The organism is Aquisalimonas sp. APHAB1-3 (assembly GCF_048323695.1).
Classification (GTDB): domain Bacteria; phylum Pseudomonadota; class Gammaproteobacteria; order Nitrococcales; family Aquisalimonadaceae; genus Aquisalimonas.
Genome location: NZ_JBLWFT010000007.1, coordinates 56,445 through 165,457, shown reverse-complemented (window position 1 = coordinate 165,457; position 109,013 = coordinate 56,445). Strand labels below are relative to the sequence as shown.

106 protein-coding genes and 1 pseudogene (1 of these 107 only partly in view) are annotated in these 109,013 nt (G+C 65.3%); 45 read left to right on the top strand and 62 right to left on the bottom strand.

The features are described from left to right. On the top strand, nt 1-213 hold a 213-nt coding region (locus ACNSTU_RS12110), incomplete at its 5' end, for a transposase domain-containing protein (RefSeq protein ID WP_418212409.1). Nucleotides 214-251: 38 nt separating this feature from the next. Here ACNSTU_RS12110 and ACNSTU_RS12105 read toward each other — a convergent pair. The 8 genes from ACNSTU_RS12105 to rfbB are packed head-to-tail and all read right to left on the bottom strand — an operon-like array spanning nt 252 to nt 9,608. Then, entirely contained in the window at nt 252-1,082 is an 831-nt protein-coding gene (locus ACNSTU_RS12105) for a class I SAM-dependent methyltransferase (protein ID WP_290637077.1), read from the bottom strand. Nucleotides 1,083-1,137: 55 nt separating this feature from the next. Continuing rightward, complete coding sequence (locus tag ACNSTU_RS12100) at nt 1,138-4,065, bottom strand: glycosyltransferase family 2 protein (protein WP_418212408.1); 2,928 nt, start codon at nt 4,063-4,065, stop codon at nt 1,138-1,140. Next, entirely contained in the window at nt 4,062-5,420 is a 1,359-nt protein-coding gene (locus tag ACNSTU_RS12095) for an ABC transporter ATP-binding protein (RefSeq protein ID WP_290637079.1), read from the bottom strand. Before ACNSTU_RS12095 ends, ACNSTU_RS12100 begins: the two co-directional genes overlap by 4 nt. After that, complete coding sequence (locus tag ACNSTU_RS12090) at nt 5,410-6,198, bottom strand: ABC transporter permease (RefSeq protein WP_290637080.1); 789 nt, start codon at nt 6,196-6,198, stop codon at nt 5,410-5,412. The genes ACNSTU_RS12095 and ACNSTU_RS12090 overlap by 11 nt, the downstream gene beginning before the upstream one ends. A 38-nt stretch (nt 6,199-6,236) precedes the next feature. Further along, nucleotides 6,237-6,785, bottom strand: coding sequence for a dTDP-4-dehydrorhamnose 3,5-epimerase (rfbC, locus tag ACNSTU_RS12085; RefSeq protein WP_418212407.1), 549 nt, complete (start codon nt 6,783-6,785; stop codon nt 6,237-6,239). Then, complete coding sequence (gene rfbA, locus ACNSTU_RS12080) at nt 6,782-7,666, bottom strand: glucose-1-phosphate thymidylyltransferase RfbA (RefSeq protein WP_290637082.1); 885 nt, start codon at nt 7,664-7,666, stop codon at nt 6,782-6,784. Before rfbA ends, rfbC begins: the two co-directional genes overlap by 4 nt. Further along, entirely contained in the window at nt 7,663-8,583 is a 921-nt protein-coding gene (gene rfbD, locus ACNSTU_RS12075) for a dTDP-4-dehydrorhamnose reductase (RefSeq protein ID WP_290637083.1), read from the bottom strand. The genes rfbA and rfbD overlap by 4 nt, the downstream gene beginning before the upstream one ends. Beyond that, a complete protein-coding gene (gene rfbB, locus ACNSTU_RS12070) occupies nt 8,547-9,608 on the bottom strand; it encodes a dTDP-glucose 4,6-dehydratase (RefSeq protein ID WP_418212406.1) in 1,062 nt (353 codons plus the stop codon). Before rfbB ends, rfbD begins: the two co-directional genes overlap by 37 nt. Nucleotides 9,609-9,878: 270 nt before the next feature. On the opposite strand from rfbB, the gene ACNSTU_RS12065 reads away from it, so the two are divergent. Both ACNSTU_RS12065 and ACNSTU_RS12060 read left to right on the top strand, forming a co-directional pair. Then, nucleotides 9,879-10,865 (top strand): glycosyltransferase family 2 protein, encoded by a 987-nt coding sequence (locus ACNSTU_RS12065; protein WP_418212405.1) that lies wholly within the window; start codon nt 9,879-9,881, stop codon nt 10,863-10,865. Further along, a complete protein-coding gene (locus ACNSTU_RS12060; RefSeq protein ID WP_418212404.1) occupies nt 10,823-11,611 on the top strand; it encodes a glycosyltransferase in 789 nt (262 codons plus the stop codon). Before ACNSTU_RS12065 ends, ACNSTU_RS12060 begins: the two co-directional genes overlap by 43 nt. Before the next feature lie 653 nt (nt 11,612-12,264). On the opposite strand, the gene ACNSTU_RS12055 is transcribed toward ACNSTU_RS12060, so the two are convergent. Together ACNSTU_RS12055 and ACNSTU_RS12050 are read right to left on the bottom strand one after the other, a co-directional pair. After that, the gene (locus ACNSTU_RS12055; RefSeq protein ID WP_418212403.1) at nt 12,265-12,786 is read right to left on the bottom strand and encodes a DUF302 domain-containing protein; all 522 of its coding nucleotides are present in this window, start codon (nt 12,784-12,786) and stop codon (nt 12,265-12,267) included. Between the two features lie 84 nt (nt 12,787-12,870). Continuing rightward, entirely contained in the window at nt 12,871-13,284 is a 414-nt protein-coding gene (locus ACNSTU_RS12050) for a universal stress protein (RefSeq protein ID WP_290638087.1), read from the bottom strand. Nucleotides 13,285-13,751: 467 nt separating this feature from the next. Between ACNSTU_RS12050 and ACNSTU_RS12045 the strand changes: the two genes are divergently transcribed. Continuing rightward, a complete protein-coding gene (locus tag ACNSTU_RS12045) occupies nt 13,752-13,898 on the top strand; it encodes a hypothetical protein (RefSeq protein WP_290638085.1) in 147 nt (48 codons plus the stop codon). Nucleotides 13,899-13,998: 100 nt separating this feature from the next. On the opposite strand, the gene ACNSTU_RS12040 is transcribed toward ACNSTU_RS12045, so the two are convergent. Both ACNSTU_RS12040 and ACNSTU_RS12035 read right to left on the bottom strand, forming a co-directional pair. Then, nucleotides 13,999-15,555 (bottom strand): BCCT family transporter, encoded by a 1,557-nt coding sequence (locus ACNSTU_RS12040; RefSeq protein ID WP_290638083.1) that lies wholly within the window; start codon nt 15,553-15,555, stop codon nt 13,999-14,001. Further along, on the bottom strand, nt 15,555-16,016 hold the full coding sequence (locus ACNSTU_RS12035) for a YbhB/YbcL family Raf kinase inhibitor-like protein (RefSeq protein ID WP_290638081.1): 462 nt from the start codon (nt 16,014-16,016) through the stop codon (nt 15,555-15,557). Before ACNSTU_RS12035 ends, ACNSTU_RS12040 begins: the two co-directional genes overlap by 1 nt. 288 nt (nt 16,017-16,304) lie before the next feature. Between ACNSTU_RS12035 and ACNSTU_RS12030 the strand changes: the two genes are divergently transcribed. Then, nucleotides 16,305-16,460: a pyridoxal-phosphate dependent enzyme gene (locus tag ACNSTU_RS12030; protein ID WP_290638079.1), complete on the top strand. Its 156-nt coding sequence runs from the start codon at nt 16,305-16,307 to the stop codon at nt 16,458-16,460. 192 nt (nt 16,461-16,652) lie between these two features. Here ACNSTU_RS12030 and ACNSTU_RS12025 read toward each other — a convergent pair whose 3' ends face one another. After that, nucleotides 16,653-17,582: a LysR family transcriptional regulator gene (locus ACNSTU_RS12025; protein ID WP_290638077.1), complete on the bottom strand. Its 930-nt coding sequence runs from the start codon at nt 17,580-17,582 to the stop codon at nt 16,653-16,655. Nucleotides 17,583-17,703: 121 nt separating this feature from the next. Next, the gene (locus tag ACNSTU_RS12020; protein ID WP_290638076.1) at nt 17,704-18,153 is read right to left on the bottom strand and encodes an OsmC family protein; all 450 of its coding nucleotides are present in this window, start codon (nt 18,151-18,153) and stop codon (nt 17,704-17,706) included. A 216-nt stretch (nt 18,154-18,369) separates the two neighbouring features. Here ACNSTU_RS12020 and ACNSTU_RS12015 point away from each other — a divergent pair, with 216 nt between their 5' ends. Continuing rightward, nucleotides 18,370-19,281: a LysR family transcriptional regulator gene (locus tag ACNSTU_RS12015; protein ID WP_418212402.1), complete on the top strand. Its 912-nt coding sequence runs from the start codon at nt 18,370-18,372 to the stop codon at nt 19,279-19,281. 78 nt (nt 19,282-19,359) lie between these two features. On the opposite strand, the gene ycaC is transcribed toward ACNSTU_RS12015, so the two are convergent. After that, nucleotides 19,360-19,989 (bottom strand): isochorismate family cysteine hydrolase YcaC, encoded by a 630-nt coding sequence (gene ycaC / locus ACNSTU_RS12010; protein ID WP_290638072.1) that lies wholly within the window; start codon nt 19,987-19,989, stop codon nt 19,360-19,362. Nucleotides 19,990-20,185: 196 nt separating this feature from the next. Continuing rightward, nucleotides 20,186-20,854 carry an SOS response-associated peptidase gene (locus ACNSTU_RS12005; RefSeq protein WP_418212401.1) on the bottom strand — a complete coding sequence of 223 codons (669 nt, stop codon included), beginning with the start codon at nt 20,852-20,854 and terminating at the stop codon, nt 20,186-20,188. Between the two features lie 682 nt (nt 20,855-21,536). Here ACNSTU_RS12005 and ACNSTU_RS12000 point away from each other — a divergent pair. From ACNSTU_RS12000 to ACNSTU_RS11975, 6 genes are all read left to right on the top strand, one after another. After that, a complete protein-coding gene (locus ACNSTU_RS12000) occupies nt 21,537-23,339 on the top strand; it encodes a hypothetical protein (protein ID WP_290638068.1) in 1,803 nt (600 codons plus the stop codon). A 195-nt stretch (nt 23,340-23,534) separates the two neighbouring features. After that, nucleotides 23,535-24,890, top strand: a complete 1,356-nt coding sequence (locus tag ACNSTU_RS11995) for an NAD(P)/FAD-dependent oxidoreductase (protein WP_290633668.1) — start codon at nt 23,535-23,537, stop codon at nt 24,888-24,890. Nucleotides 24,891-24,915: 25 nt separating this feature from the next. After that, nucleotides 24,916-25,281 (top strand): hypothetical protein, encoded by a 366-nt coding sequence (locus ACNSTU_RS11990; RefSeq protein WP_290638067.1) that lies wholly within the window; start codon nt 24,916-24,918, stop codon nt 25,279-25,281. A 123-nt stretch (nt 25,282-25,404) separates the two neighbouring features. After that, on the top strand, nt 25,405-26,133 hold the full coding sequence (locus ACNSTU_RS11985) for an ABC transporter ATP-binding protein (RefSeq protein ID WP_290638065.1): 729 nt from the start codon (nt 25,405-25,407) through the stop codon (nt 26,131-26,133). A gap of 5 nt (nt 26,134-26,138) precedes the next feature. Further along, nucleotides 26,139-28,502, top strand: coding sequence for an ABC transporter permease (locus ACNSTU_RS11980; protein WP_418212400.1), 2,364 nt, complete (start codon nt 26,139-26,141; stop codon nt 28,500-28,502). A 3-nt stretch (nt 28,503-28,505) separates the two neighbouring features. Next, nucleotides 28,506-29,702 carry an efflux RND transporter periplasmic adaptor subunit gene (locus ACNSTU_RS11975; RefSeq protein WP_290635933.1) on the top strand — a complete coding sequence of 399 codons (1,197 nt, stop codon included), beginning with the start codon at nt 28,506-28,508 and terminating at the stop codon, nt 29,700-29,702. 13 nt (nt 29,703-29,715) lie between these two features. Here ACNSTU_RS11975 and ACNSTU_RS11970 read toward each other — a convergent pair whose 3' ends face one another. The 5 genes from ACNSTU_RS11970 to edd form a co-directional block, all read right to left on the bottom strand. After that, nucleotides 29,716-32,040: a molybdopterin guanine dinucleotide-containing S/N-oxide reductase gene (locus tag ACNSTU_RS11970; protein ID WP_418212399.1), complete on the bottom strand. Its 2,325-nt coding sequence runs from the start codon at nt 32,038-32,040 to the stop codon at nt 29,716-29,718. 74 nt (nt 32,041-32,114) lie between these two features. Continuing rightward, nucleotides 32,115-33,560, bottom strand: coding sequence for a pyruvate kinase (pyk, locus tag ACNSTU_RS11965; protein ID WP_418212398.1), 1,446 nt, complete (start codon nt 33,558-33,560; stop codon nt 32,115-32,117). 40 nt (nt 33,561-33,600) lie between these two features. Further along, a complete protein-coding gene (gene gap / locus ACNSTU_RS11960; protein ID WP_290637162.1) occupies nt 33,601-34,617 on the bottom strand; it encodes a type I glyceraldehyde-3-phosphate dehydrogenase in 1,017 nt (338 codons plus the stop codon). Between the two features lie 23 nt (nt 34,618-34,640). After that, nucleotides 34,641-35,315, bottom strand: coding sequence for a bifunctional 4-hydroxy-2-oxoglutarate aldolase/2-dehydro-3-deoxy-phosphogluconate aldolase (gene eda, locus ACNSTU_RS11955; RefSeq protein ID WP_290633046.1), 675 nt, complete (start codon nt 35,313-35,315; stop codon nt 34,641-34,643). Beyond that, complete coding sequence (edd, locus tag ACNSTU_RS11950) at nt 35,315-37,177, bottom strand: phosphogluconate dehydratase (protein WP_418212397.1); 1,863 nt, start codon at nt 37,175-37,177, stop codon at nt 35,315-35,317. Before edd ends, eda begins: the two co-directional genes overlap by 1 nt. Before the next feature lie 187 nt (nt 37,178-37,364). Here edd and pgl point away from each other — a divergent pair, with 187 nt between their 5' ends. The 5 genes from pgl to ACNSTU_RS11925 all read left to right on the top strand — a co-directional run bounded on the left by pgl (nt 37,365) and on the right by ACNSTU_RS11925 (nt 42,917). Further along, on the top strand, nt 37,365-38,084 hold the full coding sequence (gene pgl / locus ACNSTU_RS11945) for a 6-phosphogluconolactonase (RefSeq protein WP_290636737.1): 720 nt from the start codon (nt 37,365-37,367) through the stop codon (nt 38,082-38,084). A 79-nt stretch (nt 38,085-38,163) separates the two neighbouring features. Beyond that, a complete protein-coding gene (gene hexR, locus ACNSTU_RS11940) occupies nt 38,164-39,012 on the top strand; it encodes a transcriptional regulator HexR (RefSeq protein ID WP_290636736.1) in 849 nt (282 codons plus the stop codon). 305 nt (nt 39,013-39,317) lie between these two features. Further along, nucleotides 39,318-40,775 (top strand): glucose-6-phosphate dehydrogenase, encoded by a 1,458-nt coding sequence (gene zwf, locus ACNSTU_RS11935; RefSeq protein ID WP_418212396.1) that lies wholly within the window; start codon nt 39,318-39,320, stop codon nt 40,773-40,775. Between the two features lie 40 nt (nt 40,776-40,815). Next, nucleotides 40,816-42,453: a glucose-6-phosphate isomerase gene (gene pgi / locus ACNSTU_RS11930; protein ID WP_290636734.1), complete on the top strand. Its 1,638-nt coding sequence runs from the start codon at nt 40,816-40,818 to the stop codon at nt 42,451-42,453. Nucleotides 42,454-42,614: 161 nt separating this feature from the next. Continuing rightward, nucleotides 42,615-42,917, top strand: a complete 303-nt coding sequence (locus ACNSTU_RS11925; protein WP_290635405.1) for a hypothetical protein — start codon at nt 42,615-42,617, stop codon at nt 42,915-42,917. Between the two features lie 35 nt (nt 42,918-42,952). On the opposite strand, the gene ACNSTU_RS11920 is transcribed toward ACNSTU_RS11925, so the two are convergent. Next, on the bottom strand, nt 42,953-43,603 hold the full coding sequence (locus ACNSTU_RS11920) for a response regulator transcription factor (RefSeq protein WP_290636733.1): 651 nt from the start codon (nt 43,601-43,603) through the stop codon (nt 42,953-42,955). 435 nt (nt 43,604-44,038) lie between these two features. Between ACNSTU_RS11920 and ACNSTU_RS11915 the strand changes: the two genes are divergently transcribed. After that, nucleotides 44,039-44,644, top strand: a complete 606-nt coding sequence (locus tag ACNSTU_RS11915) for a response regulator transcription factor (RefSeq protein WP_290635401.1) — start codon at nt 44,039-44,041, stop codon at nt 44,642-44,644. Here ACNSTU_RS11915 and ACNSTU_RS11910 read toward each other — a convergent pair. The 3 genes and pseudogenes from ACNSTU_RS11910 to ACNSTU_RS11900 form a co-directional block, all read right to left on the bottom strand. Continuing rightward, nucleotides 44,635-46,572 (bottom strand): PAS domain-containing sensor histidine kinase, encoded by a 1,938-nt coding sequence (locus tag ACNSTU_RS11910; RefSeq protein ID WP_418212412.1) that lies wholly within the window; start codon nt 46,570-46,572, stop codon nt 44,635-44,637. The two genes, ACNSTU_RS11915 and ACNSTU_RS11910, sit on opposite strands and share 10 nt — an antisense overlap. Then, complete coding sequence (locus ACNSTU_RS11905) at nt 46,523-46,975, bottom strand: GGDEF domain-containing protein (protein ID WP_418212411.1); 453 nt, start codon at nt 46,973-46,975, stop codon at nt 46,523-46,525. The genes ACNSTU_RS11910 and ACNSTU_RS11905 overlap by 50 nt, the downstream gene beginning before the upstream one ends. Before the next feature lie 197 nt (nt 46,976-47,172). Next, nucleotides 47,173-47,490 (bottom strand): annotated as a pseudogene (locus tag ACNSTU_RS11900) (PAS domain-containing protein); the annotation flags it as partial. A 291-nt stretch (nt 47,491-47,781) separates the two neighbouring features. Here ACNSTU_RS11900 and ACNSTU_RS11895 point away from each other — a divergent pair. The 5 genes from ACNSTU_RS11895 (at nt 47,782) to ACNSTU_RS11875 (ending at nt 52,987) form a co-directional block, all read left to right on the top strand. Beyond that, nucleotides 47,782-48,288 (top strand): hypothetical protein, encoded by a 507-nt coding sequence (locus ACNSTU_RS11895; RefSeq protein ID WP_418212395.1) that lies wholly within the window; start codon nt 47,782-47,784, stop codon nt 48,286-48,288. 20 nt (nt 48,289-48,308) lie between these two features. Then, on the top strand, nt 48,309-49,358 hold the full coding sequence (locus ACNSTU_RS11890) for an alpha/beta fold hydrolase (protein ID WP_418212394.1): 1,050 nt from the start codon (nt 48,309-48,311) through the stop codon (nt 49,356-49,358). A gap of 150 nt (nt 49,359-49,508) precedes the next feature. Next, the gene (locus ACNSTU_RS11885) at nt 49,509-50,159 is read left to right on the top strand and encodes a DUF1326 domain-containing protein (RefSeq protein ID WP_290637022.1); all 651 of its coding nucleotides are present in this window, start codon (nt 49,509-49,511) and stop codon (nt 50,157-50,159) included. Next, entirely contained in the window at nt 50,156-50,941 is a 786-nt protein-coding gene (locus ACNSTU_RS11880; protein ID WP_290637023.1) for a DUF2182 domain-containing protein, read from the top strand. Before ACNSTU_RS11885 ends, ACNSTU_RS11880 begins: the two co-directional genes overlap by 4 nt. A gap of 96 nt (nt 50,942-51,037) precedes the next feature. After that, nucleotides 51,038-52,987 carry a primary-amine oxidase gene (locus tag ACNSTU_RS11875; RefSeq protein ID WP_418212393.1) on the top strand — a complete coding sequence of 650 codons (1,950 nt, stop codon included), beginning with the start codon at nt 51,038-51,040 and terminating at the stop codon, nt 52,985-52,987. Between the two features lie 56 nt (nt 52,988-53,043). Here ACNSTU_RS11875 and ACNSTU_RS11870 read toward each other — a convergent pair whose 3' ends face one another. From ACNSTU_RS11870 to ACNSTU_RS11815, 12 genes are all read right to left on the bottom strand, one after another. Continuing rightward, nucleotides 53,044-54,846, bottom strand: coding sequence for a PHA/PHB synthase family protein (locus tag ACNSTU_RS11870; RefSeq protein ID WP_290635988.1), 1,803 nt, complete (start codon nt 54,844-54,846; stop codon nt 53,044-53,046). A gap of 145 nt (nt 54,847-54,991) precedes the next feature. After that, on the bottom strand, nt 54,992-55,486 hold the full coding sequence (locus tag ACNSTU_RS11865) for a DUF6505 family protein (RefSeq protein ID WP_290635990.1): 495 nt from the start codon (nt 55,484-55,486) through the stop codon (nt 54,992-54,994). Nucleotides 55,487-55,565: 79 nt separating this feature from the next. Then, entirely contained in the window at nt 55,566-56,681 is a 1,116-nt protein-coding gene (locus ACNSTU_RS11860) for a formate dehydrogenase subunit gamma (protein WP_290635992.1), read from the bottom strand. A gap of 15 nt (nt 56,682-56,696) precedes the next feature. Further along, a complete protein-coding gene (locus tag ACNSTU_RS11855) occupies nt 56,697-56,891 on the bottom strand; it encodes a hypothetical protein (protein ID WP_290635994.1) in 195 nt (64 codons plus the stop codon). An 82-nt stretch (nt 56,892-56,973) separates the two neighbouring features. After that, nucleotides 56,974-57,564, bottom strand: coding sequence for a formate dehydrogenase FDH3 subunit beta (fdh3B, locus tag ACNSTU_RS11850; protein ID WP_091640581.1), 591 nt, complete (start codon nt 57,562-57,564; stop codon nt 56,974-56,976). 26 nt (nt 57,565-57,590) lie between these two features. Further along, nucleotides 57,591-60,470 (bottom strand): formate dehydrogenase subunit alpha, encoded by a 2,880-nt coding sequence (locus ACNSTU_RS11845; protein ID WP_418212392.1) that lies wholly within the window; start codon nt 60,468-60,470, stop codon nt 57,591-57,593. A gap of 55 nt (nt 60,471-60,525) precedes the next feature. Beyond that, nucleotides 60,526-60,741, bottom strand: a complete 216-nt coding sequence (locus tag ACNSTU_RS11840; RefSeq protein WP_290635998.1) for a twin-arginine translocation signal domain-containing protein — start codon at nt 60,739-60,741, stop codon at nt 60,526-60,528. A gap of 73 nt (nt 60,742-60,814) precedes the next feature. Beyond that, nucleotides 60,815-61,438, bottom strand: a complete 624-nt coding sequence (locus tag ACNSTU_RS11835; protein WP_290636000.1) for a TorD/DmsD family molecular chaperone — start codon at nt 61,436-61,438, stop codon at nt 60,815-60,817. 10 nt (nt 61,439-61,448) lie between these two features. Then, the gene (locus tag ACNSTU_RS11830) at nt 61,449-63,152 is read right to left on the bottom strand and encodes a 4Fe-4S binding protein (RefSeq protein ID WP_290636002.1); all 1,704 of its coding nucleotides are present in this window, start codon (nt 63,150-63,152) and stop codon (nt 61,449-61,451) included. Next, entirely contained in the window at nt 63,149-63,739 is a 591-nt protein-coding gene (locus ACNSTU_RS11825) for a DUF3306 domain-containing protein (RefSeq protein WP_290636004.1), read from the bottom strand. Before ACNSTU_RS11825 ends, ACNSTU_RS11830 begins: the two co-directional genes overlap by 4 nt. Next, complete coding sequence (locus ACNSTU_RS11820) at nt 63,736-64,287, bottom strand: DUF3305 domain-containing protein (RefSeq protein WP_290636006.1); 552 nt, start codon at nt 64,285-64,287, stop codon at nt 63,736-63,738. The genes ACNSTU_RS11825 and ACNSTU_RS11820 overlap by 4 nt, the downstream gene beginning before the upstream one ends. A 239-nt stretch (nt 64,288-64,526) precedes the next feature. Next, complete coding sequence (locus tag ACNSTU_RS11815; RefSeq protein WP_290636008.1) at nt 64,527-64,742, bottom strand: DUF6494 family protein; 216 nt, start codon at nt 64,740-64,742, stop codon at nt 64,527-64,529. 59 nt (nt 64,743-64,801) lie between these two features. Between ACNSTU_RS11815 and glp the strand changes: the two genes are divergently transcribed. After that, entirely contained in the window at nt 64,802-66,079 is a 1,278-nt protein-coding gene (gene glp, locus ACNSTU_RS11810) for a gephyrin-like molybdotransferase Glp (RefSeq protein ID WP_290637028.1), read from the top strand. On the opposite strand, the gene moeB is transcribed toward glp, so the two are convergent. Together moeB and ACNSTU_RS11800 are read right to left on the bottom strand one after the other, a co-directional pair. Then, nucleotides 66,080-67,525, bottom strand: a complete 1,446-nt coding sequence (gene moeB, locus ACNSTU_RS11805) for a molybdopterin-synthase adenylyltransferase MoeB (RefSeq protein ID WP_290637029.1) — start codon at nt 67,523-67,525, stop codon at nt 66,080-66,082. It abuts the gene before it with no gap. Further along, nucleotides 67,525-67,923 carry a M67 family metallopeptidase gene (locus ACNSTU_RS11800; RefSeq protein WP_290636014.1) on the bottom strand — a complete coding sequence of 133 codons (399 nt, stop codon included), beginning with the start codon at nt 67,921-67,923 and terminating at the stop codon, nt 67,525-67,527. The genes moeB and ACNSTU_RS11800 overlap by 1 nt, the downstream gene beginning before the upstream one ends. 203 nt (nt 67,924-68,126) lie before the next feature. On the opposite strand from ACNSTU_RS11800, the gene ACNSTU_RS11795 reads away from it, so the two are divergent. Together ACNSTU_RS11795 and yqeC are read left to right on the top strand one after the other, a co-directional pair. After that, complete coding sequence (locus ACNSTU_RS11795) at nt 68,127-69,149, top strand: WD40/YVTN/BNR-like repeat-containing protein (RefSeq protein ID WP_290636016.1); 1,023 nt, start codon at nt 68,127-68,129, stop codon at nt 69,147-69,149. Continuing rightward, complete coding sequence (yqeC, locus tag ACNSTU_RS11790; protein ID WP_290636018.1) at nt 69,146-69,901, top strand: selenium cofactor biosynthesis protein YqeC; 756 nt, start codon at nt 69,146-69,148, stop codon at nt 69,899-69,901. Before ACNSTU_RS11795 ends, yqeC begins: the two co-directional genes overlap by 4 nt. Here the strand turns inward: yqeC and ACNSTU_RS11785 are convergent, their stop codons facing one another. Both ACNSTU_RS11785 and mobA read right to left on the bottom strand, forming a co-directional pair. After that, the gene (locus ACNSTU_RS11785) at nt 69,902-72,295 is read right to left on the bottom strand and encodes a tetratricopeptide repeat protein (RefSeq protein ID WP_290636020.1); all 2,394 of its coding nucleotides are present in this window, start codon (nt 72,293-72,295) and stop codon (nt 69,902-69,904) included. Nucleotides 72,296-72,337: 42 nt separating this feature from the next. Beyond that, complete coding sequence (mobA, locus tag ACNSTU_RS11780; RefSeq protein WP_290636022.1) at nt 72,338-72,964, bottom strand: molybdenum cofactor guanylyltransferase MobA; 627 nt, start codon at nt 72,962-72,964, stop codon at nt 72,338-72,340. Nucleotides 72,965-73,242: 278 nt separating this feature from the next. Between mobA and ACNSTU_RS11775 the strand changes: the two genes are divergently transcribed. After that, the gene (locus ACNSTU_RS11775) at nt 73,243-74,655 is read left to right on the top strand and encodes a sigma-54-dependent transcriptional regulator (protein ID WP_418212391.1); all 1,413 of its coding nucleotides are present in this window, start codon (nt 73,243-73,245) and stop codon (nt 74,653-74,655) included. Nucleotides 74,656-74,712: 57 nt separating this feature from the next. Here ACNSTU_RS11775 and ACNSTU_RS11770 read toward each other — a convergent pair whose 3' ends face one another. The 4 genes from ACNSTU_RS11770 to ACNSTU_RS11755 all read right to left on the bottom strand — a co-directional run bounded on the left by ACNSTU_RS11770 (nt 74,713) and on the right by ACNSTU_RS11755 (nt 77,308). Then, a complete protein-coding gene (locus ACNSTU_RS11770) occupies nt 74,713-75,060 on the bottom strand; it encodes a c-type cytochrome (protein WP_290636026.1) in 348 nt (115 codons plus the stop codon). A 54-nt stretch (nt 75,061-75,114) separates the two neighbouring features. Further along, a complete protein-coding gene (locus tag ACNSTU_RS11765; RefSeq protein WP_290636028.1) occupies nt 75,115-75,444 on the bottom strand; it encodes a c-type cytochrome in 330 nt (109 codons plus the stop codon). Between the two features lie 226 nt (nt 75,445-75,670). Further along, entirely contained in the window at nt 75,671-75,943 is a 273-nt protein-coding gene (locus ACNSTU_RS11760) for an acylphosphatase (protein WP_290636030.1), read from the bottom strand. A 21-nt stretch (nt 75,944-75,964) separates the two neighbouring features. Further along, a complete protein-coding gene (locus ACNSTU_RS11755; protein WP_290637031.1) occupies nt 75,965-77,308 on the bottom strand; it encodes a virulence factor BrkB family protein in 1,344 nt (447 codons plus the stop codon). A 157-nt stretch (nt 77,309-77,465) separates the two neighbouring features. On the opposite strand from ACNSTU_RS11755, the gene wrbA reads away from it, so the two are divergent. Beyond that, complete coding sequence (wrbA, locus tag ACNSTU_RS11750) at nt 77,466-78,068, top strand: NAD(P)H:quinone oxidoreductase (protein ID WP_290636034.1); 603 nt, start codon at nt 77,466-77,468, stop codon at nt 78,066-78,068. Further along, a complete protein-coding gene (locus tag ACNSTU_RS11745) occupies nt 78,065-78,412 on the top strand; it encodes a DUF2069 domain-containing protein (RefSeq protein WP_290636036.1) in 348 nt (115 codons plus the stop codon). The genes wrbA and ACNSTU_RS11745 overlap by 4 nt, the downstream gene beginning before the upstream one ends. 24 nt (nt 78,413-78,436) lie before the next feature. Here the strand turns inward: ACNSTU_RS11745 and hda are convergent, their stop codons facing one another. Beyond that, nucleotides 78,437-79,132: a DnaA regulatory inactivator Hda gene (hda, locus tag ACNSTU_RS11740; RefSeq protein WP_366214132.1), complete on the bottom strand. Its 696-nt coding sequence runs from the start codon at nt 79,130-79,132 to the stop codon at nt 78,437-78,439. Between the two features lie 255 nt (nt 79,133-79,387). Here hda and ACNSTU_RS11735 point away from each other — a divergent pair, with 255 nt between their 5' ends. After that, on the top strand, nt 79,388-80,416 hold the full coding sequence (locus ACNSTU_RS11735) for a DUF481 domain-containing protein (protein ID WP_290636040.1): 1,029 nt from the start codon (nt 79,388-79,390) through the stop codon (nt 80,414-80,416). Nucleotides 80,417-80,465: 49 nt separating this feature from the next. Here ACNSTU_RS11735 and ACNSTU_RS11730 read toward each other — a convergent pair whose 3' ends face one another. Beyond that, on the bottom strand, nt 80,466-81,524 hold the full coding sequence (locus tag ACNSTU_RS11730) for a DUF2066 domain-containing protein (RefSeq protein WP_290636042.1): 1,059 nt from the start codon (nt 81,522-81,524) through the stop codon (nt 80,466-80,468). Between the two features lie 50 nt (nt 81,525-81,574). Between ACNSTU_RS11730 and purM the strand changes: the two genes are divergently transcribed. Genes purM through ACNSTU_RS11715 form a run of 3 tightly spaced genes read left to right on the top strand, consistent with a single transcriptional unit; the run spans nt 81,575 to nt 84,257 of the window. Next, entirely contained in the window at nt 81,575-82,738 is a 1,164-nt protein-coding gene (gene purM, locus ACNSTU_RS11725; RefSeq protein WP_290636044.1) for a phosphoribosylformylglycinamidine cyclo-ligase, read from the top strand. Continuing rightward, nucleotides 82,735-83,400, top strand: coding sequence for a phosphoribosylglycinamide formyltransferase (gene purN, locus ACNSTU_RS11720; RefSeq protein WP_290636046.1), 666 nt, complete (start codon nt 82,735-82,737; stop codon nt 83,398-83,400). The genes purM and purN overlap by 4 nt, the downstream gene beginning before the upstream one ends. Nucleotides 83,401-83,429: 29 nt before the next feature. Further along, on the top strand, nt 83,430-84,257 hold the full coding sequence (locus tag ACNSTU_RS11715; RefSeq protein ID WP_290636049.1) for a DUF3034 family protein: 828 nt from the start codon (nt 83,430-83,432) through the stop codon (nt 84,255-84,257). A 30-nt stretch (nt 84,258-84,287) separates the two neighbouring features. Here the strand turns inward: ACNSTU_RS11715 and dcd are convergent, their stop codons facing one another. Next, nucleotides 84,288-84,851, bottom strand: a complete 564-nt coding sequence (gene dcd / locus ACNSTU_RS11710) for a dCTP deaminase (protein ID WP_290636051.1) — start codon at nt 84,849-84,851, stop codon at nt 84,288-84,290. 126 nt (nt 84,852-84,977) lie between these two features. Between dcd and ACNSTU_RS11705 the strand changes: the two genes are divergently transcribed. Both ACNSTU_RS11705 and ACNSTU_RS11700 read left to right on the top strand, forming a co-directional pair. Continuing rightward, entirely contained in the window at nt 84,978-85,160 is a 183-nt protein-coding gene (locus ACNSTU_RS11705; RefSeq protein ID WP_091640624.1) for an oxidoreductase-like domain-containing protein, read from the top strand. A 125-nt stretch (nt 85,161-85,285) separates the two neighbouring features. After that, entirely contained in the window at nt 85,286-85,531 is a 246-nt protein-coding gene (locus tag ACNSTU_RS11700; RefSeq protein WP_290636054.1) for a hypothetical protein, read from the top strand. 3 nt (nt 85,532-85,534) lie between these two features. Here the strand turns inward: ACNSTU_RS11700 and rlmKL are convergent, their stop codons facing one another. Then, complete coding sequence (rlmKL, locus tag ACNSTU_RS11695; protein ID WP_418212390.1) at nt 85,535-87,664, bottom strand: bifunctional 23S rRNA (guanine(2069)-N(7))-methyltransferase RlmK/23S rRNA (guanine(2445)-N(2))-methyltransferase RlmL; 2,130 nt, start codon at nt 87,662-87,664, stop codon at nt 85,535-85,537. Nucleotides 87,665-87,802: 138 nt separating this feature from the next. Here rlmKL and metG point away from each other — a divergent pair, with 138 nt between their 5' ends. The 10 genes from metG (at nt 87,803) to ACNSTU_RS11645 (ending at nt 97,087) form a co-directional block, all read left to right on the top strand. Next, entirely contained in the window at nt 87,803-89,872 is a 2,070-nt protein-coding gene (metG, locus tag ACNSTU_RS11690) for a methionine--tRNA ligase (RefSeq protein ID WP_290636060.1), read from the top strand. A gap of 179 nt (nt 89,873-90,051) precedes the next feature. After that, nucleotides 90,052-90,633 (top strand): electron transport complex subunit RsxA, encoded by a 582-nt coding sequence (gene rsxA, locus ACNSTU_RS11685; RefSeq protein WP_091641810.1) that lies wholly within the window; start codon nt 90,052-90,054, stop codon nt 90,631-90,633. A gap of 318 nt (nt 90,634-90,951) precedes the next feature. After that, nucleotides 90,952-91,506, top strand: a complete 555-nt coding sequence (rsxB, locus tag ACNSTU_RS11680; RefSeq protein WP_418212389.1) for an electron transport complex subunit RsxB — start codon at nt 90,952-90,954, stop codon at nt 91,504-91,506. Continuing rightward, nucleotides 91,503-93,059, top strand: coding sequence for an electron transport complex subunit RsxC (gene rsxC, locus ACNSTU_RS11675; RefSeq protein WP_418212388.1), 1,557 nt, complete (start codon nt 91,503-91,505; stop codon nt 93,057-93,059). Before rsxB ends, rsxC begins: the two co-directional genes overlap by 4 nt. 1 nt (nt 93,060) lies before the next feature. After that, nucleotides 93,061-94,095: an electron transport complex subunit RsxD gene (gene rsxD / locus ACNSTU_RS11670; RefSeq protein WP_290630487.1), complete on the top strand. Its 1,035-nt coding sequence runs from the start codon at nt 93,061-93,063 to the stop codon at nt 94,093-94,095. A gap of 31 nt (nt 94,096-94,126) precedes the next feature. Beyond that, entirely contained in the window at nt 94,127-94,738 is a 612-nt protein-coding gene (gene rsxG, locus ACNSTU_RS11665) for an electron transport complex subunit RsxG (RefSeq protein WP_418212410.1), read from the top strand. Nucleotides 94,739-94,740: 2 nt separating this feature from the next. Further along, entirely contained in the window at nt 94,741-95,424 is a 684-nt protein-coding gene (locus ACNSTU_RS11660; RefSeq protein ID WP_290630483.1) for an electron transport complex subunit E, read from the top strand. Next, the gene (nth, locus tag ACNSTU_RS11655) at nt 95,421-96,056 is read left to right on the top strand and encodes an endonuclease III (protein WP_290630481.1); all 636 of its coding nucleotides are present in this window, start codon (nt 95,421-95,423) and stop codon (nt 96,054-96,056) included. Before ACNSTU_RS11660 ends, nth begins: the two co-directional genes overlap by 4 nt. Nucleotides 96,057-96,067: 11 nt before the next feature. After that, entirely contained in the window at nt 96,068-96,505 is a 438-nt protein-coding gene (locus ACNSTU_RS11650; protein ID WP_290630479.1) for a DUF1841 family protein, read from the top strand. A 120-nt stretch (nt 96,506-96,625) separates the two neighbouring features. Further along, entirely contained in the window at nt 96,626-97,087 is a 462-nt protein-coding gene (locus tag ACNSTU_RS11645) for an FKBP-type peptidyl-prolyl cis-trans isomerase (protein ID WP_290630477.1), read from the top strand. A gap of 60 nt (nt 97,088-97,147) precedes the next feature. On the opposite strand, the gene ACNSTU_RS11640 is transcribed toward ACNSTU_RS11645, so the two are convergent. The 13 genes from ACNSTU_RS11640 to accD form a co-directional block, all read right to left on the bottom strand. Further along, a complete protein-coding gene (locus ACNSTU_RS11640; RefSeq protein WP_290637033.1) occupies nt 97,148-97,693 on the bottom strand; it encodes a hydrolase in 546 nt (181 codons plus the stop codon). A 156-nt stretch (nt 97,694-97,849) separates the two neighbouring features. Further along, nucleotides 97,850-98,497, bottom strand: a complete 648-nt coding sequence (gene can, locus ACNSTU_RS11635; RefSeq protein ID WP_290637034.1) for a carbonate dehydratase — start codon at nt 98,495-98,497, stop codon at nt 97,850-97,852. 39 nt (nt 98,498-98,536) lie between these two features. Then, complete coding sequence (locus ACNSTU_RS11630) at nt 98,537-100,126, bottom strand: bifunctional GNAT family N-acetyltransferase/carbon-nitrogen hydrolase family protein (RefSeq protein WP_290630471.1); 1,590 nt, start codon at nt 100,124-100,126, stop codon at nt 98,537-98,539. A gap of 157 nt (nt 100,127-100,283) precedes the next feature. Further along, entirely contained in the window at nt 100,284-100,781 is a 498-nt protein-coding gene (gene tpx / locus ACNSTU_RS11625; RefSeq protein WP_290630469.1) for a thiol peroxidase, read from the bottom strand. A 110-nt stretch (nt 100,782-100,891) separates the two neighbouring features. Then, nucleotides 100,892-101,179 carry a hypothetical protein gene (locus ACNSTU_RS11620; RefSeq protein ID WP_290630467.1) on the bottom strand — a complete coding sequence of 96 codons (288 nt, stop codon included), beginning with the start codon at nt 101,177-101,179 and terminating at the stop codon, nt 100,892-100,894. A gap of 68 nt (nt 101,180-101,247) precedes the next feature. Further along, nucleotides 101,248-101,907, bottom strand: a complete 660-nt coding sequence (locus ACNSTU_RS11615) for a class I SAM-dependent methyltransferase (RefSeq protein ID WP_290630465.1) — start codon at nt 101,905-101,907, stop codon at nt 101,248-101,250. Beyond that, entirely contained in the window at nt 101,907-103,148 is a 1,242-nt protein-coding gene (locus tag ACNSTU_RS11610) for a glycerate kinase type-2 family protein (RefSeq protein ID WP_290637035.1), read from the bottom strand. Before ACNSTU_RS11610 ends, ACNSTU_RS11615 begins: the two co-directional genes overlap by 1 nt. A gap of 56 nt (nt 103,149-103,204) precedes the next feature. Next, nucleotides 103,205-104,392, bottom strand: coding sequence for an O-succinylhomoserine sulfhydrylase (locus tag ACNSTU_RS11605; protein ID WP_290637036.1), 1,188 nt, complete (start codon nt 104,390-104,392; stop codon nt 103,205-103,207). Nucleotides 104,393-104,714: 322 nt separating this feature from the next. Then, entirely contained in the window at nt 104,715-106,226 is a 1,512-nt protein-coding gene (gene purF, locus ACNSTU_RS11600) for an amidophosphoribosyltransferase (RefSeq protein ID WP_290630459.1), read from the bottom strand. A 39-nt stretch (nt 106,227-106,265) separates the two neighbouring features. Further along, on the bottom strand, nt 106,266-106,838 hold the full coding sequence (locus tag ACNSTU_RS11595) for a CvpA family protein (protein WP_290630457.1): 573 nt from the start codon (nt 106,836-106,838) through the stop codon (nt 106,266-106,268). 91 nt (nt 106,839-106,929) lie between these two features. Beyond that, entirely contained in the window at nt 106,930-107,640 is a 711-nt protein-coding gene (locus tag ACNSTU_RS11590; protein ID WP_418212387.1) for an SPOR domain-containing protein, read from the bottom strand. Nucleotides 107,641-107,699: 59 nt separating this feature from the next. Continuing rightward, nucleotides 107,700-108,971, bottom strand: coding sequence for a bifunctional tetrahydrofolate synthase/dihydrofolate synthase (gene folC, locus ACNSTU_RS11585; protein WP_290630453.1), 1,272 nt, complete (start codon nt 108,969-108,971; stop codon nt 107,700-107,702). 6 nt (nt 108,972-108,977) lie between these two features. Next, nucleotides 108,978-109,013 carry the end of an acetyl-CoA carboxylase, carboxyltransferase subunit beta gene (accD, locus tag ACNSTU_RS11580; protein WP_290630451.1) on the bottom strand. It continues 879 nt past the right edge of the window, so the window shows 36 of its 915 coding nt (coding positions 880-915); its start codon lies beyond the right edge, outside the window; the stop codon is at nt 108,978-108,980.

Genomic DNA, 109,013 nt, shown 5'->3' with positions numbered 1-109,013 from the left:
AACTGGCTGTTCAGCCACACGACGCGGGGTGCCCAGGCCAGTGCGACGATCTACAGCGTCATCGAGACGGCGAAGATCAACCGTCTGGAGCCCTACGCGTACCTGCTCGAGGTGTTAAAGAACCTGCCGGCCGCGGCCAGCGATGAGGCCATCGACGGCCTGCTGCCGTGGCATCAGGATGAGAGCCTATACGCGCTCAAACCCACCGAGTAGGTGTGGTTCGCGGATCGCTTACGTAGTGGCCCGTCGACTTACTCGGTGTCGCGGACGACCGACCCCAGTTCCACATCCACTTTCCCTAACAAAGACGCGCGGGACAGACCCGGGCCGCTGCCATGTTTTCCGACGGAAATAAGAAACTCACAGCCCTCTGTTGGATACCAGCGCACTTCCCTCAAGCCCATCAGCCCCAGGTCGAAGAGATCCTGCAGGAGAAGCCTGAAAGACGAGGGCACAAAGCACCACCCGTGGCAATCGACGTAGCCTTCAGCATTCATCCGTGCACGAAACATGTCGCGAACTGCCGCAGGCTCATTACGAAGTTCCGCATTCCCCAGACTCGCCGAACTCCACGCACCCTGGCCATCCTGCTCCGCGTAATAGAGCTGAAACTCAACCAATGTGCCGATACTGTGCTGGCAACGACCCTCTACAAACCGATCCAGCACCGCTCCCAAGCTGGATATGGGCCTATATCGATCGAAGCAATACCGTTTATCGGGTACCGCAAGCACAAGAACCCCCCGATCATTGAGGATTTCCTCGCAATCACGTAGAAAAGCGACAAGGTCCGGAACATGTTCGACAACATGCGATGCAATAATCCAGTCGAATCCCCCACGGGAAAGGTCTACCAGATCTGCATAGCGTTCCCCGCGCCAGACATGGTCAGTTTCCTCGACCTGTGACGCGTCCAGGCCACTGTTCAGGCAGTCCCGAACCAGCTCCTCCCTGGTAAGCCAATCGAGCGTTTCTACACGAAAGCCTTCCGCCTTGGGTGCCAACGGCCGATGCTTGGGACCAATTTCCAACCCCCGGCCGTCGGAATCCACACAAGCCAATATCTTCTCTGTCCGATCCACGAGCGTACCACTCTCCGTCCTGGCGCTTCGAAATCCCTATAAACCTGAACGCTGTCTACTGCCCCAAGGTTCCCTTTGGAACTCTGGACTTGCGTGCTGGCCATGCAAGCTCAAAACGTGCATTCTCGAGCGAAAGATTCGGATTATACATTGGATCCAGATCAATCCAGTCCCGCCAACGCCGACGCATGAATTGTACTTCCCGTGCGAAACGCTCGGACTCCGCGTCTTGATCATCCCTCGGTCTGCTGGCCGACTCATGATGATAAAGAACGGCCGACGGAACGAGTACGTTCCTGTAGCCCAGCTCTGCCAGTTTCAAACCCAGGTCGACGTCATTGAAGGCAACCGCCAACTGGGATTCGTTCATTCCCCCAACATCGAGATAAAGTTCGCGACGTATCACCAGGCATGCGGCAGTGACAGCAGAGTACTGCCCTGGGAGGGCCGCTCTCCCAAAGTACCCATAACTCTGACTGGACTGGCCCGCATGCGCATTCGCTGCTACTCCACCAACCCCCAGGATGATCCCTGCGTGCTGGACCGTATCATTGGGATAGAGGAGCCTGGCCCCCACAGCACCCACATCCGGTTGTAGCGCGTAACGAACCATGTCATCGAGCCAACCCGGAGCATTGACTTCAATATCGTTGTTGACGAGACCGACTAGCTCAGTGTCGATTCCAGCGATGGCGCGATTGTTAATCGCGGAGAAGTTGAACGGACCGTTGTCGCGAACAACACTTACGCAACTACTCTCCACCTCACTCAGATAGTTCAGTGTTATAGGGTCGTCGGAGGCGTTATCGACAATCAGAATCTTGTAGTTCGGATAATCCGTTCGCGCGAGGATGCTTTCGACGCAGCGCCGCAGCAAATCAACTCTGTTTCGGGTTGGAACCACCAGCGTAATGGCAGGCGGATTTTCTGGAAGGGCGAAACGGATTTGATAGCCGTAGGTAAGGGCATGCACATCAGAGCCCGAAACCCTCGCATTGACGTGCTCCGATAACGCTTTCTGACCCGCCCCGATCGCATAGGGTTTGGCGTTTATTCCCGAAGCGGTGCTTTTGTCGTGGACGCGCCAGTGATACAGAACGTGAGGTATGTGAGCAATCTGATCTGAACCAACGGCGGCACTGCACCTGAGCGCAAGATCGTAATCCTGGGCGCCCTCGTAGCCTTCCCGGAATCCACCCTGCTGCATGACCAGCGCCCTTTCATAGACACCAAGGTGACTGAACATATTGTGAGACAGGAACAGATACGGGTTCCAGTCCGACTTGAAATAGGGTCCAAACCGTTTTCCCTTTTTGTCGATCTTGTCCTCATCGGAATAAAGCATCCGGACATTCGGATTCCTATTTATGCATTCGGCCACCTGGTACAACGCATCCTCGGTAATGAGGTCATCCTGGTCCAGAAGAACAACCCAGTCGCCCTGCGCGAGTTCGAGCGCAGTATTGCTGGCCGCAGAGATATGGCCATTGGCGTCGCGGAAGGCGAGCTTGATCCTTGTGTCTTCGTCGGCGTAGCGCTGCAGGACTTCGTGGACACCCGCATCCGTGGAAGCGTCATCGGCAATACACAACTCCCAGTCGGGGTAAAGCTGATCACGTACCGACTGGATAGCTTCATCCAGCCAATCGAGGTTCGGGTTGTAGACTGGCATTACAACAGAGAACGTGGGCTGTCCCTGAAAGTTCGCGAGACGGTCTCGGATCGTGGTCCGATCTTGATCATCAAGCGTGTCACAGAGCTGTACCCACAGCCCGTAGTCCGACGGATCAACAACGCGTCCGTCCAGCAGGACACCCCCGCCCATGCCCGACGCGCGCGCGTCGTGCCAGCGCCGGCGTATACCCGCGGGTCCTTCCTGCGCCAGGATCCTCCCCGTGGAGCCGAACGCCCGCGCGAGCCCTCCTTTACTGCGGACGATTTGGCGCCCTGTCAGGACCCACCCACCTACCCGTCGGTAGGGGGCCGTCAACTTCCAGCTGCGGGAAGTGCGAATCTCGGCGACCTCTCCTTGCAGCTGCTCAATGGACCGCGTTCGGGCGACCAGTTCCTCCTGCAGCTCCTCGAGCTCCCGCCGCTGGCGAGTGATCCGCCGTCGCTGACGAGTGATCCGCCGTTGCTGACGAGCCAGCCATCGAGTGAGAGGTTCGACATATTCCACGGCAGGCCGATCAAGCTGGGCCCAGGGATTCTCCGCCTGTGACCAGTGCAGCAGGTGCGTCCCGGCAAGCGAACCAGTACCTGCGGTGACTCCTTCATCATTGCCCGCAATGACCCGCTTCCCCACGCCACGGACCTGGGAATCCTGCTTCTCGATGACACAGAGTGAATCATCGAACCGAACCGAACGGATCTGCCCGAGAAACGCCTCGTCCAGCTGTATCCCGAAGTGGCGCGAATAGCCCGTCAGCCAGTCTGGAACGGACCGCTCGACGCCCCAGTGGTCGCGGTTCAGCACATCCACCATGAGCTTGAAGAAGCTCACGGTGGAATACGGTGCATCCCGGCCTCCTCCATAGTCCTGCCAGTAGCTCGAGTGCAGATCCTCGACCACATAGACCCCTCCAGGGCGGAGTCGGGGAAAGTACTTGCCGAACACACGCACCACGTCCGCCACCTGATGCGATCCGTCATCGATAATGACGTCAAAGGCGCTGCTGTGCGCATCGACGGCTCGAACGGTCTCACTCACGCAGGCATCCCCCGACACGACCTTGATACGCGGATCGTGAAAGACCAGCTCGGCGCAAGCGGGATCGATATCGCAGCCCAGAATCAGATCGGCAGAATCAAAGTACTTCGCCCACAGCTCGAGAGATCCGCCGTTCTGCACACCGATCTCCAACAGGCGCCGCACATCGCCGCGGCGTGGGGCGAACAAATGCTCGTAGACATCCAGGGTGCCACTCCACTTGTCCGACACTTTTCCCTGATGTTCGTGGTAAAGAGTTGTGAGCGTCTTCATGGCCTCGCCTCAAGTGAAATACGATCAAATGGCACGCCCACCAACCCCCAACGCACCGTGCTCGAGGACACAGAGAACACCAGCGCGTCATGCAGCCAGTGGTGCTGAACATGGTCATGAAGTTCGCCCTCGGCCAGAGAGCCCATCACCACGTAGTCACCGTTGGGCAACATCGGCAAACGGAATCGATAGCGGGCCACGAGTGTCTGGCCCGCGGCGACCCGTGTCGGAGTCACGTTCGTGAAAGCGAGGGTATTGTCACCGAAGAGGTCCTGCCCCAGGCGATTGCGCACCATGAACCCGATGATTGGTCGATCCATTGGTTCGTACGCGACGGCCCGGATCACGAGCTCCACCCGCTCGCCCCCGCGAACTACCTGCCGCGGCTTGCCTTTCTCATCGGTGAACGACAGCTCGAGCAGCTCCCCAGCACCACTCTTCCAGCCGGAGGCGAAATCCAGGTTGTCCTGAACCGTCAATTCGCCATCGTACTCGGGGGTTAGGGCGTCAATGTCCGGGCCGCACGATGAGGCCTCGCCCTTGCCCCGCGCTGCAGGGCGAACGCTTTCGACGTCCACGTGCTCTCCATGGGCCTGATTGATGCTGTATTCGAGGTAGTCCTCGGTAACAGTTCGCGGGTGTCCCAATGCTCGAATTTCTCCTTGATCCAGCCACAGCGCCCGATCGCAGAGACTCATCACGGAGTTCATGTCGTGACTCACGAAAATCAACGAGCCCTGCTTCCGAAAACGTCGTATGAAGCGCATGCAACGCTGCATGAATATCGCGTCACCAACCGCAAGCGCCTCATCGATGACCAGCAAGTCAGCATCCACATGGGCAATCACGGCGAATGCCAGCCGAACGTACATACCGCTTGAGTACGTTTTTACCGGCTGCTCCATGTACGCACCGATACCGGCGAACTCGGCGATGCTGTGGAAACGCTCCTTCGTCTGGCCCGGCGCCAGTCCGTACAAGGAGGCCGCAAGGAATACGTTTTCTCGCCCGGTGAACTCAGGGTTGAACCCCGCGCCCAACTCCAGCAGGGCAGCGACGCGCCCGTCGATCTCGACCGATCCGGAGGACGGTGCGACCGTGCCACACAAGATCTGAAGCAACGTGGATTTGCCAGATCCGTTCGGACCGATGATGCCCAGTGACTCACCGCGGCGCAGTATAAATCCCACGCCATTCAACGCGTTCACCTCCTGATAGTAGGCTCGGCACTCCAGCCCCAGCGTCCCCTGTATTCTTGGGAAGACATACTGTTTGAGACGGTCGCGCGGCGAGGCGTACAGAGCAAATCGTTTGCTTACGCCGGCAACCCGGGCGACCACGTCGTCAGAGCACATCGGCAAAACCTCTCCGTGTTTTCTGGAACCACACGAAGCCCGCCCACGCCACCCCAGTCGACACCAGCAAATAGAGCGACCAACCCATCCAGTCCGGTGCGCGCCCCCAGATCAGTACGTCGCGGAGTGCTTCAATGATGAAGGTGAGCGGATTCAGCACCATCCACGGCTGCATGAACTCAGGCAATGCGCTGACAGGATAGAAAACGGGCGAGAGAAAGAGCAGCGCTGTCGCCAAAACCCCTGTCAGCTGGCCAATATCCCTCAGGAAAACGCCCAAAGAAGACAGAAACCAGCCGACACCCAGGCACACGACAAGCAGTGGAAGCAACACCACCGGTGCCAGCAGCGACGTGGTGTGCACGTACCCGTTGACGAGCCCGAACGCCAGCACGAGGATCACCCCGCTGACCAGCGCGTGAAACGCAGCACTGCACACCACCACCACCGGCAATAGCTCGAGAGGGAAAACCACCTTCTTGACGTAATTCGCCTGGCCGATCACGACGCCGGGAGCCCGCGTGAGAACATCTGCCAACATCGCGTGGACAATCAGGCCCGAGAACAGCACAAGCGCAAAATGAACCGTCGTGGGTTGTTCCACGGCCCAACGCGCCTCGAACACTACGGTAAACACGAATGTAAAGACCAGAAGCATCAACAGAGGATGCAGAAACGACCAGAACAGCCCCAGAAACGACCCCCGATACCGCCCGGCGACCTCTCGCCTGGTCAGGCGCGCCAGTAACCGCCTGTTTACCCACAGACTCTGACCCATGGTCCGTGGACCGCTCGAAGCAACAGCGTGCGGGTCCACTAGAATACCTCGGCACATGCAAGCGAAGGCGCTTCTGCATCCTTGGGCGACAGACGCGGCCCGTCTGGAACTGTTGGCCAGTGGATGCCGATAGCCGGGTCGTCCCACGCAATCGCCCGCTCCTGCTCCGGGGCGTAGACGTTGGTGGTCTTGTACAGCACCTCGGTTCTCTCACTCAGTGACAGAAACCCATGCGCGAAGCCGGGCGGCACCCATAACTGTTGTCGGCCTTGCGCAGTCAGTTCGGCCGCGACCCAGGCACCGAAAGTCGAAGATCGCCGCCGAACATCCACAGCCACGTCGAACACCGCACCTGCCACAACCCGCACCAGCTTGCCCTGCGCCTTCGGCGGCAACTGATAGTGGAGCCCACGCAACACCCCGGCCTCACTACAACTATGGTTGTCCTGAACGAAGCTTAACCCGCTACCGACCAGCGCCTCGAAGGCTGGCTGACTGAAGCTCTCGAAGAACCAGCCACGCTCGTCCTTGAATACACGAGGTTCCAGGAGAACGACTTCTGGTAGTTCCAATGGATACCCCTTCACGAAGACACCTCCCGCACCAGTTGCGAAAGGTATTCCCCGTCCGGAGCCCCCGCGGACGAGCGGGCAACCTGCATAAGCCGGTTTGCGTCGATCCAGCCCTTGCGATACGCCACCTCCTCCGGACAAGCGAGCTTCACACCCCTTTCGTCTTCAAGGGCCTTGACCCGTTGCCCCGCCTTCAGCAGTGAATCGTGGGTGCCTGCGTCGATCCATTCCTGATCGGCCCCCATGACTTCCACGCGCAGGTGACCCTCTTCCAGGTACAGCCGGTTCAGGTCCGTGATTTCCAGCTCATCACGAGCGGAAGGCTCCAGTGTTCGTGCCGCATCGACCACGTCTCCGTCATAGAAGTAGAGCCCTGCCACGGCGTAGGCCGACCGGGGAGCAGCCGGCTTTTCCTCCAGCGTCCGGACACATCCGTCCCCGTCAAACTCGACGACCCCGTAACGCTCGGGATGCGCTACCCGGGAGGCGAACACGGTTGCACCGTCTTCCCGATCAGCGGCTTGTTGCAGAGTCCTGTCCAGCCCATCGCCAAGGAAAATGTTGTCGCCCAGAATGAGGGTCGACGGGGCACCGCAAAGGAAGTTTTCGCCAATCAGGAACGCTTCGGCCAGCCCGTTCGGTTGCGGCTGCGCCGCATAATGCAGGGTGACCCCCCACTGGTCCCCATCACCGAGAAGTTCGGCAAAGGTACCGAGATCGCGCGGCGTAGAAATAATCAGGATTTCCCGGATGCCAGCCCGCATCAATGTAGTCAGCGGATAAAAGATCATCGGCTTGTCGTACACGGGCAACATTTGCTTGCTGAGGACCCGTGTGACCGGATGCAGGCGGGTCCCATGACCACCTGCCAGGATGATTCCCTTGCGTGCGCTCATAACAATCGCTCCATGATCTTCTGCAACTCCGCATCCCAGGCGGCGGGAGTGATGCCAAACGTCTGCCGGATCAGCCCCGTGTCGAGAACCGAGTACGGTGGCCTAATGGCCAGCGCTGGATACTCCGCGCTACTTACTGGCACCATCCGGTCTCGCGGCGCACGAAGGGAAACCCCGTTCTCATGCGCGTAGCCAAGCACCCACCACGCAACCTCGAACCACGTCGCCTCGCCACGCGCAGCGACGTGATACAGGCCATAGGGAAAGTCGTCCCCGTCGCGCGAGCACCACTCCCTTACCAGCTGCGCGGTGACATTTGCCAGCAGGGCCGCGGAGGTCGGCGCCCCTCGCTGATCATCAACGACGCGCAGTTCGTCACGCTCTTCTGCAAGGCGTAATATCGTCTTAACGAAGTTACGCCCTTCAACGCCTACCACCCAGCCTGTCCGCAGCACTACATGCCTGGAACTGCGCCTGATGACGGCCTCTTCCCCAGCCCGCTTGGTGTGGCCATAAACCGAAAGGGGGCGCGGCAAATCCGTCTCCCGATACGGCCTGAAGCCCTCCCCGTCGAATACGTAGTCCGTGGAGAAATGGATCAGCATCGCCTGCAGGCGCTCCGCCTCCTCGGCCATGACACCGGGAGCGATCGCATTGACCGCTTCCGCCTCGATGGGCTGTTCCTCCGCCCGATCTACCGCGGTATGGGCCGCTGCATTCACGATCACGGCCGGCCTCAGTGCCTGGATCACCCGCCGCACCGCGTCCACATCGGTCAGATCTGCTTCCGATCGCGTCAGGGCGTGGACCGTCCCCAACGACGCCAGGCTTTCCCGCAACTCGCACCCCACCTGACCGCCGGCACCGAACAGCAGAATATTTATACCAAGCTGGCGGGATACTGCCGGTCCATCCATTCTCGGTAGGCGCCCGTGGTCACTCGGGATACCCACTCGTTGTTGTCCAGATACCATTGCATCGTCCTGCGCAATCCGCTGGCAAAGGTTTCCTGAGGAGCCCATCCCAGCAAGTCCATGGTCCGCGAGGCATTAACGGCGTAGCGCCGGTCATGCCCAGGACGATCCTTCACAGTCCGCACGAGGGAAAAGTAATCCACCCCCGGTCGCGCCTCCCCCAGAAGGGCGCAAAGCGCCTCGACGACCTGGACATTGGTGCGCTGCGCCGACCCGCCCACCGCATACACTGCTCCGGGCTCACCAACCGCGAGCATCCTCCGCAGCGCGGCACAATGGTCCGAGACGTGCAACCAGTCGCGGATCTGCAGCCCATCGCCATACACTGGAATGAGTTGCCCGCTGCGCGCCCGGTGGATCACCAGCGGAATCAGCTTCTCGGGAAACTGGTACGGCCCATAGTTATTGGAGCAATTGCTGGTGACCGTCGGCAGCCCGTATGTGTGGTGATAGGCCCGAACCAGGTGGTCAGAAGCGGCCTTGCTGGCAGCATAGGGGCTGTTGGGCCGGTACGGAGAGTACTCATCGAACTCCGGATCGTTCTCTTTCAGCGACCCGAAGACTTCGTCGGTGGACACATGCAGGAAGCGGAAGCCGTCGCGCAAGTCGCGGTTCATGCCTTCCCAGTACTCCTGCACCGCCTCGAGGAGACCGAACGTTCCCATCACGTTGGTCTGCATGAACGCATCCGGCGCGATAATGGAGCGGTCCACATGGGACTCGGCTGCGAAATGAACAACGGCTCTCGGCTGGTGTTCCCGCAACAGCCGGACCAACAAGCTCCTGTCCCCGATATCCCCCCGAACGAATCGATACCTGGGATCATCCTGCACCGAGATCAGATTGTCGCGGTTGCCAGCGTAGGTAAGCTTGTCGAGGTTGACCAGCGGCTCGTCATGCGTGGCCATCCACTCCAGCACGAAATTCGAGCCGATGAACCCGGCCCCCCCTGTCACTAGAATACTCACGGTTCCCCGAATCAATCCTGAGGGCCTGAACCTCCAAATGCACCCGCCAATAACGAGCGGCATTTCGCCTGGAGAAGCCCTATTTTGCGTTTTCGTTTACACCACACCATAGCGATCTCGCACGCCGAATACCACACCCTGGGGATTGTCATGCTAACCTCGGTGGTAATTCTTATCGGTACCGCAGGGATCATCGGCGATGGACGCCCGAGTCCGGGCCTTGAGCACGCGGTCCGCTTTGCGGCATGCCTATTCGGAACGACCTAAGTCATGGAAGCGCCTTGCGAGAAGCCGCCACGGACCACTCCCGCCCCGGTTACGGTAATCATCGTTAACTGGAATTCCGGCCCCCTGCTGAAAGAATGCCTGACGAATCTGGCCAGGCAGACCGTGTCTCCTTCACGCATCATCGTGGTGGACAACGCCAGCACGGATGGCTCCGCAGATGACCTGAACGGGCCTGATAACATCACGGTGCAGCACGCGGAATCCAACCTCGGATTTGCCGCAGGCAACAACCGGGCCATGGAGCAGTGTTCAACGGAATTCGTTGCGCTCGTCAATCCGGATGCCTTCCCCGAGAGGGAATGGCTGGAGGAACTCCTCCGGGCTGCCCAGGCGAACCCGGAGGCCGCTGCCTTCGCGTCGCGAATGATCCAGAAGGAGCAACCCGAGCGGCTGGACGGAGTCGGAGACGCCTACCATGTCACCGGCGTGTTCTGGCGCATAGGGCACGGGCAAAAGCATTGGTCCACCAGGCTCCATCCGCACCCGGTGTTTTCCGCCTGCGCCGGGGCAGCATTATTTCGTCTGCAAGCAGTTCGTGACGCGGGAGGTTTCGACGAAGACTTCTTCTGCTACGGTGAAGACGTCGACCTGGGATTCAGACTTCGCTTGTCGGGCCACACCGTGCACTACGTACCCGAGGCCGTTGCCTACCATGTCGGGGGTGGCTCCAGCGGAGGCGCGCAAAGCGATGTCGCAGCCTACTACGGTCAGCGCAACCTGCCTTGGGTTTTCCTCAAGAACATGCCCTCCCCCTTGCTGTGGCCGCTCCTGCCAGCCCACATCCTGCTGAACGTGCTCCTCGTCGTTCGTGCGGCAGGGCGCGGTCAAGGCTATCTCGCCCTCCGCGCCAAGCGGGATACGGCAAGCCGACTGCCTGAAGTCTGGAAGAAACGGCGCGCGATACAGGCACGGCGCCGAATTGGCCTGTGCGCCTTGTGGCGTGTCTTGGCCAAGGGCTGGCCGCGATGATCACCGTGTCGATCGTCAGCCATGGACACGGCGAGATGGTCAATCAACTCGCACGCAGCCTCATCGCGCTCCACGAGGTGTCGCACATCCTGGTCACGCTCAACTGTCGGGAAAACCTGGATCTCCCCCATCACCCCGAAGTGGAGGTTATCCAGAATGAATGCCGTGACGGATTCGGGCGCAACCACAACAGGGCGTTTCAGCGTTCCCGTGAACCCTATTTCTGCGTAATGAACCCGGACGTCGTTCTCATCCAGAACCCTTTCCCAAGCCTGCTCCAGACCATGGGTGAAACCGGGGCCGGCCTTGCGGCACCGCTGGTCTACAACGCGGCCCACACCCTGCAGCCCAGCGCCCGTTACTTTCCCACCATCGCTTCGCTCACCCGCAAGCTCCTTAGGGGCGAAACCGGCGCCTACCCCCCATCCGCGGGGAGCGCGCCCACCTATCCTGACTGGGTCGCCGGCATGTTCATGCTCGCACGCAGTGATGTGTACGCCGACGTGAACGGCTTCGACAAGGCCTACTTCCTCTACTACGAAGACGTGGACCTTTGCGCAAGGCTATGGGCGGCCGGTCACAGCGTCGTGTTGGACCCGAACGCAGCCATCATTCACGACGCCCAGAAGAAAAGCCACTCAGACCCGGTCCACTTCCTGATGCATCTCCGCAGTCTCTTTCGTTACCTGAGAAAGCAAAGAAGCGGCTTTTCCGGGGGCCCATGTCGCCCCCCCGGGGCGCACTGACCTCGAACCCGGGCAGCCATCCTGCTCGTCGCTCTCTCGGGTCCACTTGCTGCGTCTGGCGATGATTCGGTCACGCATGGCTCGAATGCCCAGGGTCACCACCATCAGTATTCCGTTTTACAGCAACGCGAGATTGCGAGCTTGTCAGAAGAAGAGCTAGACGATCTCCGCGCGGGCAGAGACATGGGATTAGCCCTGCCGGCAGAACTGAATGGCTACCCCGGCCCGCGACACGTGCTGGATCTCGCTGAAGGAGCCCCCGTTTCAACCGGACACCTTGTTGTTGACCTGAAGGCCTAGGCATAGGCCTAGTGCAAAGGAGTGACCAAGGTGGAACGCATCGAAGTAGTCACGGGGGTGCATCGGCGGCGTCGGTACTGGCCCCGGGGGAAGTCCATCGCCGTTCGATATATGACCGTTGATTCGGCTGGGCGGTCTGAACTGAACCGTACCGGGCCTCCCAGGAGGCACTCGGCTGTGATTCATCCTCCTTTCCCCACCCTCGAAGGCCAGCAGCGACCCTGAGCGGTTAATGGAACTCGTCGTTACCAGTGACCGCTCAGGGTCCTACATTATGGGCAGTACCTGCAGATCGGTTTTTCTAGTGCACCACATGCATTAGCGCAGGCCTGCGCCAACTGCTTTTCAGCAGGTTACTCCGCTACAGTTTGCTCGATGATGGCCTCGACCTCATTGCTGGAAAGCTCCATCACCTCCGCAACCTCATCCGGCATCATCGGCAGGAAGGCCGATACATTCATCCGCGAGATGAAGACATCCCCCTGGCTATCCTGGTAGATGCTCACACGACAGGGCATGAACGCCGAGACCGGACGAAACGCGTCTTCCTCCAGGATGCGGGCGCTGTATTCCCCGCTACAGACGTCGATGATTACCACGGGGTCTAGTGTGAAACCCCGCTCCGACAGAACACCCGACATATAGTTCTTGTTCAGTACGCTCCAGCCCGCTTCTTTCGCCTGCGCCTCGAAGGCCTCGACGGTGTCCGGGAAGGACATCGGGCTGGGCGTCACCTTTGCCATCTCCGGCTGCTCGTCACCGTGGCTGCCAGCCTGGGCAACCCCCGCGAACAGCAAAGCCGCGAACAGCATCGCAAGCATCGGCAGCAATTGGCGCCGTGTAGGAAGTTTAGCCTTCGTGTACGTACTGGTCATTGCAGTTCTCCTGTTCGGACGGGCATGGTCCTCTGCCTGATGGACTTCCCACGGTGTCGGGGGAAGTCCAACAACTAGAATGCTTCAACGGACAACAAACACGGAGACATCAGTGTGCGATGCCAGGAACCCCGCATTTGATGCGAAGACATAGTCACGGAAGCCCGGAACGTGAGAAGCCATCACCACCAGGTCCGCATTGATCTCGTGGATGTAGCGGTCGAGGCACCGGTCAAGTTCAGTCACCGGATCAGCCGTAATGACGGCATGCGAATGGAACTCCACGCCTCGGTCTGCGCTCTGTTTGGAGGCGAACTCAGCAAGCTTTTCCTTGAATTGCTCCGCGCTATGGGAGACTTCGTCCGGCCCCGGCGCAGTGACGCCCACCATATGCAGGGTTGCGCCATAGTGCTGGCCCAGATCCGCGGCTATTGCCAGCGCCTTCTCCAGCCTTTCAGCGTGGACCAGAGCGACAGGAACAACGATCTTTTGGTACACAGTTATGCTCCCCTGAGTGATCGACATCCCTCAGCCTGACAGCTGTCGGTTGGCTAGGCGTTGATTCACGTCAACGTGGTTGAAGGAACTCCGAACCGGCGTGCAGCCCGGGCTGGAACTTCACCTGCTGGGAACCACAGTTCTGACTTTCTTGTTCGGTCTTCTGCTGGCCGTCACAGGTAATGTCGGCGCCCTAGTCATGCTCACGCGGCTGGGTTTGTGCGAATGGCAGGCTTTTCCTCTCAACGGCCTCCCGCCTGCCGTCCGGCTGGTACTGCCCCCCATGCCAGCGGGTTCCTGCCCTATCGGTGGCTGCCCCACCACCTCTTCATCGATCCATTCGCGTTAATCTGGCGCGACTACCTGTCGGTCATGCCGTTGCTCATGTTCCCGGAGCACTTCGTAACGGGGATACTTCAGGGACCACTGCCGATACGTTGGCGGGCGCACAAGAAGGCAAGGCGGGGATGACCCTGTTAGTGGAAAGGGAGCGAGCACCTTGTGTTTCCGGCTGGAACATCGTGGGAGCCGCCACCGCGATCACGCTGCTGACCGTGGGCGTGCGTTTGGGTATTGGCCCGTTTTTCCTGTCCATGGCCGGCGACTTGGCATGAGGCGGAGTCCGTTGGCCGCGCTACCCAAGGTGCCCGGTTCGTCCTGTTGCTGGGCACTTGAACTTGCAGGCAGCGGTTCCCGAGGCTCCCTGGTGAACACCTATCCCCACGGCGGCTTTACGCCCTCGACCTGGTACTCCCGCTGCAACGCCCGTTGCAGGTTGACACAAGCAAACACCAGGATGACAGCCACAGGCAATCCCGCGGTAATTGAGGCCGTTTGCAGGCTGTTGAGGGCTTCCGCACCGCCAACGATCAGCAGGGTCGCGGCCACAGCCCCTTCGGTAATGCCCCAGATCACGCGCTGACGCCGCGGCGAATGCTTACTCCCGCGGGAGATCAGCTTGTCGATCACGTGGGTACCGGAATCGGACGACGTCACGAAATAGGTCGCGATCAACAATGTCGCCGCGATGGAGGTCAGCGTTGTCAGCGGTAGCCTTTCAAGGGTCACATAGAGGGCCAGCGTGGTGTCCTCCGCCACCGCAGACGCAATGCCGCTTCCTTCATAGAAGAGTTCGGCGTGCAGTGCGGTGCCCCCGAACACGGTCATCCATACCAAGACGAAGAGCGTCGGCATCATGAGAACACCGATAATGAACTCGCGAATCGTCCGGCCGCGGGAAATCCGCGCAATGAAGATGCCGACGAATGGCGACCAGGCGATCCACCAGCCCCAGTAGAAAATCGTCCAGTCTTTCTGCCACTGGGATCCGGTGGTGGCGCCGGTGGACAAGCTCAGTTCCACGATCTGCTGGAGATAGGTTCCCGTGGAGTCCAGAAGGAACTGGACGATGAACAATGTCGGCCCCAGGACCAGGACGAAGGTAAGCACCAGCAGTGCCAGCGCCAGGTTGAATACGCTCAGCCACTTCAAACCCCGATCCAGGCCCGAGAGCACCGAGATGACGGCGACGCCGGTGATAGTGGCGATCAGCCCCACCTGAACCCAATGCGAGACCGGCAAACCGATCAACTGGTGCAGCCCGGTGTTCAGCTGCATGGCTCCGAAACCCAGGGAAGTGGCCAGGCCGAACAAGGTTCCGAACACCGCAAGGATGTCAATCACGTGACCGCTTACTCCGTAGATACGGTCACCGAGCAACGGGTAGAAGATTGAGCGTATGGTCAGCGGCAGCCGGTGACGGTAACTGAAGTAGGCAACAGACAGCCCCAGTACGACATATACCGCCCAGGCGTGCAGCCCCCAATGAAAGTACGTGTATACCATCGCCTGGCGGGCGGCGTCGGGCGTCCCGCCTTCACCGGAGGGAGGATTCTGGAAATGCAGTATAGGCTCAGCCACACTCCAGAAAACCAGGCCAATCCCCATACCCGTGCTGAAGAGCATGGAGAACCAGGCCAGCAGACCGAACTTCGGACGGTCTTCAGGCTGCCCCAGACGGATGCGACCGTATCGACTGAACACCAGGTAAAGCAGGAACGCGAGAAAACACGTGACGGCCAGAAGGTAGACCCAGCCGAAGTACTTGGTAATGAACGCATCGAGAGTCCCGAAGACCTTCCCCGCAATCGTTGGGAAGACAACCCCGAACAGCACGAACACCGCCACGATCACGCCGGTTGCCACGAATACGACTGGGTTGACTGTAGCGAACAGGGCGCGTGCCCTGGTGGGATGTCGACCAGTGGTCATCAGGTGGTGTCTCCGTCGGACGCTGGCGCTTCCATAAAACCCATCATCTCTGCGCGGTCGATGACATGCCCCTTGACGGCTCGGTCAAGCGCCCCGCGCGTCGAGCCCGTAGGCAGATCCAACCAGGTATCGAGGGCCAGCAGGATCATTCGGTAGTGATGCCGCCCTTCAGGCGGCGCCGGTCCGAGATACCCCACCTTCCCGAAACTATCGATACCCACACAGCACTCTGCGGGCAGGTGCACGGCATCGAGCGAAGCGGTCTGTGGCGGAATATTCCAGGCATGCCAGTGCGTCACCTCGCCCAAAGGGGAATCCACATCCTTCAGGACAAGCACCAGACTCTGCGCATTCTCCGAAACATCATGAATGCGAAACGGTGGTAGCTCGTTCTCGCCGGGTGCCGAGTAACGTCTGGGGATCGGCCCGCCATCGCTGAACGCCGGACTTGATAGTCGCATGAACACTGAACCCAGTTGGGACTGCCTCGCTACAGCCAATGGCGGCCTCGACAGTCATCAGTCTCTCGTTGGCGAAAGGATGCCCCCTCGGAGAATCCAATTCTCCGGACAGGCTCCCGATGGCACGATTCGTATACCCTCTATTGAGTAGATGTATTGATCCAAATCAATCGTGCCAGTGTCTGAAGACAACAGGAGCACTTCATGCCTTCGCGCACCCAGGCCATCGGACGGATGATGCCATAGACTGGGGGGAGGGAGAGAGGGAGGTCTGGAAGCCTGCGCCTCATGGATACTTGTAGCAACGCGATTGAACTGATCGGTAACACCCCTCTTGTCGAGATGAGTGCGCTCGATACGGGGCCATGTCGGTTGTTCCTGAAGCTGGAGTACATGAACCCCACGGGGTCCATCAAGGACCGTATCGGGCTGTCCATGGTGTAGGCAGCAGAAGCCTCTGGCGCGCCCCCCCCTGGCGGAACCCCGATCGAGGGAACGGCCGGTAACACCGGACTCGCCCTGGCGCTCGTCGCGCAGCATAACCGGACGCTGCTCGGCAAGGGTCGCCGTTTCTCAGCCCGACGCTGCGCGCGCAACTCCTGATGGCGATCGATCGTCGGTAGCCGGTCGCCACACCTAAACCGGCTGGTGTATCTCATCCAGCAACCACTCCCGGAACTGCCCGGCGATCGACCGCTCTTCGCCCGGACCTACGCTGGCGACAAAGTAAGCCTGCTCGCAGTTCAGTGACCGATCACTCACCTGCTCCAGTGTCCCGGCGGCGAGCTCCGCCTGGTGCAGAGCCGGTACACCCAGAAGCACACCCTGACCGGCCAGGGCCGCCTCCTGCGCAAGCAGCCCATTGCCAAACCGCAGCTCCCGCAACGCCTGGGTTTCGGAGCCCTGCTGCCTGAACCACTCCTTCCACCCGCACGCCTCACCGAAGCGATCGAGAGTGCCATCACGCAGTAGCGGCAGCTCGCGCAGTGAATCGACCCCGGTCACGCTGCGCGCCAACGCCGGGGCGCACATTGGTACCAGCTCCAGCCCCATCAGCCGCTCCGGCTCGATGTCGGCATAGTTGCCATAACCAAGCCGCACGGACACGTCGATGCCCGCGCGCTTGAGATCCGCTACGCTGAAAGCGCCGTCACGGGCGCGATCCACGGTCTGCAAGCTCGCCTGCAGCCGCACCTCGGCGTCCGGGCAAATGGCGTAGAAGCGGTGCAGGCGCGGCACGATCCACTTGGTGGCGAACAGCGGCTCTGCGCACACGGTGACGATCAGGCGCTCGTCACCATGGGAGCGAATCTTCTCCACGGCCTGCTCCAAAGCCTGAAAGCCCTGATGCAGGTCCGGCAGCGCCTCGCGCGCCGCCGGCGTCAAGCTGACCCGTCGGTGGTGACGGACGAACAGCTCAACGTCGAGATACTCCTCCAGTGCCTTGATCTGATGGCTGATCGCAGCCGGCGTGACGTGGAGCTCTTTCGCCGCCGCAGCAAAGCTCCTGGTGCGCGCTGCAACCTCGAAATAGGCCAGCGCGGTCAGGGACGGCAGTCGTAGCATGACCAGTACTCGCAATTAGTGACGGACCACCGACACGATCAAGTGGGAGGCCCTCACTATAATCAATGCCCCTCTGAAAGCCACGCCGGGGTCGGCCGGCTGACGCCAGACTCATGGCTGATCAAGCACCGTTGATCGTCACGTCGGCAGTGATCGAATTGCGAATAAAGCAGTTCTTGTGCGCATTGGCGTGGATTTTCTCGATTGCCTCCTCGCCGGGCACCTTATCGCCACTAAACGTAACCTGGGGCGATAGCTCGATTCGCGTGACTTCCCTGCCCTTCTTTTCATTCTGCTCCAGATAGCCTTTCGGGTTGTCTGTGTACGATTCAACCCGATACCCCTGAATCTCGGCGATTGCCAGGAAGAACAGCATGTGGCAACTGGACACTGCGCTCACAAGCATCTGCTCCGGATCGGCACAATTGGGGTCGCCTTTGAACTCGACGGATGCCGATACATCCACATTCTGGCCACCATTCAGCGCAACCCGGTGATTACGCGAGAACGTGTTTTCCTCGCATTCGTGGGGCTGACGCTCCCAATTGATCGCTGCACCATGGACTGACATAACTACGGCTCCCGTTAATTGACGCACGACCAACATTAGGAACTGGGCGAGTCCGCGTAAAACGACGATTACTAAGCAAGCTGCTTAGCCCGGCTAATGTCACAACCACCCGGCGAGACACCGTAGCCGAGGCAGAGCGATTGACAGTGCATAAAGGACAATCGAAGCCGCAAGCCTTACAATCGGGTCCCAGTGTTCAAAAAAAGGAACGACAGCGTGGCCTACGACCTCAATGACCTCTACTTCTTCGTGCAGGTGGTGGATCACGGAGGATTCGCCCCCGCCGGCCGCGCCCTGGGAACACCCAAGTCGCGCCTGAGCCGCCGCGTCGCCCTGCTGGAAGAGCGCCTGGGCATTCGCCTGATCCACCGCACCACGCGCCAGTTCACCGTCACGCCCATCGGCGAGACCTACTATCGCCACTGCAAAGCCATGCTGGTGGAAGCCGAGGCAGCCGAGGAAGCGGTGGAGACCACACGGTCAGAGCCCCGTGGCACCGTCCGCGTGAGCTGCCCGGTGGCGCTGCTGCAGTCTAACGTCGGTGACATGCTCACCGACTTCATGTTGCGGTATCCACTGGTCAACGTAGCGCTGGACGCCACCAACCGGCGCGTTGACGTGGTCGGGGAAGGCATCGACGTGGCGATTCGTGTGCGTCCGCCCCCGCTGGAGGACAGCGAGCTTATCCTGCGGGTGCTGGCTGATCGGGGCCAATGCCTGCTCGCCAGCCCGGAACTGGTGGAACAACAGGGTGGACAGCCTTCAGCCCCGAACGACCTTGCGGCCTGGCCGACGCTGGGGCTCGGCGCTCCCCAGGAGGACTTCACCTGGAACCTGTTCGGCCCGGAGGACAAGCCCGCATTCGTGCCCCATGCACCGAGACTGGTCACCACCGACATGAGCGCGCTCCGTAAAGCGGCCGTCGCCGGCATCGGCGTGGTGCAACTCCCCCGCATGATGGTTCGGCCCGACCTGGACGCCGGGCGGCTCGTGCCGGTGTTGCCGACCTGGGCGCCGCGCCGCGAGATCGTGCATGCGGTATTCCCGTCGCGGCGGGGCCTGCTCCCGGCCGTCCGGGTATTGATCGATCATCTCGCCGAGGCGTTCAACGCTCTGCACGAGGATTGAGCCGGCTCAGACTACACCGGCCGGATGCCTAATCAGCGGCCACGGGACGCGTTGCCGCCCCGTGGCCTCCCCATTGGTCTAGCTCGACGCCTTGGCGAAGTAGCTGGTCATCAGGTTCCGGTAGTTGGGGATGTGGTTGGAGAACAACTGCCCGAGGCCTTCGATGTCGTTGCGCCAGTCACGATGGAGCTCGCAGGCCATGGCAAACCAACTCATCATCTGTACCCCGGCCTGCTGCATGCGATACCACGCCGCGTCCCGGGTGACTGTGTTGAAGGTGCCGGACGCATCGGTGACGACGAACACCTCATAGCCCTCTTCCCTGGCGCTGAGCGCCGGAAATGCCACGCAGACTTCCGTGACAACGCCGGCAATGATCAGCTGTTTCTTGCCTGTCGCCTTGATCGCCTTGACGAACTCTTCGTTGTCCCAGGCGTTGATGTTGCCCGGCCGGGCAATGTAGGGCGCATTCGGGAACGTTTCCTTCAGCTCCGGCACCAGCGGGCCATTGGGCCCATCTTCGAAGCTCGTTGTCAGGATCGTCGGCAGGCCGAAGTAGTCCCCGCAGGCCGCGGTGGCGAGGACGTTGTTCTTGAACTCCCCCGGAGAGAAGTCCTGCACCAGAGAGATCAGGCCCGACTGGTGGTCGACGAGCAAGAGGGCCGCGTCGTCGCGGTTCAAACGGTTGTACTGAAACGTATCGCTCATGAGGGTCTCCTTATTCGAATCGTTGCCTCGCGTCCGGATAGCGCATGCCTTGCCTGGGACACTTCGTCAGGAAAGCAGGCGCCAACCGTCCTAGAAGCCTAGATCCTGGAACGACGGGCTGTGTAGACACGAATCAGCGACTTACCGTTCCACACATGGAACGACCGTCTACACGCCACGGCCGTGAGAGACACAGCTAAGCGACCCGCTCGAGAAGCTCCGGATCGTCATTCCGAGGGGAGTTAACGTGCGTGCTCACCGGATAGGCGTCCATCAACTCCGCGGGGAACGGCGCCAGAGCGGTGCGGGCATCATGGACAGAGCCGCCGAGCCAGACATCGCACTGCTCGGCGATCACCATGGCCGGCATGCGCTCCTTCGCGTGGATCTGCGCGACCAGGGGATTGGCGGGAACAGTGATGATCGTGCACGACTCCAGCGCCTTACCATCCGGAGCCATCGACACCTCCCACAACCCGCAGAGCCCGAACGGCTCACCGCCGGCGCGCCGGATGAAGTGCGGCAGTTTCCGACCTGCGACCTCCTGCCACTCGTAGTAGCCCAGCGCAGGGATGATGCAGCGCTGGCCGCGCTGCCAGGGGCCACGGTATGTGGCGGCTGTGTCGATCGTCTCGACGCGGGCGTTGATCGTGCTGTAGTTCGTCGGCCGGCCTTTCGCCCAGGTCGGCACCAGCCCCCAGCGCAACATCACCCCTTCCCGCTGCCCATCGGCCAGGCGGATCACGGGCACCTGCTGCGTCGGCGCCACGTTGTACCTCGCCCAGTCATGAGTCCACTGACGAGGAATCACATTGAAGGCCCGCTCAATGACCGCGTCGGTCTTGCTTACGAATCGGCCGCACATACCACGCACCCGCCGAAAAGCCCGATCTTCAGTCTAGCGCAGCCCGTGCGATCCCGTCGGGATCCGGAGATGCGACAGACCAAGACTGGCGCAGCGACGAATGCCGGCGCTCCAGGTGCGAAGTCCATCCTGATAGCGGAAAACGGGGCGGTACAACCACCTCGGAACGGAAAATCTGGCCAAGAGCGCTTCCTTGTCCAGACTACTGCCCCCTTCCCCGAATCCGCATGACCGACACAAGACTTATGCATCGCTGCGCGGCACCCCTCGTGTCCACCAGGTCGCTGACCAGTGCGACCAAAAAAAACCCCCTCGGGTGAGGGGGCAGAAAGGGCGACTTGGCCGTCGCCTGGAGGAGAAGCACATCAATTACAAAACCGGCATCTGCACAACCGGCAGTTTGAAGCTGGCAAAGTTCCCGAATCCGCTTTGGCGCTTCGCGCTTATGCCGCGCGCAACACAATTTGTACAATCCTTGTACACTCAAATGATGTCTCGGTCAACTCCCTAAGCGCCTCACTTTCACCCGACATCTTGGTTTCGACGTCTCACTGACTTCCGCAGATCGCCTGGGCACATGTAAGTCCGCTGTAAGGTCCCGCCTCGTATATGTGACGCGGCACCGGGTGTTCCCTGTCAGGGGTCTTCCCGGTTTTCGTGCAACCGATAAGAGGGCAACGCCATGGATTCAATCAGCGAGCGCCGGATGGGGCTGGTCGCGTGGACGATCCCGATACTGGCCGCAGGGCTGACCGGCTGTTTCGGCGGAAGCAGCAGCGACAGCGGCAGTGACGGCAGCACTGGTAGCGCGGGGGACAGCCTCCCCCACCTCTCCGGGCTTGACAGCGACGCGGACAATCACGATCTGCTCTTCTTCACGTCACCCATCGACAACGCCGAGGGTTTGTACGCGATCGACCCCGACACCCCCTCGGATCCCGCCATTGAGGTGGATACGGAGTTTGAGCAGGCACAGATGGTGAACCATCATCGCAACTTCTTCCCAATTCACGAGGCGTCCTGGGACAACGAGTCTCAGACGCTCTCGGAATTCCGGGTCGATCGGGTACTGTACGGTGACAAGCAATTCGGCAGCTTCGGCATGCGTTCCGTCAGTACGGACACCGGGGCAACCGTCAACCCCACGTCCCGGGAGGTGACGTCCGAAGAGCTCATGCCGCTCGACCTGAATGTTATGTTTCTGTTCAGTCTCGAAGAGGCGGACGAAACCGCCGTGGTCTACAGCACCGACGATGAGTACAAGCGCTTCCTGATGGGCGACGACGACGACACGAGCCCCCTGGAAGTCGACTCCCATCTTGTGCCGGTGGCTCTGGTCTGGGACCCGGAGACCGGCGCGGGCCGGGGCTGGCTCGTGGTGGATACCGCGGACAACAACCGCCTCAAGAAGACCGACATGGACTTCAACACGGGGCCGGGAACAGTTCAGGACCCCAGCGGCAATGACATCGAGGATCTGTACGCCGGCAAAGACGATGATCCCTGGCACTCGGTCTCCGCACTGGGCTCCGTGCTTGCCGACGGCTCTCAGTTCCTCACCCTTCGCTTTGAGGACCCGGACAGCGATGACACGCCGCCGGCCGAACTCTGGCACTACCAACCGCCCACCAACGATGGCGCCGGAACCATGACCCAGGCAGAGAACGGCTCCGGCGAGCCACTCGAGTTCGGGGAGACGATACTGCCCCCCGGAGGAGTCAATCTCCCGCCACCGAGCCGGATTACGACTGACGGGGACGCGTTGTACTTTGCACATGCCGAGCCATCCCTGATCGCCGGTGGCGCGGGGACGCTGTACCGCGTCGATGCCGACGGCTGGTCGGAACTGGATACGGAGGAAGATATTGGCGACTTCGTTCTGGCCTCCGCAGGGCGGGTCGCCTGGAGCGCTAATGAGGAGGTCATCAGCGTGGATACGCAAGGTGGTGACCGCCAGATCCTGGACACCACCGATAGCCTTTATGGTCAGGATATCAGTGGCCCGGTGCGGGGTAGCCGGGACGGCTGGATCTTCTACAATCGTGACGAAGGGATGACCGGCGAGACCCATGTCGCTGTTGCCGCGAAGGTGGACGGTTCCAGCCGCATCGACCTCTATGACGCCCAGTGGGTGGGAGCATCCACCAGTGGCCGCGCGCAGGCGGGGAACCAGGTCGATGAACTGGAACTCAGCGAGGTCCTGATGCAACAGGAGACGGACAGCGGCGTGCGCCTGGCCGCCGTTAGCGCCGAAGATCCCGAGGCGGGCAAGGTCATACTGGGTGACCTTCCCTCCGGCGCCCATACGGCCACCATGTTCGGCCTCGCGCCGGGGCCGCACCGTCTCCTGCAGACAGCGTACGGGGAATCGCCCGTCTCGTACGAAGTCATCTACGTGAACACCCAAGAAGAAGGCTCCCTGACCACCGTCAGCGGTCAACCGTCAGAGGAGCAAGACGTTCTGCGCCCGGTGGAAGGCTTCTGACCGGAAACGTCGGCGGTAGTGGTGCGCGCGACGACTGCGCGTGCACCACTACGAGACACTGCCCCCGACCACCTCTGATCCCGGGTCTTTGTGACTTAGTCACAGACCCCTGCAGACACCCTCGAAAATACTAATATGGAGGTATGCAGCCCAATCACCACGATGGGCTGCCGCAGAAGGCTCGGAGGAGCAGACATGACCCACGACTCAGGCAACAACAATCACGACAGCATCAACCCCGGCCGCCGCCGTTTCCTCCAGGCGACCGGCGCCACCACCATACTGGCCGCTGCCGGAACCGTCGCGGGCGGCGCCCTTCTTCGAACGGGCGCAAGCCACGCGCTGGCCTCCAGTGCGCGCATTGTCATCGTCGGCGCCGGCGCCGCGGGCATCTCGGTGGCGTCCCGTCTGGCTCGCGCTCTGGACGGTGCCCGCATTACGCTGGTAGACCCCCGTGAACAGCATTACTACCAGCCCGGACTCACCCTCGTTGCCACAGGCGCCTGGCAACCGGAACGCGTCATCGACCGCAATGAACGCTACATCCCGCGCGGCGTCGAGTGGGTACGCAGCAGCGTTGCGGAGTACGACCCGGAGAACGACCGCGTCGTGACCAGCGACGGCGACACCCTCGACTACGACTACCTGGTCGTTGCAACCGGCCTGCAGCTCAATTTCGCCGACATTGAAGGCATGGATCCCGCCCTGATCGGACAGGACGGCATCGCCTGTGTCTACGACACGCCGGACCACGCCAGCCGCAGCTGGAGCATGATCCGCGAATTCACCGACTCCGGCGGCACTGGGCTCTTCACCCGGGCACCGGGTGCGTTGAAGTGTGCGGGCGCCCCCCTGAAAGTCGCCATGCTCAGTGAACACCGCCTGCAGCGGCAGGGTAACCGGGAATCCGCCGATCTCCAGTACTTCCCACCCGGAGACGGCATGTTCTCGCAACCGGATATCGACGACTTTCTCAAGTCACATTTCCCGGACGACCGGGGCATCAACCTGAACTGGCACCACCAGCTCAAGGCGATCGAGCCCGGGGCCCGACAAGCGGTGTTCAACACCGAAGATGGCGAGCGCACCGTGGACTACGATTTCATCCACGTCGTCCCCCCCATGTCCGCCCCCGACCCGGTCCGCACGAGCGACCTGGCCTGGGCGGACGGCCCCTTCGAGGGCTGGCTCGAGGTCGACCAGTACACCATGCAGCACCGGCGCTACCCCAATGTCTTCGGCGTCGGTGACGTGGTGGGCACGCCCATCGGCAAGACCGCCGCCAGCGTGAAGGCACAGGTGCCCGTGGCCGTGGAGAATCTCCTCGCGGTCATTCAGGACAGCGAGCTCCGCGGGAGCTACAACGGCTACACCTCCTGCCCGCTCATCACCGAGCAGGGCCGCGGCATCCTCGTGGAGTTCGACTACGATCTGGAGATGGTGCCGTCATTCAACTTCATCGATCCGATGGAAGAGCAATGGGTGCCATGGCTCATGAAGGATCGTATGTTGCACGCAGCCTATAACGCCATGCTGCGCGGCCGCATCTGAGCCCTGGTACCAAGGAGGACGAATCATGGCATTTTCCTTAACCGGCATCCTGGCCGTACTGCTGGAGCTCTTCCGCGCCCTGCTTGTGCCGGCGGGTATCCTTCTCCTGGCTGCGCTGGGTGTTGCCGTATACGTATACCTGCGTCGGAGCCAGTTCAATCCCGCCCCGGCGGTGAAGGTTGCCGGAGCGGTGGGGGCTCTGGTGGCCCTGCTGGTGTTCGCAATGGGTCCCGGGTTTTCGAGCGCCAGCCACGCCCAGATTACCAGCATCGTTGATTACGCGGCCCTCATCGGAGCCAGTATTGGCTTCGGCGTAGGGGCGGGCGTGGTGATCTATCCGTTCGTGCAACTGATGTTCCGTCGAACGCCGCCCGCTCAGCGAGCACCATAGACTTGCGGAAGAGCAACCGGGCACGCCTTCCCTATTACGGTGGCGTGCCAGGTTGATTCAAATCAACCCGCGCCCGATTTCTGCTGTTACAGTGCAATCACTGGACTGGTCGCGGACCCTCCCATGCAGCACGCCCCGGCTTCTTCTCCTGAGGTGGTGTTCGCCACACGTGGCCTGACCAAGGTCTACCATAACGGCGAAATGGTCATCCACGCCCTGCGCGGGGTGGATTTGGACCTCCATGCCGGCGAACTCACGGTCATGCTGGGCGCCTCGGGATCGGGCAAGTCCACCCTGCTGAACATCCTCGGCGGGCTGGACAGTGCCACGGACGGCCAGGTGCGCTACGGCAATCAGGACCTGGTACGGGCCAGCGACCGGGTGCTCACCGCCTACCGGCGCGATCATGTGGGCTTCGTGTTCCAGTTCTACAATCTCATCTCGAGCCTCACGGCCCGCGAGAACGTGGCCATCGTCACGGACATCAGCCGCAACCCCATGCGCCCGGAAGATGCCCTGGCCCTGGTGGGTCTGAGCGAGCGGCTGGACCACTTCCCGTCCCAGCTCTCCGGCGGCGAGCAACAGCGCGTGGCGATCGCCCGGGCCATCGCCAAGCGCCCCGCGGTGCTGCTGTGTGACGAGCCCACCGGGGCGCTGGACTCCCGCACCGGCGTGCAGGTGCTGGAAGCCATCGAGCACGTGAACCGGGAGCTTCACACCACCACGGCGGTGATCACCCACAACGTGGTGATCGCCGAAATGGCCGACCGGGTGGTGCGGCTGAGCGACGGACGCGTCAGCGACGTCCACGTGAACGAGCAGCGCAAGGCGCCATCCGAGCTGAGCTGGTAACCGGCGTGCGCACCATCCACCGCAAACTGCTCCGCGATCTGGTCGACCTCAAGGGCCAGGTGGCGGCCATTGCCGTGGTGGTGGCTGCGGGCGTGATGACGCTGATCATCGCCGTGACCACCCTGGACGCCATCAGCCTGACCAAGGACCGCTTCTACCGGGACTATCACTTCGCCGACGTGTTCGTAGACCTCAAGCGGGCACCGGAGGGCCTCGCGGAACGGCTTCGCGACATCCCGGGCGTGGATCACGTGGAGACCCGTGTCAACGCACCGGTGCGGCTGGAAGTGCCTGGCTACGACGATCCGGTGCGCGGCCAACTGCTGTCCCTGCCGGATGGCCGACAACCGGACCTGAACCGGCTCTACCTGCGCGAAGGCAGCCTGCCGGACCCGGGCCGGTCGGACCAGGTAGTGATCAGCGAACCCTTCTCCGAGGCCCATGGCCTGCGACCCGGCGACACCGTGACCGCCATCATTCGCGGGCGCCTGGAGACCATGACGGTCAGCGGCGTGGCCCTGTCGCCGGAGTTCGTCTACCAGATCGGCCCGGCGGACCTGCTGCCGGACTACGAGCGCTTCGCCGTGCTGTGGATGAACCGCCGCGCCCTGGCCAACGCTTTCGGCATGGACGGCGCCTTCAACAATGCGGTGCTGACCCTGCAGGCCGGGGCCGACGCGGAACCGGTGATCGACGCCCTGGATACGCTGCTCGCGCGCTACGGCGGCACCGGCGCCTACGACCGCGACGATCAGGTCTCGCACCAGTTCCTGACCATGGAACTGGATCAGCTCCGGGTCATGGCCGTGGTGCTGCCGACCCTTTTCCTGGGCGTGGCCGCGTTCCTGCTGAACGTGCTCATGGGGCGCATCGTGCGCACGCAGCGCCAGCAGGTGGCGGTGCTCAAGGCCTTCGGTTACAGCAACCGGGACATGGCCGGACACTACGGGCTGCTCACCGGCCTGATCGTGCTCATCGGGGTAGCCGTCGGGGTGGGCATGGGCGCATGGGCGGCCGATGCCCTGGCGGCGGTGTACATGGAATACTTCCGCTTCCCGGCCATGAGCTTCCGACTGCAGCCCCAGGTGCTGCTGCTGGCGGTGGTCGTGGCCGCGGGTGCCGCGGCACTGGGCACGTACCGGGCCGTGCGCGGGGCGGTGAGTCTGCCGCCCGCCGAGGCCATGCGCCCGCCGGCGCCGGAGACGTTCCGCCAGGGCTGGCTTGAGCGCTCGCACCTGGGGCGGCTGCTGGATCAGCCCACACGCATCATCGTGCGCAATCTAGTCCGCCACCGCCTGAAATCCGGCCTCTCGGTGCTCGGCATCGGCCTCTCCGGCGCGCTCCTCATGGTGGGCAGTTACCAGTTCGGGGCCGTGGACGACATGCTCGACACCCAGTACCGGCTGGTTCAGACCATGGACATCAACCTCTACTTCACCGAGCCCGCCTCGGCCCACGCCGTGGCCGGGCTGCGCCACAAGCCCGGGGTCCAGTATGTGGAGGGCTTTCGCAATGTGCCGGTGCGGCTGGCCGCCAACGGCCAGGACTACCGCACGGCGATCCTCGGCATGGACGCGGAACCGAAGCTGCGCCGGCTCACCGATGCCCGCGGACAGCCCCAGCGCCTGCCGCCGGAAGGCCTGGTGCTCACGGATTACCTGGCGGACTATCTGGGCCTGCGCCCCGGGGATGCGGTGCAGGTGGAGGTCATGGAAGGCCACCGGCGCACCCTGGATGTGGAACTGGCGGCCGTAGTCAGCGAGCCCGTGGGGGTGAGCGCCTACATGGAGCGCCAGGCACTGAACCGGCTGATGCGCGAGGGCCCGGCCCTCTCCGGGGTATGGCTGCTCACCGATACCAGCCAGCATCCGGCGCTGTACGAGGCGCTGTGGGAGGTGCCACAGATCGCCGGCATCGGGCTGATCGGCGAAGCGGAGGCCGCCATCCGCGAGTACATCGACGACACCGTGCTGATCATGATGGCCATTCTGATGCTGCTGGCCGGTTCCATCACCTTTGCCGTGGCCTACAACAACGCCCGCATCGCCTTTGCCGAGCGCGCCCGGGAGCTGGCCACCCTGCGGGTGCTGGGTTATACACGGGGCGAGGTGAGCTGGATCCTGCTGGGCGAGATCGCCGCGCTGACGCTGCTGGCCATCCCGCTGGGCTGGCTGCTGGGTACCGGGTTCGCGATGGCACTGAGCGCCGCCATGAGCACGGACCTGTTCCGCGTGCCGTTCGTGATCACCCCGCAGACTTACGCCTTCGCCGCCGCAGGGGTGATCGTAGCGACGGTGTTGTCCGTTCTCCTGATCCTGCGACGACTGCGGCGCCTGGACATGGTGTCCGCACTGAAAACGGTTGAGTAGCCCATGACCTTACGCAAGAAGCTCATCTTCGCCCTTCTCGCGGTGGCCGTCATCGGCCTACTGGGGCTGGCCCTGTGGCCCTCGCCCGTGCCGGTCAGCACCGTTACGGCAGAGCGAGGCCACTTCGCCGAGACCGTCGAGGACGAAGGGCGCACGCGTCTGCCGGACCCGCACACGGTCTCCGCCCCGATCACCGGCTACCTTCGCCGCGTCACCCTGGAGCCGGGAGACGGTGTGACCGCCGGGCAAACGCTGCTGGAACTGGAGCCAGCCCCCGCACCGGCACTGGATGCCCGTTCCCGCAGTCAGGCCCGGGAGGCCGTGGCCGCGGCCCGGGCGCGCCTGGAGGCCGCGGAGGCCGAGCTGGAAGCCCGGCAGATCCAGCATCAGCTCGCCCGCTCCGAGGATCAGCGTTACCAGCAGATGTACGACCGGGAGCTCGTCTCCACGGAGCAGATGGAGCGCATCCGTGCCCAGCGCGAATCCGCCCGCACCGCCGAGCGATCGGCCCGGCACGCGGTGGACGTGGCCCGCTTCGAGCTGGACGCCGCCCGGGCCGTGCTGGAGATTGCCGACGGCGAGCGCGCACCGGGTGATCAGCCGCGCCTTCAGGTGCCCGCTCCCATCGACGGCGTGGTCACCCGCCGGCACCGCTATAGCGAAGGCCCGGTGAATGCCGGCGAGCCGGTGCTGGATGTGGGTGATCTGTCAACGCTGGAGGTGCAGGTTGACCTGCTGTCCATGGACGCCGTGCGCGTGCGGCCGGGTATGACGGTGATTCTGGAGCGCTGGGGTGGTGATGGTGATCTGAAGGGCGAGGTCCACCGGGTGGAGCCCGGTGGCTTTCTGCGCGTCTCCGCCCTGGGCGTGGATGAGCAGCGCGTGCCCGTGCGGGTAGCGATCACGTCACCCCGCGACAAGTGGGAGACGCTCGGTGACGGGTTTCGAGTCGAGGCCCGGTTCATCCTCTGGGAAGATGACGACGTCCTTCAGGTGCCCACCAGCGCCCTGTTCCGCAGCGATGACCAATGGTCCGTCTACGTGATCGCCAACGGCCGCGCCGAACGTCGTGTGGTCGAGCCGGGCCGGCGCAGCGGCCTGCACACCCAGATTCTCGACGGGCTGGCGTCAGGCGAGCGGGTCATCACCCATCCCGGCGATCGCGTGACCGACGGCGCTCGGGTTCGGGCGGAGGACTGAGCGCAGGACCGGCTCAGTCTCCGCGACGAATGGGCGGTGGTGTGAAGGCGGTCATGGGCGGGGGATCGCCCGCGTACGCCTCGATATCCACCAGGCATGACAGCGCGCTCGGCCCCTGAGCCAGCCGCGAGGTGCCCTGATCCCGCGTGAGCACGTTCGGGTTGCCGTGCAGGCAGGACAGCCCCGTGCCGCCATCGGCCGGCGGGTCATACCAGGCCCCGGTACTGACCTGCAGCACACCGGGCCGCACCTCGTCACTGACAACCGCCGTGCACAGGCAACTGCCGCGCTCGTTGAACAGCCGCACCGGGCTGCCGTCGCGGATACCGCGCGGCGCGGCATCGTCGGGGTGGATCACCACGGGCTCGCGACCGTTGCGCTTGCCGCTTCTGCTGTGCTGGCCGTGGTCAAGCTGGGAGTGCAGCTTCGTGGCCGGCTGGTTGGAGATCAGGTGCAGCGGTGTGGTGGCGTCCGCCGCGCCGAGCCACTCCACCGGGTCCTTCCAGAACGGGTAACCGGGGCACTCCGCGTAGCCGAACCCGGCCACGGTCTCGGAGAAGATCTCGATGCGCCCGCTGGGGGTTTTCAGCGGGTTGGCGTCCGGGTCTTCGCGGAACGCCTTCAACAACACCTGCGGCTCGTCCAGGGCCGGCGCCTCGAACCACCCCTGTGCTTTCAGCGTAGCGAACTCCGGCAGCTGGACGCCGTTCGTTGCCGCCCGCTCGCGGGTGCCCGCATACAGGTATTCCAGCCACGCGGCCTCGTCACGCTCTTCGGTGAAAGCCTCCCGCGCACCCAGGGCGTCGGCGATCGAGGTGAAGATGTCGTAGTCGGCCATGCTCTGCCCCACCGACTCGATGGCCTGTTCCATGTAGATCAGGAACGGCTCCCGCACCGACAGCGCGATGTCGTTGCGCTCAAGCGAGGTGTTGGCGGGCAGCACGATGTCGGCGTGTTTCGCGTGGGCATTCCAGCACCACTCGTGGGCGATCACGGTATCGGGCCGCTGCCAGGCCTCGCGCAGCCTGACCAGGTCCTGGTGGTGGTGGAACGGGTTGCCCCCGGCCCAGTACACCAGTCGGATGTCCGGGTAGGTGCCGGTCATGCCGTTGTACTCGAACGTCTCGCCGGGCTGCAGCAGCATGTCGCTGATGCGCGCCACGGGGATGAACCGCTCCACCGGATTACGGCCCTGGGGCAGTGCGGCGCCGGGGATGCCCCGGTAGTTGTCGCCGATGGCGTTCATGGCACTGTATCCAAAGCCGATCCCGCCGCCGGGGGTGCCCAGCTGACCCAGCATGGCGGCGACGGCGATGGCCGCCCAGTAGGGCTGCTCGCCATTGTCCTGGCGCGTCAGCGACCAGCTCACCGAGATCATGGTGCGCTGAGACGCCATCTCGACGGCCAGGGCGTGGATCCGATCGGCGGCCAGGCCGGTCTTCTCCGCCGCCCACTCGGGCGTCTTCGGCACGCCGTCCACTTCGCCCTGGAAGTAGGCGCGGAAGCGATCAAATCCCACCGTGTACCGGTCGAGAAACGCCCGATTCGCCAGCCCCTCGTTGTCGAGCGTGTGGGCAATGGCGAGCAGCAGCGCCACGTCCGTTCCGGGGCGGAGGGCGCACCACTCCATCCGCGCCTCGTCCAGCACGTCTGAACGCAGCGGGCTGACGTTCACCACTTTCACGCCGGCCTCGGCGGCGCTCAGCAGCCCCTGGCGCTGCACATGCCGGCTAACGCCGCCGTTGGTGACCTGGCCGTTCTTCAGCGGCACGCCACCAAAGGCGACGAACAGGCCGGTGTGTTCGCGGATGACGTCCCAGCTGGTGGCGCCGTTGATCATGGAGTAGAAGTCGCCAAGCACGTAAGGCAGGGTGACTTCCGCCGCGGCGTAACTGTAGGTGTTCACCGACGTGGTGTAGCCGCCGATGCTGTTGAGAAACCGCTTGAGCTGGCTCTGGGCGTGGTGGAAGCGCCCCGCACTGGACCAGCCGTAGGAGCCGCCGTAGATGGCCTCGTTGCCGTACTGGTCGCGCACCCGCGCCAGCTCACCCGCCACCAGTTCAATGGCAAGGGGCCAGGAGACTTCCACGAACTCGTCCCGCCCGCGGGCGCCGCATGCAGGGCCGGGCCCGTGCTCCAGCCAACCGCGGCGCACCATGGGGGCGTCGATGCGCAGGGGGCCTTCGAGCACGTCGACGATGCCCTGCCCGATGGGCGACGGGTCGGCGTCCTTTTCGAAGCCCGTGAGGGCGGTCACCCGACCATCACGGGTCTGGACGCGATACGTTCCCCAGTGGGTGGAAGTGAGGGTGCCTTCGGGCGCGTGCGGGTTGTTCATACGGCAGAGTCCTGACCAGTGCTGTCTACGTATCACAGCACAGAAGCGCACTGGTTTGCCATTCGCCCGGCGGTCTACTGCCCCCGGTGGAGCTCCTCGCCCACTTTGACGATACGCATGGTGTTGGTGCTGCCGGGAATGCCGGTGAAGTCCCCCTTGGTGACGATTACCGTGTCGCCGTCGTGCACGGCGCCGCTGGCGCGCATGGTCTCCAGAGCATCGGCGATCACGTGGTTCGGATCGGTGTGCATGATGTCGAAGGCCACGGGATAGACGTCCCGGTAGAGGGTGACCCGCCGAAGGGTGCGCTCATGGCGCGTGAGTGCGTAGATGGGGATGCCGGAGCTGATGCGCGACATCCACAGGGTGGTGGCACCGGATTCGGTGAGCGCGATGATGGCGTCCGCGTGCAGGTGGTTGGCGGTATACATGGTGGCCATGGCGATGGCCTCGTCGATGCGCTCGAAGTCCGAGTCCATGCGATGGGTGGAGCGCTGGGTGGTCACCTGCGCCTCGGCACCCACGCATACGCGCGCCATGGCCTCGACGGTGCGCACCGGGTACTTGCCGGCAGCGGTCTCGGCGGAGAGCATCACCGCGTCGGTGCCGTCCATGACGGCGTTGGCCACATCCAGCACCTCGGCCCGGGTGGGCATGGGGTGCTCGATCATGGACTCCATCATCTGCGTGGCCGTGATCACTGAGCGGTTCAGTCGCAGGGCGGTGGCGATGATGTGCTTCTGTACGCCCGGCAGCTCCGCATCGCCGATCTCCACGGCCAGATCGCCGCGGGCGACCATCACGGCGTCCGACGCCAGGGTGATCTCGTCGATGGCCTCCACCGCCTCGGCACGCTCGATCTTGGCGACAATGCCGGCATCCGACTCGGCCTCCTTCAGCAGGGAGCGCGCCAGTTCGATATCCGCTGCCGAGCGGGGAAAGGAGACGGCGATGTAGTCCACGCCCAGCTCCGCCGCAGACCGCAGGTCGTCCCGATCCTTGTCGGTGAGTGCGTCGGCGGAAAGGCCGCCGCCCTGGCGGTTGATGCCCTTGTTGTTGGACAGCTCGCCGCCCAGCTCCACACGGCAGTGCACGCGCGAGCCGGCCACCTCTTCGACGCGCATGGTGATGAGCCCGTCGTTCAGCAGCAGGAGGTCGCCAGGTCCCACGTCGTTGGGCAGGTTCTTGTACGCCACGCCCACCTGCTGCTGGTCACCGGCGTCCGGAGCCAGCTCGGCATCCAGGCAGAAGGCATCGCCCTCCTCCAGAGTCACCGCACCGTCACGGAAGCGATCCACGCGGATCTTCGGCCCCTGCAGGTCAGCCAGTACGCCCACGTCCCGACCCACCCGTTCGGCCGCCTCGCGCAACGCGCGGACCCGGGCCTGGTGGTCGGCGGCGGCACCGTGGGAGTAATTCAGGCGAACCACGTCGACGCCGGCGTGGATGATCTTCTCCAGCACGCCGGGCGCGTCGGTGGCCGGCCCCAGGGTGGCTACAATCTTGGTACGGCGCGGCATGGGCGTCTCCTCCGTTTTCCTTGTGATCGCTCCGCCACCCTCAGCCGGCGGCGTCCAGCAAGGCCCGCGTGGTGTCGAGCATGCGATTGGAGAAACCCCACTCATTGTCGTACCAGGCGCAGACTTTCACCAACCGGCCTTCCGAGACCCGCGTCATGAACGGATCATACGTTGACGATACCGGATCGTGGTTGAAATCCATGGACACCAGCGGCTCGTCGTTCACGGCGAGAATGCCCTTGAGCGACCCCTCGGCGGCCTGACGCAGCACACTGTTCACCTCCTCCACCGTGGTCTCGCGCGCAGCGGTAAACGTGAGATCCACCAGCGAGACGTTGATGGTGGGCACGCGCACGGCGAAACCGTCCAGTCGGCCGTCCAGCTCCGGCAGAACCAGCCCCACCGCCGCCGCGGCACCGGTCTTGGTGGGAATCATGGACTGGGTGGCCGAGCGCGCCCGGCGCAAATCCGAGTGGTAGACGTCCGAGAGCACCTGGTCGTTGGTGTAGGAGTGGATGGTGGTCATCAGCCCGTGCTCGACACCGATGCCCTCGTGCAGCGGTTTCACCACCGGTGCCAGGCAGTTGGTGGTGCAGGAGGCATTGGAGATCACCTGGTGATCGGCGGTGAGCGTGTTGTCGTTGACCCCGTAGACCACCGTGGCGTCCACGTCGCTACCGCCCGGCGCCGAGATCACCACCTTGCGCGCGCCTGCTTCCAGGTGGGCAGCGGCCTTGGCCTTGCTGGTGAACAGCCCCGTGCACTCCATCACCGCATCGACGCCCAACTCGCGCCAGGGAAGGTTCGCCGGGTCGCGCTCGGCCACGACACGGATGCGGTCGCCGTTGACGATCATGTCGTTGCCGTCCACCTGCACATCGACGTTGAACCGGCCGTGCACGGTGTCGTGGCGGGTAAGGTGAGCATTGGTCGCGGCGTCGCCCAGGTCGTTGATGGCGACGATTTCCATCTCGTTGGTACGGCCGCTCTCGTACAGCGCCCGCAGCACGTTGCGGCCGATGCGCCCGTAACCATTGATGGCAATACGATACGTCATGATGAACTCTCCTCGATCATGTATCAGATGTGCGCCGAGGCGGCTGCGGCAGCCGCCAACGCCTTGATGCCGCCCCAGTCCCCGACCGCGACGCGATCCGCCGGCGCCAGCCAGGAGCCGCCCACACAGGCGACGTTGGGTAGCGCCAGGTAGTCGGCGAACGACACCTGCGTAACGCCGCCCGTGGGGCAGAACGTCAGATCCGGAAGCGGGCCTGCGAGCGCCTTGAGCATGGGCACGCCGCCGGCCTGTTCGGCGGGGAAGAGCTTGAGCTCGCGGAAGCCGTACTCACGCGCCTGCATTGCTTCGCCAGGCGTCATCACCCCCGGCAGGAATGGCAAGCCACTGTCCCGGGCGGCGTCGGCCAGGGCCGGCGTCAGGCCCGGACTCACGGCAAAGGCCGCGCCGGCATTCGCCGCCCGACGCAAATCCTCCGGCTGGAGGATCGTGCCGACACCGACGATGGCGTCCGGTACCTCGCGGATCATGGCGGCGACGGCGTCCATGGCACACGGGGTGCGCAGCGTGATCTCCAGCACCGGCAGGCCGCCATCCACAAGCGCCCACGCCAGCGGCACCGCGTGCGCCGGGTCGTCGATACGGAGCACCGGGATCACCGGGGCGGCGGCCATGATGCTCCGCATGTCCATGGTCGCGCGCCCCCCTGCTGTCGGACCCTGCTCACCGTCAACGGCCATCACCGAACCTCCTCTTCCGCCGTGGGCGCACGCAGGGCACCGGCAAGCATGATGCTCATGGCCCCGGATTCGGCGTTCGAGGTCGTCGCGCGGAAGGTGTCGAACAGGTCCCGGCCAAGACCGGTGTGCTCGGGCGCCAGATCCGGCGTGGTGGCCTCACGGCGTGCCCATTCATCGGCGTCCACAAGCGCATCGACGACGCCAGAGCGACTGTCGAGGCGAATCATGTCGCCATCACGCACCTTGCCCAGCGGCCCGCCGCCCAGGCACTCCGGCGACATGTGGATGGCAGCGGGCACCTTGCCGGAGGCGCCGGACATGCGCCCATCAGTCACCAGCGCGACCTGGTGCCCCCGGTCCTGCAGGACACCCAGGGTCGGCGTGAGCTTGTGCAGCTCCGGCATGCCGCAGGCGCGCGGGCCCTGGAACGGCAGCACGGCAACCATGTCACCGTTGAGTTCGTCGGCCTTGAAGGCGGCAAGCAGCGCATCCTGGCTGGGGAACACCCGGGCCGGCGCTTCCACCACCCGATGCGCGTCCTTCACCGCCGAAGTCTTGATCACCCCACGGCCGAGATTGCCGGACACCAGCCGCAACCCGCTCTGGCCATCGAACGGATTGGCCACGGGGCGCAGCACGGAAAGGTCCCCGGAGGTCGCCGGCGTCTCCCGCCAAACCACCCGGCCGCCATCCAGGAACGGCTCACGGGTGTAGTGCCGCAACCCCGGGCCCATGACCGTGCTCACGTCCTCGTGAAGCAGGCCGGCGTCCAGCAGCTCGCGGATCATGAGGCCGGTGCCGCCGGCGGCGTGCAGATGATTCACATCCGCCTCGCCGTTGGGGTAGACGCGGGCCATGAGTGGCACCGCCCGCGACAGGGCATCGAAGTCGTCCCAGTCCACAATGATGCCGGCGGCGCGGGCCGTGGCCACGAGATGCATGGTGTGATTGGTGGAACCACCACTGGCCAGGAGGCCGACGATGCCGTTGATCACGGCCTTCTCGTCCACCACGCGGCTGATGGGCGTGTAGTCGCCACCCAGGCGCGTCAGCCCCGCCGCCCGGCGCGCGGCCTCGGCGGTGAGCGCAAAGCGCAGGGGGGTATCGGGGTTGACGAATGCGGAGCCCGGCAAGTGCAGGCCCATGAACTCCAGCACCAGCTGGTTGCTGTTGGCAGTGCCATAGAAGGTACAGGTGCCGGGGCTGTGGTAGGACTGGCTCTCCGCCTCCAGCAGTGCGTCGCGGCCGATTTTCCCCTGGGCGAACTCCTGGCGGATGCGCGCCTTCTCCTGATTCGGCAATCCGGAGGGCATGGGGCCACCGGGCACGAAGATGGTCGGCAGATGGCCGAAGCTCAGCGCACCGATCAGCAGCCCCGGCACGATCTTGTCGCACACGCCCAGGCACAGGGTGGCGTCGAACATGTTGTGGGACAGCGCGACAGCCGTGGACATGGCGATCACGTCGCGGCTGAACAGCGACAGCTGCATGCCCGGCTGACCCTGGGTGACGCCGTCGCACATGGCCGGCACGCCGCCGGCAAACTGCGCCGTGGCGCCCACCTCGCGCGCCGCCTGCTTGATGATGCCGGGAAAGGCGCCCAGGGGCTGGTGCGCGGAGAGCATGTCATTGTAGGCGGAGACAATGGCCACGTTGGGCCAGTGCATCTGCTTCAGGGCGTCCTTGTCCGAATCAGGCGACGCAGCGAAACCGTGTGCCAGGTTCGTGCACGAGAGTGCGCCGCGCTGGGGCTGATCATCCGCGGCACGGCTGACCGCGTCCAGGTACGCCCGGCGCGTGTCACGGCTGCGCTCCGTGACGCCCTCGGTCACCCGGACCAGGGTCTCGTTGAGCTGGGTCATTCCTCCCGTCCTCCTCCTGCAAGCACGGTCCCGAAGGCAACCGGGCGATTATGTAGCTTTACTACATGCTAGAACGCCGAACCAGGAAACGCAAGACGGTGAATCCGCGAATAACCATGGATAGCAATCCACCAATCTTGTAGTCTTACTACAGAGCCACCACAGCACCAACGCGGAATACCAGGCCATGACCAACCCAGACACCGCCAACCCCCCTGTGGAACACTGCTACGAGGACCGCGACACCCTCGCGGCCGACCTGACGACGGCGGTCACGACCGCACTGAATACCGGGCTCGAATACAGCCCGAGGGCGAGCCTAGTGGTGTCCGGCGGGAACACGCCGGTCCCGCTGTTTCGCGCGCTGAGCGCCACGGAGCTGCCCTGGACACGCATCGATGTGATCCTGGCGGACGAGCGCTGGGTTGCCCCGGACCACGATGACAGCAACGAACGCCTGGTCCGCGAGACGCTGCTCCAGGGCAATGCCGCCGGCGCGCGCTTCACCCCCCTGAAAACGCCGGCACCGTCACCTGAAGCCGGCGCGAGGGAATGCGAAGAGCGCCTGCGCAGGTTGTCGTGGCCACTGGATGTGGTGGTGCTGGGCATGGGCAGCGACGGCCATACGGCCTCGCTGTTCCCGCACACTCCGGCACTGGCCGCAGGCCTGGATCCGGCCGGCTCGCAGCTGTGCATCCCCGTGACCCCGGAGGCCGCACCCCATGCACGCATGAGCCTCACGCTGCCGGCCATTCTGAACGCACGCTACCTGGCCCTGCACATCACCGGTGCGGACAAATGGGACGTGTACCGGCAGGCCCTGGCGGGCGAGGATGCGCACGCGATGCCGGTACGTGCCGTGCTGCACCAGCACAGCACGCCGGTACACGTGTACTGGGCGCCCTGAGCCCCGGCGCAGGCCGGGTGATATACTCGATCCGAACCACTTGTAAACGGCTTTGGCCACGGCACGCAGACAACCGACCATGCTCACGAGAATCAAGGCGCTGCGTTCGGAACTGCGGCGCTCGGAACAGAAAGTCGCTGATCTGGTGCTGGAGCACCCGGCAACCGTGGTGAGCGCCTCCATCGCCGCCATCGCCGAGAAAGCCGGCGTCAGCGAACCCACCGTGATCCGGTTCTGCCGGGCCGTTGGCTGTGCCGGCTTCCAGGACTTCAAGCTCCGACTCGCCGGCAGTCTGGCGAGCGACATTCCTTACATCTCCAGCGGCGTGGATATCGGCGACAGCGCCGACAACCTCTCGGCCAAGCTCTTCGACCGTGCCATCGCCACGCTGGTACAGGCGCGCAACCACCTGAACACGGACGGCGTGGAGCGGGCCATCGACCTGCTCGCCGCCGCACCACGGATCGAGTTCTACGGCCATGGCGCATCCGGCATCGTCGCCCAGGATGCCCAGCACAAGTTTTTCCGCCTCGGCGTACCGACCATCGCCTACTCCGACGCCCACACCCACGGCATGTCGGCGGCGATCCTGCCTCCGGAGAGCGTGGTGGTTGCCATCTCCCATACCGGCCGCTCGGCGGAGCTCATCCGCAGCGCCGAGCTGGCGCTGGAAGCAGGCGCACACGTCATCGCCATTACCGCCTGCGGCTCGCCGCTGGCCAACCGCAGCACGGTCGCCCTCTACGCCGATGTCAACGAGGACACCGACACCTACACGCCCATGACCTCCCGCATCGCGCACCTGACCATCTGCGACATCCTCGCCGTGGGCGTTGCCCTGCGGCGCGGCCCTGAGCTGGCCACATCACTGGAGAAGACCAAGCGCAACCTGGCGGAGAAACGGGTGCAGGACGGCAGCACTGGCTAATGCGCCCTCGGAGCCACCGCATCGGGCCCGGGTGCGACTGGAAGGGGAATTCTGGAAGCATTCTGTTGCGTTACTACAAACCATGAGCCCGGATCCGGCCATTTGCCGACGCAGCCGGGCTGCGCAGCCGAAGCCAATGCAGCCGTAACACCCTCAGCCTTCTGGCGAAGACCCTTTCTTTCTATCTGTAGTTTTGCTACAAATCCAGTCGATCAAGAATCAACGCGGCGACACCAGACGGAACACACCCGTATCAAGCCGGAAACAATCGGCACCCGAGCCGCAGGACCACGGAGGAGAGCCACGTGCCCGAAGTCCAACCGTTCGACATGGTCATCTTTGGCGGCAATGGCGACCTGGCCATGCGCAAGCTGATGCCGGCGCTCTACCACCGGCATCAGGACGGTGCCCTGTGTGACGAAGGACGCATCATCGCGGCGTCGCGCCACGCCATCAGTCGCGACGACTACGTGGCCAACGCGCGGGACGCGTGCGAGAGCCATGTCGGCGCGGCGTTTTCGGAGGCCGTGTGGGCCTCCTTCGCCGAGCGACTCGACTACATCTGCGTCGACGTCACTCGCGAGGCGGACTTTCTGCCCCTGGCGGAGCGGCTGGACGAGCACCCGACGCGCACGCGGGTGTTCTACCTCTCCACCGGACCTTCCCTGTTCACCGGGATCTGCCACCACCTGGGCACCGCCGGCCTGGCCACGGAGAACGCCCGCGTGGTGCTTGAAAAGCCCCTCGGGCACGACTTGGAGAGTGCCGAGCACATCAACCGCGAGGTAGCCAGGGTCTTCGCCGAGCACCAGATCTACCGCATCGACCACTACCTGGGTAAGGAGGCGGTGCAGAACCTCATCGCCCTGCGCTTCGGCAATGCGCTGTTCGAGCCGTTGTGGAACCGCTCCAGCATCCGCGACGTACAGATCACCCTGGCCGAGCAGGTAGGCGTGGAAGGCCGCGGTTCGTTCTACGAGAGCACAGGCGCACTGCGCGACATGGTGCAGAACCATCTACTGCAACTGCTGTGCATCATCGCCATGGAGCCGCCCACCAGCATCAACCCGGATGCCGTTCGCGACGAGAAGCTGAAGGTATTGCGTGCCCTGCATCCGCTCACGGGTCGTGACGCCATCAAGAACAGCGTGCGCGGACAGTACAAGGCCGGCGCCATCGAGGGGGCGTCCGTTCCCGGCTACCTGGAAGAGGACGGCGTCGCCCCGGACAGCACCACCGAGACGTTCGTGGCCCTGAAGGCGGAAATCGACACCTGGCGCTGGGCCGGCGTGCCCTTCTATCTGCGCACGGGTAAGCGCATGCAGGAGCGCGTGGCCGAGGTGGTGGTCAACTTCCGCGAAGTGCCCCACTCCATCTTCAGCGAGAGCTCCATGCCCATGCCGAACCGGCTGGTGATCACCCTGCAGCCGGACGAGGGCGTGGAGCTCTACCTCATGGCCAAGGCCCCGGGCGACGACATGCAGCTGCGCCCGGTGGCCCTGAACCTGGACTTCGCCCAGACCTTCACCACGCGCAAGGCGGACGCCCACGAGCGGCTGCTTATGGACTGCCTGCGCGGCAAGCTGACGCTGTTCATGCGCCGCGACGAGGTGGACGCCGCATGGCGCTGGATCGAGCCCATTCTCGACGCCTGGGACCAGCAGGGTGACAGACCCAAGACGTACACTGCCGGCACCTGGGGGCCGGCGGCATCCAGCGCCCTGGTGGGCCGAGGCGGTTACTGCTGGCACGAAGAGGCATGAGAGCGCCGGTCACACACAATACCTGTCGGAGCGACACACCATGTTTCAACTGACCCGAAGCGTGACGTGGCAGGCTCTGCAGCGCCTGTACCGGGAAACCGAGAACGACCGCATCCGCGACTACTTCGCCGCCGATCCGAAGCGTTTCGAGAAGATGAGCCTGCGCGTCGGGGGGCTGTTCCTGGACTATTCCAAACATCAGATCTCGGACACCGTGCTCGCCAAGCTGCTGGAACTGGCCGATCACTCGGCGCTCGTGCAGCGGCGCGCGCAGATGTTCTCCGGCGACATCATCAACGTCACCGAGGACCGGCCGGTGCTGCACACCGCCCTGCGCAACGTCAGCGACCAACCCGTCTACCACGCCGACGGCAAGGACGTGATGCCCGAGATCCACCGCTCCTGGGAGCAGATCCACCGCTTCTCGGACGCCGTGCGCAACGGCGAGTGGACGGGCCACAGCGGCCAGCGCATCCGCGACGTGGTCAACATCGGCATCGGCGGCTCGGATCTGGGCCCCAACATGGCCTGCCGCGCGCTTCTGAACCAGCGCCACCCGGAGCTGAACTTCCACTTCGTCTCCAACGTGGACGGCACCCACATCCAGAAGGTCCTCAAGGGTCTCGATCCGGCCACCACGCTGTTCATCGTCTCCACCAAGACGTTCTCCACCCAGGAAACGCTGCTGAACGCGCGCACCGCCCGGCGCTGGTTCCTGGAGAACGCGGGCGATGACGCCGACATCGGTGCCCACTTCGTCGCTGCTTCCACCAACCGCAAGGCGGCCACGGAGTTCGGCATCCGCGAGGAGAACATCTTCGAGTTCTGGGCCTGGGTGGGCGGGCGCTACTCCATGTGGTCATCCATCGGCCTGCCCATCGCCCTGGCCATCGGCTTCGACGGCTTCATGGACATGCTCCGCGGTGCCCACGAGATGGACCGCCACTTCCTGGAAGCACCCAACGCCGAAAACATGCCCGTGCTCATGGCGCTGATCGGCATCTGGTACATCAACTTCGTGGGCGCCGAGACCCACGCCATCGTCCCCTACGACCAGGCACTGAATCAGTTGCCGTCATTCCTGCAGCAGCTGGACATGGAGTCCAACGGCAAATCGGTGGACATCTTCGGCCACCCGGTGAACTACAAGACGGGGCCCATCGTCTGGGGGCAGACCGGCTCCAACGGCCAGCACGCCTTCTTCCAGCTCCTGCACCAGGGCACCCGCTACGTGCCCATCGATTTCATCGCCTCGCTGAAGCCCGAGCCCGGCTTCGAGGAGCACCACTTCGCCCTGCTCACCAACATGCTCGCCCAGGCCAACGCCTTCATGGAGGGCAGCCAGACCGGCAGCCGACTGGATCCGTACAGCTGCCCGGGCAACCGCCCCTCCAGCACACTGCTGCTGGACGAGCTCACGCCCCGCAACCTGGGCGCCCTGATCGCGCTCTATGAACACAAGGTGTTCGTTCAGGGCGTGATCTGGAACATCAACTCCTTCGATCAGTGGGGCGTGGAACTGGGCAAGCGCATCGCCGGCGAGATCAGCGAGCGCATCGACACCAACGTCACCGATTTCGACCCGTCCACCCAGGGGCTGCTGCACCTGTTGCGGGACCGCTTCGGCGACGGCGAGGCGGATGATACCTCTACCGCCGAGTCCTCTCGAAACCCGTGATGGCCGCAAACGCCGGGTTCACCGCCTGGATGGAATTCAATGGTTTGCCCCTCGATCTACCGGTTCTCCCCATACTCCCGCTACCGGTTTTCCCCAATGCGCAGCGATGCTGACCGCCCTACAGTTGAAGTAACCCGCAGGAACGACCCAGGAGGTGCGCCATGCTCGAACTCACCATGCGCCGGGCCACGGACGGCGCCCTTGTGCCCGTGAACGTGGCCGCCCTTGCTCTGCGCGTGAGCGGGGAGTTCCGGTTCCCGCTGGAGGAGTCCGGCACAGCCCGGCGCACCGGCGACTGCCCGGCACTCATCATCCAGTGCCGGAGCCGGCAGGATGCGCTGGCGTGCGTGGACTTCGCAGCGTCCCAGGGAATCGTGCTGGCCATGCATAACGACGCCCGCAACCCGCACTGCTGGGAACACTGTGATCACGGCCTCGCCGTGGATCTCTCCGCGTTGCGCTGACCGGCCCACCCGTGGCCGCCGATACCACGGTCGGATCATTGATGTGACTGGCTCCTGGCGGCCGCCTCGTGCAGCAGATCGCAGCGAATGGCCGTCCGGATGAGATCGGTCAGCGAGCTGGATGCGGTCTTGGACAGGATTCTGGCCCGGTGGACCTCGATAGTCTTGGGGCTAAGGCCAAGCCCGTCCGCAATGTCCCTGTTGGACCAGCCACGCACCATGGGGCCGACCACGTCCCACTCCCGGGGCGTAAGCGTCCTGAAGCGTTGCCGGAGCTGGGCACGATACTGCTGGGCATGCCAGGTGGCACGATCCACTTCGAAGGCTTCATTGACGGCATCGATGAGCACCTGATCGTTCACGGGCGCCTCCAGAAAATCGAGCGCACCGCCTTTGAGCGCACGCACCGCCGCCGGCACGTCGCCGGATTCGGACAGACAGATCACGGGTAACCGAACGGCACGGTGGCACAGCGTACGAACGATGCTGGCCACATCACCTGGCTCACGATCGGAATTGACCAGGAGACAACCGCGGCTCTGCGGACTGACATGCGGGAGGAGACTGTGGAAGGAACGGAACAGCACGACCTCGACCCGCACTGATGCGAACAACGCCTCCAGTGCGGCGGCGGCAGGCCCATCAAGGCCTACCGCAAAGACTTTGCTGGCCGCTTTGCGGGTCATGGTGCACCTGCGTGAGCCGTCCTCCCGCGCCCGGGGGCCTCCCCGGGTCGGCGCTTGGCGCCTTTTTCAGTATAGTAATCGATCAGCCATTCAGCACCCCGTTGGGGGAAACCCCTATTCGATGCAGGGCATTCCACATTTACCCACCGGCGCGAGCCGCCTAGAGTCTATACTGAAGCCGCCAGCCTGAGCGGCGATAAGAACCGCGAGGAGACTCCTATGCCCCCTGCACCGGCATTTCAGGAATGGCTGCGCTCGGCCCGCGCACTGGATTGGTCGCCCCGCCGGCGCCAGCATTCCGCCCTGGAAGCATTCGCACTGCTCCAGCAAACCTGTATGCGCTTATACCAGCACGCAACCCCGCGACCGGGGAAACCTCCCGAAGCCCCTGTAGCTGCAGGGAGCAGAGCAGACACGGAGGCGACACGCTGACCGATGACGACGGAGCCAACCGTGTTCATCGTCGACGACGACCCGGCGGTACGGGAGTCCACGGAGTTGCTGCTTCAGTCACGAGGGATCGGAACCCGGGGTTTTCCGGAAGCGCAGACGTTCCTCGACGCATACAGGCCCAACCTTCGCGGCTGCGTATTGGTAGACGTCCGCATGCCCGGCCTCAGCGGCCTCGATCTTCAGGCCCGCCTCGCGGGCGCAGGCAGCACCTTGCCGGTTATCGTCGTCACCGGCCACGGCGACGTGCCCATGGCCGTGCGCGCCATCAAGGCGGGCGCTCTGGACTTCCTGCAGAAGCCTTTCGACGCCCGCGCACTGGAAGCCCTCGTGCGGCAGGCCCTGGACCTGGACGACCAGCGTCGCAGGGAACAACAGCGCATTGAAACCGAACGCGCCCGAGTGGCTCTGCTGACAGAGCGGGAAAGGCAGGTCCTCGCGCGCATTTCGCAGGGCCATTACAACCGCGTGATCGCCGACGAACTCGGCATCAGCATCTCCACGGTGGAAGCCCATCGACGGAACGTCATGGACAAGCTGCGGGCACACACGATGTACGAACTGGTGCGCATTGTTGACACCTACCTGTAGCCCCGTGGCAGGCCACGCCGGTACAACGGCAGCGTAAACCGGAACGTCGGCCCGGCGCCGGCCTCCGGGAGAACCAGCCGGCCACCGTGGGACTGGACGATCATGTCACTGATGGGCAGCCCGAACCCGAGGCCGTCGTGGCGAGTCGTGAAAAGGGGATCCAGCAGCCGCTCTCTCGTGCTCTCCGAGATGCCCGGGCCGGTATCCTGAACACGCACCTCGGCGAAGACCTGACCATTCTCGGGCACGGTCCGGGTGCAGATGGTCAGCCACCGCTCCCGCTGGTCCGAACTCTGCAGGGCATCCATGGCATTGCGCACGAGGTTGAGCAGAACCTGCTGAATCTGGACGGTATCACCGAGAACGGGTGGTATCGTGTCATCGAGCTCAAGAATGATACCACTACCCTGCTCCCGCGCCTGCCAGTCGACAAACGCCTCCGATTCCCGCACCAATGCGTTGATGTCCACGGCGGCACGTTCCACCGGCGCCTTGCGCACCAGTCGGCGCATGCGCTGGACGATCGCCGCTGCGCGGCGCCCCTGGGTGATGACCTTGTCGATCAATTCCCCGCCGTGGGCATCATCGACCCGCCTACGACACACATCCGCATAACTGATGATCGCCGACAACGGCTGATTGAGTTCGTGCGCCAGCCCTGAGGCCAGCCCCTCCAGCATGCCAACCCGCATCACCCGGGCCAGCTCTGCCTGGAGGGTGCGCAACTGGTCTTCTGCCTCCTTGCGCGAGGTGATATCCACTGCCAGCCCGATCACCCCCGAGACACGGCCTCCCCGGTCATGACGGGGTTCGATACGGATGTCGTAGACGCGGCCGGCCAGTTCGCAGTCCAGTGACTCCACCCCCCCGTCGATGGCCCTTTGATGCGCGGCAAGGAAGCGCTGGCCCGTGCGCGCGTCGCCCGGCAACGGACCCAGTGCCTCGTCCAGCCGCATCCCGGCCCGCGCATTCAGCCACGGCTCCAGGTCATCCTGAGCGGCCCCACTAATGTGCTCCAGCCGCAGCCCGCGGTCAGTGGTCCAGAGGAGGCACGGCAGCTGCGAGGTAATCATCCGCAACTGCTCTTCCTGCTTGCGCAGCGCCCGCTCCGCGCGTCGCTGATCGGTGACGTCGATGGCCGTGCCGATGGTCGCCGGGCGTCCGCGATAACGCATGCCCACGCCCCAGGCAACCACCTGCCGCACGCCGCCGTCCCGGGCAAGGCATGGTACCTCGTAAGGCACTCCGACCACCCCATCAATCCGCGCACGCACGCGCTGCTCGACTTCCTCGCGGTACTCCGGCAAAACCAGGTCCAACGGGCCCATACGCTCTTCCATCTCGTCCGGCGTGTAGCCGAACAGTTGGGCCAGCGCCGGGTTGACGTAGCGAAAGCGCATGTCCTGTATCACGAAGATGCCCGCTTGGGCCGCATCCAGGGTCAATCGGTAGGGGCCCTCGTCGTGCTGCCAGGCGGCGATGACCTCCCGGAAGGGGGTGACATCCCGGGTAAAACCGAGGACCGAACGAACGCGGCCGTCTGCATCGTACTCCGGGACGATCCGGGATTCGTACAACCGCCCCCCGTGGTCTTCGTCCTCCTCCGGCACGGCGAACTCCAGCCGCTGCGGCTGCCCGGTGTCAAAAGCTGTGCGCAGGGCACCCTCCCAGGTCGCCACCAGGGATTCCGGGAACCCCAGCTCCCGGTTCGTGCGCCCGAGAATGCTGTCCCGCGGCAAGCCCAGTGTGCGCTCCACCCTGGCATTGACGTAGACGTGACGTAAGGCGCGATCAAACCGGACGATGAGATCCGGCGCGTTCTCGACGATCGAGTCGAGCCCTTCTTCGGGCAGCGATGGTTCCGGCACTGCCTGGCGATCAGGGTTCGGCGTCCGGTGGATCGCGCCACCGTCGGTTCTCCCGGACATGGCTCCAGGTTTCTCCAGAGTACACGTGGACGGCATTGCGCCCACCTGATTTCGCGACATAGCAGGCGATGTCCGCCTTGCGCAAGGCATCGCCGGGATCGGCGACAGTACCGTCGATAGAGAGCACCCCGATACTGGCGCGGACGGTGAGCGTCTGCCGCCCCCACCGTTGCCTGATCCGCGGCACCAGCTCCCGGAGACCATCCGCCAGCTGGACGGCCACCTCCAGCGGGCAGTGCCGCAGAAGGACCCCGAACTCGTCACCGCCCAGGCGGCCGACGATGTCACCATCACGGAGGAACAGGCGCATGGCGCGTGCCAGACAGCCGAGCACGGCATCGCCGGCGGCGTGCCCGGCGTTATCGTTGACGCTCTTGAAACAGTCCAGATCAACGAAACACATGGCGTGCACCACGCCATCACCACACCATCGCGCCGGCTCTCCTCGACGGTCAGCCAGAGCCGGCGTTCGAACTCGCGACGGTTCATCAGCCCTGTCAGCGGATCGTGGGTCGCCTGGTAAACCAGCTCCCGCAGATGCCGAGCGTCCTGGATCACCACGACGTAGCCCGTATGGGCACCGTCCGCGTCACGCAGCACGGTGACGGTATCGCTGATGATCGCCTCACCGCCATCCCCGCGCAGCAGGAGGCGCCCATCGCCATTACACCGGTCGGACTCGCCACCATCGACGAGGATCGGCGCCGGCCGCCGGTCAGCGGGATCGACACAGGCCAGCACCTTGGACAATGGCTGTCCCACGGCGCTACCCGCCGATCGCCCCGTAAGCGCTGCTGCGGCAGGATTCAGGTAGACAACGCGCTCCGCCGCATCGGTGACAACCACGCCGTGGTCCAGCGCCTCAAGCACGCGCAGGCTGACCGGATCATCTCCGTGTGACGCTTGCACATCGGTCATGAAGCGCTCCCTGGGTTGAGTCGAGTCCGGCACCCGCGCCCGGATGCTCGTCATACCCGTGAATCGTATGAGCTCGACCACAGACTGCACAGTCGGCGCAACCGCAATGCAGCATCGGGTATCCCCGGATATCGCCCCGACGGTAGGGAAAACCGTGACCGGCATAGAACATGCCCCTGTATGCGCGTCCGGGCATCACCACTACCGTGTGCTAACCGCCTGATCACCGGCGGAGGCCTGGCCACGAGCCGGGCCGCGCTCAGACTCCCAACACACGAAGGAGACCCGGATATGAAACCTGCAAACCGCCCCGCGCAGTCCTCTGGCGAATTCGGCAGCACAATGCACTGGGGTGCGGGCTGGCTTCCGACAATGGAGCGGTCGGGACAACGACTGCAGCAGTTCCAGCATGCCGCCCAGGACTTTCAGAAAACCGTCAACCAGGAGTCCATCAGCCAGATCGAGGACATATTCGCTGCCATCAGCCAGATTTCCAGCGCCGTGAGTGACGCGGCCCGGGAGCCCAGCATCTCCAGCGTATTCAGTGCGCAGCCCAGAGTGCTGGAGTGCATGATGGAGATGAACCAGAAGGGCAACGAGCGGTTGATGCGCATCACCGAGCGCATGAACGCCTGCACTGCTGCCATGGCCAACGGCGAGGCCACAGAGTCCGTTACCCGGGCCACGGAGGAGGCCAGTGGCGACGGCAGTGAGACGCAGGCGTCAATCGATTCCGGCGCACCCGGCCGCGTGTCGGGGCAAGAGGGCAAGCGGGCTGCCGCCGCTCAAGGGAGCTGATCCCGAAAGGATAACCGGCTATGCATGAATCCTCGGTTCAGCTGTGTGAGGGCCCCGGCGGCGCGCGCGTGGCCTTCGCCAGTCTGGGCCAGGGTCCACCTCTGGTGCTCGTCCCGGGCTGGCTGTGTCACCTGCATGAACTCTGGACCCATCCCGCCGCGGCGAGCGCCCGCCGGAAACTGACGGCGGCACACCGGCTCACCTGGTACGACCGTCTCGGCTGCGGGCTCTCGGACCGACAAGGGTTCGAGCTGTCGCTGGAGAACGATGTCCAGCAGCTCACCGCCGTGATGGATGCCGCGGGGATCGATCGCGCAAGCCTGATCGGCTACTCCTTTGGCGGCCCGCCGGCGGCGGTATTCGCCGCACGCCACCCGGAGCGGGTCCAACGGCTGGTCTTCTGCTCCGCGTTCGCCCGGGGCAGCGCCATCACCACCGAAGAGCGGCTGGAGGCCCTCAAACACGTGGTGCGCATGAACTGGAACGTGGGATCCAGAACGCTGGCAGCCATGCTGGTGCCCAACGGCGGTGCCCGCGAGATGCAATGGTACGGCCGCTTCCAGCGCATGGCGGCATCATCCGCGATGGCCGCACGACTGCTGGACCATCTGTGGACCATGGACATCCGCGACCTACTGCCGACCCTGTCCATGCCGGTGCTCGTGGTGCATAACCGCGGCGACCGCGCAGTGCCGCTCAGCGCGGGACAGGAGATCGCCGCGCTTGCGCCAGGCGCACGCATGGAGATCCTGGACGGTAACGAGCACGACCCATTCCTCCGCGACTCCGGCTCCCTGGTAGAGCTGATTCTCGACTTTCTCGCCGGCCGGCAACCCGCAACGCAACGCCACCCGTCCATGCCGGGCGGTGAACTCAGCACGCGCGAGCGCGAGGTGCTGCAGCACCTCGCCGGCGGTGCGTCGAACAAGGCAATCGCGACAGCCCTCGGCATCTCGGTGGGCACGGTGGAGCGCCATGTCAGCAACATCTACGGCAAGCTGCCGGCACACGGCCGCGCCGACCTGGCGCTGCGCGCGGTGAAGCTGGGCCTGGTCTCGCCGGCACCCTGAACCTCCCTCGTACCGGTTTTCCCGTATCCCGTGTTGCGGGATCGCCGCGATGCGGCGCCGAACCGGTCCCGCCTAGACTCGCAGGAAACGCACCGCCTCCCGCTCTCCGGCGAGCGCGGGCGCCACCCACCGGGTCATGGGGGATTCATCATGGCGACCAACTCGGAACACCAGCACAATGCGGTCACCCAGGGGTATGCGCTGGAAGGGACGCTCCTGGAGATCTGCTCCTGCGGCTCACCCTGCCCCTGCTTCATCGGCGAAGATCCCGACGGCGGCAAATGCTACGGGGTCATCGCATTCAACCTTGAGCACGGCGTGATCGAGGGCGTGGACGTCTCCGGTCTCACGGTGGTCAGTGTGGCCGTCATCCCCGGCAACGCACTGGCCGGCCAGTGGCGGGTGGTGCAACTGGTGGACGAGCGCGCCTCGGTTGCCCAGCACGAGGCACTGCTGCGCGCGTTCTCCGGCGACCTTGGCGGCCCCCTGGGCGACCTGGCCGGGCTGGTCGGCGAACTGGTGGCGGTGGAGCGCGCCCCCATATCCCACGCCGCGAGCAACGCATCCGGGCAACTCCGTGTGGAGGGCATGGTGGAGGCAGCGCTGGACCCGATCACCTCGTCACCGGACGGCACCCAGACCACCCTCCACGACAGCGCCTTCACCACGGTCAAAGGGGCGCCCGCCTATGTGGGCAAGTCACGCACCTACCGCGTGGACCTGCCCCAGTACGGGATGACCTGGTCGTTCGAAGGCCGCAACACCATTCAGACCGCCTGGCGCATGGAGCACCAACCGTGAGCGCCGTCACCGCACCGCGCCGAATCTGGCTGGCGTCACCCGGGCTCCTCGCGCTGATTGCCGGCGCCTGGCTGCTGGGTCTGACCGCAGAGTTCACCGGCCACGCACAGTGGGTGCATCATCACCGGCCGCTCACCGGGGACATGTCGGTGCTGGCGAGCCTGGGTCTGTTGCTGCTGGCCTGGCAGGTGCATATCGCGGCAATGATGCTGCCGTCATCGTTGCCAATGATGCGGCTGTTCGCCCGCACGGCGGCGCGCCAGCCTCATCCGAGGACGGCGCATGCGGCATTCATCGGCGGCTATCTTCTGATCTGGACCGGTTTCGGCCTGGCGGCGTTGACGACACACAACGCAGCCATGGCCGACGTGCACCACTGGCACTGGCTGATTCATCGTCCGGAGCTGCTGACCGGTGGCGCCCTGGTTGTGGCGGGCGCGTTCCAGTTCTCGAGGCTCAAACATGCCTGCCTGCGCCACTGCCGTCACCCGGGCGCATTCCTCATGGCGCACTACCGACGCGGACGGCTGGCCGCACTGACTCTGGGGCTACGCCACGGGCTGTTCTGCTTCGGCTGCTGCTGGGCCCTGATGCTGGTGATGGTGGTGGTCGGCATCGCCAATCTCGCGTGGATGGCCCCGCTGGCATTGCTGATGCTCTACGAGAAGACCGGACGCTTCGGCGACCGCGTGGTGAAGCCCGTGGGCGTCGGTCTCATCGCCCTGGGCGTGTTGAAGCTGCTCGCCCCCGAATGGATACCTGCCGGTCACCATCATCACTGAACGGCGGGACCCGTGACCCTTCGTCAGCCGCCGCTTGACGCGCCACCCCGCCTCTGCTTATCTCAAGCTAATCAGTTGGTCGGGAGGTGACGGGGCATGGCGATCAGTAGCGAATCCACTCCGATCGGCGCAACGGCCGATACATTCCACCCGCTGGACCCGCTTGGCCCCGAGGAGATGCGCACGGCCGCCGCCCTGCTGCGGGAAGCACTCGGGCCCGAGCCGCTGCGCTTCGAACGGCTGACCCTGGAAGAACCCGACAAGGAGTCGATCCGAGGTTGGCAGCCGGGACAGCCGCTGGACCGCCGGGTCCGATTCGTGGTGTCGCGGCCCGGCGGTATCGGCGTGACCCTGGGCATTCTCTCCCTGGACGAACATCGTATCCTCTCCAGCGAACACCTGCCGGACGCGCGGCCCATGATCATGCTGGAGGAGTTCATGGCCATCGAGGACGCAGTCAAGGCAGACCCGGCGTTCATCAAGGCCTGCGCCCGCCGCGGCATCGACGACATGTCACTGGTCTGCGTGGACCCGTGGTCGGCGGGTCGCTTTGACGTCCCGGGCGAAGAGGGACGCCGCTTATCCCACACCTTCGCATGGGTCCGCAATCATGCCCGCGACAACTTCTACGCCCACCCCATCGAAGGGGTGAACGCCGTGGTGGACGTGGACACCCTCGAGGTCATTCGCGTGGACGATCACTACGCGGACCGGGAACCGGTGCCGGTCCCCCGGGGTGAGTCGAACTACGAGGCGGAGCTGGTCGGCGAACACCGTGGCGACATCAAGCCGCTGGACGTCATCCAGAGCGACGGGCCGAGCTTCACCCTGGAAGGCAATCTACTGCGCTGGCAGGGCTGGGATGTGCGCATCGGCTTCAACGCCCGGGAAGGGCTGACCCTGCACACGCTGGGCCATACCGAGGGCGATGAGCGTCGCCCGATCCTCCACCGGGCCTCACTGGCCGAGATGGTCGTCCCCTACGGCAGCCCTGCCGCCGGCCACTATCGGAAGAACGTCTTCGACATCGGCGAGTACGGCCTGGGCAAGCTGGCGAACTCCCTGACACTGGGCTGCGACTGCCTGGGTGCCATCCGCTACCTGGACGCCTACGTCAACGGCATCGACGGTGAGCCCATCAAGATCGCCAATGCCATCTGCATCCACGAGGAAGACAACGGCATTGCCTGGAAGCACTGGGACTTCCGTACCGACCACACGGAGGTACGGCGACTGCGGCGCCTGGTGATTTCCTCCATCTCCACCGTCGGCAACTACGAATACGCGTCTTACTGGTACCTCTACCAGACGGGTATGGTGGAATTCGAAATGAAGGCCACCGGCATCATCAACACGGTAGCCTGCGAGCCGGGCAAACCGTCGCCTTACGCCAATGAGGTGGCCCCGGGCGTGGCCGGCCAGATCCACCAGCACCTGTTCTGCGCCCGGCTCGACATGGACGTGGACGGCCCCGACAACGCGGTAATGGAGTACAACGTGGTGGTGCCGCCGGAGGGGCCCGAGAATCCGTATGGCAACGCGTTCCGCGAGGAGGCGACCCTGCTCGAGACGGAGCGGGCGGCGCAGCGGCGGGCGAACAGCGAGACCATGCGCTACTGGAAGGTGGTGAACCGACAGCGCCGCAACGCCGTGGGCCAGCCCACCGGCTTCAAGCTCGAAGCCACCAACCCGGTGACGCCATATACGCAGCCGCAGTCGCGGTCCGGCCAGCGCGGCAGGTTCATCCAGAATCACCTGTGGGTCACGCCCTTCAACGCGGAGGAGCGCTATCCCGCCGGCGAGTTCGTGAACCAGTCGGGCCCCGGGCAGGGCCTGCCGGAGTGGACGTCCGCCGATCGCAACTTGGTGGATACCGACCTGGTACTCTGGCACGTCTTCGGTCTGCACCACCCGGTCCGCCCCGAGGACTACCCGGTGCAACCCTGCGTGACCTGCGGCTTCAGGCTGATGCCGTCGGGATTCTTCGACCGCAACCCGGCCATCACCCTGCCACCGGGCAGGAACGCCGCGAGCTGCTGCGCCTGAGCCAACGGATGCGCGACCGGGCCGGCGCATTAGCCGAGGCCCGGCCACTCCGATAATCAGTCGTGGCGCTCCCGAACGTAGCTCCCCGGTGCATCCTCGATGGGGCGGTGCTTCTTGCTGCCCGGCTTGCGGGCGGCGACCTTGCCGCCACTCTTGTCGGCGAGCCAGTTGTTCCAGTCCGGCCACCAGGAGCCTTCGTTGAAGGCCGCCTTCTCCATCCAGTCATCCGGCGAGGCGGGTAGCTTGCCGCTCTTGGGATTCGTCCAGTAGCCGTACTTGTTCTTGCTGGGCGGATTGACGACACCGGCAATGTGGCCCGACATGCCGAGGGTGAACTTGACGTTGCTGGACAGCAGGCGCGCCCCCGAATAGGTTGCCTGCCACGGTGCAATATGGTCTTCCTTGGTCGAGATGTAGTAGGCCGGCACCTTGACCTTCGACAGGTCGATGGGTACGCCATTCAGCGAGATGCCGCCCGGCTCCCGCAGCTTGTTGCGCAGGTACATGTTGCGGAGATAGAACGAATGCATCCGTGCGGGCATGTTGGTGGAATCCTGGTTCCAGTACAGCAGGTCAAACGGGAACGGATCCTGGCCGTGCAGGTAGTTGTTGACGAAGAATGACCAGATCAGATCATTGTCGCGGAGCATGTTCATGGCCGTCGCCATCTGGCTGCCCTTGAGCACGCCGCGCTCCTCCATCTGCTTCTCCAGCACCTCCAGCTGCTCCTCGTCGATGAACAGCTCCAGATCACCGGGGCTCTCGAAGTCCAGCAGGGTCACGAAGAACGTCGCGCTCTGCGGTCGCTTGTCGCCCGTCTCGGCACAGTAGGCGAGAGTCGATGCGAGCAGCGTGCCCCCGAGGCAGTACCCCACCATGTTCACTTCCGACTCGCCGGTAATTTCCTCTGCCACGTCCATGGCCGCCAGCGGGCCTTCGAGCATGTAGTCGTCGAAAGTCTTGCTGGCAAGCTCCGCGGTCGGGTTGCGCCACGAGATCATGAACACCGTATGGCCCTGCTCCACTAGCCAGCGCACCACCGAGTTCTGCGGACGCAGATCCAGGATGTAGTATTTGTTGATCCAGGGCGGCGTGATGATGATCGGCCGCTTGCTCACCTCCTTGGTGGCCGGCTCGTACTGGATCAGCTGGATCAGGTCATTCTGATAAACCACCTTACCCGGGGCCACTGCGACGTCCTTACCCACCTCGAACGCTTCCGGGTGAGTCATACGGATCTTGAGTTCTCCGTTGCCGCGCTCAAGATCCTCCAGCAGCTTGTTGAGACCATCAAGCAGGTTCTGCCCGCCCGTGTCGATAGTCTTCTGCAGCACCTCCGGGTTGGTCGCCACGAAGTTGGATGGCGACATGGCGTTCACGAACTGGCGGGTGTAGAAATCCACCTTGCGGCGGGTCTTGTCGTCCAGGCCCTCGACGCCGGCGACCGTGTGGTGAATGTGATCGGCGGTGAGCAGATAGGACTGCTTGATGAAGTCGAACAGCGGATTCTCTTCCCACCGGGCGTCCCGGAACCGCTTGTCCCCCGGCTTGGGCTTCACGGCGCTTTCCGTCTCCAGCCCCATCATGCGCAACCCGGTGGTCTGCATCAGCGACATGTAGTCCTGCCAGAATTGCATCTGCGCCTGGACCAGCGTCGCCGGGTCGGACATGAGCCGGGCGTAGAAATCCTGAAACAGCTGCATCATGTGGCGGGCTTCGTCGCCACTGATGTTCTGGCTCGACTGCTGACGAGCGAGGAAGTCCTTGACCAGTTCCTGGCTCTTGCCAGCAACATCCATCATGGACCGGGAGAGTTTCTCGGGATCGACCTGGGAGAACTGACCTTGTGACTCGCTCATACGGGTAACCTCACTGCGTCGGGGCCGGACCAGCGGAGCCGGCCGTGCCTTTCGGGTACCGAACACCAGCCTGAACCATCCTTGTACAGGCCACTACTTCATGGTCGGATCGAATGAACGAAAACGCAACGTCCCACGAGAGAATCTACTCGTCCCGAAAGAAATCCCAGACACGCACGGGCTGACCCTCACCTTCCCAGTCGGCGTGGGGCTGCACCGTCTTGAAGGCCTCGTGAATACCGTCCTCGTCGGCAGCCCGTTCCACGGCCAGCAGGGTGTTGACCTCATGCTCGCAGAGCCCGGCGGCGTACTCCGCCTCCTGTCTGGCCACGGGTAACGCCGCCTCCATGCTGGGCGCACCGTACTCGCTGACGAAATGGTGGGCGAGGCTCTCGATCACACTCTTGTACTCGCCCTCCTCGATATCGTCCACTACCACCACGGTTGCCCAGCCGAAGCTGCGCGTTCCCAGAAAGCCGTGGCGGAACGCCTGCTTCTCCTTGCCTTCGAAGAGGGTCGGATCACGGTCGGAGAACGTGAACACGAAACTGCCGGGCACCGCCGGTTCACCAACCCGGGCGGCGTTGTCGTAGACGTGCTCGTCGGTGTCGTCGAGCCGGGCGACACGCATGAATTTCATTCGGCCATCACCTCACAAACAACAAACGGCAGGCGGTCCGGAGACCACCTGCCGCTATTACGGACAGCTGCAGCCGGGTTCAGGAACCCTGCTGCCCCGCCGGTCTCGACCCGCCTGGCGACGCCTGTTTACCGTCGCTCCGGAGTTCCTCCTCCGGAACCGGCTTCTCGCCGGACGCCACCACATCCTGATACCACAGGTCGTGGTGCTGCTTCGCCCATGCCGTATCAACACGCCCGCGGGTCATCCCCTCGAGGGCGCCCTCGGTTCCGAGCGTACCGATGTAGGCATGACCCAGGAACAGGCCGATCCAGAGAGTCGCCGCCACGGCGTGGATGATCAGCGACCACGACATGATCTCCCGGGTCTGGAAGCCCCAGTTCGGGAAGAGCGCGATAAAGCCGGTGATGATCACCGTCAGCCCGAGGGCGAAGACGCCGCCCCAGAACCAGACCTTCTCACCGCCGTTCATCTTGCCCGCCGACGGGTGTTTGTTCCCGACAATACCACCGCCCTGCTTGAACCACTCCAGGTCGGTCTTGTTGGGAATATTGTGGCGCACCCAGAGCACGATCATCATCAGCACACCCACCGAGAAGACGGGGCCGACCACGTTATGGGTCCCGTAGGCAAGCTGCGCGTACGCGGCAAAGCCCTGGTGACCGAAGATCGGGATCAGCACCGTCCTGCCGAACAGCAGGCTCAGACCGGTGATGGCGAGAATGATGAAGGAGATCGCCGTGAACCAGTGGAGGAATCGCTCGTAGGCCTGCCATCGCACGATGGTCTGCCCGGAACGGCCTCCCTCGATCTTCTTCTGCCCGGTGAGCAGGAAGAAGGCGGTAATCGCCAGGAAGACGATCACCAGGAACCAGCCACCCACCGTGGTCACGGGACCCGTGCGGATCTGGCGGTAATTCTCGCCGACGTTGGTCATCATCTGGTTGGTGACGTAAGGCCCGGTCTGGGTCGTGAAACCACCCTCGCCGCGCCGCCCGTCACGCCACATGTCGGACCGGGGATTGCTTTCGCTTTGCTCAGAGAACTGCCGCTGGGGCTCGCCCGTGGTGGTCTGCGCAAAGAGATACCCGGCAGAAGGCAGTGCCACGGCAAGGACAAAGATGGCGACGATGCTCCAGATCATGGAGCGCCACCTGCGCCTTGCGCGCACCGCTGCTTGCTGGTGCTCACTCATGTGGACCTCCTCGCGCTAGCGGTCAGTGTGGGCGGACTGCGCACGGTCTCTCAGAGCCCCTGCCCGGCGCTCGGCGGCTTCTTCCGATGCTGTCTCGTCACCGCCGCCCTTGTAGACACCGGGTTCGTACAGCGTCACATCGGAACAACCCGCCAACAGTGCCAGGCTCAGGGCCGCGGTCGCTGACAGGGTGAATTTTCTAGGCATCATGGAATGCTCCTCTCCAGCCTTGCTGTTCTTGTTCACCGGCCGATCGGCCGGGGCCCGCGCACAGGCCCCGGCTTCAACCCCGTCAGACATCCTGCCCGTAAGCAGCCTGCCAGCCCCACGTCTGCGGCCTGCCGCCACGGGTCATGACACGCTTGCGGTAGATATCCGCAATGACGTTGCCATCCCCCGCGATCAGCGCCTTGGTCGCACACATCTCGGCACACAGCGGAAGTTTGCCTTCCTCGACACGGTTGGTGCCGTACTTGGTCAGCTCTTCCTGGGAGTGCGCCGTTTCCGGGCCGCCTGCGCAGAAGGTGCACTTGTCCATCTTGCCGCGCACCCCGAATGCCGTCTGCTGCGGATACTGCGGCGCGCCAAACGGACACGCGTAGAAGCAGTAGCCACAACCGATGCATAGATCCTTGTCGTGCAGAACGATCCCGTCGGCGGTGGTGTAGAAGCAATCCACCGGACAGACCGCCGCACAGGGTGCGTCAGTACAGTGCATACAGGCCACGGAAATGGCTTTTTCGCCGGGCTGGCCATCGTTCATGACGATGACCCGGCGGCGGTTCACGCCCCACGGCACCTCGTGCTCATTCTTACAAGCCGTGACACAGGCCTGGCACTCGATGCAGCGTTCGGCGTCACAGAGAAATTTCATTCTTGCCATGACGGCTTTCTCCTCTCAAATCGTTCTCAGGCCGGCGTCACGCGGCAAAGGGTGGTCTTGGTTTCCTGCATCATGGTGACCGAGTCGTACCCGTAGGTGGTCGCCGTGTTGGTCGACTCACCCCGGACATAGGGCGCGGCTCCTTCCGGATACCGGTCGATGAGGTCCTCACCCTGGAAGTGCCCGCCGAAGTGGAATGGCGTGAACACCGTGCCGCGGCCGACGCGGTCCGTGACCAGGGCCTTGATGCGGATGCGGCCGCCTTCCGGGCCTTCCAGCCAGACCATTTCGCCATTGCGGACCCCCGCATCGTTGGCGTCGGCCGGGTTGATCTCGACGAACATGTCCTGCTTGAGTTCGGCGAGCCACGGGTTGGAGCGCGTCTCCTCACCGCCACCCTCGTACTCCACCAGACGGCCGCTGGTGTGGATCAGCGGGTAGTCGTCGGAGTAGTCGGTTGCCTGCACGGACTCGAAACGGGTCGGCAGCCGGTAGAACACCTTGCGGTCTTCGTAGGTCGGGAAGTCCTCGACCAAGTCGTACCGCGGAGTGTAGAGCGGCTCACGGTGCAGTGGCACCGGGTCCGGGAAGTTCCAGACGTAGGCACGGGCCTTGGCGTTACCGAAGGGATGGCAGCCATGCTCCATCGCCACGCGGATAATGCCGCCCGAGAGGTCCGTGGTCCACGAGCGACCTTCGGCGTACTCCTTCTCCTCGTCGGTGAGATCGTCCCACCAGCCCAGCTGCTTCAGCAGCTCCGAGTCGAACTCGGGATAGCCGTCCTCAATCTCGGCACCCTCGGACCACGAGCCTTCGGCGAGGAGATTCTCGCCCTCGTAGTCGGTGCCGAAGTTGGCGCGGAAGTTGCCGCCACCATCCATGACGTGCTTGCTGGTGTCATAGAGCACATGGGTCCCGGGGTGCTTGATCTCTGGCGTGCCGTAGCAGGGCCACGGCAGGCAGTAGGTCTCGCCGTCCACCGGGCCACCCTGCGCCTTCAGCGACTTGACGTCGAAGGATTTCTGGTTGGCCATGTGCTCCTTGAGCCGCTCCGGGCTCTGCCCGGTGTAGCCGATGGACCAGGTGCCTCGGTTGATCTCGCGCAGCACGCTCTCTGGGCTCACATGCCCGTCCGCCACTTCGATGTTCTTGAACATCTCGTCGGCGAAACCAAGCTTGCTGGCCAGCATGTAGGCGATATCCGAGTCGGACTTGTGCTCGTACAGTGGCTCGATCACCTGCTCCCGCCACTGTATGGAGCGGTTCGACGCCGTCACGGAACCGGTCTGTTCGAACTGTGTCGCCGCCGGCAGCAGGTAGGTGTCGTCGGAACGCTCGTGCAGTACGGCGGTAACCGTGGGGTAAGGGTCGATGACCACGAGAAGATCCACCTTCTCCATGGCTTCCTTCATCTCCGGCCCGCGGGTCTGGGAGTTGGGCGCATGACCCCACATCATCACCGCACGGACATTGTCCCTCTGGGAGATGTTGTCCGCGTCCTCCAGAACGCCGTCAATCCAGCGTGAGACGGTGATGCCGCCCGAGTTCATCGGCTTCACGGTGCCGCCCTGGCCGTCGTCGTACTCGTCCTGATCGAACCGGGCACTCAGCCAGTCGTAGTCCACATCCCACACACGGCACCAGTGCTGCCAGCCGCCCTCGGAGATGGGGTAGTAGCCAGGCAGGTTGTCCGGGTTCGGGCCCACGTCAGTGGCACCCTGGACGTTGTCGTGACCGCGGAAGATGTTGGCACCACCACCCTCGACACCGATGTTGCCCAGCGCCAGCTGCAGGCAGTTGTAGGCGCGGACATAGTTGTTGCCGATGGTGTGCTGCGTACCACCCATGCACCACACGAAGGTACCGGGGCGGTTCTCGGCCATGATCCTGGCCACTTCGTAGACACCCTCTTCCGACACACCGGTCACGCGCTCGACCTGATCCGGCGTCCATTTGGAGACTTCCTCACGGACCCGGTCCATGCCGAAGACACGCTGCGCCAGGTACTCGGTGTCTTCCCATTCGTTCTCGAAGACGTGGTAGAGAATGCCCCAGATCAACGCCACGTCCGTGCCCGAGCGGAATCGCACGTAGGTGTCCGCATGGGCGGCAGTGCGGGTGAAGCGCGGATCCATGACCACCATCTTGGAGCCCTGTTCCTTCGCCCGCAGGATCATCTGCATGGCAACCGGATGGGCCTCGGCAGCGTTGGAGCCGCACATTACGATGCACTTGGAGTTGAGGATGTCGTTGTAGGAGTTCGTCTGCGCACCGTAACCCCAGGTGTTCGCAACGCCCGCCACTGTGGTGGAGTGGCAGATGCGCGCCTGGTGGTCACAGTTGTTGGAGCCCCAGAAGGCAGCGAACTTGCGCTGCAGGTAGGCCCCCTCGTTGTTGGCCTTGGACGAGCCGGCAAACCAGAGCGAATCCGGGCCGGACTCGTCACGGATGTGCAGCAGCTTGTCGCCGATCTCCTCGATGGCCTCTTCCCAGCTGATCCGCTCCCAGCGGCCAGCGACCTTCTTCATAGGGTACTTCACCCGGCGGGTGCTGTGGCCGTGATTACGCAGGGCCGCACCCTTGGCGCAGTGCGCGCCCAGGTTGATGGGGCTGTCCAGCGCCGGCTCCTGACCGACCCAGACGCCGTTCTGCACTTCGGCAATGGTGCTGCAGCCCACGGAGCAATGACCGCAAACGGTCAACACTTCGCGGATTTCCGCATCCGGATCAATGCGGCGCGCGGCCTTCGCCTTGCGCATCATGGACGTGGGCAGCATTCCGGCAACGGCAGCACCACCAACGGCAAGCCCGGACCCCTGTAGAAAGGCCCGTCGCGTGAGCGCCTTGCCAAGCAGTCCGGGAGCCGCGGCACCGGCCGCCGATGCCTTTTTCTTTGTCAGTTTCATGGTCTTACTCCTCCACTCGGGACGATTTCGACGCAGTGACGGTCACCCGCACGGCTCAGAAATCCGCCCGCGCATAGTAGTCGCGAATATGCTTGGTCTCGTGGTAGCCCTTCTTGCCTTCCTGGAGGTCTTCCATCTCAGGGCCGTCGTAGTTGTGTGCCAACACCTGGCCGGCGCCAGCCGTCAGCGCCACGGCACCACCGGTCGCCACGACCGTCTTCAGAAAGCGCCGCCGTTCCGGACGGGTTTTGTCGTTATCGGACATGCTCATGTCTGCGTCCTCCTGCCATACCCTGTCGATACAATCGACCCTAAAGTTCATCAATCCGGCCTCAGCCCCGCTGTCAGGCCAGCATGGAAAAATAGTCCTGCTCCAGCGCCACGAACGCAGCGCCCACCTGCCCGACGGCGCGGTAGAAATCAGCGTTCTCCGACTGCTCCACATCCCGGAAGAACGCCTCCATCCATGGTTCAACGTGTTTCTGGAACAGCTCCCTCTGCCATTCGAACGAGACGTCCGGGTCGCTGATGATCAGCGCCATCACGTCACAGATCGCAGCGGCATGGTCTTCGGGCTCGCTGTTGCCCTCCTGGCGTTCCACCCCGAGCTGCTGAAGATCCTGCCGCAGGACGACCAGCGGTCGCTCCATGAGCGATCCGGTCTGGTACCACGACGCGTACGGAGTGATCTCGCCTCCGCCCACGCCGATAAAGAGGTCATGGAACTCGCGGTCGACGGCATCCATGCCGACCTGCCCGGCGGCTTTGCGCAATTCCTGCCAGGCCGTTGCCAGCGCGTCGGACTCGCGCTGCCCTGAGCCGCGGGAAATGCCGCGCAGCAGGTCGATCACCTCCCGGTCCGGCGGCGCTGCAAGCAGCCGGCCAAGCAGCGTCCACGTCCCGGCTCGGAGTTCATCTTCCCGCGTCGCCGCCGCTGCACTCGGTACTGACCAATCCGTCGTGCTCATAAACACTCGCTCACATCAACGTGTTACCCGAGCCCTGCTCGGCTTCGAACATGTCCTTGACCCGGCAGTCACCACACATCTTGAGCCGCCGCAGGTTCGCCTCCGACTGGAACATGTGGTGCCCCTCGAGCCGCTGGGTCATCCGCTCGATCACGCTCGGCGTCGCAAACGGTTTGCCGCAGCTCACGCACTCGAAAGGCTGCTCCTCGTTCAGCACGCGCGGCTGGCGGCGCTGCTCCCAGTCGAACAGGTAGCGCGCCTCCAGGTTGATGGCGTCCTCGGGGCACGCCGTCTGGCACAGCCCGCACTGCACGCACAGATCCTCGGTGAAGTTCAGCTGCGGCTTGTCGCCGGCATCGGTGAGAGCGCGCGTCGGACAGACCTGCGGGCAGGCCATGCAGAGGGTGCACTTGCCGGCGTCCACCATCACCTGACCAAACGGCGAGCCGGCGGGCATGGCCGTGACCTGTGGGCGTGCCAGCGCCTGCCCATAGAGGTGATCAATGGCCAGACGCAGAGTGCCGCGCTTCTCGTTGAACGTATCGAACCCGGCCGGCGCCACGGGAACCCATTCGGCCGCCGTCTCCAGCGTCGGCGCGAGGGCGCTTCCGGCGGGCGCCAGCGCGACCCGCTCACCGCCGAGTTCCATGGCGTCAAGCAGGCTGCGGGTATAGCCAATCTGGCGCTCGACCTCCGCGCGCACGGTGGCCGGCACCGCCGGAGTATCGAGCAGTACGACACCCGCCGCGCCGTAGGCGAGCGAGGTCAGCCACAGATCCATCCCCACGGAGCCGATTTCGGCGACACGCACGGGGATGACGTGATCCGGCAGCTCCGGTGCGATGGCGTGCAACCGCTCCGCTCCGGTTTCCTCGTCGTGGAACAGCAGCACAGGGCGTTCTCCGCCGGCCTCCCGGAACGCCTGCAACATCGCCTTGACCCGGGCGGCCATGTCCTTCGGCCCGGGATAGGCGTAGATGATGGCACCGGTCGGACACGCCGTGGCGCAGGTGCCGCCACCCTGACAGAGGTAGGGGTCCACCTCGATGATCTCGCCGATGGAGGTAATGGCGTCGGCGGGGCAGGCATCCAGGCAGCGGGTGCATCCCGTCAGCCCGCTGTCCCCGTGGGCACAGATGTCGGGACTGTAGTTGAAGAACTTCGGTTTCTCGAACTCGCCGGTCATCTCGGGGATTTCGGCAAGCGCCCGCTCCAGGGCGTCCGCGTCGCCGGCCGGTGCGTAGTAGCCGAATGGTGGCAGATCCATCTGCAACGCCGGCTCCCGGCGCAGATCCAGGACCAGGTCGAACCAGGGGTGATCGTCGTTGTTGAGGTCCGCCGCGCGCAGCGACTCACCACGCGGCGTTTCCAGCTGTGCATCAAAATGCCCCAGATGGCCAGCAACGCTGGCCGGTTCGCCGTGGAGCACGGTCACGCGGTGCTGATCGGCCTTCGCCGCTGCCGCATCCTCCGGCAACGCCCCTTCGTGGGCACTGGTGGCCATGATCGTGCACGTGAGCGACTCACGCAGGCGCGCGGCGCACTCCAGCGCATCGAGCTCCGCACCGATGAGCAGCAGGTGGCCCGCCGAGCGGTAACCCACCAGCGAGGTCGCACCCACTTCCACGACAGCACCCGCCTGCAGGGCCGCGTCGCGCGCAGCCCCGGAAGCGGGCAAAGCCATGTCGGCATATACGTTCAGATAATCAGTCATCGGTCCTCGTGGTCCGTGATCGGCTCATGGCCGTCGGCACCCGTCGCGGTGCCAGCGGCCGCCCGGTCCGCGTCTGCCAGCTCGACGCCCTCGTCGGCAGCCGTCATTTCGTCGTCCATGGCATCCGCCAGTTTCTGGCGTGCCCGTTCCGCCTCGCGTGCAATGGCGCGCTTCCAGTCATGGGGCACCACATCGCCCATGGGCGTCCAGGTGGTGTAGTCCTCGGCGTACTCCGCGCACAGTGAAATCTTGTTGAACTTCGAGGAACGGAACAGCGTCCGCAACGCCTTGCGCCGCAGATCGGGGCTGATGTTCCGCGCCATGAACATGCTCACGTCAGAGTCCTGGTTCAGCGACTCCAGCGGCGGCATGTCGTCGTCTGTCAGTTCGTCGTAGGGCTTGCCGGTGCGCTCGTCGATCCGCACCGGCGCGTCGTGGTTTTCCTCGGCAGCGCTCGCGGTGGCGTCCTCGACGACCGGGCGCTCCGGCTCGTCGGCAAGGACCTCCCCCTGTCGCCGGCTCGCCTTGCGGCGCGACCACCGATCGAAGAACCCGGCTTCGGATTCCTGCTGCTCCCGCTCGCTCACGTCTGCCCTCCGGACTCGGCCTGATCGCCCACCTCGGCGTCGTAAAGCGCCTTGCTGCGCTTCTTGCCACGCCCCTTGCCACCCTTGCGGCGTGGCTCGTAGTGCTTGAGCACAAACCCTTCGACCCAGCGGTAGACCTCCGCGGGCATCATGGTCCGCATCACGGTCTCACCGGCGTCACGCAGTTCGGTCGCATCCAGATTCTGCGCCTCGTCCAGACTGACCGTCAGGCGTTCGGGCACGAAACCATTCGCCCCGGAGCGCCCGATCACGAACACCGACGGCGAGTCGCCGCGGATATTCAGGTAGTACGCCTCTGCCTGCGCCCTGCGCAACTGCAGATGGTAGCCCGACCACATGTAGAGGCTGCCGTCGTCTGCGGAGCGGATGCAGGTCGACTGCCGCCGCTCCGCGGCAAACCGCTTCCCCACGACCACGCCGTTCACCTCTGCACGCCCCGAGGCGGTCTGCGCGATAATGACGGCCGCGGGAAGCACGGCATTGTCATCCCAGCCATCCCCTTTCGTCGTGGACCCGACCTGCTGCACCAGCCACCTCACATTGACGTTTACGACAAGGGCAGCAAGAAAGGTGCCACGAATGCCCCGCACGCCTGAAACCGGCTGTTTCACCCGCCCGGCCGCCACAGCCGGGGCTTTCCCGATGGAGCGGCAGGAAAGCGAGTCGGGGCGAACCGTCCACCGCTGGACACACCGGGACACAATGCACCATGCGGCGCTGCATCAATGCGTCGTTTTATCACAACGCCCCACGGCCCGCCCCGTTGCTATTCGGCGTCGAGATCCAGTTCGCCACTGATCGTGTGGCTGATGTCCAGCCCATCCACCTCCAGGGTCATGCGCACGGACAGCGTCTCGTCCCCGTTCAGAGCACCTTTCTCCAGTGCTGCCCCCAGGGCGCGCTCGATCTCCTGCTGCGAGGTCACGCCGAACTGCTTGAGGCATTTGCGAATCTGCATATTCAGGGCATCATCGTTCATCATCTACTCCGTCATGTTCAGGGCCGAAGCGGCCACAGATAACCGTCAAACACGTGGGCATCATGACTGAAAGCGGAAACCCGATCCAAAACGACCCCTCCTGCCACAGCGATCATGACCCGCAGTCGCTGCCGGTCACCGCGGCCTGGGAGCGCATCCGCACCGATCTCGCTCCGGTACGCGGAATCGAACGGGTCAGCACGCGGCTGGCACTGGGTCGTGTGCTGGCGGAGCCGGTGACATCCGGCATCGACGTGCCGGCGCACGACAACGCCGCCATGGACGGTTACGCCATCCGGGGCAATGACATCCCCGGCAGCGGCAACGCCACCCTGCGCTGCGTCGGCACGGTCATGGCGGGTCATACACTGGACGGCCACCTTCAGTCCGGTGAGTGCGCACGTATCATGACCGGCGCCCCGATGCCGGCCGGGGCGGACACCGTCATCATGCAGGAGAACGTCCACCGCGACGGCGACCAGGTGGTGATCACCGCCGACGAAAAGGCCGGACAGAACGTGCGCCCCGCAGGTGAGGATCTGCGCCAGGGCGAGATCGTGCTTGCCGCCGGCCAGCGGGTCGGCACCGCGGAGCTGGGCATGCTCGGCAGCCTCGGGCTGGTGGAGGTTCCGGTGTACCGGCGCCTGCGCGTGGCATTCTTTTCCACGGGTGACGAGCTGTGCACGGCGGGATCGTCGCTCGGACCCGGCCAGATCTACGACAGCAACCGTTACACCCTGTACGCGGCGCTCCAGGCCCTGGGCGCGGAGGCCACCGACATGGGCGTGATCTCCGACGACCCGGACACCATGGAGAAAGCCTTCGCCGACGCGGCGTCCTTCGCCGACGCCATCATCACGTCGGGCGGGGTCTCGGTGGGCGAAGCCGACTTCGTCAAGACGATCATGAACCGGCTCGGCCAGGTGGGATTCTGGAAGATCGCCATGCGCCCCGGGCGGCCGCTGGCGTTCGGCACCATCGGGGAGGCGCGCTTCTTCGGCCTCCCCGGCAATCCTGTGTCGGTGGTGGCGACCTGGTATCAGTTCGTGCAGCCGGCGCTGCGCCGCATGATGGGTGAGGATCCCGAACCGCCCACGACCTTCCGCGTACGCACGGCCACGGATCTGCGCAAGCGGCCCGGGCGCACCGAGTTCCAGCGCGGCATCCTGCAACGCGATGACGCCGGCGAGTTGGTCGTCACCACCACCGGCAGCCAGGGCTCCGGCATCCTGCGCTCGGTCAGCCTGGCGGACTGTTTCATCGTGCTGCCCCACGACAGCGGGGACGTGGCAGCCGGCACCATGGTCGACGTGCAGCCATTCCACGGCGTTATGGGGTGATCAGCTGCCGGTGCAGAAGGCCTGGTAGTCCACATAGCCGGGGAATTGCACGCCGTCGCCACAGTAGGCACAGCCGGTATCGCGTTCGACCCGCAGTTCATGGAAGCGCGCGGCCAGGGCATCGTAGTGCAGCAGCCGCCCCACCAGCGGGTCGCCAATGCCGAGCAGCAGCTTGATCGTCTCCACCGACTGCATCAGCCCGACCACACCGGGCAACACCCCGAGCACGCCGGCTTCCGCGCACGACGGCGCCAGCTCGGGTGGTGGCGGCTCCGGGAACAGGCAGCGGTAGCAGGGGCCCGGCGCCTCCGGCCGCCCCGGCCAGAAGACCGTCACCTGACCCTCGAACCGGTACACCGCCCCGTGCACATTAGGGAGGCCGAGCTTCACGCACGCGTCGTTGATGAGGTAGCGCGAGGGGAAATTGTCGGTGCCATCGACGATGACGTCGTAACCGCTGAACAGGTCCTCCACGTTGCCGGACTCGAGATGCACCTCGTGCCCGACCACCGTCACCGAGCTGTTCAGGTGGCGGATGGCCTCGCGGGCAGACTCAACCTTGGAGAGGCCCACCCGCTCCTCGCTGTGGATGATCTGGCGCTGAAGGTTGCTGCGGTCGACCACGTCGTGATCGACGATGCCGATGGTGCCCACACCAGCGGCCGCAAGATACAGCGCCGCCGGGGAACCAAGCCCGCCGGCCCCCACCAGCAGCACCTTGCTGTCCAGCAGCCGGGCCTGCCCGGCTTCGCCCACTTCGGGCATGAGCAGGTGGCGGGAGTAGCGCGCACGGGCGTCGGCGTCCAGTACACGCGGAATGCTGAACGGCAGGCCCTCGTTCTTCCACTGGTTGAAGCCGCCGGCGACGGAATAGACCCGGGTATAGCCCAGGCGCTGGAGGTCTTCGGCAGCGAACAGCGACCGCGTCCCCCCTCCGCACAGCACCATCAACGGCCGGTTCAGGTCGGGGATCTCGTCTTCGACGCGCAGCTCGAGATACCCCCGGCCGAGGCGCAGCGCGCCATCGGGGCTGCCCTCGGCGACCTCGTCGGGCTCGCGCACGTCGATCAGGGCCGCGCCATCGGCCAGCATGGCGTACGCCTGCCCAGGCTCCAGTTCGTCCACGCTCTGACGCAGCCGCTCCAGGCGCCGATCCCTGGCCCGGCCCGCGCCTCCGGCGACCGCCGGCAGCACCGACACCACCTGCCCCTCGCTCAGCAGGGTATGCCAGCCATCCAGCGCGGTCATGTTGTGCTCGCCCACGAACACGTTCACATAGGTGCGCACGTCACCTTCAGGCGTGAGCAGGCGCTGACCGAGTGCGGGGTAATCCGCGGCGAGGCGGCCGAGCACGTCGCCAACCGTCTGCCCCTCCAGGATCACCTCCGGCCGGCCCTCCGCATGGCCACGCAGCGGCGTGGGGATACGCACGGTGACAACGGGCATCAGCGCAGCACCTCCTCTTCAAAACGGCTGCCGTTGAGACGCCAGCCCCGGATCTCGGCCCCGCCATCGCCGGGCGAGCCGACGATCAGGTACAGCCAGCCCGCCCAGGCCGCGCGACGGTCGCTCTCGGAGGGCACCGCCTCCCCGTCCGGATGGCTGTGCCAGATGCCGATCACGTCGAGGCCGCGTTTGCCGGCGTCACGTTCGGCATGCATATACTCCAGCGGATCCAGGGCGAAGTGGTCTGCCGGGCGGCGCGCCTGATTGGTCATGCCCGCGATCTCCCGGATCACGCCGTGGTGCCCGAGCACAATGCCGCAGGCCTCCTCCGGCAGTGCACGGCGGGACGCTTCGATGAGCTCCTCGCGCAGCGCAGGCGTCAATTCGGTCTCGCTCATGCCGATATCCTATCAGTTCGTGATCGCCGGCAATCCACTTTTCTGGTGCAATACAGCCCGGTTCGTCATGCCACTCACACCGTCACCCGAGGAGCCCGATGCGCCAGCCTTCCCCGCACGATGCCACTCGCGTTGTCCTTCTGGTGGGAACCCAGAAAGGCCTGTTTCGCGTGACAAGTGACCGCAACCGGGAGACATGGCACATGGACGGGCCGCTGATCGCAGGCTACGAGATCCTCCACGCCTGGCTCGACCCCCGCGACCCGCAGCGCGGCTACGCCGCCGCCAAGCACCTGATCTGGGGCGCGCACGTCTACCGCACCGACGACGCCGGCGCGACCTGGTCGCCCACCGCGGCGCCGCCGAGCCACCCCGCCGGCACGTTCGACTCGGCGCTGAACGCCATCTGGTATCTGGCGCCGGGCGACACCGACGCGCCGCAGACGCTGTACGCCGGTATCGACCCCGCCGGGCTTTTCGTCAGCCACGACCGCGGCGACTCCTGGCAGGGGGTCGAGGGGCTGAACCACCATCCCACGCGCCGCACGTGGGAGCCCGCCAAGGGCGGCTTCTCGCTGCACTCCATCCACACCCTGCCGACCCGGCCACGGCGGCTGTTCGCCGCGGTATCGGCGGGTGGCGCGTTCCGCAGCGACGACGACGGCGGACACTGGACGCCCATCAACCGCGGCGTGCGCGCGGAACACCTGCCCCAGGCCGCCCCGGAGACCGGGCACAACATCCATCGTCTGGTGGTTCACCCGCGCAACCCGGAGCGGCTGTACCGGCAGTGTTACAACGGCGTCTACCGCAGCGACGACGCGGGCGAGACCTGGACGGAGATCACCGCCGGACTGCCCAGCGACTTCGGCTACGCGGCGGTGACCGAGGCCGACGACCCGGATGTGCTGTACGTGGTGCCCATCGACAGCAACCATCTGCGCACCACCGTGGAAGGCCGGCTGCGGGTCTACCGCACCGGCGACGGCGGCCGCACGTGGACGGCACTGACACACGGCCTGCCGCAGGACCACGCCTACGTCTCGGTGCTGCGTGACGCCATGGATGTGGACGATCTGCCGGAGTGCGGCGTCTACATGGGGACCTCCAGCGGCCACCTGTTCGCGAGCCGTGACCGCGGCCGGAGCTGGCGGTTGCTGGAGGGCTTTCTGCCACGAATCCTGTCGGTGAAGGCGGCCGTGGTCCCCGAGGAGGCTGTCAGGTGAACATCGAACCGCTGCTGGAGGCACTGGGCATCCGCGAGGGCATCGTCTGCGCCGTGGGCGCCGGGGGCAAGAAGACCCTTCTGTACCACCTGCTCCAGCACTACCCGGGCCGCACGGCCATGACCACCACGGTGTTCACCTACCAGCCTCCGCCACGGCTGGAGGCCACTGTTGTGGTGGATGACGAGACGCAGCTCCGGACGCTGGTGCCGCAGCATGCCGCCCCGCGCATTCTTTACGCCCAGCCCACGGACAAGGCCGGCCGCCTCGCCGGCGTATCGGCCGAGACCCTGGCGGGCATCCACGCGGACGGTGGCTTCGGGCTGACCGCGGTGAAGGCGGATGGCGCCCGCATGCGCCTCATCAAGGCCCCCCGCGACGACGAGCCGCGCATCCCGGCCTATGCGGATACGGCGCTGCTGGTGGGTTCGGTGCACGCGCTGGCGCGCCCGGTGAACGACCGGATCGCCCACCGTCTGGACCAGGTACTGGCCATCACCGAGCTGGCAGAAGGTCAGCTGCTGACGCCGGCGGCCATGGCGCGGCTCTACACGCACCCGCACGGGCTGCTGCAGGGCACGGGGTCGGCGACGCCGGTACCGGTGCTGAACATGGTCGACTCCGGAGTGGCCCGCGAAGCCGCTGAAACCGCGGCGCGCCACATCCTCGACGGCAGCGACCGGTTCGACCGGGTGGTACTGACCAGCCTCAAGGCGCCGGGCCTGCTGGTGGACGTCATCCGGCGCCAGTAGCTAGTGCAGCCGGTCCGGGTCCACGTCCAGGGCCTCCAGATGCCGCCGCAGTTTCTGCACCCGCGGTGACATCATGCCCAGCGTGCCCTCCACCGAGAGCACTGCCTGCTTGAGCAGCTGGCGCGCGTCATCGCGACGCCCGGTATCCCGGTACAGCGCCGCCAGGCGGGTCACCGCGTTGATGTGGTCCATATTGTCCCGCCCCAGCACCTGGGCGGTCCGGTCCACCGCATCCCGCAACATGGGTTCGGCTTCCTGGTAGCGCTGCTGCTCTGCGAACAGCCCGGCCAGTTCGCAGAGGGTCATCAGCGTATGGGGGTGGTCACCGCCCATCAGCGATCCCCACGTCTCCAGGTTGCGGCGATAGAGCTGCTCGGCTTCGTCGTACTGGCCCGTCTCCCGCAATAGGTCCGCGAGGTTGTTCACGCTGGTGGCCGTGGCCGGGTGCTGCTCCCCCACCAGTGCCTCCCAGTTGGCAATCGCCTTGCGGTAGAGAGGTTCGGCGTCGGTATAGCGACCCATGGCGTCCTTGACGCCGGCCAGATTGTGCAACGTGGACGCGGTATCCACGTGTTCCGCGCCGAACAGTTCCTCCCGGACATCCAGGGCGCGCTGGAACAGCATTTCGGCGGTACGGAAATCCTCCCGCGCGTCCATCACCGCGCCCAGGTTGTGGGCCGCCGCGGCGGTGGCCGCATGCATGGCGCCGAACACCGTCTCGGCGATACCAAGGGCGCGCTGGTAAAGCGTCTCTGCCTGATCGAAATCGTGCTCCGCATAAATCACGCCGGCGAGATTGTCGAGGCATGCGGCCGTGGTGGGGTGGCCGTTGCCGTACTGCCGTTCGGCGATATCCAGGGCGCGCCGGTACCACGGCTTGGCGGCGGCGATGTCGTCCATGGCCTTGTAGACTGCACCGATGTTGGTGAGATACGGGATCAGCCCCGCATCCCGCTGCCCCAGAGTGCGTTCGCGCTGCTGCAGCGCCTCGCGGTATAGCTCCACGGCCTGCTGCAGTTCCCCGCGCTCCTCGTGCCAGGTGGCCAGCTGGTGGCGGCTGGTACGGGTCTCCGGGTGGTCGGCGCCGTGGGCTTCCAGACGCAGCGCCAGCGCCTGGCGCAGCGGCGCTTCCGCCGCCCCGTGTTCGTCACGGTCCATGAGCCAGCTGCCGCGTACGGCCAGGGCCCGCGCCTGCAACGAAACGGGGAGCTGGGCCTGTTCGCTGTCCAGCGCGTCGATGTGGGCCCGGAGGGCATCCGTCGCGCCCAGGTCACGCAGCGCCGAGGCCAGCCCGAGCAGCAGCTCCGCCAGCGCATCCGGAGCCAGCTGCCGACGCCAGCCCGGAATCCGGTCGGCATACCAGTTGGCGAGCGTGTCCGCCTCGCCCCATGCCGACCAGTAGCGGAACAGGTCCAGCCGATCCGGCTGATCGAGCAGTGTCGAGAGGGTATCGGGGTCGGCCAGTTCCGCGGCCAGCTCCTCCCAGTGCCGCGCCTCCGCCCACTGCCACGGCACCTCCTGCAGCCGCCGGCTCGCACTGCCGGCGCGCTTCACGAGGGCCGCCAGAGCCGCGTGGGCGGCCTGGCGCTCGGCACCGTCGGGCAACAGCCGACGCTGGACGGCATCGCGCACGCAGGGACCCGCCAGGGTCAGGCGGTCCCCGAGGGGGCACACGAGCTCGCCCAGCGCCCCTGCATCATGCCCGGCCGCCGCCAGCTCCTCCGGCGTCACGCCGCTGCGGCTCGCCCAGAGCAAGCGCAGCGGCTCCGCCGGGTACGGATCCACCGATACCGGCTCAGCGTCCGATTCGCCGCTCTCCGCCAGGCCCTCCACCTGCCAGCCGCGGTGGCGCAACTGCTCGGCGACGGGCGCGCCGGCGGCGGTGCCGATGATCATGCGCACCCCGGGCGGGAGATGGGTCGGCAGCCACTCCAGCGCGGCACCGGCATCGTCATCCGCCAGCGCATCCACGGCATCGAGCAAGATCACCAGCGTTCCGCGCGCCGCCGCCCGGGCCAGCCAGTTCGGCAACACCTCGCGCCGAGCCTCGCCATCCACGGGCAGCGGGTCGGGCATGCCGCTACAGGCGCGCAGCCACAGCAGCAACCGCTCGAGCAACCGCTCCGTCCCCCGGCTCTCGCCGGTACAGCCGACGAAATGGGTGAAACAGGCAGCCTCGGGATGTTTGCGCTCATGGGCGCGCGACCACTGCGCCAGGAGGGGGGCCGTTCCCGAGCCGGTAATCACCAGCGGCGCCGCGTTCCGCGCGGCGTGCCGGTTCAGTCTGCGGATCGCGTCACGACTGACGGTCGCACCGGCCAGTGCTTCGGCATACGCGGCGTGATCCGCGCCCGCAAGCGGATCGCTGTCGCTTGGCATGTGCTGGTCTGGCATGAATCCGGGTCCCTCTTTCTCAATCTGCGGAAGGAACGGCAATCAGTGATCGGCTTCCGGGTGCGGGCGGCCCTCAAGCCGCGCTTCCAGCCGGTCCCGGTCGTCCGGTGTGTTCACGTTCAGGAATGCGCCTTCGGCGTCGTCGAACTCCACATCGACCACTGCATGCTGCGCATACCAGCGATCGATCTTGCGCCCGCCTTCGCTCAGGAACGATTCGAGATCCGGCAGCAGGCGGCGTGGCAGCAGCGCGAACACGGGCTGCATGCGGCCCGCGCCGGACGCCACACCAGCATCTGCGGCCGCATCAACAACCGCGCGACTGAGCCGGGTGACCAGATCCGCCGGTACCAGGGGCGAATCGCAGGGCACCGTCACGACCCATTCGGTCTCCGCCGCCCGCAACCCCGCAGCCATGCCTGCAAGCGGACCGGCGAACTCGCCGAACGCATCCGGCACCACGGGCCAGCCACGGGTGGCGTAGACGGCGTGACTGCGGTTGGCGTTGATCACCAGCGCCGCCACCTGGGGGCGCAGACGCCTGATCACGTGATCCACCATGGGCTCACCGGCAACCTCCACCAGCCCCTTGTCGGTGCCGTTCATGCGTGTCGCGCGACCACCCGCGAGCACGACTCCCGTAACGGTGTTAGTTTCAGGTCGGGTCATGGCGCTGTCCTGCCTGCCGCACAGGGTCGCATCATAGCAGCCAGGACCGCTGTCGCGGGACTGCAAGGACCCGGACGCTGAACATGTGGATTTGACGCACCAATGGCCTCATGGGTCATAATTGACCATGAAACAGCTGAAGTGGTCCATTGAGTCGCACCATGTCGGTCAGCGAGGCGGACCCCGTCGGCGCAACCCTTTGCGGGATTGGCCGCTGGGCACCCCTCACCCGATTGTCCGAATACGTCGCTTTCGATTGACCCATAAGGGGCTGACGCGTGAATGAATCCGTGAACCAGGTGGTTTCGGACGCGAGCTCGCAGGGAACGCGGAATACACAGCACCAGCTTGCAGCGCTCGTCGTCGATGATGAGCTGAACATCCGTGACTTCATGCGCTTTGCCCTAGCAAAGCTCTGTGCGTCCGTGGATGTTACCGAGACGGTGGAACAGGCCGATGCACTGCGTGGACAACGGCGCTACGACGTGCTGATCATCGATGTGCGCATGCCGGATCGCTCCGGCCTGGACTGGGCCCGGACGCTGCGCGAATCGGGCGTCAACACCCCCATCGTGATGATGACGGCGTATCCGGAGGTCATGGAGACCCGGGAAGCCGCCGAGTTGTCCGGCGTTCGCTTCGTGCCCAAGCCGTTTTCGCTGGATCAGATGCTGACGGCGGTGGAGCAAAGCCTGGAGGCCACTACTGCGTCCCCGGCCCACGTGGATCCGCCCCGAGGCCTGGAAGGCGTCATCGGCCACAGCGAGGCCATGCGCAGCCTCATGGGGCTGATCCGGCGCGTTGCCAGCCGTGGCACCACGGTGCTGCTGGAAGGGGAATCCGGCACCGGCAAGGAGGTCGCCGCACGCAGCCTCCACCACTTCAGCGGGCGGCGCGGCGCGTTCGTGCCGGTGAATTGCGGGTCCATATCCCCGGAGCTCCTTGAGAGTGAACTGTTCGGCCACGTGAAGGGGGCATTCACCGGGGCGACACAGTCCCGCGAGGGCCTGTTCATCCACGCCAACGGTGGCACGCTGTTCCTGGACGAGATCTGCGAGATGCCACTGGGCATGCAGGCCAAGCTGCTACGCGTTCTGGAGGAACGGACGATCCGCCCGGTGGGCTCGGAGCGGGAAATCACCGTTGACGCACGCATCGTCACGGCAACCAACCGGAGCATTGCGGACGAAGTCGCTGCCGGTCACTTCCGCGAGGATCTCTACTACCGGCTCAACGTACTCGGGCTGCGACTGCCGCCCCTGCGGGAGCGCCCGGAAGACATCCCTCATCTCGCCAAGCAGTTTGCGGACACGCTGGCAGAGGAACTGGCGCTGCCGTCGCCCCGCTTCACCAGCGCCGACATGGAGCGTCTTGCCCAGCATCCTTGGCCAGGCAACGTCCGTGAACTGAAGAACCTGATCGAGCGGGCGATGCTGCTGGGCCGCACGCCAGCGGAATGCCTGGTGGAGCAGCAGGTGGACGCCCCCATCTCCCTGGGCGACGGCGACAGCGACTACGGATTCCCGGCTGACATGCCCCTGGAGGAGGTGGAGAAGCAACACATCCTCAAGGTGCTGCGCACGACGGGGGGCAACAAGTCCGAAGCCGCGCGGCGGCTCGGCGTGTCGCGGAAGACGCTGGAACGGAAAGTGAAAGCCTGGAATCAGGCGGGCGACGACGCGTCCGCCTAGACGGGATCACGCCGTCGTGGGCGTCATCACTGCCCAAAACGGCGTAACGGAGTGCGCTCAGCGCTTCCGCGGAACGTACAGATCGCCGTCCAGCCGTGAATAGTACGACGCAAGATCACGGAGATCCTGGGTGGAGAGACCTTCCACCTGCCCCTGCATGACGGCATTCTCGCGCGTGCCGTCCTGGTACTGCTGCAGGGAACGGAAGAGATAATCCGCGTACTGACCGCTCAGCTTTGGCCACTCCGGGTTGCTCTGGGAGCCGTCCACCGCGTGACAGGCAATGCACTGGTCTTCGGCGATCTGCTGTCCGACCGAGGGATCTCCACGGTCAATGGCCAGCGCCGGTGCGGATATCATCAGCGCCAGCGCGCCGATTGCGGAAAGTGAACTGGATTTCATCATCGTTTTCTGACTTCCTGCTGGAAACCTGACTGTGTACCGGCGACCGCTGGCAAATCAGCGCTCCTGCGCAAAGAATGCGGCAATGTCGCGCATCTCCTGGTCGCTGAGACCGTGCGCCTGGGCGTTCATGGTGGGGTGATCCCGCTCGCCATCCCGATACGCTTCCAGGGCAATCACCAGATACTCTTCGAACTGCCCGCCCAGTTTGGGAACGCGGTACGACGGATAAGCGTTGCGCGCACCCTCGACGGCATGACACCCCATGCACGTATCAGCCAGGCGTTCGCCCCGCACCGGATCACCCGCTTCATCATCCGCCTGGGCGGTGCCAACTCCAGCCACGGCGCCGAGCGCCAGCCCGAGGAACAAGGTCTTCAATCTCATTGAGTGCTCTCTTGCTGAATCTTGATCCAGTGGTCGACCAGGACACACGCCCCCGGTGAATTGCGACCCGCAAACCAGCGCGTATGGTTCCATGGATCGACCCGACCGTAAAGGTTGAGAAGTAGCAGATGATAGCGCCACCGGCCTCCGAGACCAACCTGGGATGAAGCGCTTCTGCCGCCAAGCCGCGGACAAAGTGCCGTTCGCCGATGGAACAGGAGCGGCTCTACCGTACCTGAAAGCCCGCGGGCGGCGCGTCGGTCGCGGGCTCCCAGACCACGTCATCCACTCTTGCATTGGGCGGGCCCTGCGCGACCCATGCCTGAAACGCCTCGAGTTCCGCGTCGGGGCCACTGACCAAGAGTTGGACCCGCCCGTCCGGCAGATTCATGGCATACCCGCGCAGCCCCAGTCTGCGCGCTTCTTCCTGCGCGCTTCCCCGGAAGAATACCCCCTGGACCCGCCCGGAGACGTGACCAAGCAGACACTTTTGCGACATACCCCTCCTCCGTTCCGGTTACTACCCACTGCCGCCGCCAGCGGCCCGATCCGGTGGCCGGTCGTCGTCACCCTGCCCACCGCGCGCTGCCGGGCCCGCTTCGAACAGATCCCGCACCGGCTGGTCGAGAATGCCCTCGATCCGGCCGATCGCCTCGGCCAGGGTGTGCGACAGCGCCCGGTTCCAGGCATCGCGATCGCGCAACCGCGCCGGCACATCGGCCAGGACGAACGGGTAGCTGCGATAGAGGTCGAGCAGCGTATAGGTGGATGGGTCGCGGGCGAGCACCCAGCTCCCCTCCTCGGTACGACGCACCACCCGCGCATGTTCCAGCGCTTTCAGTGCCTCGGACACGGCGGCCTCGTCGGCGTCGGGTTCTCGCTTCAGGAGGTCCTGCAGGGTGAGCCCGTGGCCCTGCTGCTGAGCACGCCAGAAATCGCCAGTCAATCGCACCGCCAGCACCAGTGCCAGTCGCGGGTCCGACAGTGATCCACGCCGCCCCTGACGGTACCCGGCCAGGGCCTGGGTGAACTCGGCGCCAAGCAGCACCACGACCCAGCAGACGTAGATCCAGATCAGGAATATCGGCAACGCCGCCAGCGTGCCGTAGATGGCCTCGTAGGTCGGCATTGTCGTGACGAAAGCCGCGAACCCGTACTTGGCCACTTCAAACAACGCCGCGGCGACCACCGCACCGGTGACGGCGTGCCAGACCGGCACGCGCCGATTGGGCACCGCCGCATACAGAAAAGTGAACGCCAGCACCACGCCGACAAAGGGCGTGATCGCCAGCAGGCGCTGCTGCAGCGAGCCACCGTCGGCCACGTCGGTGAACTCAGCCAGGGCGATGAGATAGGACGACAGCACCAACGAACTTGCAACAAGAAACGGCCCCACGGTGATGACGGTCCAGTACACCATGAAGCTCTGCACCGGCGGGCGGCGTTTGCCAACCCGCCAGATACGGTTCATGGCCTTGTCGATGGCCGCCATCATCAGAATGGCGGCGACGGTGATACCAACCAGGCCCGCCGCCGTGAGGCCTGCCGCCCGGCTGGCAAACTGCTGGATGTAGTCCTGCACCACGGCGCCGGACGTCGGCACCAGGTTCTGGAACAGCCAATCCTGCATGCGCCCGCTGAACTCCTCGAACACGGGGAACGCCGTCATTACGGAGAAAACGACGGCAAACAGGGGCACGATCGACAACAGCGTGGTGTAGGCCAGCGTGCCGGCGCTGTTCAGACAGCCGTCCTGCACGAACCGGTCTGCCACGTGCCGCAGGAAGCCAACAGCCTCACGGGCACCGTTGATGCCCGAACGCATCAGGTGCTGCCGATCAGGAACTCGCGCCGTCCACTTCATGCCTGTCTCGTCACCCCTGTCCTTCGGGCTCGTGCCCACGCTGTCACCATGGTGTCACGGCGCCATGCCCGATGCAGCCTTCAGCCATAGCCGCCTCTGCCCTACAATGCAGCCTTCGAGCGACCACACCCGCCACCGGAGCACCGCCGGGAGAGCCATGACTCGCATTCTAGTCCTGTATTACAGCCGCCATGGTGCAACCCGGCACATGGCCGAACAGATCGCGCGCGGAATAGAGACCGTGGACGGAGCCAGCGCGATCGTGCGGACCGTCGCACCGGTGTCGGTGACGACCGAAGCGTCGGACCCGCCGGTCCCCGCATCCGGGCCGCCCTACGCCACCCTGGACGATCTGGAACAGTGCGATGGCCTCGCCCTCGGCAGTCCGACCCGCTTCGGCAACATGGCAGCACCGCTGAAGCATTTCCTGGACGGCACCTCGGGGCTGTGGCTGAGCGGAGCACTGGCCGGCAAGCCTGCGGCGGCCTTCACCTCCACCGGCTCCCTGCACGGCGGCCAGGAAACGACGCTGCTCACCATGATGATGCCCCTGCTCCACCACGGCATGCTCCTGGTGGGACTGCCTTACACACAGCCCGAGCTGGCAACGACCCGCTCCGGGGGCACACCTTACGGCCCCAGCCACGTGGCGGGCGGCGACGGCTCGGAGCCACACAGCGAGGACGAGGAGACCTTATGCCGCGCCATGGGACAACGGCTGGCGGCGACCGCCACGACACTGAAACGGGGGCGCGCATGACCCCTCTCCCGCGTCTGGCGCACCGCACGGCGATCGTGGCCCAACTCGGGCTGATTGCGCTGTTACTGAGCTGGCTGACCTGGCTTGCACCACCGGACCCGGCGCTGGTGGCCCCCCTGGTGCTCCTCGGTGTCGGCCCACTGGCCGCAGGGGTGCGGGGCATACTCTACGGCCGGCACTACACGTGTGCCTGGACGAGCCTGGTTTCCATGGGGTACTTCATCCACGGCGTCGCCTTCGTCACCACCCCCGGCATGACCGGCTGGCTGGCGGGCGTGGAAATTGTGCTCAGCCTCGCCCTGTTCACCGGCTGTGTGACCTACGTGCGGCTATCCCGGGCGTAACAGGACCACCCGGCGCGATCACGGTCAGGCCTGCGCCAGAACTTCACGCACGAACGGGACGGTCAGGCGGCGCTGCTCCGCCAGCGCCGCCTGGTCGAGTGTTTCCAGCAACTGGAACAGGGACGCCGTGTCACGGGGCTGGCGCCGCATGAGATAACGCCCCACTTCCGCAGGCAGATCCAGGCCCCTTAACCCCGCCCGGTGCCGCAGTGCGGCGAGCTTGTCGTCATCGTCCATGGGCCGCAGCCGCTGCATCAGTCCCCACTGCAACCGGGACACCAGATCCGGCAACAGAAAGCCGGCCGCCTCGGGGCGGTCGCCGGCACTGATCAGAACGCGGACACCGCTGTCGCGCAGGCGATTGAAGGCGTGGAACACGGCTTCTTCCCACGCCGGCTCGCCGGCGATGGCATCCAGATCATCCAGCGCCACCAGTGCCAGCCGCTCCATACCATCCAGCACCTCCGGCGACAACGGTAGCCCCTGCCCCAGGGGCAGGTACGCCACGGACTGCCCCCGGTCACCCAGGGCCCGGCTGGCCGCCTGCAGCAGATGGCTTCTGCCCGTCCCGGCGGCGCCGTGCAGGTAGACGCACTGTTCGCCGCCGGCCAGCAGCCGCTCGACCGCTGCCAGCGCCTGCGCATTGGCGCCGGGACAGAAGCTCTCCATGCTGGCGGCATCGTTCCAGCGGATGCCAAGGGGAAGCTGGGCCGACTTCAGGGGTGGCAACTGCGCCATGCAGGTCTCCAACACGCGAATCCCGGGATTTGCGGAGCGATTGTACGCCGCCGCCACACACTCCCGCGACCCCGGCTCTGCCAGCCGGGCCGGGAACGCCCGAACGCCGACATGCGGCGTCACCGGACGACGGTTTCCCCTGCCACCGCCGGTGGGTAGACTCCGGTGCAGTCCGGGCGAGCATTCACCGCGCGTTGCCCGCGCTCACTGCAATCCGCATTCACGCTGGGAGGTACTGTGCGACCACGCCATCTGCTGTTGACCGTCTCCGCTCTGGGTCTTGCCGCAACACACGCCGCCATGGCAGACACCGTCACCCTCGGCAACGGTGACCGCATCACCGGCACGCTGATCGAGATCGACGGCAACCGGGTGAAGTTCCAGCCCGAGGCATCGGACGACCCGCTCCTCCTCTCCCTGGACACCATCGTCCGGCTGGAAACCGACGAAACCATCCAGGTGCTGATGGAAGACGGCACCGAAGTCCGTGGGCAGGCGGTGGAGGCGGACGACGGGGCCCTGCGGCTCGACAGCGAACAGTTCGACGACCCGATCACTTTCCCGATTGGCCAGATCACCCGGGTCACCGGCCCCGACACCCCAGTGCGTGAGCCGATCCGCTCCACCGGTAACATCAGTCTCGGCGCGCGCGTGACCGACGGCAACACCCGCACCCAGACCTACAGCGGCACGGCGGATGCGAGCGTTCGCAGCGACGTCAACCGGGTCCGCTTCAACGCCGAGTTCAACCGCACGCGGGACCAGGGCGAGGACACGGTGGACAACGCCGCAGGCGGCGTGCGCTACGATCACTTCGTCACGGAAGCGCTCTACCTCAACAGCAATGTGTCACTGGCGCGGGACCGGTTTCGCGATCTTCGCCTGCGCACCACCGCCGGTGTCGGTCTTGGTTATCAGTTCTTCGATACCGGCACGCGGACGCTGTCTGCCGAGGCCGGTATCAGCTACGTGAACGAGGACTTCTACACCGATGAGAACCAGACCAACCCGGCCGGCCGCTGGGCGCTGGACTATGAGGAGCGGTTCGCGGGCAACGGCATCCGCCTGTTTCACGCCCAGGAGGGGCTGGTGAATCTCGAGAACACCGACGACACCATCATCAGCACGCGCACCGGGGTGCGCTTCCCGTTCATCATCGGCATGACCGGGACGTTCCAGATCAACTTCGATTACGAGAACCAGCCCCCCTCGGACAATCGGAAGACCGATACGGCCTACGTACTGACCGCGGGCTATAGCTGGTAACCGCTCGCGCGCGCCGGGTGCCATGGAGGCGCCCGGCGCAGGATGCCGCTCAGGACCCGCTCAGCCTGAAGATGTAGTCCGGCCGCGCCCCATCGTCATCGGCGTCCGGCGCATCACCCTCATCCAGCTCCTGCTCCGCAAGCAGGCTTCCGCTGCGCATGCGCTGCAGCGCCCGTTCGGGCAGGCCCTGGAACGTCAGCCGGAAATCGACGGCGCCTCCGCCCATGCGAATGGCGTCCACCGCCTCGACACCGCTCAGGTCACGCAGGTAGTTCTCGACCCGGGCATAGCCGTCAAGCCCGCCGACATCGCGCACACGCAGGGTCAGACGCCCCACCTCGCCATCTTCGGGGACCACCGCGTAGTACTCCGCCAGCCGGGTAACCCCCGCCTCAACGCCCACATCAAGCACGTCCGGCGCACTGTCGTTGTCCACTGTCCACGAGTGGCTCTCGCCCTCCCAATAAAGGACCCAGCGCCCGCGCCAGCCCTGCCCGCGCTGAGCCACCCGCCCCACCAGAACGGCGTCGGCGTCGTAGCGTTCGGAGGCGCGCTCGATGGGTTCGCGGAAACCGCCCCAGATTTCCGAGGCACGGATGGCCTGCTGATCTTCCAGGTCCATCAACGGAAACAGCACCGGCAGACCGGTGCGCGCACCGGCATCCCGGAGTGCTGCCTGGAGGTCCGGCGACTCGTCCCCGCCGAGGATGCGGCGGCTGCCGCCCTGATCAACCACGACCCAGGCCAGCGTTCTCGGCCGTCGCTCGCGCGGCCAGATGGGAATCTCCTGCTCCACGAGATCCCTTTGCAGCACGCGGCCGTCGTAGCGCACGCGCAGGTAAAGCCTGTCGTCGTCGGAGTCGTAGCCGTATTGCTGGACGTAGCGGGTAGACTGCTCCAGAACCTCGGCGAGCGCGTCGTCGTCTGCCGGGACCTCTCTCCCGGTGAGCCGGGTGAGAATCGTCTCCAGCCCGTCACGGGTTGCCTCGTCACGCTCCGAGGCGGACTCACTGTCCACCTGGATGCGCGCATCGAACAACCCTGTACCCGCCAGGCTCAGTCCCGGCAGGAGCAGCAATATCAGTAGAAGCCACTTCCGGTATTCCATGCCGTCCCCGCATGCCTCTCGTTCATTCCCGAATGCAATGAGACTCTAGCATGGACGAACGGTTCCCGCCGTCCGCGGCGGATGCCGACACGGCCCGTATCCGCTACCATACGCCCCCTGACAGATTCGCCCCGCCCAACAGGGAGAGCGCACTCGTGGCTTCGGACCAGACCCCGCCGGACGACGGCCTGACCTATCGCGATGCCGGTGTCGACATCGATGCCGGCAACAGCCTCGTGGACCGCATCCGGCCCGCGGTAGCCCGCACCCAACGGCCGGAGGTCCTCGGCGGCCTGGGCGGATTCGGTGGCCTGTTCGCCCTGCCGACGGACCGCTACCGCCAGCCCGTGCTGGTGTCGGGCACCGACGGCGTTGGCACCAAACTCAAGCTCGCCATCGAGACCGGACGCCACGACGGGATCGGCGTCGATCTGGTGGCCATGTGCGCCAACGACATTCTCGTGAGCGGCGCAGAGCCGCTGTTCTTTCTCGATTACTACGCCACCGGGCGGCTGGACGTGGACGTGGCGGCAGCCGTGGTCGAGGGGATCGCCTGCGGCTGCGAGCAGGCAGGCGCGGCACTGGTCGGCGGCGAGACGGCGGAGATGCCCGGCATGTATGCCGAAGGACACTACGATCTCGCCGGGTTCTGCGTCGGCATCGTCGAACGGGACGCCATCATCGACGGCAGCCGGGTCCAGCCCGGCGACGCACTCATCGCCCTGGGCTCCAGCGGCCCCCACTCCAACGGCTACTCCCTGGTGCGGCGCGTGATCGAGCACAGCGGCGCCAGCCTCGACGAAGACCTCGCCGGGGAACCTCTGGGGGCGGCGCTGATGGCGCCCACACGTATCTACGCCCGTGCCATTCGCGCGCTCATGGCGGAGGTGGATGTCCACGCCATGTCCCACATCACCGGCGGCGGGCTGCCGGAGAACCTCCCCCGGACACTTCCCGAAGGCTGCGGCGCGGTGATCGACACCACCAGCTGGGAGTGGCCGCCCGTGTTCCGCTGGCTGCAGACCCGCGGCAATATTGCAGATGCCGAGATGTACCGCACGTTCAACTGCGGCGTCGGCATGGTGGTCTGCGTGCCCGAGGACGATTGCGACACAGCGCTGGCACGACTCCGCGCCCACGGCGAGACCGCCTGGCGGATTGGCCACGTGGAAGCGGACGCGGCATCGGGCGTGCGCTTCACGGAGGGCGCATGACAGGCTGCCCCTCTCTGGTGGTGCTCATCTCGGGCAGCGGCAGCAACCTCCAGGCCCTGATCGACGCCCGCGAGGCCGGCACGCTGCCGGCAGAGATCCGCGCCGTCATCAGCAACCGGCCCGGCGCCTACGGGCTGGAGCGTGCCCGTGCAGCCGGCATCGACACCGAGGTGCTGGATCACCGCGATTACGCAGAGCGCGCCGCGTATGACACCGCACTGCAGCAGCGGATTGACGCCCGTACGCCGGACCTGGTCGTCCTCGCCGGTTTCATGCGCATTCTCACCGACGAGCTGGTGAATCACTTCCGGGGCCGGATGCTGAATATCCACCCATCGCTCCTCCCTGCATTCCGCGGCCTTCACACACACCGACGGGCGCTGGAGGCAGGTCACGCCGAACATGGCTGCAGCGTGCACTTCGTCACGCCCACGCTGGACGCCGGCCCGGTCATCGCCCAGGGCGTCGTCCCCATCGAGACGGACGATACTGAACCGGTGCTGGCGCGCCGGGTCCAACAGCAGGAACACAGGATCTATCCGCTGGTCGTTCGCTGGTTCGCGGAGGGTCGGCTGACACTGGACGGCGAAACCGCCGTGCTGGACGGCAAGCCACTGCATGCCCCTATTCGCCTGCGGGACGCCGACCCCGTCCCGTCCTGAGGAAACAACCCGCCGCTCCGGGAGGATCGATGCACCACCGGTACCTGGCACCTATCCTGCTCACGGCCTCCCTTCTCCCCGGCGCCATGCACGCCACCCCCTTTGCGGCCGGGCTGCCGGGGCAGATCGAAGGGGCGGCCGACGGCGTTCTGACGCCGGGCCCGCAGCTCACCGGCGCGGGCAACGCCGTAAGCGGCAATGTCGCGGTTACCCACGCCCGGCTCACGGACGTACAGTTCACGGCCATCGGTGCCTCACTCACCCTGGACGACCGGCTGGAGCTCAGTGCCGCGCAGCCCAATCTCGGCGCGGGCAGCAGCGACGATGCGAGACAGAATGTCTTCGCCGCCCGGTTGCGACTGGCGGGGTCGGCCCGTGCACCGCTCCGACCCGCGGCGTCCGTGGGTGTGAGCCACCGCCGGCAGCGCGATTTCGGACTGGAAGACCGGATCGGCATCGCGCCGGAGCGGCGCAACGACTGGGATGCCACGCTCAGCGCCGGCGGCGGGTACCGCCTCGGGCCGTCACAGGCGGTGCTTGTTCACGCCACGGCCCGTTACACACGGGCGAACGCCGGGGGCCTTTTCGGTTTCGGCAATGCCGAGCATGATCATCACCGTGTGCAACTGGAAGGCGCCGTCCACACCAGCCTGACCAGCCGACTCAGTATCAGCGGCGAATACCGGGAGAACCGGCACCAGCCGGCGACCGATCCCGGTGACCCCTGGTGGAGCGCCTACGCCGGGTATGGCGTCAATGAAGATGTTCATCTGGCACTGGGCTGGCAGGACCTTGGCCGGCTGGGCGGAAAGCCGCGCCAGAACGGGCCATTCATCGCCCTGCGCGGGCGTTACTGACGCCTGTCCCGCCCGCCGGCCGGCGACCGCTTACGAGCGGGGCAGCGTCACGCCGCTCTGGCCCATGTACTTGCCGCCGCGATCCTTGTAGGACGTCTCGCAGACCTCGTCCGACTCCAGAAACAACATCTGCGCCACGCCCTCGTTGGCGTAGATGCGCGCCGGCAGTGGCGTGGTGTTGGAGAACTCCAGGGTTACATGCCCTTCCCACTCCGGCTCCAGCGGCGTCACGTTGACGATGATGCCGCAGCGGGCATAGGTGGATTTGCCAAGGCAGATGGTGAGCGTGGAACGGGGGATACGGAAGTACTCCACGGTACGCGCCAGGGCGAACGAATTCGGCGGGATGATGCACACGTCCGACTGCACGTCGACAAAGCTGTTCTCGTCGAAATGCTTCGGGTCGACGATGGCCGAGTTGATGTTGTGGAAAATCTTGAACTCGTCGGCACAGCGAACGTCGTAACCGTAACTGGACGTGCCGTAGGAGATGATCTTGCCTTTGTCCGTCTCCCGCACCTGGCCGGGCTCGAACGGCTCGATCATGCCGTCCGCGGCCATACGGCGGATCCACTTGTCGGACTTGATTGCCATGGGCGTTATCCTGTTGTCTGGGCTGCCACAAGCCCGGGCGCGAAAGGCAGGATTGTAACCACCACCTCCGGCGGAGCCAACTAACCGCAGGGCATCCACACCATTCCAGTCAGGGGAGCGTTGACTATGAGCACGGCACAGGGGCCCAAGCTGCCACCGAAACCGGAACCACCCGACCCGTCGGAGTGCTGCGGCAGCGGCTGCGACCCCTGCATTCTGGAGCTCTACGACGACGAACTGGAGCGCTGGGAAGCGCGCGTGGAGCGGATCAAGGCGCAGTGGCAGGCCGAGCAGGCGGGGCAGCAGTAACGCCCCGCTGCTCTGGACCGGAGCATGGCGTGGTCGTAAGCTGAATCCGGAACACAACAAGATCTGCACGCTGCCCGCCGGGCCGTGATGCAGGCTGCCCGCGGGCCATGGAGGAGTAACAGCCCATGCGAGGAACGGTGACCCTGTTCAACAGCGAAGACGGCGTCGCCGCCGTCGAGACGGAGCACGGAGAGTTCACCGTGCTCGGCATCATGGACGATGACGCCGTGGCCGTGGGCGACATCATCACCGGCGACCTGGAGAGCCTTGACTACCAGGTCATGAGCAACGAAACCCGCGGCATCTCTCTGTCCGTCTACGTGGAAGACACGGAACTCCCCCTGGAGGAAGCGCAGCAGAAGCTGCAGTGACGGCTAACGCCGTATGAACCAGCAGCGGTGAATGCCGCGGTTGCGCTGGAAATCCGCTGGAATCGACCAGTCGCTCCGGTCCTCGACCCGCAACCCGCCAAGCGCATCGACATCGAGCCGGAACCGCCGCCGGTTGGTGGAGAAGATCAGCAGCCCGTCATTGGTCAGCAACTGCGCGGCGAGGGCGATCAACTCCGCGTGATCGCGCTGGACATCGAGCGTCTCCTGCATGCGCTTGGAGTTGGAGAAACTCGGCGGATCAAGCAGGATGAGTTCGTACGTCTCGGCGCCCCGCCTGGCGGCTTCCCGCATCCAGCTCAGACAGTCGGCCCGCACCAGCCGGTGCGCCGGACCCTCACTATGTCCGTTCGCCTCCAGGTTACGGCGCGTCCACTCCAGATACGTGGCGGAGAGATCCACGCTGGTGGTAGTCAGGGCACCGCCGAGCGCCGCATGAACCGTCGCCATGCCGGTGTAGGCGAACAGGTTCAGAAACGCGCCCCCGGTGGCGTTGGCTCCGATCCACTCGCGCACGGGCCGGTGATCGAGAAACAGGCCGGTATCCAGGTAATCGGTGAAATTCACCAGCGCGCGGGCGTCACCGTCCATGACCGTGTGGAAACGGCCGGCCTGCGCCTGGCGCTGATACTGCTGTCGGCCCTTCTGCCGCTGGCGCACCTTGAACGCGATCTGCCCCGCCGCGACGCCGGTTGCATCGGGCAGCGCCGCCACGGCGGCGCGCAGCCGCCTCGCGGCGTCCCTGGCGTCCACGGTCGCCGGCGGCGCGTACTCCTGGACGTGCAGCCACGGCCCGTCCTCCAGGGTGCGGTAGTAATCCACCGCCAGGGCGAACTCGGGCACGTCGGCATCGTAGAGCCGGTAGCAGCTCACGCCCGACTGCTTGAGCCAGGACTTGAGCCGGCGCTGGTTCTTGCGCACGCGGTTGGCGAGTGATGCCGCCTCCTCCGCGCTTGCGCCAGCATCTTCATCACGGATGGCAAACCGCTCCAGGCGGCACTTGATGGGGCCGTTGCGAACCATCCAGCTGCGCTCGGGTTTCAGCCCGATCTCCAGGTTGGCGCCATTGAGCACCATGGCGCGCCAGCCGGGAAAGCGCGAACGCAACAGATCGCCCAGCCGGGCATAGAGCGGCAGCAGGCTGCGGTCACCACCGATGCGCTCGCCGTAGGGCGGATTGGTGGCCACCAACCCGGCACCGGGGCTCCGCCGCGGCGGCTCCGCATCCGCCAGTTCCCGGCGCTCCACGTGCACACGCCCGGTCAGGCCGGCGGCCTCCACGGATGCCAGCGCAGTGCGGACCGCCTGGGCGTCCTGGTCATAGCCCACAATAGCGGGGAGCGCCGGCAGGCCCCGGTCACGGCGCCCATGGGCTTCGTCGAGCAGCACCTGCCACAACCCGGGGTCATGCCCCTGCCAGCCGGCAAACCCCCACTGTTCCCGGAGCAGCCCCGGCGCCACGTCACCAGCCATGAGCGCCGCTTCCACCAGCAGGGTGCCCGAGCCGCAGAACGGATCCACGAAACCACCGCCCTGCGCCGCGACGGCGGGCCACTCCGCGCGCAACAGCATGGCCGCCGCCAGATTCTCCTTCAACGGCGCCGCAACACCGGCACGGCGGTAGCCACGCCGGTGCAGGCTGCCGCCGGAGAGATCCACGGCCAGCGTGACGTCCTCTCCCGCCTGGTGTGCGTTGATACGCAACCCGGCACCCTCCACATCCACATCGGGGCGTTTCCCGGTCGCATCGCGGAAGGCATCCACCACCGCATCCTTGACCCGCAGGCTGCCGTAATGGGTGTGTTCCACGGCCGGCCGTAAGCCGCCGAAATCCACCGCAATGGTCATCCCGGGCTGCATCAGTGCCGCCCAATCCACGGCGCGTGCGCCCGTGTACAAGGCATCGCCGTCTGCTGCGGCAAAATGCGCCACCGGCAACAACACCCGGTTCGCCACCCGCGACCACAGACAGGCACGGTACGCGGTCTCCAACGACCCACTGAACCGCACACCGCCGCGTTGCTCGGAAACGTCCCCGGCGCCCAGGGCGGACAGCTCGCTGGCGAGCAGCCCTTCCAGGCCGCCCGGGCTGGTGGCAAAAAACTCTTGAGACATGGACACAGCTGGTCACCCGATCCTGAACGAGGACGCATTGTACGCGGGTTACGCCGCCGATTGGCAGCACGCCATTGGCGACCGGCACCCCGAAAACTGTAACGAATCTGGCATACTGGCGGCCTCGCACGATTCGTAATCGCCGCACCGGCCTTTCAACCCAAGACAACCGATCGAGGCACCATGCAACGCAACATCCTGGTGACCAGCGCGCTTCCCTACGCCAATGGCCCGATCCACCTCGGGCACCTGGTGGAGTACATCCAGACCGACATCTGGGTGCGCTTCCAGAAACTGCGGGGCAACCGCTGCATCTACGTCTGCGCGGACGACGCCCACGGCACGCCGATCATGCTGAAAGCGCGCGAACTCGGCATTACGCCGGAGGAACTGATCGAGCGCATCGGCCGCGAACACCAGGACGATTTCGCCGCATTCAACATCGGCTTCGACAACTACCACACCACGCACTCGCCGGAGAACCGGGAGCTGTCGGAGCTGATCTACAACCGTCTGCACGCCGCCGGACACATCGACAGCCGGACCATCAAGCAGGCGTACGATCCGAAAGAGGGCATGTTCCTGCCGGACCGCTACATCAAGGGCGAATGCCCTCGATGCGGCGCCGCCGATCAGTACGGCGACTCCTGCGAGGCGTGCGGCGCCACCTACACACCCACGGATCTGAAGAACCCGGTCTCCGTGATCTCGGGCGCGACGCCGGAGACGCGTGAATCCCTGCACTATTTCTTCCGCCTGCAGGATTTCGAGGCCATGCTCACCGAGTGGGCGCGCGGCGGCCATGTTCAGCAGGAAGTGGCCAACAAGCTGGAAGAGTGGTTCCAGGAAGGGTTGCGCGAATGGGACATCTCCCGCGATGCCCCCTACTTCGGCTTTCAGATCCCCGGCACGGACGACAAGTACTTCTACGTGTGGCTGGACGCGCCCATCGGCTACATGGCCAGCTTCCGCAACTGGTGCGACCGCAACGGCGAGGATTTCGACGCCTGGTGGAAGGCGGACTCCGACACCGAGCTGTACCACTTCATCGGCAAGGACATCGTCTACTTCCACGCCCTGTTCTGGCCCGCCATGCTCCATGGCGCCGGCTTCCGCAAGCCAACGAAGATCTGCGCCCACGGCTTCATGACCGTCGACGGCGCCAAGATGTCCAAGTCCCGCGGCACGTTCATCATGGCGCGGACATTCCTGAACCACCTGAACCCGGAGTACCTGCGCTACTACATGGCGGCGAAGCTTGGCAGCAGCGTCCACGACCTGGACCTGAACCTGGAGGATTTCACGCAGCGCGTGAACTCCGATCTGGTGGGCAAGCTGGTGAACATCGCCAGCCGCAGCGCAGGTTTCATCAGCAAACGGTTCGACGGCCGGCTGGCCGGTGAACTCCCCGCGCCGGAGGTCTACCGCGAGTTCGTCGCCAAGGGCGAGCAGATCGCCGAAGCTTACGAGAACCGGGAATTCTCCCGCGTTGTCCGCGACGTGATGACTCTGGCGGATCAGGCGAACCAGTACTTTGACGAACAGCAACCCTGGGTGCTGGCCAAGAGTGAAGAGACCCTGCCGCAGGTGCAGGCAGTCTGTACCCAGACCCTGAACCTGTTCCGCGTGCTCATGGTGTACCTGACGCCCGTGGTGCCGAAGATCGCCACGGAGGCCGAGGCCTTTCTGAACCTGGATGCCCAGGACTGGCAGTCGGTGCAGACGCCGCTGCTCGACCACACCATCAACCGGTTCAAACCGCTGGCAACGCGGGTGGAGCGGGACGCGGTGGACGCCATGATCGAGGAATCGAAGGAAACCCTGGCGCCCAAGGGGGACGCGCCGGCGGCCAGCGGCCCCCTCGCCGACAACCCCATTGCCGACCCGGTGGACATCAACACCTTCGGTCAGGTGGATCTGCGCGTCGCGCGCATCGAGGAGGCGGCCCTGGTGGACGGCGCCGACAAGCTGCTGCAGCTGACCCTTGACGTGGGCGGCGAAACTCGCAACGTCTTTGCCGGGCTACGCAGCGCCTATAGCCCCGATCAGCTGCGCGGACGCCTGACGGTCATGGTGGCGAACCTGGAGCCACGCAAGATGCGCTTCGGCGTCTCCGAGGGCATGGTGCTGGCGGCGGGTCCCGGCGGTGACGAGTTGTTCATTCTGGAGCCCGACAGCGGCGCCCAACCGGGCATGCGCGTCAAGTAGCAGCAACCGGTGACACCAGACGGTCTGCCCGGCGAATCCCCAGCTCCGTAGGGTGGACCTTCAGGTCCACCATCGCCAGACATAGGGCCAGGACGGTTCATCGAAGGCCGACATGGTGGACCTGAAGGTCCACCCTACGGGCCCTGCGGGCCCTATCCGAGACGTTGCAGCCAGCGCCCATGACCGAACTCGCTCTCATTCTCGTCGCCACCGTGCTGGTCAACAACTTCGTGCTGACCCAGTTCCTGGGGCTGTGCCCGTTCATGGGCGTGTCCCGCAAGGTGGAGACGTGTGTGGGCATGGCACTGGCCACCGGGTTCGTGCTGACGCTCTCGTCGGTGGTGAGCTACCTGGTCAACACATGGGTGCTCGCGCCCCTGGGAATCGAGTACCTGCGCACCATCGCGTTCATCCTGGTGATCGCGGCGGTGGTGCAGTTCACGGAAATGGTGGTGCGCTACACCAGCCCGTTGCTACACCGGGTGCTGGGGATCTTTCTGCCGCTGATCACCACCAACTGCGCGGTGCTGGGCGTGGCCCTGCTGAACGTACAGCAACAGCACAGTTTCGCCGCGTCGGCGCTCTACGGCTTCGGCGCCGCCGCCGGGTTCGGGCTGGTGCTGATTCTCTTCGCAGGGCTGCGGGAGCGCCTGGCGGTGGCCGACGTCCCGGTGCCGTTCCAGGGCGCCGCCATCGCACTGATCACTGCCGGCATCATGTCGCTCGCGTTCATGGGGTTCACGGGGCTGGTGCGCCTGTAGGCAGAATCCCCTGTTGTGGGAGCGGCTTCAGCCGCGAGCAGCGCAGGGTGTGTGCTCCCCCCTTGACGGATACCGGTGTGACGGCTGCCGCAGGCGCTGGTCGGGTGATCCGGTCACGGACTGTCACTGGCCATGGATGGCCAGTGCAAGCGTACAGGGATGTATTCACAGCGTGTCCGTGACCGGATTACCCGAGCGGCGCCCCCGGATCGAAGCCACCCGGTCGGGGCGGCACCAGACCCTGCGCTGCTCGCGGCTGAAGCCGCTCCCACAACATGCGATCATGTCGGGCTGGTAATGGATGGGATGCTCACTGCCATGGCAACAGCAATTCTGGCAATCGGCCTCCTGGCCGCGCTGTTCGGCCTGCTCCTGGGCTACGCCGCCGTGCGCCTGCGCCCCGCATCCGACCCGGTGGTGGACCACATCGACAGCCTGCTGCCACAGACCCAGTGCGCCCAGTGCGGGTACCCCGGATGCCGACCCTACGCCGAGGCCATCGCCAGCGGCGAGGCGGACATCAACCAGTGTCCGCCCGGCGGCGACAACACCATCCGCGCCCTCGCCGATCTCCTGGACCGGGAACCGCAGCCGCTGAACACCGCCTATGGCGAGGCCAAGGAACAGGCCACCGTGGTGCGCATCGACGAGGACCGCTGCATCGGCTGCACCCTGTGCATCCAGGCCTGCCCGGTGGACGCCATCATCGGCGCTCAGCGGCAGATGCACACCGTCATCGAGGACCTGTGCACCGGCTGCGACCTGTGCATCGATCCCTGTCCCGTGGACTGCATCCACCGCGTCACCGTGCCCACCACCACGCGCAACTGGCGCTGGCCGCAGCCCGAAAACACCCCTGACCACGCCGCATGAGCATCGCACGCGCCCTGTTCGGCTTTCCGGGTGGCGTCCGGCTGCCGACCCACAAGGACGCCTCCACCGGCAGCCCTATCGCCACGCTGCCGGTGCCACCGGAGCTGGTCATTCCCCTGAGCCAGCACGCCGGCGACCCGGCCAGACCCGCCGTGAGCGCGGGCGACACGGTTCACCGGGGGACGGTGATCGGCCGCGCTCCGGGCGACTTCAGCGCCACCGTGCACGCGTCCAGTTCCGGCACGGTCACCGCGGTTGAGAATCGCCCCGTACCGCACCCCTCCGGCCTGCCCGAGCCGTGCGTGGTGATTCGCACCGACGGGCTGGATACACGCCCTGCAGACGGACCCGAGCCCCTGAAGGACTGGCTCTCGGCGTCACCCGCCCGGCTGCGCCGCCGGGTCGCCGACAGTGGTGTCGCCGGGCTCGGCGGCGCCGCGTTTCCTGCGGCTGTGAAGCTCACCCCGGGGCCGGACACCGACGTGGCGCTGCTCGTGGTCAACGCCATCGAGTGCGAACCGTGGATCACCTGCGATGACGTTCTGCTGCGTGAACACGCCATGGAGGTGGTCACCGGCGCCCGGATCATGCGCCACATCCTCGGTGCGCCCGAGGTGGTCATCGCCCTGGAGGCGGAGAAGCGCGCGGCGCTGGACGCCCTCACGCGGGCCCTGGACGACGCCGGGGAACCGGGCATGACCATCACCCGGGTTCCGGTTCGCTACCCGGCCGGCGGCGAGAAGCAGCTCATTCAGACGCTCACGGGGCGCGAAGTCCCGTCGGGCGGCCTCCCCCTGGACCTGGGGATTCTGTGCCACAACGCCGGCACCGTGGCCGCCGTGGCCCGTGCTGTGGAACACGGCGAGCCGCTCACGGACAGGATCGTCACCGTCGCCGGCACGGGCGTCGGCCAGCCGCGCAACTACCGCGTGCGCCTGGGCACGCCCATCCACCGGCTCATCGAGGCCGCGGGCGGCTATCGCGGGCAGGGGCACAGACTCATTGTCGGCGGACCAATGATGGGGTTCGCCCTGGAGCACGACAACGTCCCGGTCACCAAGGGGTGTAACTGCATTCTCGTGACCGAGTCGCATGCCGTGCCGCCGCCGGAACCCGCCCTGCCCTGCATCCGCTGCGGCGACTGCGCCGACGTCTGCCCCATGCGCCTGCAACCCCAGCAGCTCTACTGGCAGGCCATGGGGCGGGATCACGAGGGCATCCGCGAGGACGGTCTGTTCGACTGCATCGAGTGTGGCGCCTGCGCCTACGTCTGCCCCAGCAAACTGCCGCTGGTGGGCATGTACCGGCACGCGAAATCGGAGATCCGCACCTCCGACGAGGATCAGCGCTTCGCCGAGCAGGCGCGGCAGCGGTACGCCTTCCGGCAGGCTCGCCTTGAACGAGAACAACAGGAGCAGGCGGAGCGCCGGCGGCGCAAGAAGGAAGCGCTGCAGGCGGAGCGCGGCGCCGGGGAGAAAGCGGACAGAAAAGCCGAGATCCAGGCGGCGGTGGCGCGCGCCCGTAAACGCAAACGCGGTGGAGGCGAGAGCTGACATGGCGCTGAAGACCCCACCGGCGCCGCACATCCATGGCGACAACAGCGTCTCGCGCATCATGCGGCGCGTTCTGTACGCCCTGGTCCCCGGGGTCGTCGCCATGACGGCCGTGTTCGGCTGGGGCGTCGTGGTCAACATCCTGATCGCCGTGGCTGTCGCCGTCGTCTGCGAAACCGCAATGCTGCGCCTGCGCGGCAAGCCCGTGGCGCTTTTCCTGAACGACTGGAGCGCGGTGGTCATGGCCGTACTGCTGGCGCTCTGCCTGCCGCCGCTGCTGCCCGCCTGGATGACCGCCGTCGGCGTTGCGTTCGGGCTGATCTTCGGCAAACACCTGTACGGGGGGCTCGGCTACAACCCCTTCAACCCGGCGATGGTGGGTTACGCCGTGCTGATCGTTGCCTTCCCCCAGGCGATGGTGCAGTGGCTGCCGCCCACTGGGCTCGCCGAATCCGCCCTCGGCCCGCTGCAGACGCTCCAGGTCATCGTCTTCGGCCAGCTGCCCCCGGGCCTGGCACCGGACGCCCTGACCCACGCCACCCCCCTGGATCACGTCAAGACCCGTCTCGCCGAGGGGCTGACCATGCAGGAGATTCGCGGCGGCCCGGTCTTCGGTGTGGTCGCCGGCAGCGGCTGGGAGTGGATCAACCTGCTGTTCCTGACCGGCGGTGCGTGGCTGTTGCACGTGCGGGTCATCCGCTGGCAGGTCCCTGCCGGGGTGATCATCGGTCTGGCGGCACCAGCTCTGCTGTTCTGGCTGATCAACCCGGAGCAGCAACTGTCGCCGCTGTTTCATCTGCTGAGCGGCGGCGCGATGCTCGGCGCCTTCTTCATCGCCACGGACCCGGTCTCCGGCGCCACCACACCGTGGGGCCGGCTCTGCTTCGGGCTCGGCGTCGGCGTGCTGGCCTGGATCATCCGCACCTGGGGCGGCTACCCGGACGGCATCGCTTTCGGCGTGCTGCTGATGAACATGGCCGTACCGCTCATCGATCGCTACACACGGCCGCGCATCTACGGCCACGGAGGGCGCTGACGTGGGCGGTCGCAGGCGATTGATCCGGGGCATGCTCACCGCGGCCATGCTCCTGGCGGCGGTGGCGGCCGGCGGCGTCGGCCTGGTCGCACTGATCCAGCAACTAACGACCGACCGGATCGAGGCCCGGCAGGCGGAGCAGACCCTGCAGCAGCTCGAGGCGGTTCTCCCTGCCGGACATTACACCAACAATCCCGCCGAGGATGTGCGGCGGGTGCGCGATACCCGCCTGGGGACGGAGCAACCCTTGCCCGTCTATCGCGCACGCCGCAATGGCGACCCCGCGGCGCTGGTGCTGACGGTGATTGCGCCGGACGGCTACAGCGGCCCCATCGAACTGCTGGTGGCCGTGGACACAGCGGGAGAGGTACTCGGCGTCCGTGTGGTCGACCACGCCGAGACTCCGGGACTCGGCGACGCCATCGAGGCCCGCCGCAGCGACTGGATCGACGGCTTTCGCGGCCGCAGCCTCGGCGATCCGCCGCGTGACCAGTGGACAGTCCGCCGTGACGGCGGCGCATTCGATCAGTTCACCGGTGCTACCATTACGCCCCGCGCCGTCACCCGTGCCGTGGCGCGGGCCCTGGACTACCACCGGGAGCACGGCGACGCCCTGTTTCAGGATGCGAGCGAGGACCACTGACCATGGCGGCAACGGATTTCGCCCAACTGGCGCGCGACGGGCTCTGGCACAACAACCCGGGACTGGTGCAGCTCCTGGGCCTTTGCCCGCTGCTGGCCGTGAGCAATACCACGATCAATGCCCTGGCCCTGGGGCTGGCAACAACGCTCGTGCTCACCGGCTCGAACGTCACGGTGTCACTGATTCGTAACGCAGCGCGGCCGGAGATCCGCATCCCGGTATTCGTGCTGATCATCGCCTCGTTCGTCACCGTGGTGGAGCTGGTGATGAACGCCTTCTTCCACCAGCTGTATCTGATACTGGGTATCTTCATTCCGCTAATTGTCACCAACTGCGCCATCCTCGGCCGCGCCGAGGCGTTCGCCTCGCGCACGACACCCGCCCCTGCGGCCTTCGACGGGCTGATGATGGGCCTCGGGTTCACCGGCGTACTGGTGGCGCTGGGCGGCCTGCGGGAGCTGCTGGGGCACGGCAGCCTGCTGCGCGACGCCCCCCTGCTTTTCGGGGATCCGGGGCAGCACCTGACCGTGCAACTCCTCCCGGTGGACCAGGGGTTCCTGCTGGCGCTGCTGCCACCCGGAGCCTTCATCGGCCTCGGGCTGCTGCTGGCCCTGAAAAACGTGATCGACAGCCGCGCCCGGCGCCCGGTGCCAACCACACAGACGGAACCATTGACCACGCCATGAACAAGGAAAAACGACGCGAAATCTTCCAGCGCCTACGCGACCACAACCCGGCGCCGACCACGGAGCTCGAGTACTCCACCGCGTTCGAGCTGCTGGTCGCCGTGGTGCTCTCCGCTCAGGCCACCGACCGTGGGGTGAACAAGGCGACGGCCAGGCTCTTTCCGGTGGCGAACACCCCGGAGGCGATCCTGGCCCTGGGCGAGGACGGGCTCAAGGAGCACATCAAGACCATCGGGCTTTTCAACAGCAAGGCGGCCAACATCATGAAACTCTGCCGCATGCTGGTGGACCGGCACGGCGGCGAGGTCCCGCGCACGCGCGGCGAGCTCGAGGCCCTCCCCGGCGTCGGCCGCAAGACCGCCAACGTCATCCTCAACACCGCCTTCGGGCAGCCCACCATGGCCGTGGATACGCACATCTACCGGGTCTCCAACCGCACCGGGCTGGCTCCCGGGAAAACCGTGCGCGAAGTGGAGGACCGGCTGGTCCGCTGGACGCCGAAGGCGTTTCTCCACGATGCCCACCACTGGCTGATCCTGCACGGGCGCTACGTGTGCGTCGCGCGCAAGCCGCGCTGCGGCGCCTGCGTGATCCACGACCTGTGCGAATACCGTGAAAAGACCGAGGAGTGAGAAACCACACCATGTTCTCCAGCAACCGCAACGAACTCCGCCAGCAGTACCTGGACGCCTGGCGTAAATACCGTGACGGCGAACCGGTCACGCCACTCGAGTCCATGATTGGCGAGGTGGTCGCCGAACACCCGGAATATCACAACCTGCTCGAGGACCCGAACCGGGCCATCGACGCCGACTGGCAGCCCGAGGACGGCGGCACCAATCCCTTCCTGCACATGGGGCTGCACCTGGCCCTGCGGGAACAGGTGGCCACGGACCGACCGGCGGGTATCCGGGCAGTGCACGAGCAACTCACCCGCCAGACCGGCAGCCACCTGGAGGCGGAGCACCGCATGATGGATCCCCTGGCCGAAGCCATGTGGCAGGCGCAGCGCAGCGGCAGCATGCCGGACGAACGGGCCTACCTGGAAGCGCTCCGGAAACTGGCCTCACGGCGCGGATGACGCCTGGAACAATCGCCTGGCAGACGGTCGAACTCCTTGTCAGGCAAGCAGAATCCTTTACCTCACTAACCCGACACCGTTACCATGGCCGGCTCAATTCATTCGTAGAGGTTTTCCCTAATGCAGATTGCTAAGGACAAGGTCGTTGCCATCGACTACACGCTGAAGGACGACGACGGCAGCGTCCTGGACACGTCCGAGGGCAAGGAGCCGCTTGCCTACCTGCACGGTTCCGGGAACATCATTCCCGGCCTGGAGAAGGCCCTGGAAGGCAAGGAAGAGGGCGAGGAAGTCAGCGTGAACATCCCGCCGGAAGAGGCTTACGGAGAGCGCCGGGAAGACCTCACTCAGGTCGTGCCGCGCAACCTGTTCCAGGGAGTCGATGAGCTCCAGGTGGGCATGCAGTTCCAGGCGCAGGCCGAGGGCGGCGAGCAGATCGTCACCATCACCGGCATCGAAGGCGATGACGTCACCGTGGACGCGAATCACCCGATGGCCGGCGTACCGCTGAACTTCGACGTCAAAGTCGTCGAAGTCCGCGACGCCACCGAAGAAGAGAAGGAGCACGGCCACGCTCACTGAGCGCGGCCGGCCTTTCTTGAGCGAGGCGCGGCCCCGGCGGGCGCCGCGCCTTTTTTGTGTCTATCGGATGAAGCGCTGCTGAACCCGCCGGAATAGATCCGTGTCCGCGCGGTGCAGCCACTCGAACGCCACCATCTCCCGGGTCACCACGCGCACACCCGCATCGCGCATGCGCTCCAGGGCCAGTTCCGCATCCCGCGGCTTGCGGCTCGAGACGGCGTCGGCGACCACGAAGACCTCGTACCCCTCCTCCACCAGCGCCAGCGCGCTCTGCAGCACACACACGTGGGCCTCGGTTCCGGCCATGATGATCTGGCGACGCCCGATACGGGCCAGTTGCCGGCGAATATTGTCGGACTCCATGCAGGAGAAGTGCACCTTCTCCAGCACCTCATCATCGAGCACCTGGGCGCGGACCTGCGACACCGTGGCCCCGAGCCCCTGGGGATACTGCTCGGTGAGGCGCACGGGCACATCCACCTCCCGAGCGACCTTGATTAGCCAGCCGGCATTCTCGATGACCCGCTCGCCCTCGTGAATCGCTGGCGCCAGGCGCTCCTGGACATCGACGACGAGCAGACCGGACGTTGCGGCATTGATTCGCAAAAGGGAGACCTCCCGCTGGGTTCTCGTTATTGGTCTGCGCCGGCCGCGCGGGCTACACGCGACCGCATCACAGGGCCATAAGACCACAGCGAGCCGGTGTTGCCAATGGCTGCACGCATAGCGCTGCCGTCGCCCGCGGCCGATGCCGGCCGGGTACTAGTCCATCCGCATCCGGTAGACCCCCGACACGCCTTCTGGCCCGCTGACGCTCACCTCGAGATCGTTGAGCAACCCGTCCCGGAGCCCGTAGATCAGGCCGTGCACCGTGAGTTCCTGCCCCCGCGCCCAGGCGTTCTGAACGATGGTGGTGGAGCAGACGTTGCCGACCTGAGCCACCACGTTGAGTTCGCAGAAGCGGTCCGCGCGTTCCGCCTCGCTGGCGACGTCTGCCAGCGACGTCTCGTAGCGGGCGTACACGTCCTTGATGTGGCGTAGCCAGTTATCGATGAGCCCGAACTGCTGGTCGCCCATGGCAGCCTTGACGCCTCCGCAGCCGTAATGGCCGCAGACGACCACGTGGCGCACCTTGAGTACCTCCACCGCATACTGCAGCACCGCCATGCAGCTCATGTCCGTGTGCATGACCACGTTCGCCACGTTACGGTGGACGAACAGTTCCCCCGGGCCAAGCCCGACCACCTGATTAGCCGGAACCCGGCTGTCCGAACAGCCGATCCACAGGTACTCCGGCGACTGCCCTTCGGCCATGCTGGAGAAGAAACCGGGGTCCGTCTGCTGCATACGCTCGGACCAGTCACGGTTGTTCCTGATCAATCTTGCTATGCCGTCATCGTGCTCGCACATTGCCTTCACCATCTGTTGCCCTGGCGCTCCGGGCAGGTCTCAACCGGTCCCATCAGAGCGCGTCGTCTGCTGCCCGATCCACTGAACCTGATAGAGGTCGAGTCGCCGGTCCTGATAGTTACGCACCGATCCCTGATAGCGCATCTCCCGCAGTTTCTCCAGGTCCAGGTCGACGATCAGCGTCATCTCCGTATTGGGCGTGGCCTCGGAGACGACTGCATCGTGCGGGAAAGCGAAATCGGACGGCGAGAACACGCCCGACTGGGAATACTGGATATCCACGTTCTCCACGTTGGGCAGGTTACCGACACTGCCGGTAATGGCCACGTAGCACTCGTTCTCGATGGCCCGCGCCTGGGCGCAGTGGCGCACGCGCTGGTAGCCGTTCTTGGTATCGGTCCAGAACGGCACGAACAGGATGCGCATGCCCTGCTCCATCAGCACCCGGGACAGCTCCGGGAACTGGACGTCGTAACACACCAGAATGCCGATTTTGCCCACATCGGTATCGAACACCCGCAGTCCGTCGCCGCCGCGCAGGCCCCAGTAGGCGCGCTCGTCCGGCGTGATGTGCAGCTTGTGCTGGGTATCCCAGGTGCCGTCGCGCCGACACAGGAAGGAGACGTTGTAAAGCTCTTTCTCGGTATACACCGGCATGCTGCCGCCGATGATGTTGATGTTGTAGCTCACGGCGAGGGAAAGCATCTCCTCGCGGATTTCGTCAGTGTACTGTGCCAGACCACGGATGGCCTCTGCCGGGTTGTCCTGATTGAAGTTCGACAATAGCGGCGCATTGAAGAATTCCGGCAGCATGATGAAGTCGGCGTTGTAGCCCGCAAGGGCGTCCACGAAGAACTCCACCTGCTGCATGAGCTCTTCCACCGAATGCATGGAGCGCATCTGCCACTGCACGGCACCAATGCGGATCACGCTCTTGTCCCCGCCGAGGAGCGATTTCTGATCCTCTTCCTCGTAGAAGATATTGTTCCACTGCACCAGCGTGGCGAAGGCCTTGGAATCGCGGTCCTCCGGCAGGTAATTGGTAATCACCCGCCGTACGTGGAAGTCGTTGGCAAGCTGGAAGCTCAGTATCGGGTCGTAGACCTCCTGGCGCTTGACCAGCTCGATGTACTCCTCCGGCTTCATGTCACTGGCGTATTCGGTGTAACCGGGAATGCGGCCACCGGCGACGATGGAGCGGCAGTTGAGCTTGCGGCACAGCTCCTTGCGGGCGTCGTAGAGCCGACGCCCGAGGCGCATGCCCGAGTAACGCGGGCTGACGAAGACATCCACCCCGTAGAGGACGTCGCCATTGGGGTCATGGGTGGTGAAATAGCCGTTGCCCGTAATCTGGTCGTAGGTATGGCGATCACCGAAGCGGCGGTAATCCACCATGAGCGTCAGTGCCCCCGCCACGACCTTGCCGTTGTCCTCGATGCAGATCTGACCTTCCGGGAACCGGTTCAGCTGGGCGTGGAACTGTTTGCGCGTCCAGGGCCCCATGGAGGGGTAGACCTCCTCCATGATCTCGGCGATGTCGTCATAGTCCTCGACACCGAGGTTGCGCAGGCTGAGCCGGTGCTCCTCGGTGTCTTCCTGCTGTTCACGGGTGTCGCGGGTATCGGTCATGGCGGCGAGGCGTCTCCGGCATCAATGGGGCGTTCCCGGGCTCCGCGCCGCCCGGGAGCGGCACGGATCGTGGGATCATCATACGCAATTCGCACTATCCTGCAGACCACCGCGTGGTTGCCGGCAACGCCGGCAACCACGCAGGCGGAAGAGGCCATCAGAGATGTTGCAGCGCCCGGTCGTAGTCCGGCTCCTGGCCGATCTCCGGGACCTGCTCGCAGTGCACCACGTCGCCCTGCTCATTCACGACCGCCACGGCACGGGACAGGAGTCCGGCAAGAGGGCCGTCAGCCATGGCCACGCCGTAGTCTCGGCCGAACTCCGGCTGGCGGAACGTGGAGACCGGAATCACGTCCTCCAGGCCTTCCGCGCCGCAAAAGCGGGACTGGGCAAACGGCAGGTCCGCGGACACGCAGAGCACGACGGTATTGTCCCGCTTGGCAGCGTCCTCGTTGAACCGCCGCACCGAATTGGCGCAGACCGGGGTATCAACGCTGGGGAAGATGTTGAGGACGACCTTCTTCCCCTTCAGATCCTGCAGCGATATGTCGGACATGTCGGTCCGCGTGAGCTTGAAGTCTGGCGCTTTGCTCCCGGCAGCCGGAAGCTCCCCGACCGTCTTGACTGGTGTACCGCGCAACGAGATTTCCGCCATCTATGCTCTCCTGAATGGTTAATGTGTGGGGTCAGCCCACGCTGCTGGCGCCGCGGCCTGCAGGCTGCGGCGCCAGCGCGATAGTCGTGAGGTCATCCGTTGCCGGATGCTTACTTGAAATGGGACCAGGCCTTGCGGAATCCCTCGTCGAGATCCTTCCAGGCCTTCTCCGCACTCTTCCGGAAGTCATCCCAGGCCTCTTCGCCGGCCTGCTCCAGCTCTTTCATCCGCTCCCGCGCTTCTTCCCGGCGCTGACGGAGCTCCTCGATCTCGGACTCGTAGCGCAGGCGCGCGTCTGCCTGGGCCTCGTTCGCTTTTGCTTCCAGCTTGGCCAGCTCGGCGTTCCACTGATCGAGCTGTGACTTGAACTTCTCCAGATACTCGTCCCGCCGCGCCATGGTCACCTCCTGTTGTCGCCACCATTCTCAAACTCCCGCCTAGAGTAGCAGGTCCGGGGCGGCCTCACTCAAGCGCGGCCGTGAACCAGCAGATGCCGATCGGAGACGGTCTCGACCCGGAGATGGTGCAGACTGGCGGAGGCGAGCTGCTCGCGAACCTCCCCGGGGGTGAACGCGGCCAGCAGCGAGTTGAAGAAGTCACGCCGGAGCACCTCCGGCTCATCGGCCGAGTAGGTGGCCACAATCTCCGCTGCCCGCTCCCTTGAATCGGGGCGATAGAGATCCATGACCAGCACGCCGGCGCCGGGGCGAGCTGCGTGCTTCACCAGCCGCCAGAGCATCATCGGCTCGTGCAGATGGTGCAGCAGACTGTTGCTGACAACGGCATCGTATGCCACTGCGGGGACCGACGCGGCAGCCACGTCGTCGCGGATGAACCGGACCCGATCGCCGATGGCCGGCTCCCTGGCGAGCGCATCCCGGGCCAGGGCAAGCATTGCCTCTGCGCCGTCGAGCCCGTCCACGTGCAACCCGGCGAAGTGGCGTGCCAGTCGCAGGGGGATATCACCCGGCCCGCAGCCCACATCCAGCACGTGCCCCTCGGTCACCCCGACAAGGTCCGTGTAGCGGTCCACGAAGGCAGAATTGGGCGCCTCGAAATCCGCTCGAGCATAGGCAATGGCCTGTTCGGCCTCGTCCATCAGCTCCGGCTCCGGGATGCGCTCCATCACCGGCCCTCCCCGCTGTCCTTGAGTCCGATCACCACGTCCATGACGTTGGTGCCGGTAGGGCCCGTGCGCAGGAGGTCGCCGCTTGCCTCCAAGAACCGTCCACTGTCCGCGGCCTCCAGACTGACGTCGGGGTCGAGCCCCGCCTGGCGGCCGCGGAAGCAGGTCTGGTGATCCACCAGCGCGCCGGCGGCGTTGCCCGGGCCGTCGGTGCCATCGGTGCCGGCGGCCAGCAGCCAGACGCCCCTATGCCCTTCCATGCACGCGGCCGCTGTCAGCGCCAGCGCCTGAGCACGCCCGCCCTGCCCGGGATTGTCCGGCAGGGCCACGGTGGGCTCGCCGCCCCAGACATGAATACCGGCCGCTCCGTGGACCAGTTGATCGGCGATCGCCTCCCCGGCACGCAGCGCGTCACCGGCGAGTTGCTCCCGGTGAACCTGCACGGAAAGCCCAAGGCGACGCCCCCGCTCCTCTACGGCATCCAACGCATCGGCATTGGTCGCAACCAGGGAGCGGGTGAGCCCGGCCAGTGCCGGATCATCGGCGGCCGGTGGCGCCGGCACGGCCTTGGCGGCCTCCCTGGCCCAGGCGGGCAAGTCGCCCGGGAGGGTGCCGGAACCGGCCGACGGTACGAACAGCCCGGAACCGATCACGGCCGGATCGTCACCGGGAACGTCGGAAATGAGGAGCAGGCGCGTTCGGCGCCCGCGCAGATGCCGCGCGAGCCGGCCACCCTTAATGCGGGAGATCGCGCGGCGCACGGCGTTGATGCCGTCGATGGCCAAGTGCTGACCGAGGAGCCACTGGTTGAGCTCGGCCAGGTGGTCGGCGGTCAGCCCCTCCGGAAGCAGCTCCACCAGGCTGGAGGCGCCACCGGAGATCAGTACCACCAGTTCGGCGTCGTCGGCGAGCTCATCCAGGAACGCCACCACAGCCGCACCTGCGGCCAGACTGCTGCCGTCGGGGATCGGGTGAGCGGTCTCCATGCAACGGAACCGAGGGTCTTCGGCAACGGCGCGTCCCAGGTGATCCGTCTTGGTCACCACGAGACCGCTGGCAATGCGATCATCCAGCGCGTCCAGGGCGCCCTGGGTCATGGCCGAGGCGGCCTTGCCGATGGCCAGCAGATGCACCGCGCCGGCTGGTGGGTCATCCTCCAGCGCGTGCCGGACGGCCGGGCGCCCGCCCACCCGCTCCAGCGCCGCACGAAACAGCTGCTGCAATGTCTCCCGATGATCCATGCGTCCCCCTTGCCAGTTGGTCTCCGGCGATCCGGGCCACACGACCGGGATGCCGTTCAGATCGCGTCCAGCGCGCGCTCCAGGTCGGCCTGGATGTCAGCCACATCCTCCAGCCCCACGGAGACCCGCAGCAACCCCTCTGTGATTCCGGAGGCGTCGCGCTCCTCTTGGGAGATCCGGCCATGGGTGGTGCTCGCCGGATGGGTGATCGTGCTCTTGGCGTCACCCAGGTTGGCAGTAATGGAGATCATCTCCGTGCCGTCGACCACCCGCCAGGCCGCCTCGCGCTCACCGGCCACTTCGAACGACAGAATACCGCCGTAGCCGAGCTGCTGCCGACTGGCCAGTGCGTGCTGCGGATGCGCAGCCAGCCCCGGGTAGTTCACGCGGGACACGCGCGGGTGATGCTGGAGCCAGTCCGCCAGTGCCTGGGCGTTCTCGGAGTGGGCGCGCATGCGCAGCCGCAACGTCTCCAGCCCCTTGATGAAAACCCAGGCGTTGAACGGGCTCATGGTGGGCCCCGCCGTGCGTAGCATGCCGAAGATGTCCTCGCCCACGCGCTTGGCGTCGCCGACCACGGCGCCACCGACGCAGCGCCCCTGCCCGTCCAGATACTTGGTTGCGGAATGGATGACCAGGTCGGCCCCCAGTTCCAGCGGGCGCTGCAATGCCGGGGTACAGAAGCAGTTGTCCACCACCATCACGCAATTGTGGGCATGGGCCAGCTCCGCGATCCAGGCGATGTCGGCCACTTCGGTCAGCGGGTTCGACGGCGTCTCGAGAAACAGCAACCGCGTCTCTGGCCGGATCGCCTGCTGCCAGCCGTCGTAGTCGGTGGGTGAGACAAAGGTGGTCTCGACCCCGAACTTGGGCAGAATCCGGGTGAATAGAGAGGTGGTTGTGCCGAAGACCCCCCGCGAACAGACAATGTGATCCCCCGAGCGCAGCAGCGCCATGCACATGGCATTGATGGCGGCCATCCCCGACGATGTGGCAACACACGCCTCGCCGCCTTCCAGGCCCGCCAGCCGCTTCTCGAAGGTCCGCACGGTCGGATTGGTGAAACGGGAGTAGATGTTCCCGGGCTCGTCACCGCCGAAGCGCGCCGCCGCCTGCGCCGCACTGTCGAAAGTGAAACTCGACGACAGAAACAGCGGCTCGGACTGCTCCTGCTCGCCGGTACGGACCTGCCCGCCCCGGACTGCCTCCGTATCGAATCCCCTTCGCTCGTGATCGTGGGTCATGCAACCATCCTCGTCATGCCAGTCGGGAGACGCAGCATCGAACCGATCAACGGCAACCCGGTCAGCAATGACCGGATGGCCGCCCTCAGTGATTCAACCGAAGCGGACGCGAAGCAGGCGGGACCCGGGCGACGCCCGGAGCAAGAAAGCTGGACTCCCTCGCTTTAGCGGCATTTGTTCAAGGCCTCCCGGCATGGCGGTCCACACCCACCGGTACACCTTCGGCGCCCGCAAGCTGAAACGGTCAAATCAGCGCCTCGAGAGCACTCTATGGAACGCCCCTGCCCTTGTCAAACCGGCACAGCGCCGCGCCAGCCAGCACTCAGTCCGGGGCACTGTGAAGATCGATCAGGGCGTGGTCGGCATCGCGGGTGCTCTTGGCCTGATCGTTGCGCTGCTCTTCGAGCTCGTCCAGATACGCTTCGGTCACGTCGCCGGTCACGTATTCGCCATTGAAACAGGAGGCATCAAACCCCGCCAGCCGCGGATTGCCCTGCTGCACGGCGGTAACGAGATCGCCCAGATCCTGGTAGATGAGCCGGTCGGCACCGATGAGCCGCGCAACCTCCTCCTCGCTGCGCCCGTGCGCAATGAGCTCCCGCGCGGACGGCATGTCGATGCCGTAGACGTTGGGGTAACGCACGGGGGGCGCGGCAGAGGCAAAGTAGACATTGCGCGCCCCCTCATCCCGCGCCATCTCGATGATCTGGTCGCAGGTGGTTCCGCGGACAATGGAGTCATCCACCAGCAGCACGTTCTTGCCCTTGAACTCCAGACCAATTGGGTTGAGCTTCTGGCGCACCGATTTCTGCCGCTGCTGCTGGCCCGGCATGATGAACGTGCGACCGATATATCGGTTCTTGATGAACCCTTCCCGGTACTTCACGCCCAGGTGCTGGGCCATTTCCAGGGCCGAAGTCCGGCTGGTGTCCGGCACCGGGATGACCACGTCGATGTCGTGATCGGGCCAGTCGCGCTCGATCTTTGCCGCCAGGGTCTGGCCCATGCGCAGGCGGGCCTTGTAGACGGCCACGTTGTCGATGATGGAATCCGGCCGCGCCAGGTAGACGTACTCGAACAGGCAGGGCGCGTTGGTGGGATTGTCGGCGCACTGGCGCGTGTGCAGCTTGCCGTCGAGGGTCACGAACACCGCCTCACCGGGCTCCAGTTCGCGAATGAGCCGGAAGCCCAGGGTATCCATGGCGACGCTCTCCGACGCCACCAGATACTCCATGCCCTGCGGCGTCTCCCGCTCGCCGAAGCACACCGGGCGAATACCATGAGGGTCACGGAACGCCAGCATGCCGTAGCCGTTGATCATCGCCACTGCCGCGTAGCCGCCGCGGCTACGCCGATGCACGCCGGCCACCGCATCGAAGATGTCATCCACACCGACTTTCAGCTTGCCGGGGCGCGCCAGCTCATGGGCAAAGACGTTGAGCAGGATCTCGGAGTCGGAATCGGTATTGATGTGGCGGAGATCCTCGCGGAAGAGCTCGTCCTTGAGTTCCTCGGCATTGGTGAGGTTGCCGTTATGCGCCAGGCTGATGCCGTAGGGTGAGTTCACGTAGAAGGGCTGCGCCTCGGCGCTGCTGGAGCAGCCGGCCGTCGGATAGCGCACATGGCCGATGCCGATGTGGCCGCGCAGCTGGAGCATGTGCTCGGTGCGGAAGACGTCACGCACCAGACCGTTGCGCTTGCGAAGGTACAACCGCCCGTCGTCCCAGGTCATGATCCCGGCGGCATCCTGTCCGCGATGCTGGAGCACGGTCAGACCGTCGTAGATGGCCTGATTGACGGGCCCGTGGGCCACCATTCCAATAATGCCGCACATGCGCGATGGAACCTCTCTGCTCGGTATTGCCGCCGGCGCTCAGTCGTCCCCGGCTCCGGCATCGTTACAGAACTCCTGCCAGTACTCTGGAGCAGGCGTCCCCTCGTTCTCAGGGTCTTCGGTCAACGGCGCGTACACAGTGAGGCCATCCAGCCACTCACGCACGCCGATATCGCAGACCCAGGGCTGAAAGTGATGCACCACCACCGACTCCTGCCACCAGGGCTCACGCGGCAGTGCAGTCAGACCGGCGGCCAGCACCAGCACCCCGACCACGACAACGCCACGCAGTAGCCCGAAAATAACGCCGATGTAACGGTCGGTTCCGGTCAGGCCGGTACGCCCGACGAACTGCCCGGCCACATAGTTGATGATGGCGCCGATGATCAGCGTGACCACGAACAGCGCGACGAAGGCAACACCCAACTGAAGCGTCGGTGACGCGATGTAGTCGGCAAGGTAGACAGCCAGCCGGTCGGCATAGCGGATGCTGATCCAGAACGCCGCCACCCAGACCACCAGCGAGATCACTTCGCGCACGAAGCCCCTGATCAGGCTGATCAGTGCGGACAGGACGATGACGGCGAGGATGGCGTAGTCGAGCCAGTTCATGGGCGGAAATCAGCGCCGGGGCAGCACGGGGAGCGCAATAGTAGCAAAGGGGGCTCGCACGAGAAAGCCACCGGCAACGCCACAGTCAGGCTCATGGGTGCGACACCACCAGGCCATCCAGGTCGGCGTCCTCCTGCAGATCCTCGAGAAGCGCCTCGGCCGCGTCGCGTTCGACCACTGGTCCGACCCTCAGGCGATAGGTGGGATCCTGCCCGTCACGTTCCAGACGATCCACGTAGGCGGAAAACCCCTGGTCCCGCAGTCGGTCCCGCAGGCCCAGCGCATTACTCTCGCTGGTGAAACTCCCGACCTGGACGGCCCATGACGCCAGCTCGTCATCCTCGCCTGCGGTCTCCGCCCCGGCATCCTCCGCCCCGGCATCCTCCGCCCCGGCATCCTCCGGCGTCGCATCCTCCGGCGTCGCATCCTCCGGCGTCGCGTCGTCGGGCGTCGCGTCTGCCGTCTCCTCGGGCGTGTCCTCCTCGGGCACCGGTTCCGGCGGCGGCGCGTCACCCGGTTCGTCGTCCTCCACCTCCGCGCGGTCGGACTGCGGCAGGGGCACGGCCTCCAGTTCGGAGACCGCCTCGCCGGGTTCATCCGGGGCCGGGGCGGGCTCGCTATCGGGCTCGGGCTGGTCCGCGTCGGCCGGGCCCTGCTCCACCTGCGGCCGTGGGGGAATATCCATGGCCATGTCCGTGGTGCCACGATCCACTGGCCCCTGCAACAACATGGGCAGAAAGATCACCGCGAGTGCGACCACGACGACCGCACCGATCAGCCGCTGCTTATGATGTTGCTGCAATGGACATTCCTCGCTTGCTCGTCACCGACTGCCTGCTCCCTGCGCCAGAGCCTCCGGATTCACCCGTCAGCCATCCCGGTTACGCGCATCATCTCTTCGACGGTCCGGAACGATCCGAATACCAGCACGCGGTCGCCGGGTTCGGTGGTCTGATCCAGCCACTCCCGCAATGTGTCCGGCGTACCGGTCACCGCGACCGCGGCACTGCGCTCGCGCAGCACTGTTTCGACGTCGTCTGCCGGCCGGATATCCTCGTCGGGCAACAGCAGGGGGCACCAGGCGTCCACCCGGCCGGCGAGGGCATCCAGCACCGGTGTCAGCTCCTTGCGCGCCATGATGGCGAAGACGGCGAAACAACGCCCCGGCACCGGCCGGCGCTCGAGCTCCGCTGCGAGTACGCCCACGGCGTCGCCGTTGTGAGCGACATCGAACAGCCACTCTACCGCTCCGGGACGCACGTGCAAACGCCCCGGCAGCCGGGCCTCGCGCAACCCGTCGCGCAAGGCCTCTTCGCGCAGGGGCAACCTGTCGCCGAACGCATTCAGCACGGCCAGAACGCCCGCGGCATTACGGTACTGCATCGGGCCCGGCAGCGCGGGCTGCGGAAGGCCGTGGAGCTCGGCGTCGCCCTGCTGCCATGACCAGCTGCCATCGCCCCCCACATGCCAGGTGTAGTCCTCGTCCGCCACTCGCAGCGGCGCATCCAGCTCCGTGGCCATGCCACGGATGGTGTCGGGCATGGCATCCCCGGCGAACACCCCAGGGACGCGCGCACGGAGAATGCCGGCCTTCTCGCGACCGATGCGTTCCCGGTCCGGCCCGAGCCACTCGGAGTGATCCAGGCCGATGCTGGTGATCAACGCCACATCCGCATCAACGATGTTCACGGCATCCAGTCGCCCGCCCAGGCCCACCTCCAGCAGGGCCACGTCGACACCGGACTCTCGACACAGCCACAGTGCCGCCAGGGTGCCGAACTCGAAGTAGCTCAGGGTGATTTCGCCACGGGCCTGATCGATGGCGTCGAACGCCGCCATGATCGCCGCATCGGAGGCGTTGTCGCCATCGATGCGAATGCGTTCGTTGTAGCGCAGCAGATGGGGGGAGGTGTAGGCGCCCGTGGAGTAGCCGCCGGCGCGGAACATCGCCTCCAGCAGCGCCACCGACGAGCCCTTGCCGTTGGTTCCGGCAACCGTGATTACCGGCATGGCCACCGGCCGCAGGCCGAGCCGGTCCGCCACTTCCCCGACCCGCTCCAGCCCGGGGTCGATGGCGCGGGGATGGAGCCCGGCCTGCCAGTGCAGCCACTGGTCCAGCGTGTCGAAGCGCATCCCCTGTCAGCCAGTCGCCTCTTCGGGCGACGGCTCCGGTGC

Bases quoted from the DNA above. Each gene is read 5' to 3' on its own strand.
- purF (WP_290630459.1), bottom strand. From the start codon at position 106,226: ATGTGCGGCATTATTGGAATGGTGGCCCACGGGCCCGTCAATCAGGCC.
- ACNSTU_RS11620 (WP_290630467.1), bottom strand. From the start codon at position 101,179: ATGGCGCGGCGGGACGAGTATCTGGAGAAGTTCAAGTCACAGCTCGAT.
- edd (WP_418212397.1), bottom strand. From the start codon at position 37,177: ATGACCCAGCTCAACGAGACCCTGGTCCGGGTGACCGAGGGCGTCACG.
- rsxG (WP_418212410.1), top strand. From the start codon at position 94,127: ATGCTCACCGCGGCCATGCTCCTGGCGGCGGTGGCGGCCGGCGGCGTC.
- ACNSTU_RS11855 (WP_290635994.1), bottom strand. From the start codon at position 56,891: ATGATGCCTAGAAAATTCACCCTGTCAGCGACCGCGGCCCTGAGCCTG.
- ACNSTU_RS11705 (WP_091640624.1), top strand. From the start codon at position 84,978: ATGAGCACGGCACAGGGGCCCAAGCTGCCACCGAAACCGGAACCACCC.
- folC (WP_290630453.1), bottom strand. From the start codon at position 108,971: ATGCGCTTCGACACGCTGGACCAGTGGCTGCACTGGCAGGCCGGGCTC.
- dcd (WP_290636051.1), bottom strand. From the start codon at position 84,851: ATGGCAATCAAGTCCGACAAGTGGATCCGCCGTATGGCCGCGGACGGC.
- hexR (WP_290636736.1), top strand. From the start codon at position 38,164: ATGCTCACGAGAATCAAGGCGCTGCGTTCGGAACTGCGGCGCTCGGAA.
- ACNSTU_RS11785 (WP_290636020.1), bottom strand. From the start codon at position 72,295: ATGCCAGACCAGCACATGCCAAGCGACAGCGATCCGCTTGCGGGCGCG.
- nth (WP_290630481.1), top strand. From the start codon at position 95,421: ATGAACAAGGAAAAACGACGCGAAATCTTCCAGCGCCTACGCGACCAC.
- moeB (WP_290637029.1), bottom strand. From the start codon at position 67,525: ATGCCCGTTGTCACCGTGCGTATCCCCACGCCGCTGCGTGGCCATGCG.
- ACNSTU_RS11920 (WP_290636733.1), bottom strand. From the start codon at position 43,603: ATGACCCGCAAAGCGGCCAGCAAAGTCTTTGCGGTAGGCCTTGATGGG.
- rlmKL (WP_418212390.1), bottom strand. From the start codon at position 87,664: ATGTCTCAAGAGTTTTTTGCCACCAGCCCGGGCGGCCTGGAAGGGCTG.
- ACNSTU_RS11875 (WP_418212393.1), top strand. From the start codon at position 51,038: ATGGCGATCAGTAGCGAATCCACTCCGATCGGCGCAACGGCCGATACA.
- ACNSTU_RS12005 (WP_418212401.1), bottom strand. From the start codon at position 20,854: ATGTGCGGCCGATTCGTAAGCAAGACCGACGCGGTCATTGAGCGGGCC.
- rsxA (WP_091641810.1), top strand. From the start codon at position 90,052: ATGACCGAACTCGCTCTCATTCTCGTCGCCACCGTGCTGGTCAACAAC.
- pgi (WP_290636734.1), top strand. From the start codon at position 40,816: ATGTTTCAACTGACCCGAAGCGTGACGTGGCAGGCTCTGCAGCGCCTG.
- fdh3B (WP_091640581.1), bottom strand. From the start codon at position 57,564: ATGGCAAGAATGAAATTTCTCTGTGACGCCGAACGCTGCATCGAGTGC.
- ACNSTU_RS12035 (WP_290638081.1), bottom strand. From the start codon at position 16,016: ATGCGACTATCAAGTCCGGCGTTCAGCGATGGCGGGCCGATCCCCAGA.
- ACNSTU_RS11845 (WP_418212392.1), bottom strand. From the start codon at position 60,470: ATGAAACTGACAAAGAAAAAGGCATCGGCGGCCGGTGCCGCGGCTCCC.
- ACNSTU_RS12045 (WP_290638085.1), top strand. From the start codon at position 13,752: ATGACCCTGTTAGTGGAAAGGGAGCGAGCACCTTGTGTTTCCGGCTGG.
- pyk (WP_418212398.1), bottom strand. From the start codon at position 33,560: ATGCCGCGCCGTACCAAGATTGTAGCCACCCTGGGGCCGGCCACCGAC.
- rfbA (WP_290637082.1), bottom strand. From the start codon at position 7,666: ATGAGCGCACGCAAGGGAATCATCCTGGCAGGTGGTCATGGGACCCGC.
- ACNSTU_RS11770 (WP_290636026.1), bottom strand. From the start codon at position 75,060: ATGATGAAATCCAGTTCACTTTCCGCAATCGGCGCGCTGGCGCTGATG.
- mobA (WP_290636022.1), bottom strand. From the start codon at position 72,964: ATGACCCGACCTGAAACTAACACCGTTACGGGAGTCGTGCTCGCGGGT.
- ACNSTU_RS11905 (WP_418212411.1), bottom strand. From the start codon at position 46,975: ATGTGTTTCGTTGATCTGGACTGTTTCAAGAGCGTCAACGATAACGCC.
- ACNSTU_RS11895 (WP_418212395.1), top strand. From the start codon at position 47,782: ATGAAACCTGCAAACCGCCCCGCGCAGTCCTCTGGCGAATTCGGCAGC.
- tpx (WP_290630469.1), bottom strand. From the start codon at position 100,781: ATGGCGGAAATCTCGTTGCGCGGTACACCAGTCAAGACGGTCGGGGAG.
- ACNSTU_RS11615 (WP_290630465.1), bottom strand. From the start codon at position 101,907: ATGGAGCGCATCCCGGAGCCGGAGCTGATGGACGAGGCCGAACAGGCC.
- ACNSTU_RS11925 (WP_290635405.1), top strand. From the start codon at position 42,615: ATGCTCGAACTCACCATGCGCCGGGCCACGGACGGCGCCCTTGTGCCC.
- purM (WP_290636044.1), top strand. From the start codon at position 81,575: ATGGACGAACGGTTCCCGCCGTCCGCGGCGGATGCCGACACGGCCCGT.
- ACNSTU_RS11835 (WP_290636000.1), bottom strand. From the start codon at position 61,438: ATGAGCACGACGGATTGGTCAGTACCGAGTGCAGCGGCGGCGACGCGG.
- purN (WP_290636046.1), top strand. From the start codon at position 82,735: ATGACAGGCTGCCCCTCTCTGGTGGTGCTCATCTCGGGCAGCGGCAGC.
- ACNSTU_RS12020 (WP_290638076.1), bottom strand. From the start codon at position 18,153: ATGTCAGTCCATGGTGCAGCGATCAATTGGGAGCGTCAGCCCCACGAA.
- ACNSTU_RS11815 (WP_290636008.1), bottom strand. From the start codon at position 64,742: ATGATGAACGATGATGCCCTGAATATGCAGATTCGCAAATGCCTCAAG.
- wrbA (WP_290636034.1), top strand. From the start codon at position 77,466: ATGACTCGCATTCTAGTCCTGTATTACAGCCGCCATGGTGCAACCCGG.
- ACNSTU_RS11995 (WP_290633668.1), top strand. From the start codon at position 23,535: ATGACCCACGACTCAGGCAACAACAATCACGACAGCATCAACCCCGGC.
- gap (WP_290637162.1), bottom strand. From the start codon at position 34,617: ATGACGTATCGTATTGCCATCAATGGTTACGGGCGCATCGGCCGCAAC.
- ACNSTU_RS11795 (WP_290636016.1), top strand. From the start codon at position 68,127: ATGGACGGGCCGCTGATCGCAGGCTACGAGATCCTCCACGCCTGGCTC.
- rfbD (WP_290637083.1), bottom strand. From the start codon at position 8,583: ATGGATGGACCGGCAGTATCCCGCCAGCTTGGTATAAATATTCTGCTG.
- eda (WP_290633046.1), bottom strand. From the start codon at position 35,315: ATGGCCGTTGACGGTGAGCAGGGTCCGACAGCAGGGGGGCGCGCGACC.
- ACNSTU_RS11800 (WP_290636014.1), bottom strand. From the start codon at position 67,923: ATGAGCGAGACCGAATTGACGCCTGCGCTGCGCGAGGAGCTCATCGAA.
- glp (WP_290637028.1), top strand. From the start codon at position 64,802: ATGACTGAAAGCGGAAACCCGATCCAAAACGACCCCTCCTGCCACAGC.
- ACNSTU_RS11645 (WP_290630477.1), top strand. From the start codon at position 96,626: ATGCAGATTGCTAAGGACAAGGTCGTTGCCATCGACTACACGCTGAAG.
- ACNSTU_RS11745 (WP_290636036.1), top strand. From the start codon at position 78,065: ATGACCCCTCTCCCGCGTCTGGCGCACCGCACGGCGATCGTGGCCCAA.
- ACNSTU_RS11595 (WP_290630457.1), bottom strand. From the start codon at position 106,838: ATGAACTGGCTCGACTACGCCATCCTCGCCGTCATCGTCCTGTCCGCA.
- ACNSTU_RS12040 (WP_290638083.1), bottom strand. From the start codon at position 15,555: ATGACCACTGGTCGACATCCCACCAGGGCACGCGCCCTGTTCGCTACA.
- ACNSTU_RS11885 (WP_290637022.1), top strand. From the start codon at position 49,509: ATGGCGACCAACTCGGAACACCAGCACAATGCGGTCACCCAGGGGTAT.
- ACNSTU_RS12000 (WP_290638068.1), top strand. From the start codon at position 21,537: ATGGATTCAATCAGCGAGCGCCGGATGGGGCTGGTCGCGTGGACGATC.
- ACNSTU_RS12055 (WP_418212403.1), bottom strand. From the start codon at position 12,786: ATGACCAGTACGTACACGAAGGCTAAACTTCCTACACGGCGCCAATTG.
- pgl (WP_290636737.1), top strand. From the start codon at position 37,365: ATGACCAACCCAGACACCGCCAACCCCCCTGTGGAACACTGCTACGAG.
- ACNSTU_RS11760 (WP_290636030.1), bottom strand. From the start codon at position 75,943: ATGTCGCAAAAGTGTCTGCTTGGTCACGTCTCCGGGCGGGTCCAGGGG.
- ACNSTU_RS11830 (WP_290636002.1), bottom strand. From the start codon at position 63,152: ATGACTGATTATCTGAACGTATATGCCGACATGGCTTTGCCCGCTTCC.
- ACNSTU_RS11660 (WP_290630483.1), top strand. From the start codon at position 94,741: ATGGCGGCAACGGATTTCGCCCAACTGGCGCGCGACGGGCTCTGGCAC.
- ACNSTU_RS11860 (WP_290635992.1), bottom strand. From the start codon at position 56,681: ATGAGTGAGCACCAGCAAGCAGCGGTGCGCGCAAGGCGCAGGTGGCGC.
- ACNSTU_RS11700 (WP_290636054.1), top strand. From the start codon at position 85,286: ATGCGAGGAACGGTGACCCTGTTCAACAGCGAAGACGGCGTCGCCGCC.
- ACNSTU_RS11915 (WP_290635401.1), top strand. From the start codon at position 44,039: ATGACGACGGAGCCAACCGTGTTCATCGTCGACGACGACCCGGCGGTA.
- ACNSTU_RS11715 (WP_290636049.1), top strand. From the start codon at position 83,430: ATGCACCACCGGTACCTGGCACCTATCCTGCTCACGGCCTCCCTTCTC.
- ACNSTU_RS11890 (WP_418212394.1), top strand. From the start codon at position 48,309: ATGCATGAATCCTCGGTTCAGCTGTGTGAGGGCCCCGGCGGCGCGCGC.
- ACNSTU_RS11605 (WP_290637036.1), bottom strand. From the start codon at position 104,392: ATGACCCACGATCACGAGCGAAGGGGATTCGATACGGAGGCAGTCCGG.
- ACNSTU_RS12100 (WP_418212408.1), bottom strand. From the start codon at position 4,065: ATGAAGACGCTCACAACTCTTTACCACGAACATCAGGGAAAAGTGTCG.
- ACNSTU_RS12025 (WP_290638077.1), bottom strand. From the start codon at position 17,582: ATGCTACGACTGCCGTCCCTGACCGCGCTGGCCTATTTCGAGGTTGCA.
- ACNSTU_RS11990 (WP_290638067.1), top strand. From the start codon at position 24,916: ATGGCATTTTCCTTAACCGGCATCCTGGCCGTACTGCTGGAGCTCTTC.
- ACNSTU_RS12065 (WP_418212405.1), top strand. From the start codon at position 9,879: ATGGAAGCGCCTTGCGAGAAGCCGCCACGGACCACTCCCGCCCCGGTT.
- ACNSTU_RS11840 (WP_290635998.1), bottom strand. From the start codon at position 60,741: ATGAGCATGTCCGATAACGACAAAACCCGTCCGGAACGGCGGCGCTTT.
- ACNSTU_RS11975 (WP_290635933.1), top strand. From the start codon at position 28,506: ATGACCTTACGCAAGAAGCTCATCTTCGCCCTTCTCGCGGTGGCCGTC.
- ACNSTU_RS11755 (WP_290637031.1), bottom strand. From the start codon at position 77,308: ATGAAGTGGACGGCGCGAGTTCCTGATCGGCAGCACCTGATGCGTTCG.
- ACNSTU_RS11870 (WP_290635988.1), bottom strand. From the start codon at position 54,846: ATGAGCGAGTCACAAGGTCAGTTCTCCCAGGTCGATCCCGAGAAACTC.
- ACNSTU_RS11765 (WP_290636028.1), bottom strand. From the start codon at position 75,444: ATGAGATTGAAGACCTTGTTCCTCGGGCTGGCGCTCGGCGCCGTGGCT.
- ACNSTU_RS11610 (WP_290637035.1), bottom strand. From the start codon at position 103,148: ATGGATCATCGGGAGACATTGCAGCAGCTGTTTCGTGCGGCGCTGGAG.
- rsxD (WP_290630487.1), top strand. From the start codon at position 93,061: ATGGCGCTGAAGACCCCACCGGCGCCGCACATCCATGGCGACAACAGC.
- ACNSTU_RS11865 (WP_290635990.1), bottom strand. From the start codon at position 55,486: ATGAAATTCATGCGTGTCGCCCGGCTCGACGACACCGACGAGCACGTC.
- can (WP_290637034.1), bottom strand. From the start codon at position 98,497: ATGTGCGAGCACGATGACGGCATAGCAAGATTGATCAGGAACAACCGT.
- ACNSTU_RS11730 (WP_290636042.1), bottom strand. From the start codon at position 81,524: ATGGAATACCGGAAGTGGCTTCTACTGATATTGCTGCTCCTGCCGGGA.
- ACNSTU_RS11985 (WP_290638065.1), top strand. From the start codon at position 25,405: ATGCAGCACGCCCCGGCTTCTTCTCCTGAGGTGGTGTTCGCCACACGT.
- ACNSTU_RS12030 (WP_290638079.1), top strand. From the start codon at position 16,305: ATGGATACTTGTAGCAACGCGATTGAACTGATCGGTAACACCCCTCTT.
- ACNSTU_RS12095 (WP_290637079.1), bottom strand. From the start codon at position 5,420: ATGTGCTCTGACGACGTGGTCGCCCGGGTTGCCGGCGTAAGCAAACGA.
- ACNSTU_RS11650 (WP_290630479.1), top strand. From the start codon at position 96,068: ATGTTCTCCAGCAACCGCAACGAACTCCGCCAGCAGTACCTGGACGCC.
- ycaC (WP_290638072.1), bottom strand. From the start codon at position 19,989: ATGAGCGATACGTTTCAGTACAACCGTTTGAACCGCGACGACGCGGCC.
- rsxB (WP_418212389.1), top strand. From the start codon at position 90,952: ATGGCAACAGCAATTCTGGCAATCGGCCTCCTGGCCGCGCTGTTCGGC.
- ACNSTU_RS11970 (WP_418212399.1), bottom strand. From the start codon at position 32,040: ATGAACAACCCGCACGCGCCCGAAGGCACCCTCACTTCCACCCACTGG.
- ACNSTU_RS12090 (WP_290637080.1), bottom strand. From the start codon at position 6,198: ATGGGTCAGAGTCTGTGGGTAAACAGGCGGTTACTGGCGCGCCTGACC.
- ACNSTU_RS11630 (WP_290630471.1), bottom strand. From the start codon at position 100,126: ATGACCGATACCCGCGACACCCGTGAACAGCAGGAAGACACCGAGGAG.
- ACNSTU_RS11910 (WP_418212412.1), bottom strand. From the start codon at position 46,572: ATGTCCGGGAGAACCGACGGTGGCGCGATCCACCGGACGCCGAACCCT.
- rsxC (WP_418212388.1), top strand. From the start codon at position 91,503: ATGAGCATCGCACGCGCCCTGTTCGGCTTTCCGGGTGGCGTCCGGCTG.